Source organism: Labilibaculum manganireducens, from assembly GCF_002843385.1.
Lineage (GTDB): Bacteria > Bacteroidota > Bacteroidia > Bacteroidales > Marinifilaceae > Labilibaculum > Labilibaculum manganireducens.
In genome coordinates this window covers 1-115,343 of sequence record NZ_MVDE01000018.1, presented here as the reverse complement: position 1 = coordinate 115,343, position 115,343 = coordinate 1, and the positions used below count along the sequence as shown (strand labels likewise).

Sequence of the window (115,343 nt, the reverse complement as noted above, 5' to 3'; positions counted from 1 at the left end):
ATATCTGATTGCCGGTGCCCATGAGCCAGATCCATATCTCTCCATCTTATCGTATGAAGGAATATTAATTCGGCCGAATATGCGGCCTGCAATTTTCCAATTCACCATATCATCGGACTCCTGAATGGTCATTCCCATGTAATGAAATTCTGAACAAACCATGTAATATTTCGTTCCCACACGAATCACATCAGGATCGGAAAAATCAGCATTCAATACTGGATTGATATAGGTGCCATTTTCTTGATCGCCCCATGATGAGTATTTTTGGCCATATGCAGTTGCTGTGAGCATACAGCATACAACAACTAGTATATCTTTAACTTTCATAATACATTATTTCAGCCTACTTTTTATAAAGAGTAACCGGGCCAATTAACCCACCACTCATCAGATCATTTGACCTTCCTTTAAACTTACGATACCTTGGATTTCCCTTTTCACCTTCACCAATAAGACCATTCAATTGTCCCGGAGTGACGCTAACTTCAATGATATTTTCACCTTCTTTAAGCCATTTGGTTACATCAAAGGCATAAGGGCTATTGATACGCTGGCCTACATTATGTCCATTTACCAATACAGTGGCTGTGTAGCAAACCTTTCCCAGATCTATTAAATAGCTTTCGTGTTTACTAATGGCTACTAATTGAAATTTTGCCTTATAAACGCCATCCTCAGAAGTATACTTAAGCTGTTCATCTGTATTCCAATCAAATAGCACCGTATCTTTTAGTAAGGTATCCTTACACTGAATACCCCATTGTTTAAATTCAAAAATTGGATGGGCATAATAAAGTGAAACTTCAGGCTTGCCTAATAAATTTTCAGCGATTGGCTCTTTAGCACTTGCGTATAGGATAATGGTGCTGTAAGGCGCTAATTCATACGATACTTCATCACCGGCTTTAACCGGAATGATTGAACCATTTTCTGCATTTAGCCAATATATGTTTGTATATTTTTCATTCAGTTTCAGCGTTATTTGTCGCCATTGGTTGCTTTTATTCCAGATGTATTGAATACGGCTGCCATCACTCATCACTCTCTCTACCTGGCGTGAAAAATGGTATTTATCTTTAAACTTAACAGGTTTGTCTATTTCTCCAAGCCAAAAATCCAATGGTGTATCAACCGCAAAGTGGTTGCTATTAGGCTCTTTACAAGCCAGACTAATTGTTTCTGTTGTGGCTTGGTCATTCTCTTCCCAATTGAGGAATGAAGGCTGTTTGGAAGGTATGTCGCCCACAACAGCAAATTTCATCCCATCTTCAGCCAAATCCCTTATATGCTTTGCCGTATTTAATTGAATAACATCAATACCAACCAACATAAGTGCCTGATACTCGTTACCTCTAATATTTATCTTTTGATTATTAACCACCTTTGCCGCTTGAATAGACGCATCATTGACCCAATCCCAGGTAATGCCATTAGCTTCCAGTTGATTAATAACAGGATACACCTTGGCTGCCCACTCCTCTTTTTCTTTCTTAGCATGGTACTCTTTTGCCTCTTTCAACGGAGGTTCTACATCCGGCAAATAGCCAACTGTAAATATTTCGGTAGGGTTATCGGGCAACCCTTCCACATCCATATAAGGATAATATAATAGTACATCAGCCTGAGATTTGCCGGCACGTAACGCATACTGTGTACGTGCAACATATTCATTCACTTCTTTTTGATATTTCCAGAATTGTGTGCCTTCTCCTAAATGGGCACTAAATCCAATAAATCCCATATAAAATGGATACCAACCTAAATCGGTGGTTTCGTTAGTAATATACTTGTACGGTACCCCATGATAAATAACTTGATTAACGCCTGCTGCAAAAAGTTTATCTACAGCTAGCCTTAGTTTTTGTGGAGTTGTCATATATGCCCGATATTTCATAACCGCTGATTCGGCAGAAATAACCGGCCGATTATACAAATGAGCACCAGAGGTCATAATCTTCAGATTGGCTTCCTGACTAAGCATACTTTCTGTTTCTGGTATAGAGGCTCTTCCGGCGTTGGCAATCATGTCCATATACATGCCATAGGCTTGCGTACGGTGTAGCATGCCTCTTTCTTCCAACCAATTGCCACTGGCTGTTATAAAGCTTTCGCCAAACAACTCACTAATTGTTAAATCGTAATCATACCTTAAACGCCAATCTTCCGCGCCGAATAAAAAGTCGGGAGCAGCATTTGGATTTTTGAAGGATACGTAATTGTATCTTCTGGCCATGTTAGCCGGCAACCAAGGGGTAATATCATAGCCTCTTTTCGCTTTAAAATATTCAATAAAATCTTTCGAAAAATGGCGATCCACAGTAAATTCATAACTATCATCAAAAATAGCTCTCAACGGATTTCCGAAATAGGGCGCTAAACCAGTCTCTTCGCGCAACAGATATGCCAGGTTTTTAACCACTTTTGTTGAATCCAGATAGTTTAACACCGGCCCTTGTTTAGGGCCGGCAACCATTGAGCCGGTAAGGCTATTAGGTTTGCTCCAAAAAGCGAGAACTTTCCAGTGCCCTTCCGGAACATCCCATGTGATAGAGTCGTTAATGACTTTATTAGTTAACAACACCGTTGACTTACCATCAAGCGGGGTTGTTTTTTTTACACGCTCTCCTGCTTTTGATGCCAAAACAGCAATCAATTTAGAGGGCACCTCAGTGTCATTATTTATTGTTGGTATTTTAAAGGTGATGGTTTCCCCGCCAACAAGATCTATGTCATCGTATTTTAGATTAAGAAATCCATCTTCGGCATTTAAAAAAGGCCCTCCGGCAGGCCAGCCACTGCCGTCGGTAAGGTCAACAATTATTCCTTTTTTTTGAGCTTCGCCCATTACTGCTTTTAAATTTTGATAGTAACCTGGCGTATCCCAGCTTAACACTTTAGCACGTACACTATCTGTAGGCATCGGCACATTTATACTAAAAGGTTGTATTTCTACACCTCCAAAAGCATTATTGGCAAACAGGCCTATCTCTCTTTTCAGTTCAATGGAATCAACATCATTACCCGGCCACCACCAACGGGCAAAAGGGCCAAATTCCTGTTTAGGACTTATAAACTGAGTAGCCTCAAAGTCATATTCTACCAGCCACTGTTGCGCCTTTGCCTTATTTTGGTTTTGACAAGAATTTAACACGAACAGACTGGACAAGGCCATGATAAAGCCTTTTGTTATGTTTTTAAACCGATTCATTGCTCTGTTTTTATATTAAAAAATGATGCTTCACTTATAACCTACATCGTGAATAGCTACTCTAATTTAATGCTTACTTTAGCACCTTTCAATCCTTCTGCTGTTGCCCTTAATGTTACACTTCCTTTATTGCCATTGGGCATTAAAATAACTAAGCCTTTGCCCTGATACACTTTCTTTTGAGGCTGCTGAAAGCTTGATATATCGGCTGGGTTTCCATTACCTACGCCAGCCAACTTCGCTTTTCCCTTTATTTGATAGTTTATAAGCAAGTCATCAACATAAGGTACTAGATTGCCTTGCTCATCGACCACCTCAACACTTACATAAGATAAATCGTTAGGGCTGGCATTAATCACTGCCCTATCAGGACTTAGCTTAATGGTATAAGGCTTACCTACTGTTTTTAAAGTATCTGAACTAACCATTACCCCTTTCTCAAAACACTTTGCAACCAATGTACCCGTTTTATAAGGCACATTAAATTTTGTTGTAATTGAATTGGGCAAAATTGGATGGGCAGCAATAAATTTTCCATTTAATTCGAGTTTCACTAATTCGGCTTTTGTATGCACAAATACTTTCAGCTTTGTACCTTCTTCGCCGGGGAAACTCCAACTCTTAATCTGTTTTGGGAAATTATAAAAGAAATCAGCCTCTTTATACCCCTCAGGAATAGGAGGCTGCACCAGCATCTCAACATCACTTCTATCCCATACAATATCCAGATAATAGGAATTAACTTTTTTATTACCAATTAAATCCAACTCTCCACAATAAGCGTTAAAAATAGGCCATGCAGGCTCAAGAAAAAGGTTCGAACTAGTCTCACTATCTTCCTGAACAATTCTTGGGGCACCTAAACCAGCCTCGCCTAAATAATCCATTGCCGACCAGGTAAACATACCAATGGCATAGGGTAACTTTTTAGCTATTTCCCAACTTTCATAGACCAAAGGAGGAAAGGTTTCAGACTCATACATGACCCTTTCAGGGAATTTTACATGGTCTTTTTTATACTTACTTGTGGCATAGTTATAACCACAAACATCAACGTTGTTAAAAGAGGGTGCTGTATCGATCCACTTTTTTCCCTTTCGGCTCGACATAGCCATAATAAATTTTGGGATGGCCATGGTAACCGGTCTGGTGGAATCTATAGCACGTATAGCCTCGGCCAATTTTCGCCCACTTTCATAACCATCAGTATCAATAGATTCATAGATTTCATTACCGGTACTCCACATAATAATACTCGGATGATTCCTGTCTCGGCGCACCATTGATGCTATATCTTTTTGCCACCATTCATCAAAATAAAGATGATAATCTTGTGGTTTTTTCGGATCCTGCCAGGCATCAAAAGCCTCATTAATCACCAACATGCCCAATCGGTCACAGGCGTCTAGAAATGCAGGAGAATAGGGATTATGGCTTAAACGGATGGCATTGTAGCCATTTTGCTTAAGCAATTCCACTTTACGTTCTTCAGCCCTGTCAATGGCTGCTGCACCCAGTGGCCCATTATCATGATGTATACAACCGCCTTTTAATAATATATTTTTGCCATTTAAGGTAAACCCTGTTTTCGCATCAAAATGAATACTTCTAATTCCGAAAGTGGTGGTTGTTTCATCAAGCACATCTTCACCCTGAAAAATTTTCACTTTTGCGCTATAAAGAACAGGATTATCAATGGACCACAAAGCAGGATTTTCAACACGAACCTTTTGGGTATAGGTAACCGTTTTTTCTTTAAGCGATAATATATCCTGGCTACTTTTCGCTACCAGCACTCCCAATTCATTAAAAATCTCGGCATATAAGGTAACCGGAGTATTTTTATGATTGCTTTTTATGGTTGTTTCAATGGCCACCTCCGCCTCATTGTCAGAAACAGAAGGCGTTGTAATATAGGTTCCCCAGTTATCAATATGTACAGGATTCACCTTAGTTAGCCAAACATGGCGGTAGATACCTGAACCTGAATACCAACGGCAATTAAGCCCTTCGTTTTTAACTTGCACAGCTATGACATTTGATTGTCCTGCTGGCAACAAGTAGGGTGTCAAATCGTAATAAAATGAAGTATAGCCATAGGGATGGTTTCCTAAATGGTGGCCGTTAACCCACACATCAGAATTCATATAAACACCATCGAACTGAATAAAAACATTTTTGGCTTGTTCTGTTTTTTCAAGCACAAAATGCTTGCGATACCAGGCTGTCCCGCCCACCAAAAAACCGCCATCACGCTGTGAAGGTGCAGCTTTAGAGAAAGGACCTATAATACTATCAGTAATTTGATTGGGTAAATCTTCAATACTCCAATCGTGAGGCAGATTTAATTTGCGCCACTGCGAATCATCAATATCTGTTTTTTCCCCGTTTTCAACATTCTCCTTTATAAACAGCCAATCACTATCAAAAGCAATTGTTCGATTGGAGATTTCCTTGTTCTGTGCAAACACAGCTATACTACTAAAAACAAATAGTATGAGTAATATCTTATCTTTAATTTTTTCCATAACCCTCTACCCTAAATCGTTTATTATTTTTTATGAATTAACTCGCTAATTGCTATTTGAGGCGTAAGCACTTTATTTACTTTTTCAACCAACAGGACTTGCTTTAAAGCAAATTGAGAGGTTTGCTTAATATCTTTACTTGACGCACCAATTTTAACAGCATATTTACCAGCCTCAGCAATCCAGGCTGACTGGTCTGTTACATACGAGGCTAAATCCTTTGCAGATAACTTAAAGGTTACTGTTTGAGAAGCTCCGGGTGCTAACAATGCTGTTTTGGCAAAACCTTTTAACTCTGCTTCGGGCCTATCTAATGAAGCAGCAGGAGCAGAAAGATAGAGCTGCACCACCTCTTTACCGGCAACATGCCCTGTATTGGTAACCGTAATACTAACTGATATGAAATCTTTAAATTTTTTCGAACTCAACTTTAAATGCCTGTATTCAAATTGAGTATAGGATAAACCAAACCCAAATTCATAGGCAGGTTCTATATTAAAGGAATTAAAATAACGGTATCCTACATATACACCTTCTTCATAATTTACCTGTTTAGGCCTTTTTGCCGGAGTTCCCGGAAAATTATTTGAAGACGACACATCTTCATATTTCTTTGGAAACGTAACGGTTAATTTACCTGAAGGATTTACCAAGCCATTGAGCACATCAGCAATGGCGTTGCCCGACTCCTGCCCTGCCTTCCAAGGCAATAAAATAGCATCGGCACTATTGTGCCATGAAACCGTTTCTATAGCACCTCCGGCATTAATAATAACAACTAGTTTTTTATTTTTTGCATGAAAAATTTCAGCAATCGTTTTAATCTGTTCTTTTTCCAATTCATTCAGATTAAACCCATCTTCTACATCCACGTCCTTACCTTCTCCTATTTGCCTGCCTATAGTAAAAATGGCGATATCATTGTTATTGGCAACTTCTTCTATCTGCTCTTTGCTAAAAAAAATTTCAGGGGTAATTCTTACTTTTCCCAGGGTTTTCTTTGGCCTTGGAAAATCTATCTTGTCTTGTGTTATATGTTTATCGTAACGTAATTCTAATTCTGAATCATAATTAAAACCAGCATTTTTTAAGCCATCTACAATAGACACATTATCTTTTGAATACACTTCACCACTCCCCGTTCCTCCGGTAAAGGTATCATAGGAGGCACAGCCAAATAAAGCCAATTTGTTTATTTTAACGATGGGCAAAGTATTATTGGTATTTTTTAATAAAACAATACCTTCAGAAGCAGCCTTCCTTGCCAGAACAGCATGACCATTCAGGTCTGGAGTATTATTATAGTTATATTTTTTAAATGAAAGGGAGTTTACAGCTAGGGCCAATATTCTTTCCACATTTTCGTCTAATATCTTTTCATCCAGCGATCCATTTTTGACTGCCTTAAGAATTGTCTGCGTTGCAAATTCAGCGCCAGGCATGATTAAATCATTGCCAGCCCTCATTTGTTCTACAGTATTTCTGCCGCCTCCCCAGTCAGTCATTACACCCCCTTTAAAACCCCACTCCTTGCGCAGAATAGTGGTTAACAGATCATAACTCTCAGGCGTATAGGTGCCATTTACTTTATTGTACGAACTCATCACCCATAATGGGCTGGCTTGTTTAACTGCAATCTCAAAACCTCTTAAATATAATTCTCTTAAAGCTCGCTCGCTAACATTAACATTTACGTTAAGCCGATTACTCTCTTGATTATTGGCCACAAAATGTTTGATTGTACTTCCAACACCATTGGATTGTACGCCTTTTACATAAGCAGCTCCTATAAATCCACTTAGCAAAGGATCCTCAGAGTAATATTCAAAATTTCTTCCGTTTAACGGATCTCTAATCAAATTCATTCCCGGAGCCAAAAGCACATCAACACCGTATTCTTTAGCTTCATTACCTAACGCTTTGCCTACACTGGCAATTAAAGTGGTATCCCAGGATGATGCTAGCAACAGGCCAACAGGCCAAGCTGTTGCATAATAAGTATTTATTGAATCGTTATGACGGATTGGATCAATTCGAAGCCCTGCAGGCCCATCAGACAATATCATTTCCGGAATGCCATATTTCGGTAAGCTATTGGTACTACCAGCAGCCCCCTGCACCCGGCCTTTCACATCGCCAATAATGCCATCGTCACTTTGTGAGGCTTGACTGTCCAAACCAGCCCCCACTACTACTTGAATCTTTTCTTCAAGTGTCATTTCAGAGATGATACTCTTAATAGAAGAAGTGCCTAATTGTGGTTTATTATTGCTATTAAATGGTTGAGAAAAACACCAATTAAAGGGCAATAAAAAACACAATAGTAAAAAAGTTTTACTACAACTCATGTCATTTTTTTTAATAATACACGAAGACTGTTTAGCTTAAAAAAGATAGCCTTTAAGTGGGTTTTACAGAATATACTGAGATAATAATCAGGAAGGAAAATAGGGTGCCCCATAGGTCACCCTATTAAATAATTTACTCTTTCTTATCTTCAACAACACGTTCTCCGGTGCAGTCAAACATGTCCATCATAGAACCTTCTACATGGTTTTCGTCAATTTTCTCAATGTATAAATACACATCATAACCACTGGCAGAAGTAAAATAAGCAGTTACCTCATCGCCATCCTCCTCAACTCTAGAAAATTTAATGGCAGCGGCCCCTTCTGTCTTTGTAAATCCGGTTATTTTTCCATCCACCCTTTCAAAAGTAAAATAAGACGTTGCATCACCATTAGGTATACCAGTAACTAAAATGGCCCATTTTCCTACAAAAAAATCTGAAGCTTGTGCATTTGCAGATATTGCTATTAAACCAAATAACATTCCGAATAAAATAATTCTTGCCTTTTTCATAATTCTCTATTTTTAAAAAATTGTTAAATAATAAATTAAAACTTCAAGTCTAATGACAACTCAAAAGTTCTTGGACGTATAGATCCTGCCACAACTGATCTACCTACAAAACGATCATCTGTAATTTGATCAGCACCTTGCATTTGACCTTTAACACCTTTCTGATCCAAGAAATTGGTTACCTGAAACTTTAACATCGCTTTTCTACTTAATCGATACTCCAATCCACCAAAGTTCTCCCATCTAGGTTCATAAAAATATTGATTGGTTGCATTGGCATTTTGCTCACCAAAATATCGTAGGCTAAACCATAACCTCATTGCCCCGTTCATAAAAGAATAACTCGGGTCAATCTCCATCAACACTTTAGATAGTTCTGGTATAACATTATTGCTATAATTATAATTGACCCCAAATGCTCCATAACTATAGTTCTTAAATTGAGGATTCTGCAGGGTTAATAAATAATGTAGATTAAAGTTTTTTGTCGGTCTCCAAACAATATCAGTAGACCAACCTGTAGTGCTAATATCATAGAAAATAGGCGAAAAATCAGCTCTCTCTCCTGAACCATTCGGATTTGTTACTGTAGCAGAATTTGAAAGTATATTTTCTTTTGTAATACGGGTTACTTTTGATACCAGGCTAAAATCTGTACCATGATTCAAGAAAATACCTCCACCAATATTTAAAACCGTTGATTTATGGCCCATTGGATCTGATTGCCTTGGCATCACTTCGCTACCCCCAGCTCGATTGGCAGCAGTAACCTCATCAGCAGTAAGTCCGTTGGCATTCGTTGGGTTACCATTATCATCTTTATAAGGGTAATTCCATGAAGTTTCAACATCCATAAAATTGTTATAGGTTACATCTCCCAACAATCCAAAATTAGGAGTAATATTTAATACAAAGTCGGCAATACCAACTGTATTCCACTCATTGAACGTATGCTTTTTTGTTGGTTTGTCTAAAATAAACTCTTTTGTATAAATATTTCTATTCTCGTCTTTCGACACTTTTTCAATACGTCCTCCAACTCCGAAACGAAACCAGTTATTTACTTTAATATCATCCGAAAGGTAAAGAGCAGTATGATTAACTGTAAAGTCAGTAGGACTACAATAACCACTATATTGAACCGGCAGCCCGCCATATTCGTTTGAGAAAGGAACATTCATACCATATGCGGGAATATAGCCATGTAAATCAAGCAATTCAGGGTTAGCTTCTACTGATTGCACATACATACCACTAAGTGTTACAAATTTTGAGTGATTATACTGATGTGTAAAACCTAATCGAAGCGAATGATTGTTGACTTGTTTTGTTATTTCTGCTCGTGTAATCCAGGTGGTAATATCAGACTGAGGAATTAACTGATTTAATGTATATTGAACAGAACCTGTATATTGATTATTAGTATCATGGTAATAATACTTATCCATACCCTGTTGGTCTTCTTCAAATAACATTACACTAATAGGGACCTGAATAGCAATTGGCGTATTTGCCTTTTGGTACATTGTTGAATAAGATAATTTCCAATCATTATTAAATTTATGTTCCCCACAAAGATATAGAGAGTGAGTCTCGGATTTGCAGAATTCATCATCCGTAAGATCTGCTTGCTTTGCCTCGCCTGTATAAGGATCAAAGTAAGGGACCAAACCATCCCTAACCACATAACTATCTTTTCCAAGATCGAAATTATCAAGCACACTTGTTTTACCGTCTCCATCATAACGCAAAGGCTGATAATTGGACATCATACTCTTCGATGTAGTGTATTTGTATAAAAGCTTTACAGCACCCTTATCATACTTCTTTTGAATACCCGCTTTTAATAAGGTAGCTTTTTCATACCAGTCGGTATACATATAATTAATGCCATTACCCTTATCCAGGTTTTGATGAGCACTCAAGGTATAACCCCAGCCTTTTTTACTTAATGGACCAGTAACCGTTGCAGCAAACCTGGTTGAGCCAAAACTATTGCCATAAACAGAAGCATATCCTTTAAATTTGGAACTGGCGTCCCTATCTGAACTTTGCACGGCAAATCCTACTTTACCAAATGTTAAAGCACTTTCAGAAAAACTTAACAGCCCCATTTTAGCCAAGCTATTATCATATCTCCAGGCAACTGTTGGAACTGTTGGCCAGAACCAATACACAACAGGCACATCATTTTCCAGAATTAGAATATCACCTCTAAATGGTAAACCAATATTCACAGATCTGGGGCTGGTATTACTATCTGCATTAAGCATCACATTTCGGTTCTTTTCTTCTTTTTTTGAAGAGATAGAATCTGTGGATAGTGTCTGAACTTCATTTGTAGAATCTTTTTGTTCTTGTGAGTGAACATGCGTTGTTATACCTAAAGCAATCGCAATAGATAAAACACTTAATAATCCTTTTTTCATAAAAAAATCTAATGTTAGGAATAGGTTAGTTTTTAACTTACACTTTAAACTCAATTAAAAGTCGAATTCAACTTCTTTACGTTTTCATTTTCATGGTTTTTAAGTTTATTAATAACTTTCTTTTTTATAAATGAACCCGATGTTACTTCGTAAAAAAAACACCGAAATCTGTTTTTTTTAAATCGATTGCTATACTCATTTTTCAAATAATTCTCCTCAGGTTTATCTGAGCAACACCATCGATTGCATATTTAAAGAATAAAGAAATTGAAATAGGAAATGCCTACTATTGTATCATCACGATACAATAGTAGGCATTTCATTTCATTTTTCCAAAAAAACTCTTGCTTAGACTTTTAAGAAGATTTTCTGGAATATATTTAACAGATTAAGTATGCACATTTTGCATAGATTTTAAATTATCAATTTGCACCCACCATAGAACACTAATATCTGAATTCGATTATTAATTCATTTTAACTGAAAAATTTATTAGTGTCTGGCTATTAGCAGTTGATAAGTTACCCCAAAATATTAGGAAGATGCTAAAGACTTGCAGTTGGTTATCTGCAGCATGGATAATGTAAAAAATAATATGGTATTTAGTAAAACAAGCCTCTGTGTAGAGACTATCTTTTTTAAAGTTGTTCTCCGAAAGATTGAATATCCAAATTTTAAATCTTCATCATAAACTTAAGCCCAAAATGTTATAATTTGATGGTTCAAAACTATGCGATTGTATCATTTCGACATAATAACTTAATTGCTTCTTATCTAACAAATAAAAACAATATCTTTGCAGTATAAAATGGCTTGTATTATTGTGTGCCTTAAATATTAGGCTAGATATCAAATTCATTTCTTGCAGAAAAGTAAATTACAACGAAGATCTTGTAACGAAGAGAAATTCTAAAATTTTAAACACATTTTATAAAAATGAATGAAGATTCAAAAGTTATCGAACTTTTGAATCTCAAAAAAGCTTAAATCAATACAGATGAATTATTTAAATATAAGTGACAAAGAATATAAAATCAAAGTAAAAGAGCATTTAAAATATGCATCGGAATTTCATTTACCTAATATAGCTGTTAACACAGTTATTTTTAGCTTTCATAAAAAAAGACTAAACGTTCTTTTGCTGAAATTTGCAGACACACCTCATTTTATGTTACCCGGGGGCTTGGTTATGAAAGATGAGGACATAGACGATGCTGCAATGAGAAATTTAAAGGATAGAACAGACCTGGAAAATATATATCTGGAACAATTCTATACTACAGGGAAAGCAAAATACAACAGCGAAGATATTGTTAATGTTTTCTCGAAACAGTTAGGAGATAAAATGGTTGAGAATTGGCTAAATCAACGGTTTATTAGAATATGTTATTATGCCTTAGTTGATGAAGATAAGTTAAAACCTACAACAAAAGACTTATTTGTTAATGAACATAAATGGGTTGATGCTTTTGAACATCCTAAACTTTTGTTTAATCACAATATTATAGTTGAAAAAGCTATTTTAAAATTACAAGATGACTTGGATAAAAAATTGGTTGAAATTGGAGAAAATTTGATGAGCGAGACATTTACCATGGGTGAACTGCAAAAATTATATGAAGCCGTTTTTCAACGAGAATTTACCAGAACCAATTTTCAACGAAAAATGTTAAGTTTAAACATACTGGAAAGGCTGGAGAAAAAATATAGTGGCAAGTCGCACAAAGCACCTTATTTATATCGCTTTAAAGATATTCAATGAAATTATTTGGTTACTACACTTTAGCTGTAAAATAGCCTTAACACCCAAAAATGATATAAAAACTGAGAATTAATAATTTTGCTTTTTTAGTGTGCAATTCTTTCTTTTATGGGCCATGTATACTTTTATTCGTTAAACAGAAGAAATCCGGTTCGTGTTAAAAAGCAAGAAGTCCAGTAAATTATTTTCATCCTTATGGTATTCATAAAATGAACAAAGGCCGATAGAAAATCAAAGAATCTATTGCAAAAAAAAAAGCAACCTGAAAGTCTTTAAATAACTTCAGGCTGCATTTTAATATTGAAGTTGTTTAAAGTTGTCTGAGTAAAATGACATAAAACGCGATGGTATTGAGTGATTTCCAATAAGTTTTTTTTGTTTCAAACCTAACTAGAATAGTCTTAAAGGCATCTAACCAAGTATTGGTTCTTTCATTAACAAATCATCTTCGGTATAGTATATCATCAAAGAATAAATCGTCATCCTGTACTCCATTGCGTTTATTTTTGTCAATATTGTCGGCAATATCATGTGTGCATAGACTGTCTCTAAATGCTTTATTGCCAAAACCAGCATCAGCATTTAGAAAAAGACCGTCAATCGGTATATGTGATTTTTCAGTGACTCAATCATACTTTCAAAGTTTTCTACAAGTTGGTAAGCATCATTGTAATTGCCCGTGATAGGCTCACTACAAGCGATTGGTATCCCATTTACATCCGAAAGGATAAGAATTTGCTTGTTTTACGTTTTTTTCTGCCTTGGTATCCCACAGCTTCTCCTCCTCGCTAGGATGGTTTATGTGTGTCATACAATTGTACGGATGACATATCTAGCAATGATTTGTATTTACTAAGTAGTCAAATCTTAAAAAGTCATATCTTTTGAGAGTTTGATTTTTGAAAATAATTGCATCCAAAGATTTAGTTTTTTTTAAAAGACACAAAGGATTTGCTCTTTAATTCTATTGAGCATTTTCTTTAGATTAAACCCAGTTCCGGCAAAAATTGTATTTAATTGATTACCAAGAACACCTTTTAGATAATTCCTTAACATTCTGTGATCTTGCTTAATATGTCCAATAACTAGTTCTATTCCAGCTCTGGCTCTAAAACGTTTTCTTGCTTTTTGTTTTTCATACTGAGTCGTTTCTCTTTTAGGAACAGAAGGTGATATTATTTCAGTACCATTGATCTTCTTTTTCCCTCTGTATCCTCTGTCTACGATCCCTATTTTTGGACAGCTTCCTGTTAAAGATTCTGTTTGTTTTAAATGTTCTTCTAGAGTGTGCCCATCGTAAGGATTATTTTCAAAGGCAATAGCGCCAACTACTATTTTTGTGGTTTTAGTCAAAACAAACCTAGTCTTGTTTCCAAACTCAAATTTCTTTGCTTCTTTTCCTTTAGCAATACAGCGAGTCTCAGGTTCATGGATACTGTAAATCTTGTTTTTATCTCCTTTTTGTTGTGTTAAGATTTTATCGAGAATGATAAATAATTCCTGATATCTCTTTTGTTGAGATGTGGTGAATTGTCTTTGGATATCTCTGACCTGGCGACCTGCAATAGTCTTGATTTTTCGTAATGCAGCTTTGGCTTTCTTCCTTCTTTTTGGGTGATTATGAAAACGTTGGTCTATCATCAACTGCTTTAAGGTTCGGGTATAAGTTTGGCGTAATGTGATTCCCTCTTGTTTGGCTATCTTGTTTACTTTCTCAATTATACGCCTGTGTAGTTTTGCGTCGGTTGGGTAAGTGATATTCTTCTCTTGTACCGTACTGTCAATTAATACTTCTTTTTCCTGAGCTTCTTTGCCAAATAACTGAATTGATACTTTCAATAATATTTCTGCTCCTTCTTTCCCAATACGGTTTCTAAAATGTATAAAATCGTTTGGATCAAAAGGCTTTTGTGTTTAAAAAACTTTCTCCCCGCTAAAATACTGCCAATAGGGATTTTCAATCCATCTGTCAACGATGGACTCATCACTTAAATTATAAATGTGTTTCAACACAAGCAACCCTACCATTCTTCGGATTGGAACAGATGGACGTCCGATTTCGGAAAAATAAACAGAGAATTCCATTTCTATTGAATCGCAGTCAATTTGCCTTGATAAAATACACAATTCATGCTCTAAATTGATGAATCGTTCTAGTGGTGTGTCAAAAATACTTAATTGAGGTGTATTGTCCTGTTTTCCAACCATATCTGCAAGCTTTTAAACTAAAATAATTATTTGCTTGCAGATTTAAGTATGGAATGAAAAAGTTTATCAACTGATTATCAATATTCTGGCATCTTTTTAAGAGATGACTAAGTAAAGATTGCCATAGCTTTTTCATCTTTGCACCATTTTCTATAGTGGGAATAAACACTATTTCAACTACATCTTATCCTAAATAGCTGTTTGAATGATATTTACAGTCGCTAACAGCCAGTTTTTAGACGATATAATCTGGCTTTAACTATTTCATGAAGTTTTACTTTTGTATTGCCCCTCTGGTTACCAAAAGGCAAATGCTCACATATGTTTTTTTTATAATTTTAGTACTTAGCATCTGATCTATTTTTAATTAACACGTAAATTAAATCACGGAATACCAGTCTACTAATCAGATTACCTGCTCCAAATTGGGCATTTAAACAATTTCAATAATAACAATTGTTAAAATGACAATATATCAACTAAAGTCTTACATTTTTTTTCTATTTACATGTAAAACCAAATATCTTTAAATTGAGATGCTGATTTCATTTTTTTTTGTAATTAAATTTACCGCAAACTTTGGAGCTATACGGTATAGAACATCTAACATTTTGGCATCTTTTCCTATCCTAGCTCTGAATTTATCTTTCTCAATGACCGCTATATTTTTTTTGGCAGCTTCGTTTGGCTGAAGTACTCCGGAACTTGTCTTAGCTTCTTCTTTTTCCTTTTCAGATTGTTCTAAACCAGAATTAAATTTAATATTTGTATTAATCGCACCTGGGTGTACAACAGTAACCTTTATATTCATATCCTTCAATTCAGCATATAAGCCTTCGGTAAGTAGTTTAACTGCAGCTTTTGAAGCGCCATACAAGGTTTGTCCAGGAAAAGGAATAAATCCACCCATACTTGAAATATTAACGATATGCGCCTCTGGACGTTTTTCAAAATATGGTAAAAAGGCTTTAGCCATATTTAAAGTGCCATAAAAGTTAATGTTCATAATGCATTCAATTACATCAAAACCAACAGCACTTGCATTTATAAATGGTTGAATAATTCCTGCATTATTAATAATTCCATCTACCGCTCCGTGAATTTTTATGATTTCTTCCGGAAAGACAAGAACCCTTTCTTTATCCGTTATGTTTAGTACATACTTAGATAAATTTGATATATTTTCCCTTGCTAGCTTTATAGTTTCATCCAACGCTTCACTATTAATATCAACTATAGCTACCTTAGCTCCTTTTTCAAGTAGATTTAAAACAAGTTTACGCCCCAAACCACCGCCTCCGTCAGTTACTACAATTATTTTTCCTTTGACTTTCATTGATAACTTTTTAGATTAATTTATTCGGAATCAGCCAAATTTCGGGCACAAGCACCATCGTAGCGATCGGCCATTTTGGCCGAGCAATGGTTTTCATCTTTCTTATTCATGAGTAATTCAACGGTGAACCAACCATGTTTAAAGAAGACCTTCAACGAATTACCATCCTCTTCAACTTCCTTAACGTCTTTTGTTCCATCGGCTTCGCTGTAGACCGTCCCCGTCAACTTTCCCTCTTTTCGTACAAGCGTTACTACTAATTTTGAATCTCCTCCGGGAGTACCCTTAATTTCAACATTCCACTTGCCCACAAAATAATCCGCCTTTGCTGCTTGGACGTATGACAGCGTACTTGCAACGAGCAAGATCAACAATACAATTCCTCTCTTCATTTATTCTATTTTAATCCGTTAATATTTTGGTGTTTATATTTCAGTTACATCGTCTCTTAACTAATTTTTCATGGCTGCATCAATAATCTTTACCCCATTGGTTATTCCACTTTCATTAAATGCATCAATAGTGAAATAATAGTTCTGAATGCTGTTTAAACTGTGAATGGTTAATGAATCAACATCATAAACCTGATAGTTCAGGTACAATTTTTCCGGAGAAGTTCCATAGCGAATATTATAACCCACTGCGCCATTGCTCTTTTGCCAACTAAGCTTAGCATTCCGATTATCTGTGGTGTCGCGCTGACAAGAAAAATTGGACACTTGCCGTGGAGTTTTACCTCTCCCATTACCGAAAATCCGGAATCCTGATAGCGCGAATTTTCCATCAGGAACTCTGAAATTGATTAGTCTCACATATCGACATGAAACCTTTAAAGGCAATTCGATCAAATCGTGGGGACAATCATAGGTGTTCGCTGTTTTATCAACCAAAGTTTTCCATTTTATTTTATAAGTTGAATATTCAATTTTATATTGATAAAAAATGGAATCCTTACGTCCTAAAAGAGTGGTTTCCACATCAGCAAAATTGATTTGAATGGCACTGATTTTATATTGACTTTGCAAATCGACCATAAGCCATTCTCCAGCATTGCCGGATTCGGCACTCCAGCTTGTTCGAACATTCTCATCGGTGGCATTTTCTTTTGCATAATTGGGCAGGGTTGATGAAACCTCAACCGGTTTATGATAAGAAAGTATTAGAGAACTGGGCTGATAGTCTCCGGACCCTTTCATTCGATTTTGTGGAAGCTGATGCGGAAAATCTCCAAATGCAGTATAGCTGTAAAATGTACCATCATTATCAAAAAATGCGGGCCACAGACCCAACCTGCGTTCAAATTTATGCTTCACTGAAATACTCATGGATGCCATGTGCCAAAAATTTCCATATTTATCCTGAAAAGTACTGCCATGGCCTGCCCCGGCAATAAAGCCTTCCGGTTTATAGGAAAAGGGATTATTCGCTGCAATTTCATATGGCCCTAAGGGATTATTTGAAACGTAAACACCATCAGCGTAGCTCTTAAACTGGGTTCCAGGAGCTGAATATTGCAAGTAATAGGTTCCGTTATGTTTTGTTACCCAAGCACCTTCGACCCATGGCTTTTTGCGCCCGGAATAATTATTATAATCATCGGGACGTTCCCAACCGTAAGTATCTGGTTCCCCATAAAACAATTCACTTCGGTCGCCAATAAGAGTGAAGTTTTCCTTATAATTCAGTTCTATTCCATAAATCGGTTTAAAGTTTGAACATCCCCAGTATAAGTAAAGTCGCTGATCATTATCCATAAATAAATAGGGATCCCAAACTATAATTTCCAGTGAATCTACAGCCACATCCCATTTACCGGATAGCGGATCGGTTGTTTTATAAATGGTACTCTTCTGAGTTGACGAGGCCAAAAAGTAAACTGTATCTCCGATTGAAATAGCTGTTGGGGCATATTCTTCTTTAGGAATCTGATCCGACTCAATAAATTCCCAATTGGCCAGATCTTCTGAATACCAGTAACCACCAGACATGGACGCAAATAACAAATAACCATCTTGATACTGTATCACACTCGGGTCAGCAGCTTCCCTTCGGGATGGTTGGTCTAACTGAAATCGATAATTTATATTTAGTGGATTGCATATGGTTTCCCCTCTTTGACTGTAACAAGTATTTGAAATTAACACCAAATACAATAAGGCTAAAAGAACAAGCAATATTCGTTGTTGATTCATCACATTTATAGTTTCAAATGATTTTCTCCTTCATTTAACAAGATCTCCTTACCTTTCCAAATAAACCGACCACTTGTATTGGATGGGAGAACAATGTCAGCCTTCAAGCTATTTTTGAGTAATGAATAATTCACTTTTATTATTCCATAGGGATGCGGCATTTCTCCTCCAATTTCGGTCAGCTTACCCAAGTGAGGTTCGATCTTCACTTTTGTAAATCCGGGAGCATCGCTGTCTATTCCAAGTACTGTCCTGAAAAATTCGATGTTCGGACTTGCGCCCCAAGCGTGACAATCGGATCGAGTTTCATTAACCTCAGAAGTTTCTCCCCAAGTTGTTAAGCCCATGTCCATATTTTCACGCCAGGTATCCAACCAATTGAGATAACCATCACCTAAGCCCGCCTTCGTTAATGCTTGATGCAAGTAAAACTTAAAATAAATTGAAGCAGGCGCCAAAGTTGAATCAGCCAGCAGCTGCTCGGCAATCAATCGGGATTCTTCTTTCGAAGCTGTTCCTGTTATTATCGCCAGTGAATTAGTGTGCTGTGAAAAAAGATCTTTCTCCGACCTATCAGCAAAAAGTTTTTTGCTACTGTCCCAATATTTACTCCGAATCGTGTGTTTCAACAATTCAGCTTTCTCCCGGTACAACTCGGAAAAAGCTGCCATTCCCACTTCTTCCTCCAAATCGGCAGCACACTGATAGGCATATACAAGTTGAAGATCGATCAATGCTGAATTCCCATCCTCTCCATAAGACCGGCATCCCATAAACCAATCAGGCACTTTTACCCAATCCGTAAAAATCCATCCAGGCAGATTTTTAAGAGAGCCATCAGGTTGTTGATACTTTTCATAATAAGCCATAACCTGCCTGACCCCGGCAAGTTTATCTTTAATAAAATTCTCATCATTGCCATACATCATATAGTCATGGAGCATGGCTATATACCAAATCGAAAATGGCGAAATAATCATTGGATTATTGGCCGGATACCTTGCAAGAGTGAGGCCTTCAGGAACTCTGGAATAATCTAAAATATTGATCGCATTTCGTAACAAGCGATCGTCTCCTGTATTATACAACGAAATTAAACCTTGAATGCGGGTATCTCCAACATATTGTAATTGTTCATAATATGGGCAGTCCATGTAGGTTTCGGTGGCACATAGCCTGGCAGTGCGCCAGCCAATCTCCATTATTTTTTGCAGATCGGGTCGATCTGTTTCAAGTTTTGCTTTCAGCTCAAAGGGATATCCTGTAAAATTCCCATAGATATCATTGATCACCAATGGGCTGGTTCCGGTAGTTACTTTTATTTGTAAATAACGAAATGTTCTCCATGAAAGTGAGGTAAACTGCTGATCTTTTGTCCCATTTGAAATAATACAATCATATCTTCCTTTCATTATTTTACCTTCTACCTCATCTCTATTACCTTTTTCAAAAGGGAGGGATTCAAATAGAGCTTCAGCATACTCTAATATAATTTCAGCATGCTTTCCCTCACTGAAAATGAGCGTTGGATAGGCATTAGTCAGGAATGTTTGATCGAGCAAAAGCGTAGCGGTCGTTTTAGCAGGAATCGTAATTGAACTTGGTTTAGCAGGAAAGGATCCTAAAACTTTCACTCCTTCAGCTTTAACCAGCTTGGGGATACGCTGTAGCTTCATCTCCATTTGAGGTAATTTTGAAGGAATCAGTAACCAACCATAAGCACTGCCATACCCAATCATATCCTTTGGATAGCCTTTGGTAATTTCATTTGCATTTACCCAGGAACTATCTTCAAAATCTAATTCGCTCCAGGCATGTATTTGCTTATTCATATCGACCAATTCACCAGGACCGGCCCTGTACGAAGTTGAAGGCAAATTGATTTCAATTGGAGTATAACTTGTGTCTTGTATACATTGCCACGATTTATCGGTGTTCAGCGCACGGGCCTCCCGAATTCCTCCTTGCAAAATAAAACCCGTTTGAAAAGTCATATTGGCTTCAGGACGGAACTCCCCTTCATTCCAGACTTTCGCTGCAACAATATTTTTCCCAGACTGTAGAAAAGGTGCTAAATCAACTTGTTTATAGTTCCAATGTGAAACATCTCCTCGTGCAGGGCCCATCGAAACCAATTTCTGATTGACAAAGAGCATGTATCTGTTATCTCCGGATACATACACCGGAAATGTTTCTGGTATGTTTTCCAAATCAAAATTTTTCCGAAATAAATAGACACCATAACCGGATGGATTAATATCTGGCACACTAATCCATTTTGCTTTCCACTTTTTTTGCAAGTAGATTTCATCCACTATCTGAGCATTTGTTGAAACAGACAAAAATAAATTTATTAAAACAACTGTCAATTGAACAAAGTTTCTCGACCTGTAATATTTCTCTATATTTTTCATATACTAATTAACAAACATACATATTCATGATTCACTATATATTAAGAACCTTGTATCACCCCAAAAAGAATTCAACACTAATATCCAGGCACTAACTTTCTTGAAATAATTGCTTTATCACCCAATGATGGATTATAAGGTCTTATCTCATACTTGAAAGACATTTTTTCCTCCTTTAAAACATATTCTCTTAAAGCTAATGGGCCACAAGCAGCGGATCCCAAACCTAAATGTGAAGCGTCGATAGTGATAATTGATTCAGGTCTGGCTTTCAATTGATATGGATAATTCGCCTTGCTCAAATCAGTCGGACGGAAATGTAAAGCACTAAAATTTAGAAGAGTGCTATCAGCCACAAACATAAGACCATTACCAGTTCGGTTAGTTACGGTAAACCATCTGACTTCGCTGCGGTTGCCCATTTCCTGAGGACGGGCATAATACTCTTCCATATCTGTCGTGGTAGTATGATATCTCCCAATATAAGCACCATCCATCCGATCCCGATAATTTTCGAATGGACCTGCTCCAAAATATTCAATATTCTCAAACCCCTCAGGCATTTGTAAAATATGACCTACGCGTGGTAGCATCCCAAGCTTATCATCTGGTTCAACAGTTGTTTCAACTTTTATGATCCCATTGACAAAAACAGTATACTTGGTGTGGGAATTAATATGATAGCTTGCTGAAGTTGAGGAAACCATGTGTACATTTACCTCAATCGCTTTATTATTAACTTGCTTATAATCTAAACATGTCACCTGATGCGTCAAATGAGCCAATTGAAATTGGTTCCATTTCATAGCAATTCCTCGACCATTAGCTAGATCGTTGTCCGTTGGCGCCCGGTATAAACTTAGCTGTGGTCCAGCTACCTTTTTGTCAGTCAAAGTATCCCAGTAAACAACCGGTGTTTCCACATTTACGCCATGAATAGCTTCTTGATCTGTATGTAGCAGATTCATGGAATTGAATTGATAATCGGTAATAGTACCGGCCTTTTTACTAAAGCAAACTTTAAATAATTTCCCTGATAATATCAGAGAATCACCTTTTTCTTCAAACTTAAGCACTCCAAATCCATCCAAACTCAACACCTTTGAATCTGGCACATCAAAAGGAATCAAAAATTGCTCACTGGCAACCTCATATCCAGATTTAGCCCATGATTCATCTTTAGATAGACGAAAGCTCACCCGTAAAAAATACTCAGCCCCTGTCTCATAATCCGGAGAATTGAATGGAATTATCACCTCTTTTGTGCACCCTGACTCTAAATCAAGTTTTTCGATAACACCATCCTGAATAACCTTTCCATCACATGTTAACTCCCATATTGCATCAAATTTTTTAAGGTTTATAAACTGATAATTATTCGTGACCTCTATTTTACCTGAAACCACATCATGAGATTTTAAGCTTATGTATTGGTAACATTTCTTCACATTTTGCATTTTAGGAGTAATTTGCCTGTCGGGTGTTGTTAGCCCATTCATCAGAAAATTCCATCGCGTGGGACGGTCTCCAAAATCACCTCCATAAGCGAAATAAGTCTTTGTTGGTTCTCCCGGAACTGGCCTTGCGATACCTTGGTCAACCCAATCCCATATACAACCGCCAATTAGCCTTGGATACTGCTCAAACATATCGCAATATTCTTTCACTGATCCCGGGCCATTACCCATAGCATGTGCATATTCGCAAACAAAAAAAGGTTTACTTTCTTCTGATTTAGCTTTTCTTTTTAATGAACCTATTGTAATATACATCTCTGATTCTACGTCTGCATGATCGTTATCTCCTTGATAATGCACAGGGCGAGTTTTGTCAATTGCTTTAATTGCCTGATAACTCGCAGCAAAATTAGAACCGGAACCAGCTTCATTTCCCATTGACCACATAATGATTGAGGGATGATTCTTATCCCGTTCAACGGACCTGACATTTCGATCAACATGAGCCTTTTCCCATCTAGGGTCACGGGCAAGTCGTCCATCCTTATCACCTCCCATGCCATGCGATTCAACATTCGCTTCCGCAACAACATATAATCCGTATTCATCACACAAACGATACCAATCGGGATGATTAGGAAAGTGAGAAGTGCGGACTGTATTAATATTCAGTTGCTTCATTAACTCAATATCCTTCTGCATCATCTCTAAACCAATAGCACGTCCATCATAGGGATCATGTTCAACTCGGTTAACACCTTTCAGAAGGATGCTTTTCCCATTAATAAAAAGCTGTTGGTCTTTGATTTCAATTTCCCTAAAGCCAAAATTAGATTGCAGAACTTCAGTAACATTTCCATCCGAGGATTTCAAAATAAAAAATACATCATACAAGTTAGGTCGTTCTGCCGTCCATAGTTTGGGAGCCCCAACTTCACTGATAATTGTTTGCGTAAGACCGTTCTTCGAGACCTTCGTCATTGGAATAGAGAACAACGATCTTGCTGTATTTAAGTCTTTACCCTTTTCTACTAATAAAGCATCTAATTGACCTCCATCCTTACCTCCATTTTTTTTAATTTCAAGGGTTGTTTGGATAGTGGCCGAACTGAAATCATCATTAAAATCTGCTTGGAGAAAATAGTCACTGATATGAATCTTAGGTACAGCATAAAGAAATACGTCGCGATAAATACCAGATAGACGCCAGAAATCTTGGCATTCAAGGTAACTTCCGTCACTCCAACGGTAAACTTTCACAGCCAAAGTATTTTTCCCTGACTTGATATATTTAGTGATATTAAATTCTGCAGGTGTCATACTGCCCTCACTATAACCCACTTTCTGTCCGTTCACCCAAACATACATGGCACTTTGAACACCGTCGAAATGAATAAATACTTCCCTCTCATCCCAATTTTCGGGAATTTCAAAGTCACGTCGATATGAACCTACAGGATTGGGTAAATCATTTTTCGTGAAATTACTCGGAATATCTTTCCCCATAACATAAGGAGGATTCTTCTCGAACGGGTAGACTGTATTTGTATATATAGGTTTACCATACCCCCGTAATTGCCAATTGGAGGGAACATCGATATCATCCCAATAGCTGACATCAGTAGCGGGTTCCTGAAAGTTTGCAGGAGCTAAATCGGGATGTTTTACCCAATTAAATTTCCACATCCCATTTAGCGACAGAAAGTAGGGTGACCCATCGACATAGCCTAACTGAGCCTGTTCCAAAGTTCCATATGGAATATAAAAGGCATGCCCCTTTTCTTTATTAATACCAATAACCTGTTCATTTTCCCAATCGTTTTGTTGAGCAAACACTAAAAGTGTTCCCATAACGAATATGAAACAGATCACAATTTTCCTAAAAACAGAGAGTAATTCCAATACTTGAATTGGAACAATGTTAATAAGTAGAAAACACTGTCGAAAAATAGATGAAACATTACCTCTTAGCTCGAATGAAATTGTCATTTTTTTTGCTGTAATAAATTTCATGCATTCGTATTTAATTTTACCTTTTCTCATTTCTTCTTTTCTTTTATTGAAATTCGATTGAATCCCGGCTTTAATGGAATTTGCCCATCCTTTGATCGAACAGCAATTTTATTTACCATTACCTTTGATTTTTCACCCTTTGCAATCAAACTAAATTCCCCTTCCATTCCCTGTGGTAATTCCAAAATAAAAAGTTTTGTCCTTCCGTTTTTTTGCTTGAATTCTGCATTTATTGGCCCTTTTATTGTTGGAACTTTTATGGTAGAAAATGACAAGTTAGACATTTGCGGACTTACCTGAACTTTTTCAAAGCCAGGTTCAGCCGGTGTAATTCCCCACATATATCGGGTAACAATATTACCGGGAGCAGTCCCCCAAGCATGATTCCAATCAGAGTTCGACTTGTATTTCATATCCCAAGCTTCCATAGCCATGGTTGAACCAACGCGGATCATGTTCCACCAGCTGCGATCGCTAGTTGAAGTCATTAGATCAAGGGCATAGCTAGCTTCTCCTGCCCGATACAAGCCTTCCAGCAAATACTGCGCACCATAAACACTGCATGCCATCTTGCGTGTTTTTACAAAAGCAACCACAGAGTGCTTGTATTTTTCAGGAACCAATCCGAATGCAAGCGGCAACATATTCGAGTGAATGGAGCCATGCGTTGACCCAATTCCGTCGATATAAATCCCCTTTTCTTTGTTGAACAGTTTTTCGTTGATGGAATACTTTGACTTTTCAGCCATCCGCGAAAAAAATTTGGCATCGTCTTCTTTATTTAGTACTCCGGCAAGTTCTGCCATGATACACATATTCTCATAGAAAAAACAGTTAACTACAGTATTAACAGGTAGCATTTCGTGCCCATCACGCTCCCCTGCTTCGTTAGCCAATTCCCATCCCGAATCCTTTTGGGCAGGAGGCCAGTCCACAATATCTATTAGGCGTTGAGTCGTATCAGTAAAACCAATTTTATGCATAAACTCACCCGTTACTTTATCCGAATAAGAACTGATCAAACCGTCTTTGTCAGCAAGCTGGTACAAGGTCTTTTCTTTTAATTGTTCATAGTGACAAGAAATCAGGCTTGTATCTCCGGTGTAGTAATAATCCTGATAAACCATTAGTATGGTATGCAATAACCATTCTGTCGGCCAGGTTGGATAATCGACAAAGTGCTTAATTGTTTCTTTTGCCATGCCGTATTCATGGTCGACACAATAATGACTTAACTGGTTAATGTATGCATCTGCTTCGTAGGGAATCCGTTCCCGATCACCATCGACATAAATTCCAGCAAAACTGGTGGCCTTTATCGTATATTTACATAAATCCCAGACCTGATTCAATATAGTATCTGAACTCACAAATGAGCTTGCACTATCATTAAAACGATAGTTGTATCTTTTTTGTCTGATTGCTACATCACTTATCGGAACATTCAGTTTCTCGATTTCGCAATACCTAAAAGGCATAATTACACCAAATGAATCAGGTAAGGCTATCGCTTGCGATTTTGTATTTCTACGGTCTCGTTGTAATGACAACACAAATTTTTCATTCACTGGAATATCCGTCACCATTACTTTTTGATAGCGGATCGTGCCACCCGGCTTCCGGTCAATTGTTCCATCCTCGGCCAATTTTTCACCCAAGTGCACGATAAGCGTATCTGTTTGAGGCGATTTAATTTCAATTATTAAAGTTCCAAAGGCATCTTTCCCAAAATCGAAGAAATAATGTTCATCTGATAATTTTGCTATCCGATCTGGTTTAATCATTGAGGCCTGAAACATATTCTTCTCCTCCGTATCGTTATTTTGTGCCTGACAATTCAAACAATGAATGACTATCAAGCAGACAACCATAAATTCTCTCATTTTTAACAGCGATTTTAATATTGATTCAAATAATAGATTCTCACTGGTTTTCATTTTCAGTTCATCCAAAAAATACACATGAGCCTTTTCAGAATCCCGGACTGTTTATATCCATCAGTTTTCAAATTTTACCCAGTCTAAACTCATTGTCGCGTTCTTATCTCCCTTAAACACGAAGTAGACATCGGTTTTACCGACGAACTGATCCAGCTCACAAGCAATTTCCTGAAAAGAATTAGGTGTAACAGCTTCCGGTAATGCAACTTTGCCCAACATTCTTCCTTCTGGAGAGCCAACTCTCACCTCAAGTCTACCGCTTTTACCTTCAGTTGACATTCGAGCAACAAGTGTATTTTTTTTTTCATCAAATGTCATATTCGCGAATCGCACCCAATTGCCGTCCCTGATATCGCCCAAATAATATCCATCCGGTTTATTTCCTCGCTTACGAATATCTCCTGACACTTCGTAAAACCACTCTGCTTCAATTTTAGGCCAGCCTGCATTGTATTGTCCCATGCCATTAGAGAAATGCTCATCCAGAAAATCGGTATCGGTTACGACCAATCCATCATCTCCAATGTGACAGTAGGTAATGATTGTTTCACGATATTTATAGGCCATATCCTGGTAATAACACCACATATGATAAAACTGACCTTTCCATTCAAAAAAGCAGCTATGCGCCAAAGCTCCCAACTTATAGCCGCGTCCAACTTTCCCCTTACACTCATAGGGACCATAAACATTTTTTGAAGTCGCATACTTATTACCCCAACTAAGATAATAAGTATCCTGATATTTAAAGAGGTAATTCTTATCTTGCCATCCTGGTGCACGCTCCCATTCCGGACCATTTATTATAATCAGCCTAGGTTTCTCAACCAATGAAATCATATCAGCATTTAGTTCAGCGATATGATAACCGCCTCCATCTTTACTGCCATAGACTATATAGGGAGTTCTGTTCTCATCATTATCAATAAAAATTGTCGGGTCGTGCATCGGTGCCACCAATGGTTTCCCAAGTGCATCTTTAAATGGCCCTGCCGGAGAATCCGACTCCATTACACCAATACTTCGAATATTATCAGAAAAATAAAAATAGTATTTCCCGTTACGCTGGGCTGCATCCCCTGCCCAACAATCGGTGCTGTTATCGTCCATGTAATTATCTTTTGGCAAAACAACTCCCCGCTGAGTCCAGTGGACGAGATCTGTTGTTGAAAAAATCCGCCAGTCTTTCATGACCCAGGTTGTATCCTTTTTGCTAAAATCATGCCCACAGTACAAGAAAACAGTATCGTTAAAGACGCGAATATGGCCATCTGAGATCCCAATATCTCCAATAATGGGATTTTGAGCTTTAGCAGCTATGCTAACTAAAACAGACAATAAGAATATGCTTAACTTTTGCTTCATGTTGAATTATGTTTATAATAGTCAATTTTAAAATATCCGAGATACCAACATCGTTGCACTATTCTACCTCTATCTTTTTAGTGCCATTAGTTATACCTGCTTCATTAAATGCATCAATACTGAAATAATAACTCACTCTTTTATTTAGACCTGTAAGTTGTACTGAATCCTGCCCGTATACCATGACTGAGGTGTATAGCTTGTCGCTGGCTGTTCCATAATTAACTACATATCCAGTAGCAGAATCATCAAGGGTCCATTTCACCAAAGCCTTTCGGGAATTGTCATAATCGCGCTTAACTTCGAATTCATTAATCTTTTTCGGCTTTTTGCCTTTTTGCATTCCAAAAATCCGTAAATCGAAAACTGAAAATTTACCATCACCGGGTACATCTTTCACATTTTCAATCTTGATGTATTTAGCTTTCACTGGTTTTGCAAACTCAATGTAATCATGACAAGCATCTCTCGCATTATTGCTCTTGTCAACCACTACTTCCCAATTCTTCCCGTCGATCGATGCCCACACCCGATAAGCGTATATGTTTGTGCTATCTGGATTTAGTAATGCTTCATGATCGGCAAAATTGATCTGAATAGCTTTAATTGCAGTTACTTTGTCATCCAATTCCACACTAAGCCATTCGCCTTTATTCCCAGTCTTGGCGGACCACCAGGTTTTTACATTTTCATCAAAAGCATCCATAACCGGATATTGCTCCAAAAAAGAAGAGGCGCTAGCTTTTTTATTGTAGGACAATAACATCCAGCCTGTAAAAAGACTTTCTTTTTTTGGGTTCATTTTACCGGATGGTATTATCGTAGGATAATCGCCAAAAGCAGTGTAGGTACGTAACACCCCTTCTTTATCGAAACTTGCGGGAAACAAGCCCAAACGACGCTCAAAATTCCCTCGCATTCCAATACTTAAACTCGTCACATGCCAGTAATTTCCATATCTATCTTGAATTGTAGCACTATGCCCGGCACCTCCTATAAATCCACCCGGTTTATAGGAGAATGGGCTGTAAGTTTCATATTTAAAAGGTCCTATAGGAGAGTCGGCAGTATAAACTCCATCAGCATAAGTTTTAAACTCGGTTCCGTTTGAAGCATATTGGAGATAATATTTCCCCTTATATTTTGTCATCCATGGTCCCTCATTATACCCATTCTCTCCTGTTTCATTTTTTGCGCCGAACACTTCCCATCCATACTCGTCAGGGTTATGACGGATACATATCACCGGTTCTGTTTTTGGTTGCATGTTTTCATCCAGTTCAACCACCCTTATTGGCTCTGTTTCTTTATTGGAACACCCCCAGTATAAATAAACTTTACCATCATCATCCTGAAAGAATTGAGGATCCCAAACATCCATCGGGAGTTTTTTATCCATTCTCTTCCAATCATCTTCAAAAGGATTTGTTGTATAATAAATATAATCTTTCATTCGTGAAGAAGCCAAATAATAAACCGTATCGTTGATGGCAATTACACCCGGCGCATATTTTAAGATCGGAAGAGTTTCTGTTCGTACATATTTCCAGTCCAGCATATCGACCGAATACCAATATCCACCAGAACGAGAAGCAAATAAAAAGTAATTCCCTTTATACATGATCATTGCAGGGTCTGCCGCTTCTCGCGAGGAAGACCAGAACCTGTAATTCAGATTCATCGGGTTACAAAAAGTTCGCTGTTGGGCACGAGCCTCAGCCGTGAACAACAGCATTAAAACAGATGCAAATGCAACAATATATTTATTCATCATAGTCTACTTAATGTAATGTTATTTTTACCCGATCTTTATCCATGCCGGCGGCTATGGCTTCCAAAATTATTTCACCGGGTATTCCTGTTGGCCTGACAATGACCATTCCTTTCCCTTGATAAACTTTCTTTTTAGGCTGCTGAAAACTGGATATGTCTATGGGATTTCCATTACCAACTCCTGCAATTTCGCCCGGACCAGTGATTGTGTAATTGATCTCGATATCATCGGCATAAGGAACAAGATTGCCTTCAGCATCAACAATTTCGACTGAAACATAAGCCAAATCATTCCGATTCGCTTTGATAGTCGTTCGGTCGGCAATCAGTCGAATGGCAGCAGGTTTTCCAACTGTTTTCAACAATGTTGACGATACTTCTTTTCCATTCTCATAAGCTTTAGCAACCAATGTACCCGGTTGATAAGGCACATTAAAAAGCGCTGTTATCGAAGTGTCTGCTATCGCTTGTTCTCCAATCAGTTTTCCATTCAATTCGAGTTTCACCAATTTACTTTTGGTATACACACGAACCTGTAGCGTGTCGCCTTCCGAACCCGCCCAACTCCAGCTTTTCAACTCATCGGGCCATCCCCAGTCGTTCACGTAGTATCTCATTCCTTCCGGAACTTCAAGCTTTTGAACCATCATCTCAATTGGGCTCCGATCCCAAACCACATCGCGATAAAAGGATTGTGGTTTTTTATTGCCAACAAAATCGAGGTCGCCACAAAAGGCGTTAAACCAAGGCCATTGAACAAATGTCTTTCTTTGCTTCCCCTTAATAAATCCCGTATTGGCACATCCTGCTTCTCCTCTATAGTCCATAGCCGTCCACACAAAATCGCCAATCAGATAAGAGTGCTTTTGCAATAATTGCCATATTTCATATGCCTTTGAAGGATAGGATTCTGTTCCCAACATAATTCGATCGGGGTATTTTTCATGATCCGCTTCGTATTTTTCATCCATATAATTGTACCCGCCAACTTCAAGAATGTCAAAGATTGCAGGAGTGTGTTCTTCCCAGTTATACGTCCTGCGGGCATCCCAAAAATCACAAACGGCTTCGGTAACCTTACGGGTAGGATCTAACACTTTTACCCGATCCAGCAACATTTGGGTAATCTGAAGTCCTTCGTCCGAAGCACGTTCACGGATTTCATTCCCGATACTCCAAAGAATGATTGATGGGTGATTACGATCCCGATGGATCATCGCGGTCAAATCCTTATCCCAGTTTTCTTCAAAATAGAGATGGTAATCATCCTGAAATTTGGTTTTCTTCCAGGCATCAAAAGCTTCGTCAATCACATACATTCCTAAGCGGTCGCAAACTTCTAACAAAACGGATGATGGGGGATTGTGGCTCATCCGGACGGCATTAAATCCACTCTCCTTCAATAATTTAATCTTCCGCTCTTCTGCGGCCTCTATTGATATCGAACCTAATGATCCGTTATCGTGATGGATGCACCCGCCTTTCAAAAGCACCGGTTTACCATTGACCAGCAGCCCATTTTTCGCGTCAATTTTGATATCACGGATTCCAACAGGAAGAGATACCTTGTCAACAGTTTTCGCTTTTTGTTGAATTTCAACCTGAACAGTATATCGATTGGGTGAATCGGCCGACCACAGGGCTGGATTTTCAACCATCAGCACCTGGCTGGTTTCAAGTGTTTCACCTGCGGCTATTGTCACCTTGCTTTCGCCTTTGCCAACGTTATGACCTTCGGCATTAAACAGTTGGGTAAAGAGGATAAAGTCTTCGTCTTTTTTTTCACCGTTAGTAATTGTTGTAGCAACATTTACTTTTGCCGACGTTTCCGATACCTCCGGAGTTGTAACATTTACACCCCAGATGTCGATATGCAATGGATTCACGACCGTTAATTGAACATGACGATAGATACCAGAACCGGCATACCAACGGCTATTTTTTCCTTCATTCCGAACCTTAACGACCAGTACATTTTCCTGACCTGGAAGATTCAGATAAGGGGTTAATTCATAATTGAAAGGCGTATAGCCGTATGGGTGATTCCCCAGATGATGACCATTGATCCAAACATCGGAATTCATATAGACGCCATCGAACTGAATAAAAATGTTCTTGCCTTCTTCTGCTTTCGATAATTTGAACGATTTCCGGTACCAACCTGTACCGCCGTATGTAAATCCATCGAACGTTTGGCCATCAGATTTCCGGTAAAACGGGCCGACAATCGAATCGGGGATTTGAATGGCAACATCTTCGGTACTCCAGTCGTGAGGCAAATCCAACTTCCGCCAACCCGAGTCATCGAAATCCGGTTTTTCCGGACCTGATTCGATACTATCCAATTTAAAGGACCATCCTTCATCGAATAGTCTTGTGCGAAGATTTGAGTCGGTTTGTGCCATCAGATTTGTACTGACAACGGCAAATATGAAACACAAACTAATTTTTAGGATCCCTTTTGTTATTCGTTTTTCCATTTTATTTCATTTTAAAGATTTCACTACCAGCCAACAGGAACGCTCCTGTTCCATAGAGTTCCGTATTATCAGAAAAGTCACGGTTACTTGGACGATCGCCGGCTCCCTGAACATAGTTAACCCGACCTTCGTCACTGACACAATTTGTTAGACCCTTCCAAGCTTTACAAGCTGCTCTTTTAAATTTTTTCCCTTTCAACAATCCTGAATTTATACCATAAACCAAACCATAGCAAATCAATCCACTCCCACTGACTTCGCCATTTGGATAGGCAGAGATGTCTAGTAATCCGGAACTCCACAAACCATCTTCACGCTGAATTTCAACTAAACGGGCAGCCATTTGGCGAAAAAGATTTTCGTAAAACGGACGTTCCGGATAATCGGAAGGGAGTTCCTTCAACATACGAGCTAACCCGGCAATAACCCAACCATTTCCACGCGACCAAAACAGTGGTTTTCCATTGGCTTCGAACAAATCCGTTCGATCATTTTTAATCGTAAAATTCAAATCGCGGGCAAACAGATGTTCTTCCTTATTGTAAAGCATTTCATAAGCCTGGCGATATAACTCGTCATTGTATTTCAAGTAATCCGGACGGTCAATAAGCTGTCCCAATTTAACCAACACTGGAGGAGCCATAAACAAGGCATCTGCCCACCAATACTTGATCTGCTCGATCCCTTTTACCGGGTAAGGTTCCTTTACAAAACGAGCTAAAGTATCAATCATCGGCTGAAGCATTTTCTGCTTTTTCTCAATCAAATACAAGTCAATGTAGGTTGAGGAAATGGCAATATCGTCGGCATGGAAAAAGCGTTTGTAAGGAGACCAGTTCGTCGACTTTCCGTTTTCCATCATCGCCCCGTACATGAATGATGATTGTGTCACTTCCCATGCGGCATATAATCCGGTGAAAAACACCGCGTTTGTCCAATCGTTTGGAGCCCGCCGCTTGGGATTATCCAGTTGCCATTTTGCCACCTTATTCAAAACAGAACGAACGTATTCCGGCTGACAATAATCAACCTTCGTTTGAGCCGTTGCCCCCAATGTGAGTGCCAAGAGCAAAAGACAACTGATCCTTCGCTGAATTCGTGTTTTCATTTCAGTCTAGAATTTATGGGTTAACATGTCTTCAACTGCCTCAAAATAGCCTTTCGATTCGGCCAGACCTGGTAGCGGATCTTTCCGGTTTTCTTCCAGCTCGAAACTACAAGTACCTGCATAGCCAACTTCCGTTAACATTTTCACAAAGTCCGGAATATGCAGAACGCCCTGTCCTATCACGCAACTTCGACCTGTTTTATCGGCAGCAGTGACATCTTTGAGTTGAATATCCAGAATCCGTTCTTTGTATTTCCTCAGGCTTTCAGCAGGATTCGATCCACCGCGCATTTCATGTCCCATATCCAAACAAACGCCGATTCGGGTGTCCAAATCCTTAATATGCGCAATAACATCAACAGCATTTGGAAACATCGGGACGTCTCCCCCATGCACATGAATAGCAAACTTGATGTTATATTCTCTGACCTTTTGTTCGACATAAGGGAGTAGTTCATATTGAGGAACACCCACAATCAGATCAACACCAACACGTTTCGCATAATCGAAAACCCGATCAATCTCTTCCTGCTTGTTCAAATAAAACAGACCAACACTATTGGCAATGATACCGTTTCCGGCTAGTTTTTGGTGGAATTCAACGATCTGCTCATTGGTGCTTTCAAAGGGCAAATGTTTTTCCTTAACCGATAAATAGTGGATATTCAATCGACTGACCATATCAATCATTTCATCAGTATTGAACTTGATGAAATTGGAGCCAAGGATTCCTATTTTATACGGCCTTTCCTCTCGCTGTGAAACAGTATTCTCCAATGTTTGGGAGTAGACCCTGTTTTGACCTACCAAACAAGCAAGAATCAAGAACAACACGGATCGTTTCAAATGTAATGATTTCATTTCGTTTATATTTTACAAGTTTATTCGTTCTTTTTCGCCATCAATTTCAATATCCAGAAAACTCAATTTTTGAGTTGGATCGGAACAGATTATTTTCGGTTTATTTCCGTTAGGTTGATATTGGATGATAAACAACCCGGGTTGCTCACAACTAAAGTTTAAATCATGAGGTAGTTGCATGCTTAATACTGAATAGGCTGCGATAAAAACCTTCTTTTCTTTGGGAAGATATATCACCTGTGCCTCCTTGGTATTCGATAAAACCTGAATCGATTTTGTATCGAACCGGGCTGTCTGGACTGCGGTTGTAGCCGGGAGAATGACATATTGATAGTGTGAGTTTTGCGATTTTACGCCGTGATCCACCCATAAAAAGACAACCTCCTTTGTTTCTTTCATATCTTCGGGATACATACCCATGATATCGTGCCAGGAAGCAGTTCTTGATTCACTGCCTGCAAATGCCTTTTCTGCCTGAAAAATAATGTAACCCGTTTTATGGTGAAAGAAACGAACCTCATTTGCATCTATCAATTCCGTATTTCCGACTGGTGTCCATTTATTTTTGTTTAGACGTAGCAAATCGTTTTTTTTCAAACATTGCTCGATTGAAGTGGTCACAACACAGGCACTGTCGGTGGTAATTCCGGTGCCAAGACATAGCACATAATCTTCGGTAAATATCCAGGACTTTTGTGCCGTCAATCCGTCACGAACCAATTGCATGACGGTCATGCCCGTCTCACCATCGTTCACATTGCCAACAAAATCGCTTTGACTTCGATACCCCCCAAACGTCAACTTTTTTAAGGGCACTTCAGATTCGAAAGCAGTAATTCCTGGAAGCTTTCGCCAGTCCCATACCGGAAAAATGTTGTTGTACTCATCTCCGTCCGCGTAGGTATACGTTGAACCATCGGATATATAATATCCCTTTTTATTGTCACTATTGCCTGCTTCACCACCAATTGTACGGGTAGAAGACATTCTTACTGAAGTCATCCACAGCGGGCGCCGACAGACAGTTTGATCGGAGTTACGGAAATGATATACGCCTTGCATGCCTGGTACTTCATCCGTAGATTTGAAACTGCTTTTCAGAAATTCTTCGTACTGATTTCTATTTTTTGAATCGACATTAGCCAAAGCATTGGCCGAAAAAGCAACCGATAACGCTTTATGTTGTTGTGATTGTTTAAAGAACTGCCTGCCCAAACAATTGACATCCATATTTCCTTTCCAAATAATGCGCTGAAAGCCTTTATTGATTAAATCGGAAAGAATATTCAACTGATTTTGCTCCATCGCCAGCGAGGTACCAGCGAAAGTCTTAGCCCAGAAACTCATGTCGGCGATGAATGCAGCCCCGTAATTGCCAAATTGTTGCTGTTTCCCGTGTTGGTGGTAACTGTAATCATATTGAATTCCCTCGTCACGAGGTCCGGTTGGTCCCATGACAACCATTGAGATAATCGTATCCCTGGCCTGCTTAATCAAGTCGTAATTGTTCTCCAACAGACCACGAACCAACACATTGCCTGATAACCAGACTTTGTTTTGACCGGTTGTCCCAATTTTAGAAGCCGCCATCGCCTGAATTGCTTCTGCCTTTTGGGTGGGGCTCATGCGATCTTCAAACAAAATGAAGATTGGAGCCAATGCTTTTGGAATGCCAATATCGTTATACCACCAATCACGCTGATGACCAACTCTTTTGGATCCATCGATACAGACTATCTTTTTGTCGAACCAGAAATCCAATGCTCTGCTAATAGCCGATTCTAGCTGCTCGGATTGGTAAAATGACGATTTTTCAAATCGGTACTGTTTGCACATCAACAGCAGACGTTCTAAATGACGCTTGGGTTGCCATCCCGAAGTCTCAGTTGTATTATAGTCAATATCAGGCCATGAACCATCTGCGAGTTGATTCTGAAGTATGGTATTTACGTCCTTCGGATCGGCCGGATATCGTTGCATTAATTCAACAACCATCTGATCTGAAACCAACATCTCTCTGGGCAGCTCAATCAGTCGTTGAATCAATTCATCCTCCCCTTTAGAAAGAATCAAACTGATATAATTTTGTTTCAAGTTCTCTACATCAAATGCACCAGTTGGCATGTTAGAATTATTTTGCGCAAATAATAGCACAATGGCAAAAAACAAGGCCATCAACGAGCAAAACTTTATTGTAAGTTTCTGAAGTTTCATAATTACCTTAAATCTATTTTACATTTCACCAAGACAATTTGACTACCTTTATTCCAGTTTATCGAGCCTTAATTTCGATGGAATCGCTTTTCAATCCGTCAGCCTTGGCATTCAGCACAATCGTTCCGGATCCTCCCTTGGGGCGAACAATGGCCAGCGCTTTACCATGAAATACTTTCTTCCGGAATTGCTGCATACTGGAAACATCGACAAAATTTGAATTACCAACACCGGCTAATGCTCCATTTCCGCTTACAAAAAACTCAACTTCTATATCATTCACATAAGGAACCACCTTGCCATCTGCGTCAATTACCTCAACACGCACATAGGATAGGTCGTTTCGATCTGCCTTTATTGTTGAACGATCGGCGACCAGGCGGATTGCGACAGGCTTTCCAGTTGTTACCAGTTCTGTCGATGAAATTTGCTTGCCATTATTGTAACCAATAGCAAGCAATTTCCCTTGTTGATATGGCAACTTAAATGAAACCGTAATACCATCATCCGGCTTTTGTTGTTTGGCTATTTCTTGCCCATTCAAGAATAGTTTAACAGTCTCGCAACTGGTATACACTTCAACTTGCAAGCTATCACCATCCATTCCAGGCCAACTCCAACTCCTATGCACATCGGGCCATCCCCACCAGCTCTCAAATTCGTATTGGCCATCCGGAATTGGTTTACGAACGAACATTTCTATTTTACTTCGTCCCCAAACCACATCGCGATAGTACGATTGTGGTTTCTTGTTTCCTATCAAGTCAATATCGCCACAATTGGCATTATACATTGGCCATTCAATGGTCGTCCTTTTCCCCGGTTCATTAAAAAATTCGGAGACGCCTAGCCCAGCTTCCCCCATATAATCGACTGCTGTCCAAACAAAATCTCCAATCACATTGGGCAATTTTTCAACAAAAGGCCATGCCTGATCAGCTTGATTAGGGTAGGATTCAGTCGTCACCATCACCCTATCTGGATATTTTTCATGATCCTCCTCAAAACGATTCCACTGGTAATTGTATCCACACACATCAAGATCGGCAAACGCTTCAGGTGTCCTTTTTTCCCATTTCGGGGTTCGGTTTATTCCTTCTGTTACAAAGCGGGTTGAATCTATTGATTTGACAATCTCTTTCAGCTGATGTCTTGTTGCATAACCCAGCGAATCAACTCGTTCTCTAATTTCGTTTCCAATGCTCCAAAAAATTACAGACGGATGATTTCGATCACGCAATAGAATATTGGTCAAATCTCTTTTGTACCACTCCTGAAAATATTGGCTGTAATCATCCTCCGTCTTTTTGTTGTTCCACATATCGAACGCTTCATCCATCACTAACATGCCCATTCTATCGCAAACATTCAGAAATGTCCTGGAAAACGGATTGTGGGCAGTCCGAACAGCATTAAAGCCACTCGCTTTCAATATCTCTAACTTTCGTTCGACAGCTCTTTCTATATCGATCGCTCCGATGGGGCCATTATCATGATGGATGCAACCACCGTGCAACAGTGTAGGAATGCCGTTAATGGTCAAGCCGTTCTCTGCATTAACATTGACATCTCGAATTCCGAAAGGAATAATGACAGTATCTGAATTTTTCTTCTTCTCCTTTATTCTAACCCTCGCTTGATACATGTTCGGGCTATCCGGACACCACAAAACAGGATTTGAAACAGTTAGCAGCTTTTCCACTACGCTTTTTTTGTTTGCAACAGTTTGAACTGAATTCTCGGATGTTGCAACAATTTCTCCTTTTGCATCAATCAGTTCAATCTCCAGATCGACTGTTTTATCCTTTTCTTCGGAGTTATTAATTGTTACAGATAGAAGAACATCTGCTATGTCTTTCCGAACAGTTGGTGTTGTAACAAACACGCCCCACACGTCGATATGTACTGTTGGAACGACCTCAAGCCAAACTTCTCGTGTGATTCCCGAACCAGAATACCAGCGACTGTTAATGCCTTCGTTTTTTACTTCAACGGCGATGATTTTATCTTTCCCGGATTCATTCAGATACGGTGTTAAATCGTAGTAAAAAGGGGTATAACCATTCGGTCGATTACCGAGATGATGACCATTAATCCATACATCAGAGTTCATGTAAACTCCGTCGAAACACAGATAGACGATCTTCCCTTTGTCAACTCTATTCAGTTGAAAAGACTTACGATACCATGCTGTTCCGCCCACTGTAAAACCAGTGTTAAAGCCGCTAACTGCATTTTTGTCAAATGGCCCAACAACAGAATCAGATTGATTGGGTAAGTCTTCGATACTCCAGTCATGAGGAATATCAACGATCCGCCAAGCAGAATCATCGAATTGAGGACGCTCCATTCCGGTCTGATTAAAGTCTTTAGAAAATCTCCAGCCATGATTCAATTCACGAATCCGTTCACGCCCTTCAACTTGGGCATTGACGTTGCCAGATAGCAATATCAAAGCAAACAGTACAAAATGTTTAAACTTCATTTGATAATTCATACTAGTTATTTTTGCCAATTAAACTGAGCGACTTTTACATCAGAAGAGCTTGTTCCAACAAACAGGTTGAAATCACCCGGCTCCCACTGCCATTGAAGATCATGGTTATAGAATTTCAGGTCTTCGGTTGTTAATTCAAATTCAAGCTCTTTCGATTCTCCGGGTTCCAGGTAAATTTTTTGGAATTTTTTTAATTCTTTCACCGGTCTTACAAGCGATGCAACCGGATCATTCAGATAGAGCTGAACAGTCTCTTCTCCGGTGTAATTTCCGGTATTAGTCACGGTGATTTTTGCGGTCAATTTGCCTTTATCGCCAGTTACAAGCGTATCACTGAGTTGGATCTCACCATAACGAAATGAGGTGTAATTCAATCCATAGCCAAACGGAAATAAAGGTGAATTCAATTCATCCAGGTAGTAGGAATTGAATTTCATGATCCCGCCGCGCTGTCCATCAACATAAGGTCGCCCGGTATTTTTATGGTTATAGTAAATCGGTATTTGTCCTACAGAACGCGGGAATGTCATGGTTAGCTTACCCGAAGGATTGTACTTCCCGAATAAAACATCAGCAACGGCATCACCTGCCATCGTGCCCGGGCGCCACGCCTCCAGAATAGCATCGGCAAACTGCAAATCATCAGTCAAGGTTAACGGACGGCCATTGATGAGCACCAGAACCACCGGTTTTCCGGTAGCCTTAAGCGCCTTTAAAAGCTGACGCTGGCAGTTGGGAATTGAAATATCTGTTTTACTCTTTGCCTCACCCGACATATTCGATGTTTCACCTAAAACCGCGACAATGACGTCGGACTGATTTGCAGCTTCGATCGCCTTAGCAATCATTTCCGCTTGTTCCTGGTCATTGTAAAAACCACGGCTCTTTCCCAGGAATACCGGCTCATCAGTAATAAACGAGCCCTCCGTGTAAACGATCTTGTTCTGTTGTTTTTTCAGCCCATTGAGAATGGTTACAATGCTATCTGTTTCTCCCCGGAAGGACCACATACTGAACATTTGATTTTGCACATCGGCCAAAGGACCAACAAGCGCGATTTTGCTCTGTCTACTCAACGGAAGCGTTTGGTTTTCATTCTTTAAAAGCACCATCGATTTGCACGCGGCTTCTTTGGCAACTTGCTTGTGTTTTTCACATAAAAGAACCGTTGAGGCTTTCCCGGGATCGAAATTTCGATACGGGTTTTCAAACAAACCCAAATTGTACTTTGCCTCCAGAATTCTATGGCAGGCAGCATCAATCTGGTCGATGGTAATTTTCCCGTCATCCAATAGTTTTTGACACGAACCGGCAAAGCTTTCACTGGCCATGTCCATATCCAAACCAGCGATCAGTGCTTTGCCCGCAGCCTCCTCATAGTCGCTGGCAACACCGTGAGCAACCAGTTCCTGAATGCAATTGTAGTCGCTGACTACAAACCCTTTAAATCCCCACTCATCGCGCAACAAATCGGTTAACAACCATTTGTTAGCAGTGGCAGGAACCCCGTCAATATCGTTAAACGACGACATAATACTTCCTGCACCCGCTTTAATGGCCGCTTTATAGGGAGGTAAATAGTATTGGTACATGGTCAGACGACTCATGTCGGTGGTGTTGTAATCGCGACCTGCTTCAGCAGCGCCATACAAGGCGAAATGTTTAACACAAGCCATCAGGGAAGTTTCACTTTTCAAGTCATCTCCCTGATAACCTTTGATCATGGCACGTGCAACGACGGAACCCAAATAAGGATCTTCACCTGCACCTTCCATCACCCTTCCCCAACGAGGATCACGAGTGATATCTACCATAGGTGAGAATGTCCAGTTGTACCCAACTGCGGAACCTTCTATTGCTGCTACCCTGGCTGTCTGTTCTATCAAGATAGAGTCCCACGAACAGGAAAGACCCAGCGGAATTGGGAATACGGTTTTGTAACCGTGAATAATATCCAGTCCGTTGAGAAAAGGGATTTTCAAACTGGTGCTATCAGCTAACATCGCCTTTTCATGGATGAAGTCAGGCTCTCCCATCACCGAATAGACATTGCCGGCTGAGCCATCTTTCAATTTTAGAAAAGCATTTTTTGTGGCAAAAGGACCGGTTTTCGAAGTGGGTGTAACCAGATTTAACTGAGCAATTTTTTCAGCGATGGTCATCTTGCCCATGAGCGCCTTGATGAAAGCGTCACGTTGATCATTTGCATACACCTGTTGACTAAAAGCCAAAGTCAAGCACAAAATAAAAAGCGAAAATAAATTATTAATTAGTTTTTGAGCATTCATTAGATTTTATTTTTTGATGTCCTGTTTTCATCGAGGTTATGTGCAATTCATAATGCAACTAAAAACTGTACAAAACCCTAACTCAAATCAACTATGATGAAAACAATGATTTCAATTTACAATTCAATAGTGCATCCAATGGCTGCATACAATCCGTTTTATTTGAGCGTTTAGTCGAACAAAGTTCATTTATCCAAAAAAAACTGGCCATTCCGGGTTTGTTATCACACGTAAATACGTCATTCAGATTTTGCCTTCAATTTGAATAATGGATTGTTTGGTTTCCGAAATCACTCATCCTGATTAATCGGAACCCAAGCAAAAACTTAAAAACCATTTGTCGAAGGTTTTATTATCAAATACCAATAAATACTAAATTTTCGTACCGCCACTATTAATCCAATAAATCGGCTACACATTAATTCTTTTAAAACGAAAGAAACAAAAAGCTGTAAGGAGGAAGTTTAAAAACTCCTGGATATACCTTTTTCCCTTTAATATTAGGCAATGCTCCATCCGAGTTCAAATTAAGTACCTGACCGTTCAATTTCACTGTTTTTGTCTGAAGTTCATTGGCAGATTTTGGCTGAAATACATCAGCAGAAAACAAATATTGTTTAGCTTTTGCCGGAATGAAAATTGATTGTTCCGTATCTTTTGTATTCACGATCAATACAGCCATTCCTTTGGATGAATTTTTAAGACTATGTGCAAAAATATCGACACCGTCAGTTAATACTCCGGCATCATACACTTTTGTACCCATTAGTTTATTCCAAAGCAACGCAGCCCAATAATTAGGTCGTGGTTCTAAGGTATACTGGTCAAGTATTCCATATTCACTGGCACAAAGGGTATTGTGCATAACAACCTGCACATTCTTTTTTGCCAATCGTCCTAATTGTTCCAGATAACGGAAACAATCCAAATAGGTTTCGGACAAAGGATTTCCTCCACAGGAAGCCTCAGCGGTTTCGGTTAACCATATTGGAGCACATGGTTGATACTTGTCTCTAAATTCTTCGTAATATTTTAAACCAAGTTCTGTTTTACTTAACCATTCTTTCGAAATCGCATTTTCAGGAGTTTGCCTGCCAAAGCATCTTTTTGATAAGATACCATAATAATGATACGACCAAATATCAAAATTTGGTTTGGGATCCGCTGCAAATATTTGATCTGTTGTGAGAGAGATTCCGGGCATGATTCCCCCTTCACCCGTTGACCCCGGACCCGCAATTATCATTTCAGGCATTGCTGAACGAACAAAACTTTTAAACGCAGCAAAGTCCTTGTCAAAATAGTTTCCATCATAATTTTTGGGAGCATTCCCGTGACTGGCATGAGATGGTTCATTAAACATTTCGGCAACTGCTATTTCACCTCCAATCGATTTTGTATAATTTATTAGCGGTTCTACTTGGGCCGGAGTCCAGTTGCCCTCTTTATCTCTCATTCCATCACTAATAGCAAAAGATGCTGCTAATTTGCCATCGACAGCTTTACAAAAATCAATGACTCCCTTCCACTCCTTTCTGGTTAATACGTTTTCATACCCATCAGGAGCAGTTACCAACTTAGAATCATCGTTATCCTGAAAATAAGTTGAGTTAGCCCAGGTGCCACTCACCCGAATATAGGTTGGCCCCAGTTCGGAAGTAAGCATACGCAATTTTTTATCATACAGATTAACCGCAGGAATCTTTCTTTTTAAAGCATCAAACCCACCACCTCTTATCTTGGTCGAATCCAGCAGAACATAGGGTATCCAGAATCTGCCTCCGACAACTTCACACATTTCGACATTAAATGACTGATATCTTTCATTTACTTCAGCAATCTGTTTTAGGTTTCTCAGTTTTAGTCTGATAATATGCTCAGTTTGTCCCGGAGAAACAGGGTCTTTTGAATTATCTGTTTTTAAGTCAACCGCAAATGCACCTAAACACGTGGCGATAAGTATAAGCGTTACTATATATATTGTTTTCATTCTTCATGTAGATTAAATACTAAGATTAGTATCGGTTGTTTTTTTTTAGTTATTGAATTTCGTTGATTGTTTATTCCGTGGCCTTATTTATCAGAACCTGCTAATTTCAATAAGATGCTTATTTTGCGGACAGGATATTTCTTAAAAGAGAAAAATCCATTGGTATAAATGAAATTAAACTCGAAGAGTGGTTGTAAATTGAGTATCTTAAAGCAAACAAAGGTGTCCCCAATGTGAATCGTGTGATAATGTATTCACAAACCATCCCGCCTAACTTTAAGCGACATAATAATCAGGGAGAGAAGAAAAAAGAAGCCAGAAAGATGAAACTCATCTCCCTGACTTCTTCAGAACTATTTATTTTCTTTTACACGGGTGGCATATGCATCGAACATATCCATCATTGAACCTTCCATCTTATCTGCTTCGACCTTTTCCATGTACAAATAAACATCGTAACCACTTGCTACAAAATAGCAAGTTACATTGTCGTCTTTCTCTTCTACGCGAGTAAGTTTCGATGGTTCTTTTCCTTCTGACTTAAAAGTTCCTGTTAGCTTACCATCTTCACCTCTTGTCAGAATAAGAAGAGAATGAGCATCTCCACTTGGAGTACCTTCAGTTAGAATATCCCATTTCCCAGCATAATAATCTGCATTTTCTTGTGCTTTTGCAGAGTAATTTGTTAATGAAACAATTACCGCTGCGAAAATAAACATTATAAACTTTTTCATAATTCTATTGATTTAATTAAACATTATTAAAATTTAAAATCTACTGATAATTCAAATTGTCTTGGACGAATTGCAGAAGCTACAACAGCTTTTAACTGCTCTGCTTTTGCAACATCCATTTGCATTGAATTAACTAAGTCACCTTTAATACCTCTTTGATCAAGGAAATTGGTTACCTTAAACTTAAGTATTACATTACGGCTCATGTTGTAATCCAAACCTCCGAAACTTTCCCACCATGGTTTATAGGAAACAGTATTTAAAGCATTTCCATATTGTTTACCAAAATAGCGTAAGCTTAACCAAGCTTTCATTTTTCCCTGGAAAAATTTATAACTAGGATCAATTTCCAGTAATACTTTAGATAATTGTGTTACCTGATTGTTAGAATAGTTATAGGAACCTTCACCTGCCGGAACAGTTACACCATATGGTGTAGGAGTAGCATCAAATTTGTAGCTTAAGCTATAGTTTTTATACTGAGGGTTCTGTAGTGTAATCAAAAAATGGATATTAAAATTCTTAAATGGATTGGCAACAATATCAGTTGTCCAACCTAAGGTTTGAATATCATATAATTCCGGACCAAAATCATCTCTTACTAATTGTGCTAATCCTGCCATTTGTCCCAGACTTGCCTCAGCACTGGCATTATAAAGTGTTGTTTCTGTACTTTTAACATTTGCTTTTTTAATTCCTGTAATTTTTGAAACAAGATTTAATTTCGATCCTATATTAAAATAGACTCCTGCTCCGTACTTTGTAACAACAATTTCATTGTCCGTTGGTATTGTACTACGAGTATAGGTATTTCCATCTTCTGGAATTGGCGTTCCTTCAGATCCACGTTTTGAATCCCAAAAAATATCCCAATAAGAATTGTAACATCCGTCAGCAATAACTCCGAAATTTTTAGTAAGCTTAAAAACTAAATTACCAACGGCAACCTTATTAAATTTATCTTTTTGTTCATATTCAATGAATTCAGATTCAACAGCTGCTTCATTGGAATTAAACTGATCATGTGTTTCTTTATAATTCTGATGCTCAATACGAAACCCTAATCCTAAATCAAGACGGTTACCCAAAGAAAAGTCATCTGAGAAATACAAGGCAGCTTTATTTACCTGATTATCATCTACCTTACCATTGTTCCCTGAACTTAGTACTTCTTCCGCATTAGTGCCATCAAAATAGGTAATAACAGTTCCTGTTGCAGTTCTTTGAGCTGTATAAATTCGCGGATTGGCTTCTACAGTCATAGTATACATCCCTGTTAAAGTTTCATATTCCCGATGAAACATTTGGTATTGACCACCTGCTCTTAATCGATGTGTTCCAATTTTCTTAGTGAATTGTAATCTGGAATTAGACATTGTAACATCAGCCTGAGGGATCAACTGATTCAAAGTCAACTGGCTGCCTATTCCACCATTAGCATCAGGATCAATATTAGTACTTAAAGGAAATATTACTCCCATAGTACCTTTCATTTTTTGAAAAAGTGATGTATATTCCATATCCCATCCATTATCAAACTGATGATCACCTACCAGATATATATTATGCGATAAAGACTGACTAAACTTATCATCATCCAAATTTGCAACCTTTGCGTTCCCATACGCATCTCTGTAAGGAATTAATCCGCTGCCGGGGATATATGAATCTTTGCCTAAATCAAAAGTAGGAAGTTCACTAAACTCACCATCTCCGTCGTTTTTTAAGGGCACATAATTCGACATGATTATTTTTGAATCAACTATCTTATAAATTAATTTAACACTACCTTTATTATACTTCTGTTGAATACCAATCTTACCCAAGCTAGTGTTATCGTACCAGTCTGTATACTGATAGTTAATTCCATTGCCTTTATCAAAGTTCTTGTAGGCACTAACAATATATCCTAAGCCCTTTTTATTCAGAGGCCCGGTAAATGTTGCATCATAACGAGAAGTACCGTTACTTGTTAAAGCAATTGAAGCGTAACCTTGATGCTTTCTTGAAGCATCTCTGGTAAAAGAACGCACAGGATTACCTACTTTACCATATAGCAATGCACCCTCTTCAAATGATAATAGACCTAGCTTAGTTAAGCTATTATCTTTTCTCCATGCGGCCAAAGGATTTGTTGGATAAAAATAGTAAACTACAGGCACACCATTTTCAGCAATAACAAGGTCACCTCTAAAAGGTAAACCAATATTCACATTTCGAGGTCCCGTTGAATTTTCAGCATTCAACATTACATTCCGGTTTTTCTCCTCCTTTTTCGAGATAAGGGTATCAGTAGTCTGTTGGGTCTTCACTTCACTTGCAGAATCCTTCTGTTCCTGCGAGTATACTTGCTTTGACATACCAAAGACAAGAACAACACATAAAGCACTTAATAATTTTTTCATAGATCAATATTTAGTGATAAAATAGAATTAGTTTTTTAACTGCTGACGATCAGTTAAAATTCAATTAGCTTTAAATTCAATATTCTTTCATTTCATTATTTATAATTTTTTTTAGATTATTTGTAAATTGTATATCCTATGCTGAGAATACTCTCTTCCAAGTATAGCTCCAACAATACAATCGTTTTCGATAACAATGCAAACATACTTGAATCTGCATTTTAAGCGTTCTGATTCTGTCACCCTTATAATCAACACGTCCGTTTAATCAAAATCTCACTGTGCGCATTTTGTAGGCACCTAATTAACTGATCGTTACAAAACAATCCTTATAAAAAAAACAACGATAAAAACAACCTACTAATAAAATAATGGAATAGACAAACAAAAAAAAAGCAATAAGAATAATGGGATGAAGTAATTGATAAGAAAAAGTTAATTATTATATAAACTCTTCTGAAATTAGGTAGAACAATGCACTAATTTACACCTAAAATATCAACTCAAAATAACGTTTTTAAATACACTATATAGCACACACCTTATTAGATATTGCTTAAATAAAGGCTTTCAGTCCAAAGTACTTTATTCTTAAATTAGTGTATTTGATTTTTTAAATTCAGTAGGAGTTAGATTGGTATATTTCTTAAAGAAATTGTTAAAGGCAGTTTTTGAATTAAATCCACATTCATATGCAATCGCAATAAAAGACCAATTTTTATGCGTAGGAGAAAGTATCAATTTCATTGCATATTCCGTACGGTACTCATTAACAAAAGTATAAAAGTTTTTTTTGAGATTTTCATTCAAAACTTGTGTAATATAGTGTTTAGGAATATCTGTTTGTTCCGAAAGTTTAGCTATTGATAATTCATTATCTTTCCAGGCTTCTGATTTATTCATAAAATCAATCAGTATTAGCGTGAATTTTTCAGCTTGTTTTTCTTTTAAGCTCGATTTTTCATATCGTTCGGAATCCGGTTTTGTAAATTTGCTTAAACTGACCGATGTGTAATTTGAAATTAATTGATGCTGCCGGTATCCCCATATGCTTAAAATATAAACAAAGACCAGTAAGGCTCCGCTTCGGAACTTTTCAATGTGCTCGATGAATGATTTCTGAATATGAAATGCACTTATAAGTATAATAAAATTATAAACTAAAAAGTATGCTGTGATTACCGTAAACAGCCACCACAAATTTATTTTTCGGGATTCAAATGAGTAATTATTAGCAATTTGTCTTTTATGCCGAAACAGAATAATTAGAGATAAAATGGTGTAGATCCATAAACACAAAACAAATAAATGACCAACAATAGTCCTGACGTTTATAAGCTTACAGTAGTGTTCAATAAACGATTCCAGACTGTTTATTTCGCTGCTGTAAGTCAGCAAAACAATGGTTACTCCAATAAGTAATGGGGCAAAATTTAAATAGTCCTTTCGCAAAAAGTGATTGTGATCCTGGCTGATATACTTCGTATATAAATACAGGAATGTTGGAAAAGTAATTGCAAGATTAACTGAAAAAGGCCATAGTTCTTCGCTGATAGCATATAGATTCTTGACTACATTTAATAAAAACATCCCGGCTATCGTAAACAACCAACATCCCAGAATCCGATCAGCAACAGTAAGTGGTTTTTTTAGGAAAACCATTATTGCCACAAATATTGATTGGGCAAAACCAATGTAAATAAAAGCAATGTCCATATGTGTAAAGCTAATATTTTTTTTTGTGCTTCAAAATTGATATAATCTTCAGGTATAATAGTTATACATCATTTAAACAACTCATACACAGTACCGTATTTTATGAATTCAATCTAAAATTCAATATAATTCGGATAATAAAAGGTTCGATCTATTTCATTAACCCACCAAGAGAAGACAAAAGAAAGATGTTAATTTCAATACTTTAGAAATCGAGCAGTTACATTCATTGTCATTTTTATTATACTTCAGTCTACAATCATTATTTGATTGCTTAAATTTTCAATGTACATCAAATATATTTTTTGATTAGCCACAATGATTGATAGCTTAATTTTCCTTCCAATTCAAGACAGGAAAACAAAAGAAAGTTGAATTCCGGATGATTCATACATTTCCTTTTAGAAAATTACCACCCAAAATCAGAATTTATATTTCGTCATGAGAATTATCCTTGTATAGTTTTGTTATTGCCAGATAAGCCTTTTTCTTAAACCTTGCTCCTATATATGTTGATTTTCAATGGAATAGTTGCAGTATTACTTTTTTAGATTGTTATTCTTTTCCTCTGTAATGAGTAATTCTTACATAAAGGCAATGAATACTACTATTTTTTCACAGCATTTTGTAGCTGAAAAATTGATAAAAATAAGTAGTCGGAAAATCTTTATCACATGCAGGCAATTCAGATTTTCCGATAAACTTTTATTTTTAAGAATAAATAAATTACTCGTCTTCTAATACAATCTCATTTTTTGAACTGAACCCCATCTTTTGTTGTAATCTTTTTACCATATAGTAAACAACCGGCACAATAATCATTGATAGTAACATGGAAACTGTCAAACCACCAATCAAAGTCCAGCCAATACCATTTTTCCATTCGGCACCCTCACTTTGAGAGAAAGCCAATGGAATCAAACCAATGATCATGGAAACGTTGGTCATTAAAATAGGTCTGAAACGCAATTTTACGGCTTCAGAAATGGCTTCAACCAATTCTTTACCACCAGAGATTAATTCGTTGGCAAAGTCAACAATCAGAATAGCATTTTTGGCTACTAAACCAATAAGCATCACAATTCCCAAAATGGAAAAAATATTAAGAGTGCAATTCGTCAATGCCAATGCCCAAAGAGCACCTGAAATGGACAGCGGGATGGAAAACATCACCACAAACGGATCGGCCCAACTGTTGTATAAAACCACCATAATGAGGTAAACAGAAAGGATTGCGGCAAGGAAAGCTAATCCCAGATCAGCAAATGATTCTGCCATCAATTTAGTTTGTTTAGAGGTTGTAACCTTTGTTGATTCAGGGGCATTTAGTTCTTCAAGTTTTGAGGCAAATTCTGTTTGAATTGTGCTTTGAGAAACCCCAAGAACCTGACTTGTTAATTGAACGGATGGGTTCCGGTTATAGCGTTCCAAACGCGACGGACCATTTCCTTCTTTTACTTCTGCAAATTGAGACAATTTAATTAGTTGACCAGTACTCATGGATACAAACGAAATATCTTCCAAATCTTTTTTATCCCTGCGATTTATTTCATTAAGTTGAATATTAATATCATATTCCTTTTCTCCATCGCGAAATTTATTGTCTGTGTTGCCGGCAAATGAAGTTCTTAAGACAGCTCCAACTGTAGCAAGATTTAAACCCAGCTTACTCATTTTATTGCGGTCAACACTAATATTATATTCAGGGTTGTCCTGATCAACACTTAACTCAGTTTCCACGGTACCTTCAATTGATTTCATACAATTTAGTACTTGTTGCGAATAAACCAGAACACTGTCAATATCCCTACCAACAACGTAATATTTAAGTGGTGTATCTTCGTTCCCCATAATATTAAGCGAAACAGCTTTAATTTTCACACCAATAATCATCTCTTCCAATTTTGCACGTACTTTTCGGGCAAATATATTGGTGGATACTGTGCGTTGTTCTTTAGGAATAAGCTTAACCGAAACCTCTGTAAAATATGGAGTTGCAGTTGTACTGATAATACCTGATTTTTTACCTGCTGTAGTATAAACCATATCAACTTCAGGAAGGCTTCTCAAATAATTTTCCACGTTACGTGTAGTACTATTATTTTTATCAAGACTTATATCATGAGGGAATTCCATACGCAAAATAAAAGAACCCCGGTCACCTGCAGGAACGAACTCTCCTCCAATATATCCGGCAGGGAACAACATAAACGTTCCGAAGAAAATAGCTGTAGCCACAATAAGAGTAATGGCTTTATTTTTCAATGCCCAATGCATCCATCCCAAAATCCATGCATTCAATCCATCAATTCCACGCTCAAAGATATTGAGAGTTTTGCCTAAAAAGTTTTGTTTTGGAACAGCCAGTTTTGCCCATTTCGAGGTCATCCAGGGAACAAGCGTGAACGAAACCAATAGACTGATCAACATTGACACAACAATAGTTACAGCGTATTCACGCAAAATATCGCCAACGATGCCTGATACAAACGCAATAGGTAAAAATACCGCAACAAGTACAAGTGTAATTGCAGTAACGGTCATTCCCAATTCTTTTACAGCTTGATAAGATGCCTGAATACGGTTTTTTCCCATCTCCATATGACGGTAGATATTTTCAATAACTACAATCGCATCATCAACCAAGGAACCAACAACCAAGGAAAGTGATGTTAAACTAATCAGGTCGAATGAAAACCCAAATAGATACATGGCTGTAAAGGTTGAAATTAATGATGTTGGAATAGCAATTAAAACAAAGATTGAATTCCGCATACTTTGCAGGAAAACCAACATAATTAACGATACGAGAACGATAGCCAGTATCAGGTCATGAAAGACAGCATCAGCCGCCTGTATGGTAAATCGGGATTGATCATCAGCAATATCGAATTTTAAATCATGGTCGGCATAATTGGCTTCAAGTTCTGCAAATTTTTGTTTGATTAATTTTGCTACTTCAACTGAATTCGCTTCTTTTTGCTTACTAATCTCTATCCCAATAGTTTCCTGTCCGTCAATCCTTGTAATGTTGTCGGGATCTTTTATACCATCATAAATATCAGCAATATCCCCAAGCTTAACAATTCCACCGTCTTTGGATCCCCCAATAATGACTTCCTTTAACTCAGTAATTGAACGGATTTTTCCAGAGAGACGAATGGTCATCTCATTGGTATAAGTCTTCAGTTTCCCAGTTGGGAATTCCATATTGGCATATTCAATCATTTTGGTTACTTCAAGCAAATTCAGCTTATAGGCTTCCAATTTATCAGGATCCAACATGATTTTAATTTCACGTTCCAAACCTCCAATCAAATCAACTCTTGAAACACCAGGTATACTAGACAGATCCGGTTTGATCCGATCATCAACCAACTTAAAAAACTCAGTTCCGGAAAGCTTGCTGTTAACACCTGCAATGAATATTGGTAAGGTGTTCAAATCAAATTTGTCAACAGAAGGCGTTTGTATGTCTTCAGGAAGTTGAGACAGAATACTATTTGTCTTTTGAGTTGCCTGTTGTACCGCAACATCAGTGTTTGCATCCAGTGCCAACGATAAGGTCACAATAGAAAGATTTTCAATTGAAGTCGATTCAATTTCTTCAATCCCCTCCATTGATGCAAGAGCATCTTCAATTGGAATTGTTACCGATTGCTCTACCTCGTGAGGTCCTGCACCTGGGTAAATCGTTGTAACTACTATTGTAGCTGTTGAAATTTCCGGCATCAGGGCATATTTGATTTTTGTAGCCGAAAATATTCCTAACAATACCAAAATTGTGAATAATACGATTGGTACTGTGCTTCTTTTTATGGATAAGCTTACTAGTTTCATTGAAATGTATTTTAGTTTTTGTCCAAATGAAGTCTGTTAATTATTTGATTACTTCCACTGTTGCTCCGTCGAAAATGCTGTAGTTTCCGTCAATAATTACCTGTTCTCCGGAATTTAGTCCCTCGAGTACCTGAACTTGACTATCAATCACCTTTCCTATTGTTATTGTTTTTAAAACAGCTTTATCATTCGCAATGGTATATACACTTGCATCTTTTAATGAGCCATTTATAGCTTTTCTTGGAACAAAGAAACTTGCGGAGTCCGATTTCAATAAAATTTCAGATGATACAAACATACCCGCCTTCAACAGTTTTTCGCCGTTGTTTTTTAGTTTAATTTCTGTGTCGAAACTATTTCCATAACCCGCTTTTTTCCCGATATATGAAATATAGCCTTCAAAAAACTTATCCGGATAAATTGAGGAAGTTATAATTACTTTTTGTCCAATATTAATGCCACTATAATCTTGTTCGGAAATAGTCACCTTTAGTTTCAGATTTACAGCATCAATGATATTACAAATTTTAGCACCACCGCCAATAAATTGCCCCATATCGATATATTTATCTTCAATATAACCAGAAACAGGAGCTTTAATTTTAGTATCTTCCAATTGGCGGTTTGCCGAAATATATTTTGCCCGGGTTGTTTTAAGTTTCAGTTGTATATCCTCTAATTGTTGGCTTGTTGCGGCATTCTCTTTAACTAACTTCGTAAATCTGGCATCTTCTTTTTCTAATTGCTCTAATGCAGCTTTACTGGCATCAAGCTGCGCTTTTAATAGTTCGTCATCAACTTTGGCAATAATATCACCTTTGTTTACATAGTCGCCTTTCGACTTATAAATTTCAACAATTCGCCCTTGTGTTTCCGAAATCAGATTTAAATCAGTTTCCGATTCCAAAAATCCAGTTGAAGAAAATTTTGATACCGGCTTTATCGATTTAATAACAAGAGCTTTTACCGGGTAATACTGTCCTTTTATGTTGCCAAGTTCTGCTGTTTTCGTTGTAGATTCTTTATTTGCTTTAAGTTGTAGAAAACAAAGGGTACATATTATTGCAACTATGGCAATGTACATTAGTCGATTAATATTTTTTTTCATTTTATGATTTTTTGCTTGTCTTATGAATTATAGAGATAGTAAAAAGGTTTAATTACCCGATATTGAATAATTAATTAACAGTCCTTTTGATTTTAAGAGATCTATTTCGGCCTGTTTCATAGATATGAAATTTTGCACATAATTAATTTCGGCGTTACGTAAATCTTGTTCAGATATTAAAAAATCTGTTAAGGTGGAAATACCTTCATTGTATTTCACATCCTCCTGATGCCTTACTTCCTTCGCCAATTCAATGTTATCCAATTGTATTTGGCAATTCTTCACATTGGAATTATACTGCATCAGTGCATTGCTATATTGAAGCTGTAAACCTGTCATAACACTTAGCTTTTTGTTTTGTGTCACCTCCATGTCGTATTTGGCAGATCTGATTTTTGCGTTATTGGAAAAACCTGTGAATATTGGGATGGTCGCTTTAACACCAATCACCTTTATATTGTACCAGTCCTTGCTGCCATCAAAAAAATTAAATTTGTCTCTTATTCCTTGAAACATATAACTACCATACAAGGCAATATTTGGGTACTTTTCTGCCTGTTCAGTTTTTATTTGAAGCTTGTTTAATTCCAATGATTTATCGAGCAGTTTAATTTCAGTGAGGTTTTGAAAGTCTAATCCCTCAGCAAAACTTTGAGTTAAAAGGGAACCATCGAAAAGGAGTTGGAAATTAGTTGTATCAACTACAAGTTGTTCATCCGCTTCCATACCAATGATATATTTCAGATTATTCGTCTGTACATTAATGGCGGCTGTAACTTGTTCCTTGTTGGCTTGCAGGTTTGTGTAATTGATTGTAATTTTATCTGCGTCTGTTTTTAGTGCAAGACCTCCTTTAACTAAGGCATTAACTTTCTTTTTCATCTGGCTGAGAGATTGCATATTGCTTTCAATAATCTCTAAATTTTTGTAGATAGCCATTAAATTGTAATACTCCTTTAAAAGCAAATGAACCATTTCAACCTGAGCTTTCTCCACCTCCAGACCTCTTATTTCCGATGCCCGTTTTACCGTTTTTAAAGCGTTGATGTATTTCAAGGAAAAAAGAAGCTGAGATAACTGTATCGAAGCGTCCATGTTGTGTTTTAGCCCAAATGACAATGCCATATCTTCACCTCCTCCCATCAGGGATCCAGGAACAATAGTTGTTGGCAATTTTAAATAATTCTTATAATCTATTTCAGATTTTATCTGAGGCAATCCGTTTCCTCGAACTTCTTTTATCTTTTGTTCTCCTTTTAATTTATTAAGATTGGCTTCTTTTAACTGATAGTTGTTTTGCCTGGCAAAATCTAACATTTGCTGTAAATTCATTTTGTGTGTTTCTTGTGCCATTAAGCCGACAGAAAAAATGAACGACAATAAATTGATTAGGATAATTCTTTTTAATAACATATCATTATATTTTATTTGATACTACAGTTTGTTGAAATGACATCGGCAATTTTATAGATAATGTCAGTTATTGTAGTACCATCTCAATTTTATTTAGAATATAGACGTCCTGTTTTTAAAGTGGCACCCATAAGACGCTGTATGAGAGAAGCATATTGGAGACAGTGTTTTTTATTTAGAACAACTTCTATCCTATACCGATACTATGTATGGATGAAAAAATGTAATCTTCTCAATTAGCAAATAGAGAGTAAAGAATGATTTAGCTGTGAAAAAATGATTAATTAGATAACCGCCATGTTCTGGGTGTCTGAAATAAAATTGGCTGTTTTTACTCGAATTATAAATTTGTATTGTTATTGCTGCAATTAGATAAGTAAGAGTAATTTTTATAAAAATATAATAATGGATGTAATCAATATATACGGAGTTGTAATTTCAACTTTAGGTGCTGTTTTTATTTTTACATTAAAAGATATAAGCAAAGCAGGCAACAGAATGTTATTTTCATTTTTCGCAACATTTATAACTAAATATTCTTTAGAACTTCTTAATGAAAATCTAAATAATTTGTTGCTTTCGAATATCTCCTCATCTATAAGTTTAGCTAAATATATTTTTTTCTTCTTGTATTTAAAATATATGACATCAGACCTGAAGCGAATTAAACAAAAGGATATCCTGTTCTTTTTGCCCTCCAGCCTTTTGTTGATTTATATGGTTGCTGCAAAGTATGATTTTGTTACAGGGTATGTTAATCCTAATATTCATTTTCAAATAATTAACAGATTATTTTCTGTATTCATGGCTGTTTTTCTAATACTTTCATTTAATATATTAAAGAGACACCATAAGGAGTTAAAAAACTATTATTCATATGAATCAGCAAAGATCAGTTTGGTTTGGGTGGTTGGCATTCTTACATATGATGTTATTATTCATTTAGTAGGCGTAGGATGGAATATTTTTAGCAGTAATATGGTTGTTGATATCTATATCAAAATAAGCCGTTTTTATATGTTTAATGAAACTATTACTTTATTAATAATTATGGTATTGGGAATTTGGCAAAGTACTATTTCACCCACTCAGATTGCTAAGTTGGTTGCCAAAAAGGAAGTAAATGAAAAACTTGGTTCGTATGTTCCCATCTTAAAAGCTTATATGGAGAAAAATAAACCTTATATAGATGGAAATTTGTCAATAGATAGCCTTGCAGAGCAGTTAAATTTAAAACGTCAGGATTTGTCTGAAATAATTAATTTTCACCTAAAAACCAATTTTTTCAATTTTATTAAGGAGTACAGGGTAAATCATATGATCGAACTAATGAAGAACGATAATTCTGACAATATTAAACTTCTGTATTTGGCATTTGATAGCGGGTTTAATAGTAAATCTGCATTTAACAGGGCTTTTAAAGAAGTTACGGGTAAAACCCCCTCAGAGTATATGAGTTTATTTAAAAGCTAAATGTAATTTATATCGACTCATTTATACTTGATATTGGTTCATCTCATTATCCAACACATTCTAAAATAGAGAAATATGATTTCTTAATTTGTTCCTCAAACACCCCTTGGGGTATTCGTCCATTTAACGAACAGTGTAGTTAAAACTGACATATACAGAATGTATAAGTTTTAATCTTATAAAACTTAGATTTTTTAGTTGCTTTTGTTTAAATTCGGCACAGGCTATTTATTTACCTAACATTTTACTAAATCACTCCTGATAAAATTTAATTAACTGAATTAAAACAAACTACCAATCATACTAGTCATTCAATTGTTACTTAATTCACATAACCGGCTCGTTTATTTATAGGTATGCTTTCTATATCGATAAATGTACAAAATACATCAAATAATATAATTTCTTTTGAGATTAACTAAATGTGAACTCTCAGGTGAACACAAGCAACCGTAGCACTATAAATAACAATAAATAAACCACTTATACACTAACAAAAAACTCCCTCTCTCTCCGCCATGCAGAAATGCAATAAAAAGAAAAGTCTTGTAAACTTAACGTTTACAAGGCTTTCTTCATTTAGCACCGACGCAATAAAGCACCAAAAAGTACATTATAATGGTGTTTTGAAAGGTGTAGATTAGAATATTGAAAAACGCTACACCTTACAGAGGTGCTAATACACTACAATACACCCTTTTGCTCTATCGAAAAATCACTCGTTTGCTAGTTTTGAAAATCGTTTTAAAACATTTAAAAACCAGTAAAAATGAGACAAACAACTTCAATTTTATTTTTTGCAAGAAAAACTACCAAACTGAAAAACGGAGAATCTCCAATCTTCGTAAGAATTACAATTGACGGTCAAAGATTAGACATATCTCTTAAAAGAAGTATTGATGCTAAGTTCTGGGATTCTAATAAAGGGAAATGTAAAGGCAATTCTCTTAAGGCAAAGGAAAACAATCGATACGTTCAATATATGGATGAAAAACTCTTGAAAATCATTAATGATCTTGAAATTCAAGAAGAGCTTACTTGTAAAAATGTAAAAGCCAGCTTAAATCAGGAGAATGATGATCATAGCATTATAAGCATCTTTCAGAAACACAATGAAAGGTGTGAAAAACGTATTGAGATAGATATGGCAGAAGGTACAGTAGAGCGATACAGAACCTGTCTGAAACATACTCAAGATTTCATTCAGCTGCAATACAACTTAAAAGATTTACCGCTGAATAAAATCAACCACCAATTTATTACCGATTTTGAGCATTACTTTAGAACGGAACGAAAATGTTCTACCAATACCACATTTAAATACCTTAAGAATTTTAAGAAAATAACGAATTGGGCTCTGGCAAATGAATGGATGAGATCAGATCCTTTTGCAAAGATCAAGTTCAAAATGGAAAAGGTTGATAAAGAGTTTCTGAATGATGAAGAGTTGAATAATCTAATGGTGAAAGCTTTCGATATCAAACGTCTTGAAATTATTAAAGACCTCTATTTATTTTGTTGTTTTACAGAATTGGCCTTTTCAGATGTAAAATCTCTTAGCCAAGAACACATTGTAAAAGGCATAGATGGTAATCAATGGATCAAAAGCAAAAGGCGTAAAACGAAAGTAGAATTCGAAATTCCAATTTTTGAGATTCCCAAAGCCATTCTTGCCAAGTACAAAGACGATCCTATTTGTAAGATTCAGCAAAAGCTATTGCCCGTGCCAAGCAACCAAAAAATGAATGCCTATTTAAAGGAAATAGCAGACCTATGTGGCATCAATAAAAGCTTAAGTACACATTCAGCTCGACATACATTTGCAACAACTGTTACTTTGGGCAATAATCTCAATAGTAAGGCTATTTCGAACATGATGGGACATACGAACACCAGAATGACGGAAAACTATGCCAGAGCCAGCGAAAAGTTGATATCAAACGAGATGGAGACGCTTACTACAGATCTAAAAAGACATAAACATTTCAAAAGAAAATCCCACTTCAAATAAATATTTAAAGTGGGATTATTAATTAAAATCATCAGAAAACTTTTGAAATCACTTTAGTACACAAGGAATCTCAGTACTCGTCTTTCTTTTCCAACTATAATTACAACTGCATACACATTGTTTGGCCTAAATATGGATCTATTATTGAAATCGAATTGGTAAACGGCATTATTATGGCCTTCATCTGTATCTATTTTAAGAGCTCTTTCTACATCATATATTTCCAAGCTCACGTCTGCTGTTTTACTCAAGAGAAGCTTTAAATGTAAATCACCCCTGTTCGGATTAGGATATAATTTTGCCTCAGTTATATAAACTTGATCAGGCTGAATAAATCCTGCTTTCCGTTTAGTACTGCTGCTTTCAACCCTAACTTGCTTTTCCATATAATCGCTGCATTCATTTTTAAAAATGGACATGCCAATTGTGTGGTTTCCTGCTTTCAGTACTCTCAACCAAATTGATGCCTCTTCTTTCTTCACCACTTCTAATCCGTCTGGGAAATGCCATTTTACCGAATCGGGTTGCTCCCACGAAATATCAACAGCAACAATAGTATCACCAACAATGGCCTCAACAGGAATAATAAAATCAGCCACTACTTCATAATCAAGAAATGTTATTGCAAATTCGTGCTCTGCCTCACATCCTTTTTCTGTTGTTACAACCAATCGATAATCCCCTTCTTCGGAAAGTTCAACCTCATTATTAGTGCTAAATTGATTTTCTCCAAAAAACCACTCACTTAAAACACCATTCACTCCTGAACTTACTATTTCTGTTTGATTTTTGCACAATACATACTTATTTGGTAATTGTATTGAAACAGGTACTGGCGCACTCAATTCGGCCTCTAAAGCCTTTTTACAGGCATTTGCATCAGTAACCTCTATTTGTAAGTCTCCAGCTCCTAAATTAGGAAACCATCCGTTACTGTTTGATTTACCATTTAAATTATAGTTATAGTCAGGACTTCCACCAACAGCAGTCAACAGAATACTTCCATCATCAATTCCAACACAATTTGGAGATTGTAAACTGCTTACATATAATTCCAATTCTTCAGGACCCGTAATTTCATATTCTGCCTCAGCAAAACAATTGTTTGCATCATTAACAACAAGCGAATACTTCCCTTTTCCCAATTGTTTGATTTCTCTTGGATTTAAACTTTCGAGGCCTTTCCAAATCGCATCATATGGCTCTGTCCCATTTGTTATCTCAATGGATATTTCCCCATCTGTGGATTCATGACAACTCACTTCTTTCAAGTCTATCAAACTAATTTCAGGGCCACTCTCTTCTCCTATTGAAAATGATTGTGAAGCTGCACATGAGTTGGCATCAGTAACTTCAATTTGATAATTACCAGCTGCCAGAGTATTTGGTTGTAATTGGTTAGCCGGATAAAAATCACCCCAATTGATATAATATTCAGGCGTACCACCTGTTATTTCTATCTTCACAGAACCATTACTACTGTTACAGGTACTATGTGTCAAATCTGACAATTCTACCTTAAGGTTTTCCGGTTCATCAACATCAATATATTGATTTTGAATATTACCCAACTTATCTTTTACAAAAACACGGTAATTCCCGGCTTTTAGATCCGCAAATTCATTCGATTTAGAAAAATCTACCGCATAATTAATTGCATAGGTATAAGGTGCGGTACCTCCAGTTGCACTAACCCTTACGCTACCACTTTCATCGTTAAAGCAAAGACAGTTGCTCTTCTCTAATTCCATCAAAATTTCGTCAGGCTCTTCAATCACCACTTCTATTGAATCTTTTACTCCTTTACTATCTTTTACCCGCAATTGGTACAATCCAGCTTTTAAATTTTCAAATTTACTGGTCACTACCCATGTACCCTGATTTAAAGAAAATTCATATCCCGGCCAAACGGCATAAGGCCATCCACCAACAGCTGAAACTTCCAATACACCATCTGCCGCACCAAAATAACTGGTCTTAACAGGATTGGCAACAATAGATAATTTACCTCCTGGCTCCATTACACCAGCCGTCTTCTTCAAACCATTTGCAACTCCAAACTCATTATTACCATAGGGACAATTGTTCTTATCCCAGATTTCAACAGTATACTCTCCAGCATAAAGCTCTTCAATTTTTTTAAGCGTGCCATTTGAGTATTTTTCACCTTTGTGATACCATTGGTATCGATAGTCTCCATTTCCACCACTAACTCTCGCCTGAACTGCTCCATCATTACTGCCAAAATTGGTCACACCCATTACATCAAAATCGATGGCCATTTCGGCAGGCTGCAGCAATTCTTCCTCTTGTTTGTAGTAACAGCCTAAATCATCAGTTATTTCGAGAAGGTATTTGCCTTTGCCTAACCCATCCTGATTCCATTCCTTACCAGTTGTGCCATTTCTAAAATCCTGCTCATCTTTAGAAATAATAAATGAGTAGTTTCCCGAGGTACTTGTTCCACCTAATACTTCACTCGTCCAAAATCCATCTTTTGCTTCGTAACATTCCGGAATAACAGAATTAAAGTTTTCTATATGCAGCCAATCCGCTTGGTTTAATTGTAGCTTGCTTCTTACTATTCTGCAAGCATTTGCATCCGTCACTTCTACAATGTATTCTCCTGTTTCCCGTTGAATAAATGTTGTATTTGAAATCGCCCTAATTGAATCCAACCGATCTTTTGCATCTGAAAGGGACATCTTATTTAATAGAAAATCATAATAGCCTCCAGAATAACTTACACCTCCTGTTGCCTGAACCTTTATTTCACCGTCTGTTCTTTTCGAAATGTCCCCCATATCCTTTTCATGACAAGTAGGCATTGTAAAATCAATACCTGTAATTTGCAAAGAATCCGGTTTTACAAGCGTTACTACATTGCTAACAGAACACCCATTATCATCAGAAACTATATAGGTGTACATACCTGCTTCTAAATTTTTAAATACAAGATCTTCTCCAGCAACAATATTTCCTAATTGATGATTTTCATCTTCATCCGATTGTACGATTTTATATTTTGATGAATTGGTAATGGGTATTCCTTCATATGGGGTGATTCTCACAGAATCTTTCAAATAGGAACACCTAATTTCGAACCCGCCTTCGTAATGCGATGTTTCAATATCAAATTTAAGTGCTGTTGGTTCAGTTAATACCGTATCCTTTAGATATTCACAAGCCTTAAATTTATCAGTAATACTTACTTGGTATTCGCCTGCTGGTAAATCGCTAAAAATTACCTGTCCATTTTTTACTTCAGTAAATTCCTCCTCAATCTGCTCATCACCAATTTCAGTAAGTTCTTCCTCAGGTACCATCCCTTTTAAGTGGATTGTATAAGGAGAGATACCACCCAAGGCTTCTACTTTAATAGTATCGGTTAGTCCATTACATTTTATTTCAAAACCATTGTAATTTGACAATTCGATATCTGCATTTAATGCCTCTGGTTGATTTAAAGTAATTATGTTTGCTGTAAAACAATCGTTATTATATGCTCCCGTTACCTTTACATGATAAAAACCAGCAGGTAAATCTTCAAAAAATGTTTCATCATTGGATAATTTGGTTGCAATTAGAGTATTGCTTTCATCCAGTAATTCAAATTTATAAGGAGTTATTCCCCCTGTAGCCTTTGCCCAAATACTATCTGTCCCAGCAAAACATTTAATTTGATAATCCTCTCCATAATGATTACTGAATAACTCCAGTTGTAGTTCTAATGGCTCTTTAAGTGTTGGCTTATATTCTTTAGGACAGTTCTTTGCATCAACAATATAGAAAACAGGTTTTGTACCAAAAACATTAAAATCAACGTATCCTTCTGACTCTGATATTTCTTTAGTCTCCCCATTATAAGTTATTTGGTAAGGTGCAAAACCACCTTTTACCGATACTCCAATTGTTTCAGAAGCTCCCAAACAAGTATAATCAAATACCTCCTTAGTTTCCTCATCGATATACTTTGCCTCATCCCGATTAAACTCTATTTCTTCCGGTTGCTTTAATTCAAAATCAATCTTATCCGATTGACAACCTCTTTTATCTGTAGTAAGAATGCTATAACTACCTGCTCCTAAATCCTTGGCTGAGACACCCACTCCTTCTGCAACTTCTAATAGCTCCTGATATAGCGTTCCTTCTTTATTGATCTGCACTGTATAATTTGCAGTTCCCCCATTCACTGTTATTGTACTGCCATCTTCACTGCCAAAACAGTCAAAATTAGCAACACCGCCATCTTTCAAAATATCTATCCCCAATACTTCCAACTGATTAATAATGAAATCGGGCTCCTTTAATTCTTTTTCCAATTTGTAATAGCAACCATTATCGTCTGAAATCTCCATTACATATTTGCCGCTTGCTAAATTGTTTCGGTTAAACGTACTTCCAGTACTGCCTCCTACACCATTTATTTCATAAGTATATTGACCCGTTGCAGTTGTTCCTCCCAAAATCTTACTTTCCCAGTGACCATCGCTGTAATCAAAACATGTGGGTTCAGTCACCATCATTTTACTTACATCCAATGTTAATAAATCAGGTTGCTCAAGTTTCTTTTTGGTTTCTTCAACTTTACATCCATTCCCGTCTATTGTGATAAATTTATATTCTCCCTCCACAAGAGAATTAAATACTGGTGAATTTCCATTCACTTCAACTTTACTAACATCAGGTAAGACTCCATCCGATTGATAGATATTGGTTTTATAGCCAAGCATTGCTCCTCCACTAATCGTAAGCTCAATTTGTCCGTCTTCCTTTTTAGATTGATCACCCATGTCGAATTCGTTACATGATGGGATTTTAATAGCTCCAAAATTTATTTTAAGTTCTTCAGGCTTACTTATATCAATTGACTTCTCAAGGACACAACCATATTTATCCGTTAACTTATACGTATAATACCCCTTGTCTAATCCAATAAATTTGACAGTTTCGGTATTTATATCTTCCTTGAAAACATCCGATTTATCCTTGCAAGTTTGTAATAAATTGTATGTAGTACCAATCCCACCACCAGCTTTTGCATCAACATAACCTAATAAATCTGAACATTTAATTTGATAACCACCTTCATAAGTTGTTGTGGTAAGATCTAGTGTTAATTCTTTCGGCTCGATTAGAACAATACTATCTCTAAATTCTGTTTTATGAAAATCTGTTAACAATAAATCATAAGTCCCGGCAGGTAATTTACTAATATACTTGTCTACACTAACTAAATTAGAAAATGACAATGATACTCCACCATTTACAGTTAAAGCATAAGGGGGAATCCCTCCCGTAGGCTTTACAGTAATTGCACCTATTGAATCCTTACATGCAATATCATATCCATTTGTTTTATAGTATGTTATTGGCAACTCTAATTTGGCTGGTTCCTTTATCGTTATCGCATTTTCTTGTATACATGTAGGATATTTCCCATTAACAATAGCTTTATAGGTACCAGCAGTTACATTAAATGTATTCACACTCAAGTTAGAGGGTCTATTCTCTACAAGCTTCCAAACTCCACTTTTATCATCATATTTCTGAAAATTAATAGTATATGGAGTAATCCCACCTTCAATAATTACATTCAACTTATCGGTGTCTCCATTCTTTTTGATATGGTAAATTTCTCCCGTGCCATCCTCAGGTCCTGCCTTATAAGTAGAGCATTCAAAATTTACAGTTAACGGTAAAGGTTTTATTAAATCGACGCTTCTTTTTTTATTAATACAGCCCTTGTCAGAAACATACAGTATTGGTTTAACCTCCTTTGTTTTAACTAACTTAGCCTTATACACTGCACCAACCTTTTCAATTGGTATTAAAGAAGAACTATGTGTTGCAGAATAAGGAGGTAAACCTCCATGTATTTCTATACTTATATCCTCTGATGCATCACTACAAGAGAAATGAAATTTATCCTTAATGGAATTGATATATTTAGGCTCGGGATTCTTAATTGTAATTACATCCGGTTGCTTCAATTCAAAAGGAAATAATGTACCTAAAGAACAACCATTGGCATCGGATATTTCTAAGGTATAATTCCCTGCCTCTAAACCTTCTAATGTTATGTCTGTCGCAGGAGGTAAATTATCACCACTCTTATTCATCTGACCAGAAATTGTATATGAATATTTATTAGGTTTACCATCTGGGCCATTCGCAAGCCCTCCTTTTACTTTAAACTTTACTTTTCCATCACTTGCTCCATGGCATTTGATATCAAAATTGTCATATTGCTTCACATTTACAAAATCATAGACTTCTATTTTTTGTGGCTCATTTAAGACAATAGGCTTTTCAAAAGAACAACCTTCATCATCAGTAATACTAATATCATTCGTTCCTGCATTAAATCCAGCGATAGTACCTTGGGTTAGGGATTTTCCATTCGTTTCATTTATTAAAGTATATGGCTCAACTCCTCCGACAGCTCGTATATTAACACTCCCCTTTTCTCCAAAACATTCAACATTATCAATTATTTTCAATTCCAGGTCTAATTGTATATTTCGTTTTTTCACGTACTCCTTTTTAGCCAAACATCCATTATCATCTTTAATCCATAAGGAGTAGTTAAAATCAGAATTATTTTCAACAGAACTTACATCTAGTAATAGAGGACCAGCAGAAAAATCCTCATCCGAAACAAAACTGTACTTATACCCGTCCCCTTTAATTCCTCCTTCACCAACTATATTTGTTATTTCGTATTGATCGCATATTTTTTTGTTAACAACATCGCGGCTCATAATTTCTAATGCTTTGGGATTACCAATACTAAAAGTAGCACTCCCATCGCCCACCATAAATGGAACGCCCTGATTAACATCACGTGGATCGACTTTATTAAAATAGTTACTGACAACAATCTTATATTCACCCTCATCCAGTCCTGACACTATGACTGAATTAGCTGTCTCTGGTTCAGAATACCTATTTATAGTATAATTACCCGATGGGTCGAGTTTTGTGACGTTAATTTGATAAAAATCAACACCAACACCAACATCTCCTGTAATTGAAAAACTAACACTTCCATCTTTTTGATTAGGCTCAAGATCTTGGTAATGCTCATCATCACTATGGCAGGATATATTCGATGCAACTAAATCCTTAATTATTGGATAATGCGGAAAAACATCAATAATAACTATTTTATCCTCTTCAATACATCGCAAGTCAGCTTTGTCATCAGTACGGACAATGGTTTGCACTCTAAATTTGAAATTTCGGTAGAATTTATTTGATTCGGGGAGTAGGTAATCACAGGTTCCATCGTTTGTGATATTGGACTTTGTTTTACTATCTATTGCTGGAACAAAATAGGGAATATCAATTGTTTCATCTATCAAGTATCGCTCTATCATATCCTCCAATTCATTATCAGAAGGATCATCTTTAAGATAAAACATAACATATTGAGTAACATTCCATATTTCTTCCCGAGACATATTAGAATAAAACTGAAGATTATATCCATCCTCTGGCTCTCTGCCAATTGCCGAAATCCAAGGAAATGATTCTCCATATTCATAAAAGAAAAACGGAGCTAAAACCTTACGTTCGGTTTTTTCTGTAGTAGTAGCACCATCAATCTGCACCATCCATTCGTACTCAAAATTAGCACCTTCAGGTTTAACTACTTTTAAAGGAACTATGGAACCCTCCTGAAAACTGGTATCATCTTTAGAAGGACTTGTAATTTCTACTGAGGGTGGTGTAATGTAATATTCTAATTCAATCCTCCAACATGAATGTGCATCACTCCCCTTAGCACTTTCAATTGTTTTTGTATGCCATCCCGGTGAATTATTATACTCCAAAAGCGATTTCACACTAAAATCACCATACTGCACATGTTTATCAGAACTATTTCCTCCGTCATGTTCCCATCCTTTAAAACTAAAAGTATAATCTGAATCTGAATAATAATCTACTAATGTCTTACCTGATAATTTAACTTTCTTTTTATAAAGCCAATACCCAGGTAAATAATCATGATCAAAATCTTGCCAATACGATTTATCAATCTTTATTCCACTTCCGAATACATAATTTTGCTCTACATCATTTTTCCAAAACCTTAACCTACACTCTGCCCAACTATCATTATCATGAATATATCTCCCAGATATTTTATTTAATCTTATCTCAATCTCCACCTCTCCATTATAAACCAAATCCTGTTGTGCTTTTACCGAAAAGCTCCCCAATAAAAAAACAAGTATAAAAAACAGTAAAAATCTCAATTTCATAGTAATGGTTTTATGGATGATAAAATGATCTGGTATCTGAAAATAATTGTTTAGTACTGAATTTGCAGTAGTTCGGTAAAAGGAGATTTACCTCCATCTTTGTACACAGCCTGCAGTCGGTACTGATAGTGGGTATTTAGCTCTACATCAGCATCTTTAAATTCCGATTTGTTTTGAATGAGCCGATAGAATATTAATTCTTTTCCCTCTGCAGCTCTATATATATTTACCTGAACAACATCTTTGTCTGCTGCTTTCCATGTAAGAAGTACATGTCCCTCATTTATTTTTGCCTCTGCCTGTACTGCTTTTAATTCAGGGCGGAATCCATCATCAGCAATTTCTGCCTGCAGCCACTTTTCTGCGGGAGACTGGTTTTTACCGGCATCTTCGGCAAGAATACAATATTGGTAAGCAATTCCTTTTTTAGGACTTCTATCCAGATAGGAATTTATGGAATCGGTAATGGAAAAACGAGCCAAAGTATCGCAGCTCTCCTTGTCTTTTTCTTTTCTCAACAGCTTCTCGTATTGGGTATCAACACTAAAGCTATGTACCCAACTAAGACTAATTCCCTCATCGGTAATTTCGTAATTCGAAAATATAGGTGGCACTGGAGAAATGGTATCTGGCTTTTGAAGCAGTAATGCCTCGCTCAATTCCGATTGATTAAAACGTTGATCGACAGCCACTACCTTGTAATAAATTTTAGGGGTTAAATTGTACAAATCGATGGAGTCTACAAAAAAAGTATCGCGAGTATGTACTTTGGTAATCTGACTAAATTCATCAATCATGAAATTGGATCGGAAAACACGGTATCCATTTATATCTTTCTCTTGCCCTGCATCCCAACTTAGGTGTACCAAACCAGTAGAATCGATTCGCCCCTGTAAGTTTACAGGTGGTGCCGGAGGAATACTGTCCTGAAGCTGCACCAGCAGCGGCACCGAATAGAAGTTATCGTCGTTTACTCCTGTTGCCTTAATTTTATAATAATTGGTGCTTAATGGTTCCATATCAACAAAAGACCGGGCTTTCCCATTCAACTCACCCGAAACATCCTTAAAATTTCCGGTTGATGAGCCAGCCCTCAGCACCTGCATATTCTTCACATATTGTTCTCCAACGGAATCCAGTTTCCATCGAATTTCCACCTCTCCATTATCATTAATCTGCTGATCCAAATCTTCATATCCTATTTGATACTGAGGCTTTCCCATTGCGCTAACCACATCGGAATAAGGACCTGCTTCGCCAAAAGCAGTGCGTCCATAAATTCGATATTGATATTCTTTCAACAATTCAGGTAAGGAATCGGGCTTCATCATATCCATAGGAATATCTCCATCATCGCCATAGGTAAGAACCATTGGCGATTCACTTATTGAGTGAAAAGAGTTTCCTCCATCATCCGATCGTTCCACCATATAAGCATTGTAAGTCGTTGATAATAGAAATTGATTCCATACAATTAATGCTCTTTTTCCATCTGCCTTAGCATGCAGTCCCAATGGTTTTTGTAAGGGTTGATAATCAGCTGCTCCCGTATATACATATCCCGTATCCACCTCAACAGTTAAATGGGTAGGATAAACCCGATACAGATACATTTCATTCTCCCTGATATCTGTATCGGTATAATTCAATCCCATTGCCTTCGACACTCTGGCCGATTGATCGGCTGCAAACATGGCAAATGAAAACCGGTTCTCCTGTTCTCTGGTTTTATAAACCATCTGCATCATCGGATTTTGCTTTTCATCAATCATTTCGAACTCTTTGCCATAAATAGCCTGAGCTGCCACACAAAGCCAATCGTAATCGGCTACAAGAGAATCCTGCATGGCATTCTCCCACCATGCTTCTTTATTCACCTTTATCCCTTCTTGTAAAAGCTTGTATTCGGGTTGAGGTAGCTGTTTGCCATCACGGTACAATACAAATCGTTCCAAAGTATAACCATTTGTACTCGCCTGTTTCCAAAGAATATGATGGTTAGGCGCCCAACGCAGCAACACTTTATCTTTTTTGGGCGAAGCCAGAATTGCGACACCACGTTTAAACTCTGCATCGTTTTCCTGCGAAAAAGCATTGCTTATGCATAAGCTCAATAAAAATAGGGCTATAAGATGTTTCATTAGTTATTAAATTGTTTGGTATTTTATGGGATGTGGTTTAGGGGAGTATACAATTACAACTCCCCAAAACTTTCTTTTCATTTAATAATCTGCAGGAGTAAATTCCCAAAACTCTAAATTGTCATTATCTCCACCAATATAAATCTTCCCATCAATAACAAAATAAAAGTAATGACTACTATATGCTCCTGGACAATCAGTATTTCTTATGCTCAAATTGTTTTCAAAACTGAAATTTGATATACTAAGTCTACTCTTATATTTATAGTAACCATCTTTGATTGAATCGAAGATGTAATTATCCGTTTTAATTGAGTAAATCTTATCTTCAATCAATAATGAATGATATTCTGGTCGATAAGATGACTTGCTCTCTTTATATGTATCTGTTATATAATCATATTCAAACTTCCCAATAAAGACCACCTCATCCTTTACAATTGCACAGTCTCTGTAATATTTAGTTGACTCACCTCGTGATGGACAAGCCGAAAGACGCGTCCACTCATCTTTATCAATATTATACTTCCAAAGATCATTCTGAAATACGTCGCCGATGTATCCCAAGCCGTAATAGAACGTATTGTTCACAACAAAGCTGGCTGCACCTTTTCGCAGCTCTCCGGGGAATTCTGCCCGTGCCATAGAGTAATCTCCTATAAAATTAAAGCTCTTTAAAGTCTTTCCCTGCAGAATCAATAATTCCTCATCAATCAGACCAATTGCATCAGTCTTATTATATTCTAGCGATAAAATCTCTTTGTAAAGGCTCCAGCTATCGTTGGTTGGACTGTATTGATAAAGTTTTTGATTACTTAAAACATAAGCAAAATCTCCTTTGGTAAAACCAAAGCCATCCCCCATTTGTTTCTCTGGCAAATTGTTTTTCTTAAGCCAGGTATCAGGTGGCAATACTGTAAGCGTATTATTCTTATTATAATATTTATACCCGCTGCCACTTGTCACTTCCAAATCAGCTACTCCAGGCTGAAGATCTTTTGGAGTTTGTACAGTTACCGTATACCCCTTATCACCTGGCCACTCAGAAATAACCTCGCATAGTTTCCCATTAATCTTGAAATTTATATCCGCTCTATTTGTTTCCGAATTCATAGGCAAATATCCACTAACAAAAACTCCTATTGATTGGTCTGATCTGATATACTCCTCATTTAGTGTAAAATATCTCAAATATTTAAATGTGATTTCACTTTGACTTGTCGCTCCATTTACAACTAAATAAAGCTCAATATCTTTATCTCCCGCATAACCATCTGGTGCAATAAACGTAATTTCGGTTTCGGAGGCTTCCAATATTTCGGCCTCATCTGAACCCAACTCTAGGGAAATAGCTTCCTTGTCAGTTGTAAAGTATTTACCAGTAATGGTCACCTTAGTTCCACCTGAACCTTCCTTAGGGCTGATATCAGTAATTTCAGGACTTGCCAAATCAAAACCAGTTCCATATTTATTCATATAAGTATCGGTCTCGGTCTGAATAAAAGCATTGTATTTGTAATGCTTTCCTTGCTCTAAATTTTTTAATTCAAAAGAGATTTTACCTTCCTGAGGATTTCCATTTAAATATTCAACCGTTCCTTCGTTTAGAGTTGAAACTCCATCGTAACCTTCTGTCCAAACAAACCCATACTTAAGGATTGGCTCGGAACCTGCTTCTGTAATTTCGGCATTAATAACTGCCGTTGTATTGGTTATATCTGATGCTGCTATGGCATTTATTACCGGGGGAACCATAGGCTCATCTTTTTGGCAGCTGCAAACCATAAGAGCCATTAAGAGTATAAAACAGTAGTGTTTAAAGTCTTTCATTTTTGTATTGTTTTAATTATTTGATTTTTATTTTCAACTATTCCTTTTTCTCATTTACACCTATTCCGAAAACTTTCGGAACCACTGAAGGGAACCTTCCCAAAACCGCACCATTAATTCTTTTGAGATATATCTAACCACAAAGGACTCAAAGTACAATCACAAAGAACCCATAGCATAATTTCTAATTAATAACTGTCTTACTTTTCGGCTTTCCTATTCCTCATTTCTTACCCCTAAATCCCCTAAAGGGGACTTTCCAAACCGACTACCCGTTTAAGCCCCTTTTAGGGGCTTGGGGTATCCAGCATATACTACTCCAACTTTCTACCCCTAAATGGACTCCAATGATTTCGGTTACTTTCGTATTTTTTTTGTTTCTTATCCTACCTACCCCTAAATCCCCTAAAGGGGACTTTTTCACATCGACTACCCTCTTAAGCCCCTTTTAGGGGTTTGGGGTAATAGGGATAAATTTATTATTACGACTCATATCAAAATTTACTCTAAACAGTTAATCATTAATTCCTAATTGCATTACTTACCACATAACTTTCCAACCTCACCTTCTAAAATCCTTCACAAACCACACGATGCAATCGTGCGGGAGCGGGGGTTATCAGTGGGAGATGATTATAATGTTTTCAACTCAAGTTTCTGTATACTACAGATTTTATTGATTTCGTCAATTACCTTGTTAAGATCCTCCTCAATTTCATTATTGGTAAAACGGATTATTTTAATTCCCCAATGATTTATTTCTGCTTCCCGACCAATGTCATATTCCTTTTGTTCTGAAGATTGATGTATCCCACCATCCACCTCAATTACCAATTTTAATGAGTGACAATAAAAGTCGGCAATGAAAATATCTATTGGATGTTGAGCTCTAAAGCGTAAACCCTGAACTTTTTTTGCTTTCAATTCTTCCCACAACCTTAATTCTGCCAAAGTCATATTTCCTCTCAGATACTTTGCCTTCTCAAAAATGTGTGGCTTCGCATTATAAAACATTGAAACTTGATCACTCATTGCCATTTTATTATTCTTTTTTCCCTTTTTATTTTCACCCCTACCTCCTCCACCCCTAAATCCCCTGAAGGGGACTTCTTCCAAACCGCACCAATAAGCTACACTTAAGGGTGGGAGATGATTATAATGTTTCCGACTCTTGCGTATGCTGCAAATTTTATTGAATACTAATCTTCAAAATAATCGACAATATCACTAGCGAAACCATAAAGGCTCATAAATTCGTTCTCGTATTCGTTATTCTTAATTTTCTCTAATACTTCGGGACAATCAGGTACAAATTTTGCCAGTTCTTTTTTAAATGCATATTGAAACTTCAAAGAAGAAGTGGATTCGCCATAATCATTTTCAGGCTTTTGCAGAACAATTGCATTTTCATACTGATACAACTTTATATATTTAGACTCAACATACAATTGAGCAAATCGGTATTGACGAAGTTGAATTTGCTTGCCTTCCCCTGGCTTAGTTTTGCCATCGTATGAAAACTTTAAGGCTACATATTTATGGAGAGAACCTGTATCTCCACCATCAAAGCCACTTCTTATTAAATATTTACAATTCTTCGCTTTAAACAATCGTGTACTAACAGCTCCCATAGAATCTATAGTAAGAAGAGTTGCACTTTTACCATCTAAAAAAGATGGATCTTTAATAATGTCACTCTTTATTTCGGTGTTCACCTTAAGGTAGCCTTCGTGCTTTATGCCTTCATTGGTTTCTATACGACCATACAAATAGCCTAATGCTTTATACTTAAGGTATTCCCCATGTTCTTTTAGCTGTTCTTTATTTTTCTTCGAAAAGGATACTGCTGCAAAGTCTCTTTTAAACTGCCCATTCTCGTCCGCATGTAATTGTCTTAAATCGGCTCTTTTCTGCACCATTTCGTTAAATATAGTACTGCTTTTCCTTTTATCTAATTCATTAACTTTGGAGTTGTATTCAATCGTCTTTTCATCATTACCCAACACGTAATTAGCACTTATAATATTGGCATATAAAGCCCATAATACTTTTTTGTCTTTTTTATCACTCTCCGTGTAATCTTTTGTTTTCTCTAACCAAAAATTAATACAGGTCTTTGCTTTTTCATCCAGCTTTAACTTGTTGGTATCAGAAAATGGCAAAGAGAATAAGTCCATCATCTCGCTTGTTACTTTATTGATTTCAGTAAAATCATAGCCTTTCTTATCCTTAAGTAAATAAAATGGAATTGGTGTACGAGCCACATAAAAATCGATACTTTCAACTAAAGGTTTCCCCAAGCTTTTTGTAAAATTAGCTACTCCCTCGTACAGGTCGTTATTGTATTTTTCAATATTTTTTTCAATTCTTTTTATTATTAGCTCTTTGGCAAGATCACTACTGGTAATTTTTTGCTTTTTGTAGGTTTTAAGTTCGGTTATTGGGAATTCGTGTTTTTTGCTCTCTTCATAAAAGTTTATACCAGCTTTATTTGCAGCTGTAATTTGCACTTCACAGTAGGCACTCAGGGTACTTTTATACGAAGCAATGCTATCTCCTTTTTGTCGGTTGTCTTTTATCTCTACTTTAAACTTTACATCCTTATACTTTACTTTTATAATAAGCAAAGTATCCCAATAGTTAGAATGCCTCCTGTAACTAAACTGGTTTAAAACAAGAGAGCTAAAAATACTTCCATCTTTTAAACGGTTTTCATCTAAGTCTACAGGCTCCAAATTAATTTCGTCCATTTTCCGAACCGATTCAAATTTAATTTTACTTAAACTAATAGGTGCATAAACAATTTTGTACTCATTTATACTGGCAGGTACTACTACGGTAGGAAAATGCCACTCTTTAAAGTAAACCTGTTTCTCTTTGGCATGTTGTGCAAACAAACTGTTAGAGATAAATAGCGTTAAAATAATTAGTCTGAGTTTCATAGCTTTTATTTGATTTTTATTAGCAAATTCAATATTATTCAAAAAATTAGTTTAGTTTCTAATTCCAAATCCTTCTGATGTTTCATACAACAATATTTCCAATTTAATATCTTCCATAATCCATAGCCTCCACTGGAGTAGCTTAACGGTACTACTTCTTTTCTGTCCCTAAATCCCCTGAAGGGGACTTTCCCAAACGGACTACCCTTTTAAGCCCCTTTAGGGGTTTGGGGTAATAGGGATAAAATTTATAATTACGACTCATAGTAGGATTTACACTAAACAGTTAATACTTAATTACATTACTTACCACATATCTTTCGCAAAACACTCACAAACCACACGATACAATCGTGCGGGAGCGGGGGATTGCATCGTGTGCTTACTACATCACTACAACCACTCCTTCCAATGTTCCTTTATCACACAAGAAAAACTGTATGACTTAGAACGCCATACAATCGCGCACTAGCGGGGGAATAAATATCAATCTAACTCTCTTCCGAATTATCTTTCATATTTTTAAGTATTCCTAATACAATTTTATAGACAAAAAACATTGCTATTAATCCAAAAAAACCATATACAAAAGTTGGACCACCAATTGAATCCAAATGCTGTACAATTGCTTTAAACACTCTAGCCCTAGTACTAACTTTAATGTCTCTATTTATATATCTTTCATAATCACGCAAAACTGAAATATACAATGAACCTAAAACAATTAAACCTATAACATAAAGCCAATACTCTCTATTTTTTTTGTTTTTCATTTCCTAAACTTTTTATTGTTAGTTTCAATGCATTACTAACAAATTGATTTGATACAGATTGAATATCCTTTGGTTTTATCCCTAATGAAATTAATTTATCATACACTGCTTTGGGGCTTTTCTTAAAAGTTTTTTCAAGCAAATTAAGATAATTAGTTTGACCAACTAAACCATGAGTAATAATCGCAATAATTATTTCATTTTCCATTATTTCAAGAGCAACTAAAGATGCTTCCTCGAATCCCTTATCGGATTCTTCATAAGCTCCCTTTAGTGCACCCCTAATTGATGATATTACGATATTCATTTTAGGATCTTTTATTAGAGAACTAGCACCACTCCAAACCACATCAGTCAGTTTTACATCAGTAAAATTAAATTCTGGATCTAAACTAATAATCGCAGCCTGAAAAACAAAGTCAATAGTCATGGCAATAGTTACTTTTGTCCCGACTTTAACTGCTGTTTTCACACCTGCATATGTACCAAGAGTGAATACTGTTAGTGATAAATCTGCTGCTAACACGGCATCATCAAATGCTTGTTTCCTATCCTGTTGTTTTAAAATCCAATGAAATAGAACTCCCGGAATAACAACAAAATCACCAGTGTTAGCATTTAAGCTTTCAATTGGGCTTTCAATCTGAATCCCAACAAATTCATAAGGTGAAATATCCATAAGTTTCTCTTCTTCATCAAACCACCAATCCGTATTGTATGTTATAATAAAATAACCTAATCTTCTGCTTCCTTTTGAGTGATAACTAGGGTCAGGACCAGCCGTTTCCGCCCATCTAAATATTTTATTATACGCTCCAGATTGAGACAAATTGTACCTTGCTAATTCTGCGTAACTTGATTTACCATATACCTTAGTGATATAATCAGAAATTGTGAATACAAAACTCTTCAATTCAGAACCATCAATATCTTTAATGAGATTAATTATCGCATTATTCTTCAATAAAACTTCAAGAAGTTTTCTCTGATCAGTAATGCCTGATATATTTTTCACAACGCTTGCGAGAATATTTTCTTTATCTGCACTCCACAAATAACCATCAGAAATAGTATTACTATTAAATATCCCATTAATTACCTCTAATCTATCATCTATTGACAATTCATAATATGCTTCTTCAGGATAATATTGTAGTCTTTCCCAATTCATTTCCTTAATCAATTGTTTAAATTCAGAAATCCAAGAAGAATAAGTCAATGTTAATATATCACTTATGAATTTATTATTTTGACTGGCATTTACAACAAGAGTTAACTCCCCTGGATAAGATGTAAATTGAATATTGGATAAATAATCAGGATTATTACAATTCTCCCCAGAATGAGTAAACACAAATTTCAAACATTGACTTTGTCTCATCACAGTATTACCTACACTATACTTATCTGTCATTAAATATTCTCCTCCCGTTGCATGAATACCATAAAATACAATTGGGTCGCTACTACCTTTAGGATATTCAAATTCTTCAAACATAAAACTATAATCTGTAAGACTAATAGGTTTTCTTGTAGCACGTCCATAACGCAATCTTTCTATTTGCTTATATGCTTCCCGCTTATTAACACTCGCATTCCCCTCTTCCTCCTGTCCCCAAAGCTCCACATCCCTTAGGTTGTGAATATCGTCCCATTGGTATTTGCGCAATTGTTGTCCGTCGGCATAGTCCATTAGGTTTTGGGTAGAGTTTTCGGGAATGGAAGGAAAATCCTGAAAAGGATGACTTAAACGGAATTCGCCATGAGCGACCTCGTGGGCAATGGTTCGGCACAATGCCTTAGTCGGATTTATATTATTGCGTTTATGTATATCAGTAAATACAAAACCCCAAGGTCTCTTTTTAGGCATAAAACCTGCCTTTGCAGGATTCCTGGCTTTATCTACCAAAAACACGTAAGTTTTATGTTCGTCGTAATCGCCGGAACGTTTCAAGGCAGTGATCACCTTGTTCATCTCCTTGGTGTAATTGCTCAGCATACGCGATTCGCCATCGTCCAAACCCTGGCTCATGTCGTGGCTGTACTCAACCTGCACACCGGCATGTTGGCTCACTGTCCAGCTTACATTGGCGGGGCTGTAAGCATCGTTTAAGTAGGTTTCGAGCTGTGCCCGTGGTATGCTTGTATTGTTCCCATTTACAGGAACCAAAACCATATTCTTTTCAATTTGATCGTAGCTAATTACGTTTAGTGCACCTATGGGTACTTTCTTTGTTTTTTTGGTGCTGTCGTTTTTTACCTCGTAATAAGCGGTAATTTGCTGCACATCTTCGTGAAAGCTGCCCCGAAGGTTCAAGCTAAAAGCATCGCCCTGTTTTTGTGCTGCAATTTCGGCTCCCATGGCAGTCATAAAATGAACTCCCTCCGGACTATAAAACAACTTATTACTACTCATATCAAAATTTACTCTAAACAGTTAATCATTAATTCCTAATTGCATTACCTACCACATATCTTTCACAAACCACACGATACAATCGTGCGAGGGAGTACGGTTGCTTTCTTATTTCCTATTTCTTGTTACTCATCTCTTACCCCTAAATCCCCTAAAGGGAACTTTTTCACATCGACTACCCTCTTAAGCCCCTTTTAGGGGTTTGGGGTAATAGGGATAAATTTATTATTACGACTCATATCAAAATTTACTCTAAACAGTTAATCATTAATTTCTAATTGCATTACTTACCACATAACTTTCTCACAAACCACACGATACAATCGTGCGGGAGCGAGGCGAGAGCAGAAAATACTATTGTTTAACTCTACTTAAATGTATATAACCACTAAACTTAAATATTAAATCAGGTGATTTTCCCATTTGAATCTGCACCACCCTTCCCCAATTAGAATTTTCAATTTTTTCAACATAAATAGGGCTATCACTTAAAGCTTTATATAGTACTTTTGATTTTCCATCAGGAGTTTCTCTTACATTGGTCCAGCCATCGCTATCTTGCACTCTTCCTTCTATTAAGATGCCACTCTCGTAGGGGTCTTCTATTTTTGTTTGATGAAAATAACCATCAAGATCTATTTTATATTCAATTCTTCGTAAAACTTTATCGGGAGTAGGATCGGTATCGCCTGGTTTAGGAAACCATTCATAAGAAGTAATCGTTGTGTCTTTTTCAAGAAACACTCTCCATGTTCCTCCACCATGAAAATTTATGGCTGATAACATCTGCTCGTCCGTTTTCCTAAACAAGTAAACTTCTTGACTTGAATTGTAATAATTTTCTTCGAAATTGAAATATTTGTAATATAGCACTAGCATTACAATATCATTATTAAAATCAACCCGTGCCAACGGAAGTAATGTATTCGGTTTAGAATCGGAATGAGAATCATAAATACCATGATAACCGCCATGATATTGTATATAACAGGTATCATTCACTCTTGTATGAGGAGCGCTTGTAGGGTATGGATAATCAATTGTCTGCTTTCTTACTCTTCCTGAATACTCTCCAAATATGCTTTTATTAGCCAGTTCTGGGTCTATAGACTTCCCTGTTTTTTCTCTAGTTTTAAAAATAGATGATAATTCACTCCATTCGTATTTTGGAAATAACTTTACGAATTCCTTAAAATCACTCTGTGCCGACAAATTAAGCGAACACAATAGCATTATTATTAATAATTTAGTTTTCATTGTTTTATGGTTTTGAAAAAATGCGATAATATTTTACCGTTGCACCTTTGGTTATATAATATTTTGTTGTTGTAGTTATTGTTTTTCCTTTAGCTGTCTCGGTTTTGGTTTCCTCACGGGTATCGTATTCCCCTATATTTTTAATCGCTTTTCCCTTTAGCCAGTCTTCAAAAGATTCTTTTGAAACTATACCATCAACCTCATATTTAAATATTTTATCAGCTTTAATTTCTTCGTTACCTCCATTGCCTTGCTCAACCGATACATCAAACTCATTCCATGCAACTGGACAATCTTCTCCTTTTTGTCCAGAATCACTCATGTCGGCAGTATTCCTATCATAAGTGCTTGACGAATTTAATCCTTTAAATTCTCGTTTTGCCAAACTACTAACCGTACCATAAGGATCATCTATTACAACTTTGGTATCATTTATACTTTGAAGACGCACAATATGTCCTTTTTCATATGCAATAGACATTAATATACCATCTCCTGCACGTAAACGCTCATTTAAGTATTTTGTTAATTCTGGTTTGTTTTTAGATGAACCTGCGGCCTTTTCCACAACCTTTAAGCCATTATATTTGGCTAGCTTAGTCCATGTACTAGCCGAAGTGCGATCACCAAATTTCTTTTCTTTTCTTATATGCTCTAGTAAGTCTTCAAAATCACCATTTTTTACATCATCAGAAATAGTCAGACCATCCTTTTCTGCTTTGGCAATATAGTCTTCTTTCGAAACACCTAACATCTCAAATCCCATAGCCAATGAGGTTACATTACATGTCCTATAAGGCGAATTAACATTGTCAACTTGGTTGTGATAAGCAACTTTGGTTTGTAACTCCTGATAATAATCTCCTCTTTTTGTTTCGTCCTTTTCCTTTTCTATCAAATTTCTAACATATGCAATTTGCGAAGCTGTTAAAACATCATATTGCAAAAATATTTCATCAATAGTTTTTCCGTCTAAAGATTCCATGTAAATACCTAAATATTTTAGCCACCTCTCTTTAATATCATTAATGGTGAAATTATCAGGTGGCATAACCTGAATCATCATAGAAGGTTTCTTTTTATCTTTTTCATAAAAAGCAATCACAAGATACTTTGAAAATAAAGCATCATCGCAATAAATATGTTTAATATTTGTTTTACTTATCAAACTATCCAAATTATTTACCTGCCTTTTAGTTATAATATTTTCAAGTTTATGATTTGTTCCATCACCATAAATAGCTATTGGATATATATCATCTTTGATAGTATATTTTGCTAGATAAATATGTTTCTCTTTTAGAATTATTTTATCAATTTTCTTACCTGCTCCTGTTTTTTTAATTGCTGAAATAGCACACGTTTCTTTTAACACATCGGCTGAACTTTTGGCTCTTAAAGACCATTCATCGATCCATTTTTTATCCACATCAGTCCAGGTATCTGCATAATCATCAGTATAGGTCAGTGGCACACTTGCTATTGAATTCGTTATTGCACGGTCAATAAGTCCAAAATATGAATCTAAAGGGGGCGGTGCTGATTCTGCATATTTATTAACCAAGTCAAAAAGAAGAGTATATTGGCTATTAATAGGATTAATTGTGGCCGCATTCCCCTCTTCATCCTGCCCATACAACTCCACATCCCTAAGGTTATGAATGTCGTCCCACTGGTATTTGCGCAATTGTTGTCCGTCGGCATAGTCCATTAGGTTTTGGGTAGAGTTTTCGGGAATGGAAGGAAAATCCTGAAAAGGATGACTTAAGCGGAACTCGCCATGAGCAACCTCGTGGGCAATGGTTCGACACAATGCCTTGCTGTTGTTGTAATGAACATTGGTAAATACAAAACCCCAAGGCCTCTTTTTAGGCATAAAACCAGCCTTTGCAGGATTCCTGGCTTTATCTACCAAAAACACGTAAGTTTTATGTTCGTCGTAATCGCCGGAACGTTTCAAGGCAGTGATCACCTTGTTCATTTCCTTGGTGTAATTGCTCAGCATACGCGATTCGCCATCGTCCAAACCCTGGCTCATGTCGTCGTTATACTCTACTTGTACGCCAGCATGTTGGCTCACTGTCCAGCTTACATTGGCCGGACTGTAAGTATCGTTTAAGTAGGTTTCGAGCTGTGCCCGTGGTATGCTTGTATTGTTCCCATTTACAGGAACCAAAACCATATTCTTTTCAATTTGATCGTAGCTGATTACATTCAGTGCGCCTATGGGTACTTTCTTTGTTTTTTTGGTGCTGTCGTTTTTTACCTCGTAATAAGCGGTAATTTGCTGCACATCTTCGTGAAAGCTGCCCCGAAGGTTCAAGCTAAAAGCATCGCCCTGTTTTTGTGCTGCAATTTCGGCTCCCATGGCAGTCATAAAATGAACAGTGTCGGCCTTCATGCCACTGCTCAACTGCATTTTCACGTTCACCACATCGTTGCCATTACTGGCAATGCTTTTCCAGGGCTTTATGTAGTAGCTCTTAGTAGAGTCGCCCAGTTGTATGCTTTGGTAGTAGGGCAAATAGGCTTTTTTCTCTTCCTCAGTTAAGCCAATTTCGTGGCTGTCGAAACCATAGTGCTGCTGGTCGTAAGCCAAAAACTGAATGCCGTTGGGGGTAATCTGGTAATCGCCGCTGTTTACCTGATCGAGAATTTGTGCCACCTTATCGGCTCCCTCTTTTACTAACTGAGCTCCTTCTTTATTCCCTACAGCCAACTGATCGCGCCCTTTCTCGATGGTTCTTTTGGCTTTTTCCAATTCATTATTCAGGCTGTTGCCGCCCATGTCTGTTTGCAGATTGCTGATCTCATCTACGATACTTTCGGCATCTGCAATGGCATCATCAACGCTGTCCCAAATATCGTTGTTGAAAAAATCGTCGGCCTGATCGCGTATATCGCTGCCCAGAGCGTAAATATCCGAACCCACCACACGTATTTCTCCGGCGGTTAGCTGGTAGCTTTCATTTACCTTAATATTATCGAAAACGGTTCGCAGTTCAATATTGCCCAACATGCCAATGCGCACCACACCGCTTCCGGTAAATGTACCTCTGCTGCCACTTGCCTGTTTCACTGTTACTTTAAAGCCACCTGCATTAATTACATCGCCTGCTTTAAGCTGATTTAATGTAGGACTGCCATCAATTTCGGGCACCGATGCATTTTGTCCGCATTCCACTTCTGCCATTTCTTTCGAAAGGCTAAACTGGCTGATTGGGGTAAACTCACTTTCGAGCGTTTCGCATTGGGCCTGTACCTTGTACTGGTAGGTAGCACCCGGTTTTAGCTGTTTCAGCTCAAAATCGGGCTGGTTCGACTGCTGGGAGTACCACTTGTCGCCTGCAACATCGCGAATTTGCACGGTAAACGAGCTGTGATTGCTTTGGGGTACAATACTCAGCTGCGCCGATCCTCCAAGAGCCGGATCAACATCAACCAATAAAGGCGGCTTGCATTCTTCGCCAAACACGAAGCTTACCACGGGCGAATAACCTTCGTTTTTAAACATCTCTTTTTGCTGATTGCTAAAGGCCCGTACCCGGCAGGCATATTGGCGTCCGGGTACCAGCATGGGGTATTGTGCATCGTAAACAAAGGATGTGTTTCGGAATACGGTTTTCAGCAATGGTTCTTTGGAACGAATTGCCTCTTCGGCCGACTGATTTACAGGCCAGATTTCCACCATTGTAAATTCGTACTCTACATCTGCCAAGGCATTTTGTGAGTTCATGTGCCGTGGCAGCCAATTGAAAAAGATGGAGGCAGGGTCGGTAGCCTTCAGCAATTTATTATTGGCTGGTGCAGTAATTACCGGTGGTTCGTTCAACAACATCCACGCCATACTGGTGGCTGTGTTCGATACTTTTTCCTGTCGGCGGGCCTCAAATATTTCTACCGTAAACTTGTAAACGCCTTCGGGCAATCGTCCGGTTTTCAGGAACTGTTTTTTGGTGATTCCCGAAAAATTCATGTGTTCGGGCACCAAATATTCTTCCAAACGATCGCCGTACAACAACTCGGGTGTACCTGCCTGAAGCAGAACGGGAGTTTTGGGAATAAAATCGTCTTTGGTAATCAGTTTAATTCCCTGTCCTTCGATGCTGATTCGCAGGCGTACCGAAAGATCAGCGTGATTTAAATCTTTTAGCGTAAGATTGACCAATAACTTTTGATTGCCCCCTTGATAATAATCGGCCAAATGTACCGAATAGGGTGGAATAACCTGAACATTGCACTGTACCGGATAATGTTGTGCATTACTTGTACCTGCTGAAAACAGCAGAGCAAATACTAGTAAGAGAATGGAAACAATGTTCCTTGGTATTTGTTTATTCATAATTCAATCAATAATTTCTGATCATTTTTTTTTATTCCTTTTTGGACTCTCCTTCTTCCAAAACCGCACCTTTTAAGCCCCTTTAGGGGTTTGGGGTCAATCTAACCACAACGTTCACATTCATAACTCATAACTCTTAACAGTCTTACTTCTTCTCTACCCCTAAATCCCCTTAAGGGGACTTCTTCCAAACTATTACCCTTAAGCCCCTTTAGGGTTGGGGTAACAGTCATTACTTGCCACACGATGCAATCGTGCGGGAGCAGAGTATATCCAAACAAATTCATAACTCATAACTCCAAACAGTCTTACTTCTTCTACCTCTATCCCGAAAGCTTTCGGAAGCTCTGAAGGGGACTTTCCAAACGACTACACAAAAAACCAAGAGAAAGATTCATTATATATTTCTGCTGACACGAATTACAAAAGCGTGCCAGCAATAAAAATATTTTTGTTTTGATTTATGATATCTTACTTACCACAATCAGAATAATCCAAAATGTGTTGAGTTAAATCTCTCCATTTAATATCAGTTGTTTTTTGAATTAAGGCATCGCATCCACCCCAAAGTGCAGCAAATTCCTTTTTGTATTTGCTTTTCTTAATTAAATGAGCAACATCTTCATCAGCTTTTTTCACATAGTATGATTTTGCAATGTTCCCCGTTGCATTTATACCTGCAACACCAATTCCCATAGTGTGTTTTGCCATTGGGTCGTGAAACACTCTCACTTCATTACTAAACTCAGGATTTAGCAATTGTAACATCATTGTTCTCTCTTTCCTTTTTACCAACACCTGCGTATTTTCACAGTAAACATAGCCCTGGCGCAACAAATCCTGATTCAGCTTTTGTTTGTTCCATTTATTCATATCCTCCACAAAAGAAATTGCTTTACTCAATTTATCCAGACCACTTGCCGGCAGATACATGTGTACAATAGCGGCAGGCTTCAATTTGTGTTTCTTCCCTATTTTATCTTCTATTTTAATGTACTTTATTAAACCTTTTTTTCTATCAACATCCTTTATGATTCCCTCTAGTTCTGTTCCATCAACAAGAGTTAGATAAGCCGTTTTCTTGTGCGAAAAAGTAAACGATGGTGATAGCAGTTGTTGTGCACTTACCTCTCCAACACAAAAAATTGTTAACACAATTAGTAAAAACTTTTTAATCATTTTAAATTTTATTAAATGGTGTCTACTCTTATCGATTTTCGACATTCTCGTTTTTATTATTTCGCTTTTCACTCCAGCAAAAAGGCTTTTAAAGGTTTTACTACAAAAAACCCAAAGCATAATTTCTAATTAACTCTTAACAGTCTTACTTCTTCTCTACCTCTAAATCCCCTAAAGGGGACTTCTTCCAAACTATTGCCCTTAAGCCCCTTTAGGGGTTTGGGGTCAATCTAACCACAACGTTCACATTCATAACTCATAACTCATAACTCATAACTCCAAACAGTCTTACTTCTTTCCTACCCCTAAATCCCCTAAAGGGGACTTCTTCCAAACTATTGCCCTTAAGCCCCTTTAAGGGTTTGGGGTCAATCTAACCACAACGTTCACATTCATAACTCCTTTAGTCCATTAAATAAGGCACCACCAATTTGTTCGAATAAGTCTCCTTGTTGATTCCAGGCAATACATAACGAATAATTACTTCGTATTTTCCACCGGTTTGAAAAGGGAAATGACTGTTCAACAGGTTACTCAAATTCTCTTTCTGAGGCATTAATGATACTTTAGCTACCTTGTTTCTAAAATCTTTAAAATCGCCGTAAGCTACGGCAGCAATATTGTAATTCAGGTTAAAATATTGTGTTTGCACCTGCGGATCTTCTCCCGTATAATTGGTTTCCGTAATTAAAGGATTCGTTATGTCCTGTGAGATTCCTACGGCAAAAACCGGAGGCGTTCCCAAAACATCTGGTTTCCGCCAATCTAAGGTGTACTTTCCGGCCAAAGGATATTCGCCATACATCAATGGATTCAATCCATTTTTAAACCAGCGGTTGTTTTGCTGCGCTTCGAACTGTATTAATGGTTTGTAATCATCTCCTCCGTTCAGTTCATTTTTACCAAATACTTCAGGAGAATTAAACATTACGTTTGCCTGATAAACACCTGTATACACAGGCCATTCCCAACTTCGTCCGAATTGTATTTTCTTGTATTTCTCTTTAAAAGTATTGTAGTTGCTGCTTCTAAAGAAGTTTTCGTAAACCTGCTTTTCTTCTACAGTAGTAATACTTGACCCCTCTTTGGCTTTTTTATTATTTACAGTCGCATCCTCGTTCCCGCTTTCCTTAATTACAACATTAGCATCCATTTTACCGGCACTAAATTTTGGAATGTTTACCAGTTCCTGTTTGTAAACAGAGTTGGTAATCAATCCCTTTGGTATTTCAAAATTAACGGTACGGTCGGCATAAGAAATATCGCCCAGCAGTGCACTTCCATTTTTTCGGGTCATTCTCATTTTCTGATCCCATTTATCGTCCGGTTCAAATAAATAGGGTTGTCCCTTTCTGAGCTTAATGTAACCCAAAGCATATTCATCTTTAAAGAAATTGAATTGGTTCGATACCGGGTAAGAGTAGGCAATATTACGTGCCGGAATATAATCAGGAGCCACTCCGGTAGTAAAACTGCCCTTCTCTTCCTGAGTCTGACCTTTCATTTTTTTCCACACTCCACCAATTTTCTCTTCAAAACTCACCTTTACCTTGTAATCAATTTTCGATTCAGGAGGCAATATGTCCAACGAATTAAAAATAGCCACATCCTTATTTTCATTCCATTCTATTTCTCCTTCTATTGGTTTTCCATTAAAGCTTAAGCTCATTTCATCCAGTTTAACACGGAAAGTTTTTTCAATCTCATCCAAGTCAACCATTTCGAACGGCTTTTCAATTTCCAGATTAAAAACAGTTTGAAAAGCGGTAAAAACATCTACTTCAACTCTTCCGTTTTGAGGCGTAACATCCGAAATCACTTCCAGTTCGTCCAATACACTTCCTCCCACCAATTCGCATTTATTGCCAATTTCCACTTCGAATTTACAACGGCCTTTTACCAAACCACCCAAAACACTATAGCGGCCACCAACAATTCCTTTCATCCATAATGGATTTGGTAATTGCGCCTGAAGTAATGCTGCGGCACCTATGTGCAGAATGTGTATCCTTTTTCGTTTGTGAAATACTCTCACCTGAATACCAATTTCTCCGTCGAGATAAGCGTAAGCCTGTCCGTTGGCATACCAGCCATCAATGCCCGGCGATTTACCACTCCCCTTACACCGCACTTCGTTACCATAATTCTTTAACATGATATCGAAACCAGCACCGGCATTAAAATAGCCGTAGAAAATAAGGAAATTCAGATTTCCGGTACTGATGCTGACATTGGAGCCAAAAGCAAAGCCTTTCCCTGTTCCCAATGCATTAAAATCTCTCATGTAATCCAAGTCATCTGCCCCCAGAATATCTGCAACTTCATCTGGTGGAGGCGGACTGCCCAGTATTTTTGTTCCCACCATAAAGTAGCTGCCTGTTTTTAGTATGCGCATTAATTTAATGCCTACCCTGTCTTCTGGGGTTCCCATGTAGAAATACCAATCTTTAGGATCGACATGCAATTCGGCCCAGCCTGCTCTTCCATTCGATCCTACCCCCTGAATAACTCCTCCCGGCACATTCATGAACAAATCGAATGTTCCGTGCAAACTTTTATTGGGAAAATCGTAGCTGACTTTTGCTTTTGCAGCCACCACAGATTTTCCGGCAATTTCACTTTCAGAGCCAAACATTTGCGTTTGAACATCCGATTGTCCTTTTATTCCAGGCAGATTAACTTTGTCAAGTAGATTATTTACTTTTGATATTCCAGACATATTAACGTCTTCAACTATATTATTTAATCCTTTGTCCAGACTTTTAGACAACTTCATACAACTTGCCTGCATAGCATCAGCACCCGGAATATTTAAGGGAGATAAAAATTTCCCGTTTCCTTCAAACGAAATGTAATTCAATCCTCCATTGCTATTGAACGACATCTCGAAAATTGTTTCAATTGTTACTGCAGATTTATCTGGTGAAGCCAGATCGGCTCTTGCTTTTAAACCAAGACCGGCCTCTTTGTTTGGCACATAAACAATTCCACTGGGAGTTGCCCCAATACTGCCTGCACCTAAAGCTGTTCCGCTATGCGACATCCTATTGTAAACACCACCTCCAAAAGAGTAAATACTTAAACCTGGAAATACAGGAACACCACTCGGCAAAGTAAACATACCATCAGCATACCAATACCTATATCCTTCAACACTGCCAAAAAGCGCTGAAGCCTGCAAAGCAATTCCGGGCGTAAATTTGGCATCAACCATTCCTTTAAAACCGGATCCGTAAAGAGGATCATTTTTGTACCATTGCGCAAAACCTTTTAATTGATAACTGCCCTGATTTACTTCAATACCCAGCTTGCCGATATCCAATCCTGCATACTTAAATTTTATTCGTTCAGGATCTTTTTCGGCCAAAATAATAGCTTCTGCAATCCCACTAAAACTACTGCTAACATTAACGGTCATGTCCAAACCCAAACCGTATTCATTCGTTTTTCGTTTCGTTAATGTAATTCTGTTGAGTTGAATTGGTAAAAAACCTAACTTTTTAGGTGTATTCTCTCGTCCTAAACTAAAACGATCTGCATCCAGAAAGGGTTCCCGGGTAGTCACCATTAATCCTTCAAAAGAAATGTCTCCAATATTTAGAAGTTTTGTTTTTGGTACCATTGAACCATGCAATACCGCTGTAGGATGAAAACGATGATCTTCCACATCAACTTCTAAATATGAAGAAGGAGCTAATTTCACTTCTGATTTAAACAGCGGAAAATCCATATCTTCCTTTACTGTTGCTTTCACATAGTATTTATCATCTGGTTGAATTAAACCATAGTAGCCCAAATGATCTGTATCACCGGCAATTGGTAGTAAAATATCTCCATTGAACCATGCCTTTTGTAACTTATTGTACTTTAAACCCACTCCCAATGTATCCAAAGAATATGCCCAACCACTCATATCTCCTTCTTCCAAAGGAATTAAACTGGTTCCTCCGAATTCCCCTGTAAAACCCATTTCATCAATAATAGCACTTCGCAAAAAGAGACTTATATTTTCCTCTTGATTTTTCTTGCGGTATTGACTTGGAATCTCAACATTTAAATCTTTTAAATAGAATCCCTGCCAAAGCGGACTATTTAATTCAGGCATTGAGGTAGATTGATAGCCTTTTGGGAAGACCATCCCTGAAGAATTTCGGGTATCACTAAAATCAAAAACTGCATTGCTAACCTTAAACTTAAAATCGGTAAGACCTTTCACCTGAAAAGGATCCAAGCTCACATCAACAACAAAATCAGAAAATGTAGTAATACTTGTTTCGAAAGCGGCAGAAACCTTTGCAGTATTTATTGTATCGGCAGGCAATAGTACATCGCGGCTAAACTCAAGCTTTCCCTGCAAGCCCATCCCCCTGTATCCGTTGCAATCCCAATCTACATATGTTTTTTTATTCTCACCTACAAATACCATTGTCATGTTCTTGTTAAGCGGAAAAGACTGATTCCCAATCAGCATTAAACGTGCATCGCCCGTAAATCCTCCACGGTTAAAGCCAATCCGGCTTCCGGCAAATCCAAGTTGTCTTTTTGCAAGAGGTACATCAATTAATGCTGAAGCACAAAGTTCGCCTCCTTTAGGAGTTAGAAATACGGAATCAATACATATTGTAACTCCTCCCACTCCAATTGACTGATCTTTACCTAATGGTAAATCGAATGATTTTTTGGAATTTATTAAATCCTGAAGTTTACGCGATTCGGTTCTGATTTTCTTTGCAGTAGCAATCAATTTCTCCATTCGCTTAATATCCTTTGGATTAACCAAAGATGCAGCCATCGATGCTCCTTGCGATTGAACAGAATCCTCTTGAAATAGTTTTATTTCATCAATATCATTTTCAACAGCAAAATGATTTGCAGAAAATCCAACTTTAAATACAGAAACAAGCAAAATCAGCAACATCAAATTTCGCAGCGATTGCCTCATCGTTGCCCTGTAAATTCCATTTCGAACTAATTTATTACCTATTGAATCGAACTTCATTTTCTGCTGTTTGTTTAAAAACTGTAATTGTATCCCATACTAAGAGTAAACTCTGCATATTTCTTCTCCTCATGCCTATTCATATAATTCATGCTTAGAGTAAAACTATGTTTCTTTACAGCATAAGAATTATTGCACCGAATCACATAAATCCGATTTGCGAAATCGCCGTTCTGGTAGGATCTGTTCCAGGATCCGCTCACCGAACTTCTCAAATTCTTTTTAAACCTTTTGGACAAACTCAGTGTTGGCCCAAGAGTTAAGGCATCACCCGATTCCATATCGTTGTAATTCCCATTTATTGAGGAGGACAAAGAAACTCCACTGTTTTTCCAACTAATACTATGTGTAATTCCGGTGCTGTAGAATTTATTTCCGGGCTTTTTATTCTGCCCTTCCTGTTTTTCCGATGCCATTTGCACATTCAGATTAACATTTAAATTTTGTCTGGCATCTGCATTTTTCACATCACCCAAAACCTGCGACAGACTAAGTGACATATTCTGAGAAACCTGGGTAAAATCGAGGGTATCATAAACCTGTTGCTGATTCACTTCATTTATGTCTTCGAAATCGGATCGGATATTCGTGAAAGAACTATAGTTTGAGTAGGATAAATTCAGATTCGTTTTGGCACCTGTTTGTATTCCAACATTTACAGCTCCCACCACATTATTCATTCTTGATTTTTTCTCGTTTTTCAGATCATTCCTTTGCAAACCGGCATTTGCAGAGATATTTAAGTGTCCTTTTAAAAACTGTTTGGCAGTTGTCACTGAAATATTCTCCATATCATTGGTAAAATAATAGGCTCCCAATGTTTGGTACTCCGGATCAACCCTTTCGTACAACATCGACACAGAAAAATCCTGACTTTGATAGGATACATCAGTTTTGATAGCGGTATAAACAGAACTTGATGAGTTGGCATTCATGATGCCATTGGTAAGTACGAATACACCGGTATTCTTTTCACCCCTGTTTTTAAGTCTTTTATCCTGGGTCAGCATACTATTGGTATATTCAACACCAACAAAAATTTTACTGAACAGATTTTTACGAACATTCACTCCCAATACCAGGTTTTCCATGGGTGTGATTTCGGTGTTGTCTGGAATAAGCTTTACTGAATTCTCATCATCCTTAGCCCCAAATGCAATAACACTCAAATCATCCCCCTTGTCTTTGTAATTTAGTTTTAAACCGTAGCCCATCCTTTTGTAGAAAAACAATGTTTCCTTTTCCGTACCCACTGGTTCTTCCGCTTTCCGAAGTCTTCCAATCATAAGGCTGGCGCTTAGCTTTATTGGTGGAGTCAGCTCAAGCCCGACTCCTAAAAAACTATGTCCGCTTAAACTATAAGGCGAGAAACTCATGGCTGAATAACCCGCATGCAGCTTCACCCACTTGTAAGTTGGAGATATTCCTATCTGGTTAAAACTAACTCCATGCGATAATTCTACATCCTGATTGGAATAGGTGAAATTTAAAGGAATTGACCACTGTTCAAACAGTGACAGATTCAAATTACCTGCAGCATAAAATGTATGTGCGTCTCTGTTGCGCTTAACCCCTATTGCCGAATAATTAACATTATTGGCTGAGATACTGCCCGAAACGCCAATCTTTTTTGCATTGATTACTTGCTCAACATCCTGAGAACAAACAACAAGAAATGAACTTAACTGAATAAACAGGAAACACAAAATCCGGACAAATATCCGGGCTCTCTGGTCTCTATTTCTACTCAAACTTATTATATCGTGAACCCCTTTATTCATTTCTTACCGATAAATAATAAATTTGATTCGTCTGTTCTTTAATCTTTCCTGACCATATGCGTTGGCTACAACAGGATTTGAGTTTCCTTCCCCAAAATAATCCACTCTGTTTCCTGCAATTCCATGCTGTTCGAAATAATCCGAAATAATTTCAGCCCTATGAACAGATACTTCCAGATTCTTCGCATCATTTACCATCATATCGGTAAAAACATGTATATGAACGATTGAATTTTTATGCTTCTGCATCCGTTCAATCAAAGAGTCAATAAACTTCTTCAAACTCTTATCTATAATTTTGTGCTGATCGACGGTTGAATAATCCCAGTACTCATCATCCCAAACAAACTCCTCCTTCTTTTTGCGTACAAGTCCACTTGCATTTCTTATCTTATCAGAGAAGCCGGATTTCTTTTCCCGACTAAAATTCTTATTCAACGAAAGCATCACTTCATTGCTTGTCATGTAATTAGAATTTATTTTTGAAGATGTAATAGTACGGCCAACTCTTATTGAATAAAAGGATTGCGAAAACTCTACAGCAAGTGCGTAGACTTTGTCAACAACATACCGGGGAATTAAAGCAACACTTCCTTCCTTAAAAAAACCTCCTTTGGAATTCTGCCAATAATATCTCATATCCAAACCAAGATTTAGCCACTCATTCTCATCCTGAAATCTCAAATCACCATCTGCTAACAGACTTAATTCATTCCCTAATAAAAGGTTGTACCCAAACTGAAGACCGTATTGATAAGAAAGCTTCTCTTTTTGATCGTTCCCGGAAGTGTAAACAGGTCTGTTTAAATTGGCCAGTGAGGCACCAATAAAATAGTTAAGACTATTATTTCGATACATTTTTTCGAGTCGAATTCCAGAGTTCCATGAAGAATATCCATCCGATACATCCTGAAAATTTTCATTAATAGCTAAACTTGGACTAAAACCTTCTCCTAAAACATACTGACTACCCGTTGTAAAACCATTGTTGTCAAAAAAACGCTGAAGTACATTCCAGGAAATACCCAAACCTAAATTTAATTGATCCGACACTTTCAACTTATAGGCCAAAGAAACGGCAAAACTCTCTTCCTTCAGCAAATCATTAGACGACAAATCATCAGACATAAACGACACACCTACAGCGCCCAAATGGCCTCGTTTCTTATCATTTAAAACCGGCAAAACACCGGTAACCAGAGAGGTTGTAAAGGCAGAACCTGATTTAATTTTCTGAATGCGATTGTAGAAACTTACTTTTGCGTACGGCAACCCGACAATAGCTGAAGGATTGTATTGCAATGGAGATTCTGTATAGTTAACTAAGGGTATTTTTTGAGCCTTGAGGTGAAATGACACGACAATAAAAACCAATAAAATTATTTTCCCTCTCATTCTGGATTACTGTTTTATCTAATACTCTAGCTCAGGAAATTAACCTTAACAGGTTGAAATGGCCTAAAACTAATAAATTTTATATGTTACATTATTCGGACAACAATAATAGACACTAATATGTTAATACACAATATTTTTTGTTAATATTTCTTAAATAAGACTCAATTTTATCAGCCTTAAAATAAATATTCTAATTAACAAGCAAATTAGATTTTTAATATTCTTTTATGTTGACACAAGTGAAAAACACATCTTCACAAGCTTCGTAAATAATACATTCCACAGCTTGCCACACGACAAAACAAATCAACCAAAAATCCTTATAAATAAGGATATACATACAATACAGAATCATTTCATACAACTTACAAACCTTTTTAATCCGAATCTTTTAAATAGTAAAATCACATTAAAACAAAACACAACTATGATTAATTTAAATACATTCTAACATATGGAAGGGGATAATATCACAAAGTTCTTCTCCAATTTTATTTTATTTGTCTATATTCGAACATAATTTTCAAAATAAAATCATGAAATCAATTTTTAAGTTAATTACATGCGGTGTTATTGTATTATTCTTCTCAAACACCTCATTTACACAGGAGTTAAACAGAAAAGGGATACAATCCTTCTTTAAGGATGTAATATCAAATCCTGATTCATATCATAATACGCCAAGTGATTTTAGCACAAATAAGCTTGAAATCTTAAATGATTTAGAAGTATACAGAATTGATTCAATTGACGCAGTTCGAAAATACGCTTACCTTATTGCCAATAACCTAACTAAAAATGATACAAATTCTATCCTTAAACAGGATGTAGTTAATTTTCTGTTAAAAGGATTTAGTGACTCAAACTCCGGCACCTGCGGTATTGTAAGCGATTTACTGAAAGATTACGCTAAAAAAAGCTATAACAATAAGGCCCGAAACAAAATTCTGGAATTACTTTACCTAACTCCCCCTTACTATCATGAACTAATCAGATTAGCTGGATATGTTAATCCTGACTCTACTCTAAAAAGTATTACAGAACTACTGTCATCTGGAATTATCAAAAGCAATGAACCATACTGGGCAGCCAAACTGGCACTGGCAAGAATTGGAGATCATGCAGCAATGGAATTCTGTATGAAACAAATTAAGATGATGGAGGTAAATGATGATTTAGTTTATGATTACGTTCCTGATCTTATCTACACACATCAGAGAGAAGCTTTTGATTTTTTAATCCAGTTATTAAACAGCAATGAAAAAAACTGTGAATCTTCCAATGCAGAATCGAAAGAAATGATTGTATGCGGATATAGAATCATGGAGTATCTTGCTCCTGTAATAGCAAACTTCCCTCTTAAAGTAAGTGATAGCGGAGATATAGACACGAAGAATTATACCGAAGCTCTTCAAATATGCCGCGATTGGTTTTTACAACACACTGATTACAAAATTATAAACGAAGAATACTAGTTCTTCCCATTCCTGAATAGTAAAAAATGAAAAAAATATTTTTAATCCCCATAGTTTGCCTCTGTTTTAATATGTGTCTGGCTCAGTTTCAGGAGAAAGTTTTCACCAACATTCCCAATTTGAATAATAGTAAATGTGTTTGGGGAGATATTAATCATGACGGGCGCCAAGATTTAGTATTAATGGGCGAACAACCTGATAAGTATGTAACCAGCATATACATTAATGATAGTGATCACTTTTCTCAAATGATTGTTCCCGAATTAATACCTCTTAGCAATGGTTCTCTCTCTTTACTGGATTTTAACAATGATAACTACCTTGATTTATTTTATACCGGAATAGATAAGGATGGCATTAAACACACTCTCCTGTTTAAAAATATCAACGGAAACTCATATGTGAAAATGACAACATCATTCGAAAATGTTAACCTTAGCAGCCATACCTGGTTTGATTTTAACAATGATGGGTTTCTTGATCTGGTTTTGTCAGGCTTGAATGATACAAATCAAATTATTACAAAAACATATATAAACAACAAAAATGAAGGTTTCTATCTCCGAGAATATGACTTAGCAACCGTTTATTCTGGAAGTACAACATCAATTGATTACAACAAAGATGGATGGACAGATCTTCTAATCACAGGAAAATCGGAAGGCTCCCGCAGAATTTGTTATTTATATCGAAATGAAAAAGGCATTGCTTTCCATAAAGTAATAGAACTGGATGGAGTAACAGAGGGCGATTCAAAATGGGGCGACATCAACAATGACGGATTCCCTGACCTTGTAATTGCTGGATATGATGGTGAAAACTATCAATCAAGAGTATACACAAATAATAAAGGGACTTTGCAGTTTTCTCAAAACTTATCTGTTCCACTTGGTGGCTGCGATTTAGAATGGCTGGACTATGATGGTGATGAAGATTTAGATTTGATCAGCATAGGAGGAATTAACAATACAAGCCCAAAAACCGTGCTGTATACCAATGATAACGGTCTGCTTTCTAATTCTAACATCGTATTTCCAAATGTTTTTGCAGGTTGCCTGGCCGTTACAGACTTTAACGGAGATGGTAAAGCTGATATATTCATTTCCGGCACGCAAATCCCAGAAGGTCCTAAATCTCTTTTCTACTCTAATAATTACAGTTTCTCGTACAACAAACCAACCCCTCCAACCTTATTGAATTCAGCAACAAGTTATCCTAATGTATCTTTAAGTTGGAACAAAGGCAGTGATAATATATCTACCCCAAGCAGTCTTCATTACAGATTAAAACTTGGAACCACAACCGACAGATCTGAATTCTACCCTTTTTATACTAATCTAACTACCGGTGAAAATTTATTGACTTCACAAAACGAACTGTCAGACACAACTATCGAGTTGGCGAATCTTTCTGAAGGCAAATATTATTGGGCTTTACAAAGTGTTGACATTGCCGGCAATATTTCAGAATTATCTGATTTGCATACGTTTTTTATTAATGCCCCAATAAGTTTAGGGGAAGATCTAAATGTTTGCCCCGGCGAACAAATTCATCTATCAATTCCTGATGGTAATTACACCGCAAACTGGTATTCTAAAAGTAAAGGTGAAATTGCAAGCAATACGAACAACATTTCTCTATCAATTACTACCGATGATACCGTTTGGGTTAAATTGAACAAAAATTACGGAGGTATTGTGTGCGATACAATTAATATTTTTTATCATGAAAACCCGGTAATTGAATTAAATAATGAAACATACTCATGTTACGGTGAAAGTATAAATTTAAATCCCACAACTAATGGCACTATCAGGACATGGAAAACATTCGAAAACAAAATACTTAGTAATAATCTGATTTACAATATACTTACTACCGAAAAAGATTCCTTGATTTTTGAAGTACAATCAGAATACGGCTGTATTGCGAAAGACACAAGTTTTATATTTGTACAGAAACTTCCTGTAATTGATTTAAAAGACAATTATTTTGCTTGTAAAAACCAACAAATCACAATTCAAACAAGTGATTATTATAAAACTAAATGGTTGAATCAAAATAAAAACTTACTATTGGAAAACACCAATAAATTCACTTATAAAGTCGACAATGATTATGAATTTTATTTAAAAGTGGAAAATAAAGAGGGATGTTCATCAGAACAGAAATTTGCGCTCCATCCTTACTCTCTTCCATCAGCTTACGCAGGAAAAGACACCCTAATTTGCGAAGGTTCTGAAATTACACTTGGACCGGATGCAATGGCCGAAAGGGGAACATCACCATACAAATACTCTTGGACTTCATCTAACAACACTTTCGTTTCTGAAGAAATGCACCCAAAGTTTAAGGCGCTTCAATCTACTGAATTAGCATTAAAAGTTACTGATTCAAATGGTTGCGAAGATCGTGACACTACTGTATATACCATAAATCCAATAAGCAACATTGATGCAGGTTCAGACAAATCGATCTGTGTTGGAGAATCATTAGAACTTGGCGGCAATCCTACAGCTCAAAATAGTCTTAGGGAGTATAAATATTTATGGATTCCTTCAACAGGACTTAACAATCCTAACATTGCCAACCCAACAGCAACACCTTCAACAAGTACAGAGTATCAATTAGTTGTTTCCACACACAATTGCGAAATCTTAACAGATAAAATAAAAGTCAACGTACATCAAAAACCAATCATCGCTATAAAACCCGACACTATTGTGGGAGCTAAGCAGGAATTCAAACTTTGGGCAAAAGGTGCAAACACTTACGAATGGACTCCGGAATTCCCATTAGATGACCCTTCAAGCAATTCACCAATAGCCAGCATTCCAGAAAATACAATATTCTCAGTAATTGGCTATTCTGAATTTGGCTGTCAGTCAGACCAGAAAAATATTAGCGTTCATGTGAACAACGAGATCTTCATTCCTACTTTATTCTCTCCAAACAATGATGGCAACAATGACAGATTCCTTGTGTACGGCACAGGGCTATCGAAATTAACAATTAGAATCTACAACAACTGGGGAAAAGTTGTTTATAGAAGCAATGACAATTCCGAAATTCAAAAAACAGGTTGGGATGGAAAAGACAAAGGCAAGAATGCACCTGAAGGCAATTACATCTGGGAACTGGAAGGAAATTATTCTGATGGACGATACTGGAAAAAAACCGGTACAATCTACCTAATGAGATAAAATTTCATTCTCTTTCATCTCAAATATTTTAGGTGAATTCTCAAGGAAACGCCAATAATTAAACTGCAATAAACAACTATAAATAACACGATTTAGCACAAGCAATAAAGATCATTCTCTCTCCAAAAATTAGGATTCACCCCAAACAAAAAGACTGTAAATCAATTAATTTACAGTCCTTTTCATTTCAACTTATTCGTTCCACCACAAATAAAACCAAACTCTTTTACTTAAATTCTCCTCTTTACTGATCCCCAAAATGACAGAATGAAAAAACACATTCTAAATTATTTGCTAAAAGCATCCATCGCTTTTGTTGGATAACCAGCCTCATCAAAAGCTCCTTTTTGGTATTCTTTCCATCCATTGTAACATTGTGGTTCCCAATAAAAAACCCCTAAACAACTATCATTTAATTTGGTTCTTGTAATCAGATCTGAAAGAAAGTTATATGCTGCATCCTCCCCGTCCCAGTTCATACCTGTCTCGCAAATCATGATCCCGCAAGCATAGCGACTGACCATGTCATTGATATTGCTGATTAAATCGTCGTTCATGCTTTGCCAGGTGTCCGGTTCCGGGTACAAGGACATGCCAATCACATCCCATTTTCCGCCATTATTTTTCAAACCGTCAAACAACCATCTGAACTTTGAATTCTTATTTCCCTCCTGCAGATGTACAACAACTTTTGCCTCCGGGAAAACAGCTTTTACAGCATCGTATCCATAATTGGTAAGACTTGCATACTGTGCCATATTTTCATCTGCCTTTCCATCGCTCCAAAGCATGCCATTACCAGTTTCGTTGCCTACCTGAACCCATTCCGGGCTAATCCCCCAGTTGTTAAGTGCAGTTAATACCTCAGAGGTATGATCTTTTACGGCAAGGCACAAATCGTCGAAAGACAGATTTTCCCAACTTACAGGCTTGCTTTGTTTGGAAGGATCGGCCCATGAGTCGCTGTAATGAAAATCAACCAAAATACGCATTCCTAAATCGTTGGCCCGTTTGGCCTTAACCAGCATATCGGTTTTATTGCACCATCCATCGGTTGGATTTACCCAAACCCGTAAGCGAATGGAATTCATACCCAAACTTTTTAACAGGCTCATGCATTCGGTTTTGTTTCCTTCGGCATTGTAAAATAAAATACCCGCACTCTCCATCTCAGTTAACCAACTTACATCGGCACCTTTGGCAAAACCACACATATCCCCTACAACTGGATTCTCCGGCAAAGGCTTGTTATCCTCATTATCGCTGCACGAGACAAAAAGAAAAACAAAACTGATCAGCAATATTGTAATTTTTTGAATTTTCATTGTTGTAATATCCGTTTAGTAAAAAAACAGAGGTATTCTAATTCGTATGAATTGTAAAAATCATTTAGAATACCTCATTTTCATTATTACTGTACTTCAAAAGTACAGGTATTGTGAATAAAGTCAACAATTACATTGTATGTTCCATTTGCCAGACTTTGAACCTCTGTCATGTTAGCACCCAAATAGCTCATGGAATCAAAAGAACCTCCATAATAACGGTTCCATGACTGATCTAAATGAATGGCCATTCCATATGGTGAATCAGCACTGATGCTTGCAGTTCCTGTATATACTCCGGCAGATGCTTTCGTTAATACAACTGAAGTAAAGTCCCAAACATCATTTAGCCCGGTGATATAAACCTCATCGCCTAAAAATACATAGGTTTGATTTTTGATGTTGGCAACCAAGTCGTAAGTTCCTGTTGCTATTGAAGCATCATCGGTAATACCATCGGCTCCCAAGCTTAGATTTCCACCTTCACCACCATAAAAATAATCCCATCCGCCATTTATATATAACTTAGCTCCATATTCAGAGGCGACATTAATCGTTACACTACCTGAATAGACTCCATCAACCTCTTCAGATGTCATTTCTACCAGACTCCAATCATCATTAAATCCACCGTAACTTAAGCTGGTTACTTCTGTATGACTGTAAGTTAAGTTCTTCAAATCGGCCTGAATTAAATACAATCCCGGATCCGGAGCAGTAATATTATTGGCTCCCTGAAATTTCAATGTTCCTTCTGTATCGCCCATCTTATAAACATCATTCCAATTGTCTTTTTCTAGAGACATATTATAGCCCCACAATGAATTCACATTTATCACCCCTGCAAATGTAGAATCCTCTTCGCTCAATAAACGCAGGTAGTTGTCAAATGTCCAGGATCCTGAAATGCCATCATCAACACCGGAAAGATACAAATACCCGCTAAGTGGTTTTACCTCTTCCGTTGCACCAGCTGTTATCTCATAATGCAGGTTGAGTGGATCCGACAAATAGAAAGTTAAAGTATAATCGCCGGCTGTTCCAAAAGTAATATCGCCGGCAGATGCAGCCAACATATCAAAGGTCAATCCACCATTGGCATCAGCAATAAAACCAATCTCTTTGCTAATAGCGGCATCATCATTCGTTGCAGTGGAGAAATTATAGAGTTTAGCATCAGAACAGCTGACTTTCACCACTGCATTATCTTTTGCGGTGCTTACTGACACATACCATTTCACTTCCGATTTTACAAAAGTCATTTCGGCACTTACATCACCGCTTACAGTCAGGTTAGGAATATAAGTTGCTGTCCATTCTTTTGATAATGTACTTGCTGTTGTATAGTAACATCCACCAAAACCCGGATACCAAAAATTCCACATGGAGCTTTCGTCCGAGGACATCAAAAATTCTTTACCATCAGCACCTTCATTGCCCCAAAGGCTTCCGTCTCCTTCTTTTAAAAACCAATTGCTCCAGGCAGTAGTTCCAATAAAACCAGAATATTCACCATCGCTATCAGGAGCATACAATACAAAACCAGTCTCCACCTTATCTGCATCAAGCACAAAAGCTTTTGACATATCAATAGTGTAGCTGGTAATATTGACAGCAATCACATTGCTGTAATAAGGATCTGTATTATCGCCATAAGCCAAATTGACTCTGAAATACATAGGAATACTGACATCCGGAGTATAAGCAAAATTCTTTGCCATGGTATTCAATTCACCTCCGGTAAAAGAGTATATATTACTCTCCGGCTTTATAGTTTGATAAGTTTTAAAATCCTCAGCTGCAGAAACCTCAATTGCAACAGATGGGATATCATCAGGTATACTTACAACCGCACTACTAATACTAAGCTCACTTTCGTTCCAGCTTAAAGCCAACATGGGTGCATCCTTGGTTTCCTGAGATAGAACAATATCAGATTCACTTGTTAGAAGCGTTGATGAATTCAGCCCGGAAACGAAAATCTCATCCCCATCTTTTTCGCAGGCAGTAAATAATGCTGAGCAACATACCGCCAGAAATATGATTAATTTCTTCATAACTTATTCTGTTTTTTAATAATCACCGTTAGATAAATTTGGGTTGGCAGAAAGCTCGGCACTTGGAATCGGATAGATATTGTACTTATCATCCACAGCCTTTCCATCTTTAACTCCACCTTTCCATTGCCAGATGTATTTATTACTGGTAAAACATCCGAATCGCACTAAATCAGTTCTGCGAACACATTCCCAGTAAAGCTCCCTGGCTCTTTCATCAAGGAAAAATTTATAAGGAATACCGTCGGTAGTTGCAAGCAATTCACTTTCGCTCACCGAGGCTGCATTTCTATGACTTCTTAAATCATTTACATAGCTTAATGCGGTAGTCATATCGTTCCCTGAACGAGCCGCAGACTCGGCATACATCAGGTAAGCATCAGCCAGACGAAACATTGGGAAATCGGTATTTACTCCATCACTGGTGGTATTTGTAGCGGCCTCTCCGGCATCGGTTAAGTTACTCCATTTTTGAACAAAGTAACCTCCGGTTCTATCGTCTATTCCATTATCCATGTACTGATTTTGTCCATCGGTATAAAATAGGGCCCGGTTGTCATTGTCCAGATCAAAAAGAGCAGGAACTTCGCCTCTGATTCGAAACATGCTCCAGGCAAGCGTACAACCTACCTCTGAGGCCGCAGCGCCATAGTCCGTATCTACTTCCCCACAAACCAAATAAGTAGTGGCTCCCCATGACAATACACTTGTACCATCAACTACTAAAGGGAAAATTATTTCATTACCTCTACCTACACGCAAATGATTATCGCCGTTAAACAATTTGCCATAATCAGCTTCCAAAGCATAACCTTCATCAATCACTTTTTGGCTGTAAATCATACAAGAGTCGTTTTTTACTCCTGCATCATATACTTCAGCATTCAGGTACAGTCTTGACAACAGCATCCAAGCGGCAGCCCGAGGTGCATGCCCATATTCGCAGGCATCTACATCAAGCATACCTTCGCTGCAATCTTTTAATTCGGTAACCAAAAAATTAAATAATTTAGCTGCCTTTATCTCTTCAGGCAATTTAGAACTACCAATTACCGATTCATCGGCAAAAGGAACATCGTGAAACAAATCCATTGCATGAGAGTAAGCCATAGCCCGAAGAAACCGTGCTTCTTCGCGATATAATTTGATTTCCGCCTGCTCCTCTTCGGTGAAAGATGCTATTTTACTATCAACAGCATTCTTCAAAAACTCGTTGCAAAGTGATATGGAATAATAACATCTGTAATACATATCGGCCACCCAAGGATCATTGGCATCCCAGCTTAAAAAGCTTAAATCACCAATATTATCACCTTCTATCCAGGTTGAGCCCAGTTCATCTGTTCCTGCTTCCTGTACATTAAAATAACAACGCATATAATCGTAGCCATTATTACTGCTAAGATCTGCATCACCCCCTCCTTTTTCCTGACCGGCTGTAACAAATGATGAATAACATTTAGCCAGTGCCGAAATATAGTTCGCCGGATCTGAATAAACCGTTTTTGAGGTTTCTTCAACATTCGGATATTGATTTAATTCATCCGTACATGCGGTATGAAGTAAAACAACTGTTACCAAGAATATATTGATTATTTTTTTCATAATTTCAGTCTCAAAATTTCAGTATTTTTAAATTCGTTTGCTGCTTTCACCTTAGGGCTTATTTTAAAAATCGATACCTAAGCTTAGAGAAAAAATTCTCGGACGAGGATAGAAAGACTGGTCTATCCCTCCTGAAATCTCCGGGTCGACACCTGAATATTTGGTGATTGTGAATACATTTTGAACCATTGCAGTCATATTCAGGTTAAACAAATTCTTTACCCTTCCAAAATTATATCCTAACGAAATATTATCCATCTTAATAAAAGACGCATTTTCCACATAATAATCAGATAAATACTGACGACTTTGGAAACCTGTATCTAAATAGCTTTTATGAAGATTATTTAACTGAGACGAATTATACGACATGGTTCCATATGCCCCTGCATTCATAGACAGTCCGTTGTATACATAGTTGTTAATACTGGAACGAAGACTTGTGCTCAAATTCCATTTTTTATAGCGCAATGATGTACTGAAACCTAAGATATAATCAGGCGATGGCGAGTGATAACGGTATAAATCGCTCGAATTAATAGTTCCATCATTGTTTAAATCGGCATAAGCACCTTCAATTGGTTTTCCTGTTTCGTCGTACAACTGATGATATACGTAAAACATATTTGGCGAATAACCTTCCGTTAACACCTGAAAATAGTAGCTGTCAATAGTTGATCCTACTGAAGTATTAGAAATCTCTGATCCGGGTATTATGGATAAGTTTTTAATGGTTTGCTCCTGCCAGCTTGCATTAAAACTAAAATCCCAGGTCCAGTCTTCGTTATCTACAGGAGTAACATTAATTGATAACTCAACTCCTTTACTATCCACATTGCCCACATTGGTCAATATTCTTTTATCGAAGTTAGTTCCGGCAGCCGAAGGAACAGTGGCTAACAAATCTTCTGTTTTACGTGTATAATACTCTACAGATCCTGATAAACGATTGTTAAAGAACCCAAAATCCATTCCATAATTATACGCTTTTGTCAACTCCCATTTTAAATCGGACACATAGGCTTCAGGACGATAAGTATTAACCGTTGAATTGCCAAAAATATACTGAGCGCCATTCTGACTAATGGTATAAACAGGTAAATAGGCGTAGTTCCCAATTCCTTCCTGTTGTCCGGTGATACCGAAGCTGGTTCTCAATTTCAAATTGCTTAGAAAATCAATCCCTTGGAGAAAAGACTCCTCGGATAATCGCCAGGCCAATGCAACAGATGGAAAAGTACCCCAACGGTTATCACTGCTAAAACGGGAAGTTCCATCCTGACGAACAGTAGCCGTCAACATGTATTTTGACTGTAAAGAATAGTTTACTCTTCCGTAGTAAGAAATTAAAGCATGACGTTGGTCATCGGCAGCCACAGAACTTTGCGACACATCAAGTGTATTTGTTTCTTCGTAAGCATTGGTGGTATTCTTCCAAGTCTGATAATCGTACCCCAATGTTACATCTACCTTACTCTGTATGCTTTCAAATTCTTTTTTGTAGTTCAGATAAGTCGTAATTAATTTGTTTTCCTTTTTTTGAGGTCCATACGTATAATCGCGCCCGTCTGTTACGTAAAATTGTGCTGCAGTTGAAGGAACATAAATTTCGCCTTCGCCTTTTGCATAATCGTAACCTAAAGTAGCGTGCAACCTAAGATCAGGAAGAAAATGGAGCTTGTAATCCAGATCCAAATTTCCGATTACACGGCTCACCGTACTGGTTGATGAATACTGATTCAATGTACCTAAGGGATTTAATACTGCTCCCGTTACCGGTTTCCCGTTTTCGTCAATGGCCTCGTTATAACCTCCAAAAACAGAGTTTCCTGAGTAAACAGGAATGGTCGGATTGTAGGTAGAAGCGCCCCATATTGCATCCGTATTGGCAAAATTATTTTTATTATAAGATCCTTTTAAACCCACATTCACCTTTAAATGATCCTCGAAAAAAGAGGGTGAAACAGAAAGGTTTCCAGTAGTTCTTTGTGCATTATCCGTTTTTAAAATACCATCCTGATCGTAGTAACCAGCCGAGAAACGATATGGAACATTTGCTAACGATCCTGATACACTTACATTGTTATCGGTTCCATATGCAAGTTGAAAAATCTCGTCATTCCAATCCGTTTCATTAGATCCCAACAGTGCATTTTGCGCATCACTACCCTCAACCTGAACTACATTACGAAATTCATTTGTTGATAACATATCAGCCAGTTTGGATTTGATTTGCAATGAATTGGTTGAGTTAAAATTAACTCTGATCTTATCTTTAGAACCTTTTTTAGTTGTGATGATGATTACCCCATTTGATGCTCTGGAACCATAAATGGCTGTTGATGATGCATCCTTTAGGACAGTCATGCTCTCAATATCATTAGGGTTAATCAAACTTAAAAAGTTACTGCTATTGCCACTGATACCTCCTGCTTCAAGAGGAACACCATCCAAAACAATTAAAGGATCGTTGCTGGCATTTAAAGAAGCTCCGCCACGAATCCGAATAGAACTACCCGATGTTGGAGAACCACTTCCTGAGATAATCTGCACGCCCGAAACCTTTCCGTTGATTAACTGCGCAGGAGAACTTACAATGCCTTGATTAAAATCCTTAGACGAAACGTTCGAAACAGCTCCGGTTAAATCGCCTTTCCTTTGCTCACCGTAACCTATAACTACCACTTCGTCCATATTCACCACATCTGATTGCAGCTTTATATTGTAATTTGCCTCGGGGCTTACAATTACTTCCTGGCTTAAGTAACCGATGAATGAAAACACCAACACCTCCGATTGATTCGCCTCAATGGTAAAGCTACCATCGAACATGGTAACACTCCCCCTTTGGGTTCCTTTTACTATCACTGTCGTTCCTGGAACAGGCTCATTCGTTTCGGCATCTACAACCAAGCCATTGATTTGAGTTTGTTGAGCGAAAGCACCCAGTCCACAGCACAAAAACAGAATGATTGAAACCAAACGTAGTTTAAAACTATTCTCCATGTCTTATTTTTATTAAAAGATTAACGAACTATTAGTTATGAAAACCTTTGCACTAACAGGGAAATTTACAATCCCCATTATGCTATTTTCCGTATAAAATTTCATTCGCTGAGAATCCTTACCCAGCAAAATCAGGTTAGTAAACAAATGATATACAAGAGGAGAGTCTCATTTATATCCATATAAAGAAATTCTTCTCATAAAATCATTTTACTATGACCAAGTTAAATGGTACTCCCAGTGATCTGTTTTTCCATTTGCAAATATGCCATTCGGGTAGTTTTAGGGATATGCTGTTCTGCATATCTTAAATTCTTGTTTTTTCATAGATTTTGATTTTAAGAATTACTATTTTATCATTTGAAACACCGCAGAAGGTTTGCATGCTACCCCTTCCGCGATATCTAATACATTGCTACTCTACATGCACTTCTAAAGTACCCTCCTGTAAACCATCCGAAACAGCTTTTAATTTAATATCTCCGGCCAGCTCTCCAGCCTTCAGCAAAACAGTTGCTATTCCGGCTTCGGCATTCATAGGATTAGAACCAATAACCTCTGCTCCTCCATCAACAAAAAATTGAACACTGTTTTCTGCCAAAGGAAGTATGTTGCCTTCTTTATCGACTACCGCTGCATATGCAAACACAAGGTCATTACACCCACTTGTTAATTTTTTACCACTCTCATCAATCCATAATTTCAAAGCAACAGCTTCGCCCGGAGTTTTCTGAACAGCTTCTGATACCACTTTGCCATCCACATATCCTTTTGCCACCAGTTCGCCTGGAGTAAATGACTTTAACTGAAAAGAAAACGGAGGATGATTTAAGTGTGTGCTGTTTTTATCCTGATCCGGCTTTTGTTTTCCTGCACTTTTGCCATTTACCCATAATTCCACTTCCTCACAATTGCTGTAAACCTTCACGTTTAAAAAGGATGGATCGTTGTAATAATTGGCAATAGCGACCATTGGTTCTGCAAATTGTTTCAATTTTGATTCTCCAATACTTGCCTGACTTTTGTAAAAATAATAGGCAAATTTAGGCAGACGGAAAATATCCATGATTCCAGAAGATTCAAGATCCGGTGCATAGCCACGATTGTAATCAAACATCAGCCAGTTGGCATCGCCAATCGCTTTCCCCTGTAGGTTACTATTGTGAGATTCCTGATAATTCAAAGCTTGCTGCGCCAATCGTTTTTGACCGGAACTTCTTAATTGTCTTGAGTTACGCTCCTCATCAGACAAATCCTGAAAGGCTTTTTGATTGAACCCGGCATTTTGGGCATAGTATTCCCAATCGCCATATTCAGCAATAAAAAACGGTTTGTCTTTTTCATACTTATTCCAATAATATGGAGGCTTAGCATGTTGACGGGCGGGATTAAAAACATCGTATGCAAAATCTTTCCATCCACAGGTATAAACATTAGTTCCAGGATATTCTTCGTGAACTGCCTCATGAGATTTCCCCATAAAATACTCATCCATAGCTGATTCATTCAAGGAAGACTCCCACAATATTACAGAAGGATGATTACGGTCAACCCGAACCATTTTACGTACGTCCTGAATTGCATTTTTCTGAAACTCCTCATCCCCAAAAAACTGCCAGCCAGGTATGGCATCCATAACCAATATTCCCAACTCATCGCAGGCATTTAAAAAGGACTGACTTTGAGGATAATGCGACAAACGCACAATATTGAAACCTGCCATTTTAATTTTCCAGGCATCTCTGTAATTGGCATTGTCTGAAATAGCATATCCCACATATGGATATTCCTGATGTCGGTTGGTTCCCCGCAAATTCAGCCTTTTTCCATTTATTGTAAACCCCTCTTTTGCTGTGATGCTAAATGTTCTGATTCCTATTTTTACATCTTTGGTCTCCAACTCCTCTCCCCTCAACAATACTTTAATTCTGAGAGTATAAAGAGACGGAGAACCAGGCGACCAAAGTTTTGGTTGTTTAACTTCTATATCCGTGTTTACTTTTGCTGTAGAATTGGCTTTTAGTGCTTGTTTTTGAGAAGAACTCCCAACTACTGCTTTAGTCTCATCAATTAATTCCAATTGAATTTCCACTTCTTTTTCAGTGGCTAAATCGTTTTTTACATCCACCTGAGCATGAACCTTAGCCGACTCTTCACTAACATTACTATAAGTTACAAATACACCTCCTGCAGCAATGTGATTCACCTCCATTTCGTTCGATATGTGCAAAGGATCTTTTACATCCAACCAAACATTGCGGTAAATTCCACTATAAGTATTGAAGTCAAGTACTTTTAATGATTTCCCCGGCGGAACAACAGGATTGTCTTCATTATTCAATTTCACAAGCAGACAATTTTCAACTCCAAACTCAACACTTTTTGTAATATCCACATAAAAAGGAAGATAACCTCCCAAATTAGTATAAAGCAGCTTACCATTCAGAAATACCTCTGCAACCTGCATAGCTCCTTCAAAATACAATCCCAAATGCTTCCCGGATAAATCTTTGGAAAGAGAAAAATATTTTCGGTAAAAACAAGTTCCCTGCCACTGATCGCCTTTAATCACCAAAGGTTCAATATTTGCAGTATGAGGCAAAGAAACTTTCTCCCATGAAAAATCCTTGTCTTTACGATTCATCAATTCATCAACCGATTTGTTTACATCTTTAACAAACTCCCATCCCTTATTAAAAGAATTTCTTCCTTTCACATACTCTCCCTTGTGTGTCTGTCCACACGACAAAAATCCCGCACAAAGAACTAATACAGGAACTATTTTCAACATAAATCTCCTCATCACCTTCAAATCTTATCAAATACTGTTACTTATTTTTTTTGTAGTCGTACGACATATAATCAATGCCATTTGTAAGGTTTCCCAACGAATCGAAAACCGTAGCATTATCCCATCCAGAACCTTTACCCCAAAGATCTTTCATATTAGAAGAAATCCATGCAGGCTCCCAATACATAACCCCTTTAGCACCTGCATCCATCATATTTTGCGTCAAATCAATCAGGAATGAACGTTGCCCTTCCACACTAATCGGATAGCCATCGATGGCACTTTCTTTCCCAAAAATGTTGGTGTAACTATCAACATCTTCAAGGGTATATGGATAGGCTGTTTCAAGAATCATCACATCCTTATTGATATCGGCACATAAATTTTTAACCACATTGGGTAAGTCCGAAAAAGAAACCTCAGTATGCCAGTGTGGATAGTATGAAAACCCGGCCACATCAAAACCGGTAACACCTGCTTTATTAATAATTCCTTTGTACCAAAAATCCAGATTTTTTGGATCTGCCACATGCAGCGCAACAATGGTTGACTTTCCTGTTTTGGCATCAATATCTCTTACTGCCTGTATTCCTGCATTTAACACCTTTCCCAAACTAGTCCAATTATCATCACAAATGGATAGTTTTGGGAAATTCTCATTCGTATCAGTATGCATTAATCCACAATTGGTTTCATTGCCTATCTGTACCATTTCCGGCAGCAAATTCTCTTTGTACAACTCGTTCAAAACCGAATAAGTATATTGGTAAACAGAATCCGAAAGCACATTGATGTCCGTGATATTCTCCCAAGCCTTAGGTACCGTCTGATGTCCGGGATCTGCCCATGTGTCGGAATAATGGAAATCAAGATTAACAGCCATGCCTTGTGCTTTCGCTCTGCGGATGGATTTTTTCACATCGTCAAAACCACTATACAAAGAGCTGTTCTCTCCGTAAACCTGGTAAATCCAATCGGGATTGTTCCAAATTCTAAGTCTCACCATATTGGCTCCATGTTCTTTAAATATCGAATAAACATCTTTCGCCTTCCCATCCTCTTTATACACTCCATCAAAATCTTCAATTTGATTTACATAGGAGAGATCAACTCCCATTACAAACTCTTTTACAGATTTTACTGCCAAATCAGAATTCTTACTTTCCTTATTTCCACCCTTGCTAACACAAGATTGGTTGATAAGCAGTATTAAAAAGAGTGCAAAGCTTTGCTTTATTACATTCATGGTCATATTCGATATTTTTTTAACATTTGAAATTGCCTTCACAAATAGCTGCAATAAAAGTAAGCAAGTATTAAATCCACCACTTTGTTAAGACATACCAATTGTTGTTCAAATCTTACTTTTTGCATAAAAGACCTAAAAACACGCCAGTCAATTATTTACTAAAACTTTTACGATTAGTTCATTTCTTACCAAAACTTGCAGGTATCATACACGATAGCTACTCTTAGTAAAATTTCAATATATTTACGATTAACTAATATCTCAACAGATCATGAGATATTAGATTGATTTGCAGTATGCTTATTTTCAAATCTTTATGCTGAGATATTTTTACACATAAACAACTCTGTAAATCAGACACTTACAAACTGTCAGATCTAAGTTATTACATTTACTTAAAGCATTCAGGGCATTTAATTTTTGATCAATACAAATGGTAAATTATACTCCAGATAAAAAAAAGCCTAAAACACAGGTCCAGTCCATGCTATTAAAACCAATGGCTGTATTGCTTTATGTGCTCCAATTTATGCCTGTGTATGCCATTGAAGTACCCTCTTTGTATTTTACCAATTTAAGACAAGAGGATGGACTCCCTTCAAACATCATCAGTTCGGTAGTTCAGGATCAGAAAGGTTTTATATGGATAGGCACAACAAACGGAGTGTGCAGGTACGATGGCTTTACAACTATTGTATTTAAAAATGACGGTTCTCCGAATTCCTTACCCACCAACAACATTAGCTCCTTACTAATCGATGACGATACGCTTTGGGTTGGAACCTGGAAAGGTTTGTGCAAAATAAATACCAAAACCCTGGAAATAAAAAGAGTGAACCTGGGGCCCGACATTACCATTCGATGCCTTTACAAATCGATGAATAACAGAATTTGGATTGGAACTTCAAACGGGCTTTTGGTTTACAACAAAGAGCTAAATAAATTCGATTTTTTTACGAATACTAACAGTGAATTAAGTCACTCTACAATACGATGTCTGCATGAAACAAAAGACGGTTCTTTATGGATTGGAACCTATAATCAACTGAACCGATTCAAAGATGGGAAATTTAAAGCCTTTAATTTAAAAGGGGATTATAAACCCTACTTAAAAAATAATCTGATCCTGGATATTTGTCCCTTCTCGGAAACGAACGATTCGATCCTTTATATTGGAACAGAAACCGGACTCGCCATTTTTAACACAAACAGTTTTAAACACAAATTGTATAACAGCTCGAATACAACCATCAGCAACGAAGTTGTTAAATGTATCCATACGGATGAAGATAAATTATGGCTAGGAACAGATTTTGGTTTGTCAATATTCGACATGAATCTGAAATGTATCAATACCTACTTCCACAATCCCATTATCAATCATAGTATTACCAACAATGTTGTGTGGGATATTTTTCGCGACTGCAACAATACATTATGGTTTTTAACATCCAATGGCATAAGCCTCATCAATAAAGAAAATCCTTTTTTCAAACTTCATGAAGAGTTCTATTCTGTAAACAATCAAAAAGCTGGAAATCAGATCCGGGATATACTTGTTACAAAAGATGAAACCATGTATATGGCAACCATTCACGGAGTAATTGTCCATAATCCCAACAGCAATAAAAAGACTTATTTTACTGCCAACAGCAAGGACAACCATAAATTATTACTCGATAATGCCTATGCTCTGGCAGAAGGTCCTTATGGTCGTATTTGGATTGGTACAGCAGGAGGAATTAATGTATGGGATCCAAAGCTGCAAGTAATGAAATCCATTAGTGCGAACAAAAGTAATGGCTTAACCTCAAATTACATCAGCTCTTTTGCCATCACGAAAGATGGTTCGGTATGGGTAAATGCCTGGGAAGGTGGTATTTTTAAACTCACCGGAAATATCAAAACTCTTGAAGCGATCCATTTTACCAAGCTTGAAGATTCTGCTCCTGATTTTATTTATGCCTGCAGTGATAATATTTACTATAGCAAGGCGAATAAGTTGTGGACAATAAATAATAACACTTTAACAACTGAACAAGTTGGTGAAGTTAACAGCTATCTTGAAAATCGGTACATCTCCTGCATGAACACATCAGAAAATGAATCGCTTTGGATAGCAACAGACAATCAATTGATCAACTACTCCCCAAAATTGGATAGTGTAGTTACCTATCCATTGAGCAATCCTGTGATCAGCGATCTCATAAGTATCGAAATAGATCAGAAAAATAATATCTGGATGGCCGGATTGACTTCAGTAATCAAATACGACAGCAGCAATGGAACTGTAATTTCCATGCCTCTAAATCCGCATTACCCTTTAAAAAACTTCTATTCTCAGTGCAGTGCAAGGTCAAACTCCGGCTACGTGTATTTTGGAGGCGACAACGGATACGTAGAAGTGAATACAAATATGGAAGATTTTCAACCGATCGATCCAAAATCTGTTATTTCCGGTATAAAAGTAGATAACGATCTGATTAACTCCCGCAATCATTCAAAACTATTAAAAAAAGACATTGCCTACACCCATAAAATAAGACTGAACTATTCGAACAATTCGGTCACATTTTTCTTCTCAACATTAAACTATTGGCTGCCCCAAAAGAGTCATTTCCGATACCGTCTCAGCAACTTGGATACAGACTGGCACAGTACTCAAAATGTTAATTTTGCAGCCTATTCGAACCTAAAACCAGGAAACTACAATTTAGAAGTTGAAGCCATCAATTATGCAGGTATTAAAAGCACAACAACAACCAAATTAGCTGTTGTTATTCTACCACCTTTATGGCTGAGCAATCCTTTTATAGCATTGTACCTGTTCCTGGGCACAGCATTAATTTATTTTGCTTTCCGACTCTATAATAAAAGACAAAATTTAAACAACCAATTGCGCATCGCCAATCTGGAAAAAATTCACTCTGAAGAAATACTGAATACAAAACAACAATTCTTCACCAACATATCACATGAATTCCGAACTCCGTTGAGTTTAATAACACCACCCATTCAACAGGTTCTAAAATCAGGCGCACTGCAAGGGAAAAACCTTGAAATGCTGAAGTTAGCTGAGAAAAATTCAAAACGTTTGCTGACCCTCATCAATCAGATTTTAGATTTCAGAAAATTGGAAAGCCAAACCATACCCTTACTTAAAAAGCACGTAGAATTAACAAGTTTCTGCGAGGAAATATTTGATTCGTTTAAAGATATGGCCTCGCGAAACGAAGTAAATTACACATTAACCTGTGATATTGCACCAATCAATGTAATTCTTGATAAAGAAAAAATTGAAGCCATTCTATACAATTTGCTAATCAATGCGTTTAAACATACTCCACCCGAAGGACGCATCGAAATGTCGGTTACCATTGTAAACAATGAGAATCGGAACAAAATAAGAATATCGGTATCGGATACAGGATCGGGCATATCTGCTGACGATATGGAGAAAATTTTTGATAATTTTTACCAGTCTGCCAACAATCCAGCCGATCAACAGGGAACAGGAATTGGCTTGTCCATGGCGAAACAATATGCCGCCTTACATCAGGGAAACATATCAGTGAAAAGTGAAAACGGATTGGGAAGCACGTTTACATTTACATTTCCGCTTGAAGAGGGAGAGCAGATCACAATAAAGCAAACACAACAGGTTACCGCAAGTACCGAGGCTGTAATTCCGAAACTATTGCCCCAAAGCAAAGGCTTAAAGCAGATATTAATTGTTGATGATAATCCTGACATTCTTGATTACATTGAAATGAACCTGGAAACAGAATACATCATTCATAAAGCAAGCAATGGTAGTAAAGGCTACGATTTAGCAGTAGAAATTAAGCCGGAAATCATTATTTCGGATATTATGATGCCGGTAATGGATGGAATTGAAATGTGCAAAAAAATAAAACAAAATACCGCTACAAAACAGATTCCCCTAATCCTGCTAACAGCAAAAACTCTCGACGTACAAAAAACCGAAGGTGTTGAAGTGGGTGCCAATATGTACATTACCAAACCATTCGATATCAATTACCTGAAAGCCTGCATCAACAATCTTTTAAGCCGGAAAGAACAACTGCATGATTTTATCAAAAAAGAATTGTTGATTCATCCACGTGAAGAAAATAATCCGGACAGAAATCAGGATGAACAATTTTTGAAAAAGGTAATGGAATTTATCTCTGAGAACATTAGTAATCCTGATTTATCCGTTGAAATGATCAGCTCAAAAATGAACCTTAGTTCCACGCATTTATACCGAAAACTAAAAGCCATAACCAACCAATCAACAAAAGACATCCTAAAAAACTACCGGCTTCAAAAAGCGGCTCAAATGATCAAAAACAACGAGGGGAACATTACCGAAATCATGTATAGTGTTGGATTTAACAGCCTCTCCAGTTTTTCAAAAAGCTTTAAAAGTATTTTTGGTGTTTCACCCAGCGAATACGGAAAGTTGGACTAAACAGGACTATTAAACGTGATAATGGGCTCTTCCAGTTTACTTATGGAAATGATATTTAACAATCTTAACATGATGAGAAATTGGGTGTATGCTTATAATAATGTATTTACCGATGCTTTAAACAGATGAAAAAAACAAGGAAATGTTACTGATTACCCAAGACCAATTCGTCTTAATCATTTGAAAAACGAATATCAACGAATATCGAATCGTTGGATCGAAAACGGTTTCTTCCTAAGACTCAAAGTAGTAAACTCCTACCATAACCTATCTCGATTATAAATTGTGTTATTCTAATCTAGAAAGAGAGTTTCATTCATTTGAGACTCTCTTTTTTTGAGCACATTTTAAAATATTGAAAAAGGGACGAGAAGTATCCGTTTGGGATTCTTAACGTGCTCATTACGAAAACAAAAAAGAGAGGCATAATCCCTCTCTCTCCTGCTCATCCAACAAAACCTCATTATTTAGAGATAACCTTTATTTCCACTCTTCTATTTTTCGCTCTGTTTTCTTCGGATGTATTTTCAAAAAGTGGTTCATTTAAACCCCTACTTTCTATTTCCATTTGAAAAGGAGGAACACCCAACTCAATTAATTTAGACTTTACATATTCTGCTCTTTTTAAACCAACTATCATATTTGTTTCATAATCTGCAATATTACATGTGTGTCCAATTATTTGCAACTGTATTTCCTGATTTTCTTTCAAGAGATTACTCAATATCTTGAAATTACTATCTTGCTCTTTTATAAGTTCTATAGAATTAAAACTAAACTCCAGATTCATAGAGTCTGATATTTGTCTTGCCTTTTCAATTGGTGTTTCTTCTTTATTAACTGAGGTTTTAATTTCTGATTTTACTGGTTCAATATCTAATTCTTCTTTTACCGAATCGGCGGATAGCAACAAACCGGAATGTTCTGTTGCTTGTACCTCGTTCATTGATCCTGTTTTTGCTGCTTCAATACCTAATTCTTCTTTTACCGAACCTGCTGGGAGCAACGGACCAGAATGTTCTGCTGTTTGTGCCTCGTTTATTGATCCTTTTTTCCTGCTAATACTGCGCCTTACCTTATTTATTCGGAAACGGACTCCAACTTTAAGTCCAAATGACAACAGATCAACCTTAGAAACCTGATCTGATGCTAAGATTCCATTGTAGACTCCGTCTGGCTGATAAACTATTTTTTTCTCAGGGCTTATTAAATTAGTAAAACCATAGTTACAATAACATCCTGCATACACATCTATTTTCTCAGATACTTGATAAAACCCATCCAATTCTGCAATCGCAGAATAAGATGGATTTAAAGATATGTCGCCTTTGTATTTAGTTGTAAGCGAGCCTAAACCATGTTGCGGCAAATCGTATAACTCTACATTCCACTGACTGTAATAGGCAGTGGTTACCATTTCACCTCCTGTTGTTTCATAAGCAGCCTGTGCAGGAATAGATATTTGAGCCCCTAACCCAGCTAAAATCCCAAACTTTTTCCCTAACATCTTTTGATACTGTATGGATAACGGAATGTCAACAAAATAAACATCTTGCTTTTCCTGCCAGTTATCAAACCTGTTACGAAACTCATACGAATCGCCATCAGAATCAATTTCGCTGGTACTCGACTGATAATTTAAGGTTGCCTCACTTCGACACTTCTGCATTCCAATACCTGTCTGCACTCCCCAATGTGAATTAAAAAAATAGCTGTAAGACAGATGGAAGCCATATCCAAACTGTCTTTTTACTTTCCCATTTTGAAGAGAATATTGCATACTATGCAGTCCACCACCCATATCAAGTGATAAAAACTGATCTGTTTTCTGGGCTTGAACAGATCCAAAAACAAAGAGGGAAAATCCAATTAGAACCTGTATTTTATATTTTTTCATTGATTGATTTCTTGAGTTTTCACGAATACTGTTGATTGTAATTTTTTTCTCATGATAAAATACACCTGCTATTTTTGAATAAGAATTTTAAATGAATACTTAGATCCCGTCTCAGTAGTGACATATCCAACATAAACTCCATTTTTCAATTGAAGCAGTAATACATTTTCTTTTATCACATCTTCAGTATAAAATACTTTTGCTCCAAACGAATTGAATATTGACAATTGACTTCCCAATAATTCGTCTTCGTCAAAACCATTCATACGAACAGTACATTTACTATTACTACTTACCGGATTAGGATAAACACTAATTGATTTATTTAATGGAATATTGAATTCCTTTGAGCAGGTTGTCAAATGCTGTCCGTCAATAGTTATTAAATCCAAAGAATACGAACCAATCAGACCATCAGGATCATTATAGAATTGATTAACAGCACCCGGAACCGCAACTCCATCTTTATACCACTGATAAGCTACAAATCGTTCACTGCTGTTGTCACACAGCACCACATCATCATACTTCGAAATAATATATTCTGCTGATACATTTACGATAAACTGAAATTTATAAGCCACAGACTCTATCCCAAAGTTATTTCTCAATTGCAGATTCCCTTCATACAAACCATCCGAAACCCCAACAGGAACTGCAAATTGAAACACTCCTGAATCCGATAAAATATCAGTATAATCTATATCATGAAATCCTGCAGCACTCGCTGATTCTCCGAATATGATCCTATATTGACTTGGATTCCCAATTAAATCGGTGTATGCAAGTTCAACCTCAGTATCATCACAAAGACTCAATGGATTATCAACATCATTTACCAGATTTAAAGTGATTTCAGTTGATTCGGAATCATCAATTACGCCATCTCCATTGGTATCTCCGGCTATTTCTGGATCAGTGATAACACCATCTCCATCAGTGTCTCCCGCTATTTCCGGATCTGTGATAACACCATCGCCGTCTGTGTCTCCGGCTATTTCCGGATCTGTGATAACACCATCTCCATCAGTGTCTCCCGCTATTTCCGGATCTGTGATCACACCATCGCCGTCTGTGTCTCCCGCTATTTCCGGATCAGTGATAACACCATCGCCGTCTGTGTCTCCGGCTATTTCCGGATCTGTGATAACACCATCTCCATCGGTGTCTCCGGCAAGTTCCGGATCTGTGATAACACCATCGCCGTCAGTGTCTCCGGCTATTTCCGGATCTGTGATAACACCATCGCCGTCTGTATCTCCTGCAATCTCAGGATCTGTGATAACACCATCTCCGTCAGTGTCT

The 115,343-nt window shown here is 37.2% G+C and carries 55 protein-coding genes and 1 pseudogene (1 of these 56 running past the window's edge); 6 read left to right on the top strand and 50 right to left on the bottom strand.

All coding sequences use genetic code 11. From position 1 onward, the window contains the following. The 6 genes from BZG01_RS12735 to BZG01_RS12710 all read right to left on the bottom strand — a co-directional run. Nucleotides 1–330: the 5' portion of a glycoside hydrolase family 43 protein gene (locus BZG01_RS12735; protein WP_218973101.1), read on the bottom strand. It extends 1,233 nt beyond the left edge of the window; the window shows 330 of its 1,563 coding nt (coding positions 1–330); it begins with the start codon at nt 328–330; its stop codon lies off the left edge, out of view. A 16-nt stretch (nt 331–346) separates the two neighbouring features. Next, nucleotides 347–3,211: a glycosyl hydrolase gene (locus BZG01_RS12730; RefSeq protein WP_101310222.1), complete on the bottom strand. Its 2,865-nt coding sequence runs from the start codon at nt 3,209–3,211 to the stop codon at nt 347–349. Nucleotides 3,212–3,267: 56 nt separating this feature from the next. Continuing rightward, complete coding sequence (locus tag BZG01_RS12725) at nt 3,268–5,739, bottom strand: glycoside hydrolase family 2 TIM barrel-domain containing protein (protein WP_101310221.1); 2,472 nt, start codon at nt 5,737–5,739, stop codon at nt 3,268–3,270. 23 nt (nt 5,740–5,762) lie between these two features. Further along, the gene (locus BZG01_RS12720) at nt 5,763–8,087 is read right to left on the bottom strand and encodes a glycoside hydrolase family 3 C-terminal domain-containing protein (protein WP_101310220.1); all 2,325 of its coding nucleotides are present in this window, start codon (nt 8,085–8,087) and stop codon (nt 5,763–5,765) included. Between the two features lie 133 nt (nt 8,088–8,220). Then, on the bottom strand, nt 8,221–8,601 hold the full coding sequence (locus BZG01_RS12715) for a hypothetical protein (RefSeq protein WP_101310219.1): 381 nt from the start codon (nt 8,599–8,601) through the stop codon (nt 8,221–8,223). Nucleotides 8,602–8,636: 35 nt separating this feature from the next. After that, nucleotides 8,637–11,030 (bottom strand): TonB-dependent receptor, encoded by a 2,394-nt coding sequence (locus BZG01_RS12710; protein ID WP_101310218.1) that lies wholly within the window; start codon nt 11,028–11,030, stop codon nt 8,637–8,639. Between the two features lie 997 nt (nt 11,031–12,027). On the opposite strand from BZG01_RS12710, the gene BZG01_RS12705 reads away from it, so the two are divergent. Beyond that, nucleotides 12,028–12,792: an NUDIX hydrolase gene (locus tag BZG01_RS12705; RefSeq protein ID WP_180327308.1), complete on the top strand. Its 765-nt coding sequence runs from the start codon at nt 12,028–12,030 to the stop codon at nt 12,790–12,792. A 933-nt stretch (nt 12,793–13,725) separates the two neighbouring features. On the opposite strand, the pseudogene BZG01_RS12700 reads toward BZG01_RS12705, so the two are convergent. The 23 genes and pseudogenes from BZG01_RS12700 to BZG01_RS12590 form a co-directional block, all read right to left on the bottom strand. After that, a pseudogene (locus tag BZG01_RS12700) lies at nt 13,726–14,691 on the bottom strand (IS5 family transposase); the annotation flags it as partial. A gap of 15 nt (nt 14,692–14,706) precedes the next feature. Further along, nucleotides 14,707–15,000, bottom strand: a complete 294-nt coding sequence (locus BZG01_RS12695; RefSeq protein WP_101310216.1) for a transposase — start codon at nt 14,998–15,000, stop codon at nt 14,707–14,709. Nucleotides 15,001–15,526: 526 nt separating this feature from the next. Then, nucleotides 15,527–16,336, bottom strand: a complete 810-nt coding sequence (locus tag BZG01_RS12690; protein WP_101310215.1) for an SDR family NAD(P)-dependent oxidoreductase — start codon at nt 16,334–16,336, stop codon at nt 15,527–15,529. Nucleotides 16,337–16,356: 20 nt separating this feature from the next. Continuing rightward, nucleotides 16,357–16,728 carry a hypothetical protein gene (locus BZG01_RS12685; protein WP_101310214.1) on the bottom strand — a complete coding sequence of 124 codons (372 nt, stop codon included), beginning with the start codon at nt 16,726–16,728 and terminating at the stop codon, nt 16,357–16,359. A 60-nt stretch (nt 16,729–16,788) separates the two neighbouring features. Beyond that, complete coding sequence (locus tag BZG01_RS12680) at nt 16,789–18,528, bottom strand: family 43 glycosylhydrolase (protein ID WP_101310213.1); 1,740 nt, start codon at nt 18,526–18,528, stop codon at nt 16,789–16,791. A gap of 5 nt (nt 18,529–18,533) precedes the next feature. Next, on the bottom strand, nt 18,534–20,843 hold the full coding sequence (locus tag BZG01_RS12675) for an alpha-L-rhamnosidase-related protein (protein ID WP_218973100.1): 2,310 nt from the start codon (nt 20,841–20,843) through the stop codon (nt 18,534–18,536). 176 nt (nt 20,844–21,019) lie between these two features. Continuing rightward, the gene (gene lacZ, locus BZG01_RS12670; RefSeq protein ID WP_180327307.1) at nt 21,020–24,412 is read right to left on the bottom strand and encodes a beta-galactosidase, LacZ type; all 3,393 of its coding nucleotides are present in this window, start codon (nt 24,410–24,412) and stop codon (nt 21,020–21,022) included. A 26-nt stretch (nt 24,413–24,438) separates the two neighbouring features. Beyond that, the gene (locus BZG01_RS12665) at nt 24,439–26,295 is read right to left on the bottom strand and encodes a family 78 glycoside hydrolase catalytic domain (protein ID WP_180327306.1); all 1,857 of its coding nucleotides are present in this window, start codon (nt 26,293–26,295) and stop codon (nt 24,439–24,441) included. Nucleotides 26,296–26,409: 114 nt separating this feature from the next. Next, nucleotides 26,410–27,717, bottom strand: a complete 1,308-nt coding sequence (locus BZG01_RS12660) for a family 43 glycosylhydrolase (protein WP_101310209.1) — start codon at nt 27,715–27,717, stop codon at nt 26,410–26,412. A 58-nt stretch (nt 27,718–27,775) separates the two neighbouring features. Further along, on the bottom strand, nt 27,776–29,488 hold the full coding sequence (locus BZG01_RS12655; protein ID WP_180327305.1) for a family 43 glycosylhydrolase: 1,713 nt from the start codon (nt 29,486–29,488) through the stop codon (nt 27,776–27,778). A 10-nt stretch (nt 29,489–29,498) separates the two neighbouring features. Continuing rightward, entirely contained in the window at nt 29,499–31,970 is a 2,472-nt protein-coding gene (locus BZG01_RS12650; protein WP_101310207.1) for a glycoside hydrolase family 2 TIM barrel-domain containing protein, read from the bottom strand. Nucleotide 31,971: 1 nt separating this feature from the next. Continuing rightward, nucleotides 31,972–33,078, bottom strand: coding sequence for a glycoside hydrolase family 88/105 protein (locus tag BZG01_RS12645; RefSeq protein WP_218973099.1), 1,107 nt, complete (start codon nt 33,076–33,078; stop codon nt 31,972–31,974). Nucleotides 33,079–33,084: 6 nt separating this feature from the next. Next, nucleotides 33,085–33,924, bottom strand: coding sequence for a sugar phosphate isomerase/epimerase family protein (locus tag BZG01_RS12640; protein ID WP_218973098.1), 840 nt, complete (start codon nt 33,922–33,924; stop codon nt 33,085–33,087). Nucleotides 33,925–33,951: 27 nt separating this feature from the next. Next, the gene (locus tag BZG01_RS12635; protein WP_180327304.1) at nt 33,952–36,063 is read right to left on the bottom strand and encodes a polysaccharide lyase family 8 super-sandwich domain-containing protein; all 2,112 of its coding nucleotides are present in this window, start codon (nt 36,061–36,063) and stop codon (nt 33,952–33,954) included. A 148-nt stretch (nt 36,064–36,211) separates the two neighbouring features. Continuing rightward, nucleotides 36,212–38,638, bottom strand: a complete 2,427-nt coding sequence (locus tag BZG01_RS12630; RefSeq protein ID WP_180327303.1) for a glycoside hydrolase family 2 TIM barrel-domain containing protein — start codon at nt 38,636–38,638, stop codon at nt 36,212–36,214. 17 nt (nt 38,639–38,655) lie between these two features. Further along, nucleotides 38,656–40,938 (bottom strand): beta-glucosidase BglX, encoded by a 2,283-nt coding sequence (gene bglX / locus BZG01_RS12625; RefSeq protein WP_101310203.1) that lies wholly within the window; start codon nt 40,936–40,938, stop codon nt 38,656–38,658. A 427-nt stretch (nt 40,939–41,365) separates the two neighbouring features. Next, a complete protein-coding gene (locus BZG01_RS12620; RefSeq protein ID WP_101310202.1) occupies nt 41,366–42,928 on the bottom strand; it encodes a hypothetical protein in 1,563 nt (520 codons plus the stop codon). A 353-nt stretch (nt 42,929–43,281) separates the two neighbouring features. Next, nucleotides 43,282–43,662 (bottom strand): EMC6 family protein, encoded by a 381-nt coding sequence (locus BZG01_RS12615; protein ID WP_101310201.1) that lies wholly within the window; start codon nt 43,660–43,662, stop codon nt 43,282–43,284. Between the two features lie 26 nt (nt 43,663–43,688). After that, nucleotides 43,689–46,067 (bottom strand): hypothetical protein, encoded by a 2,379-nt coding sequence (locus BZG01_RS12610; protein ID WP_101310200.1) that lies wholly within the window; start codon nt 46,065–46,067, stop codon nt 43,689–43,691. Nucleotides 46,068–46,658: 591 nt separating this feature from the next. Beyond that, the gene (locus BZG01_RS12605; protein WP_101310199.1) at nt 46,659–47,783 is read right to left on the bottom strand and encodes a helix-turn-helix domain-containing protein; all 1,125 of its coding nucleotides are present in this window, start codon (nt 47,781–47,783) and stop codon (nt 46,659–46,661) included. Nucleotides 47,784–48,509: 726 nt separating this feature from the next. Further along, the gene (locus BZG01_RS12600) at nt 48,510–51,623 is read right to left on the bottom strand and encodes an efflux RND transporter permease subunit (RefSeq protein WP_101310198.1); all 3,114 of its coding nucleotides are present in this window, start codon (nt 51,621–51,623) and stop codon (nt 48,510–48,512) included. A gap of 40 nt (nt 51,624–51,663) precedes the next feature. After that, on the bottom strand, nt 51,664–52,731 hold the full coding sequence (locus BZG01_RS12595) for an efflux RND transporter periplasmic adaptor subunit (protein WP_101310197.1): 1,068 nt from the start codon (nt 52,729–52,731) through the stop codon (nt 51,664–51,666). Nucleotides 52,732–52,779: 48 nt separating this feature from the next. Further along, nucleotides 52,780–54,144, bottom strand: coding sequence for a TolC family protein (locus BZG01_RS12590; protein WP_101310196.1), 1,365 nt, complete (start codon nt 54,142–54,144; stop codon nt 52,780–52,782). A 405-nt stretch (nt 54,145–54,549) separates the two neighbouring features. Between BZG01_RS12590 and BZG01_RS12585 the strand changes: the two genes are divergently transcribed. Further along, nucleotides 54,550–55,617, top strand: a complete 1,068-nt coding sequence (locus BZG01_RS12585) for a helix-turn-helix domain-containing protein (RefSeq protein ID WP_101310195.1) — start codon at nt 54,550–54,552, stop codon at nt 55,615–55,617. A 769-nt stretch (nt 55,618–56,386) separates the two neighbouring features. Further along, nucleotides 56,387–57,628, top strand: coding sequence for a site-specific integrase (locus BZG01_RS12580; RefSeq protein WP_101310194.1), 1,242 nt, complete (start codon nt 56,387–56,389; stop codon nt 57,626–57,628). 53 nt (nt 57,629–57,681) lie between these two features. Here the strand turns inward: BZG01_RS12580 and BZG01_RS12575 are convergent, their stop codons facing one another. The 13 genes from BZG01_RS12575 to BZG01_RS12515 all read right to left on the bottom strand — a co-directional run bounded on the left by BZG01_RS12575 (nt 57,682) and on the right by BZG01_RS12515 (nt 90,953). Beyond that, a complete protein-coding gene (locus BZG01_RS12575) occupies nt 57,682–65,898 on the bottom strand; it encodes a SprB repeat-containing protein (protein WP_101310193.1) in 8,217 nt (2,738 codons plus the stop codon). A gap of 50 nt (nt 65,899–65,948) precedes the next feature. Next, nucleotides 65,949–68,039: a fibronectin type III domain-containing protein gene (locus BZG01_RS12570; RefSeq protein ID WP_101310192.1), complete on the bottom strand. Its 2,091-nt coding sequence runs from the start codon at nt 68,037–68,039 to the stop codon at nt 65,949–65,951. A gap of 81 nt (nt 68,040–68,120) precedes the next feature. Next, entirely contained in the window at nt 68,121–69,869 is a 1,749-nt protein-coding gene (locus BZG01_RS12565) for an IPT/TIG domain-containing protein (RefSeq protein WP_101310191.1), read from the bottom strand. Between the two features lie 633 nt (nt 69,870–70,502). After that, nucleotides 70,503–70,901: an endonuclease domain-containing protein gene (locus tag BZG01_RS12560; protein ID WP_245870363.1), complete on the bottom strand. Its 399-nt coding sequence runs from the start codon at nt 70,899–70,901 to the stop codon at nt 70,503–70,505. A gap of 167 nt (nt 70,902–71,068) precedes the next feature. Next, nucleotides 71,069–72,811, bottom strand: a complete 1,743-nt coding sequence (locus BZG01_RS12555) for a hypothetical protein (RefSeq protein WP_143470906.1) — start codon at nt 72,809–72,811, stop codon at nt 71,069–71,071. A 491-nt stretch (nt 72,812–73,302) separates the two neighbouring features. Next, nucleotides 73,303–73,584, bottom strand: coding sequence for a hypothetical protein (locus BZG01_RS12550; protein ID WP_101310189.1), 282 nt, complete (start codon nt 73,582–73,584; stop codon nt 73,303–73,305). Further along, a complete protein-coding gene (locus BZG01_RS12545) occupies nt 73,565–76,000 on the bottom strand; it encodes a hypothetical protein (protein WP_143470905.1) in 2,436 nt (811 codons plus the stop codon). Before BZG01_RS12545 ends, BZG01_RS12550 begins: the two co-directional genes overlap by 20 nt. Before the next feature lie 354 nt (nt 76,001–76,354). Beyond that, nucleotides 76,355–77,257, bottom strand: coding sequence for a hypothetical protein (locus tag BZG01_RS12540; protein WP_101310187.1), 903 nt, complete (start codon nt 77,255–77,257; stop codon nt 76,355–76,357). Between the two features lie 4 nt (nt 77,258–77,261). Continuing rightward, nucleotides 77,262–81,599 carry a fibronectin type III domain-containing protein gene (locus BZG01_RS12535; protein ID WP_101310186.1) on the bottom strand — a complete coding sequence of 1,446 codons (4,338 nt, stop codon included), beginning with the start codon at nt 81,597–81,599 and terminating at the stop codon, nt 77,262–77,264. A 471-nt stretch (nt 81,600–82,070) separates the two neighbouring features. Next, nucleotides 82,071–82,778, bottom strand: a complete 708-nt coding sequence (locus tag BZG01_RS12530; RefSeq protein WP_143470904.1) for a hypothetical protein — start codon at nt 82,776–82,778, stop codon at nt 82,071–82,073. Between the two features lie 403 nt (nt 82,779–83,181). Beyond that, nucleotides 83,182–87,777 (bottom strand): hypothetical protein, encoded by a 4,596-nt coding sequence (locus tag BZG01_RS12525; RefSeq protein WP_101310184.1) that lies wholly within the window; start codon nt 87,775–87,777, stop codon nt 83,182–83,184. A 14-nt stretch (nt 87,778–87,791) separates the two neighbouring features. Next, nucleotides 87,792–89,558, bottom strand: coding sequence for a hypothetical protein (locus BZG01_RS12520; protein WP_101310183.1), 1,767 nt, complete (start codon nt 89,556–89,558; stop codon nt 87,792–87,794). A gap of 3 nt (nt 89,559–89,561) precedes the next feature. Next, nucleotides 89,562–90,953, bottom strand: coding sequence for a PorP/SprF family type IX secretion system membrane protein (locus BZG01_RS12515; protein ID WP_101310182.1), 1,392 nt, complete (start codon nt 90,951–90,953; stop codon nt 89,562–89,564). Nucleotides 90,954–91,492: 539 nt separating this feature from the next. Here BZG01_RS12515 and BZG01_RS12510 point away from each other — a divergent pair. After that, complete coding sequence (locus tag BZG01_RS12510) at nt 91,493–92,431, top strand: hypothetical protein (protein ID WP_101310181.1); 939 nt, start codon at nt 91,493–91,495, stop codon at nt 92,429–92,431. Nucleotides 92,432–92,457: 26 nt separating this feature from the next. Further along, complete coding sequence (locus BZG01_RS12505) at nt 92,458–95,634, top strand: FG-GAP-like repeat-containing protein (protein WP_101310180.1); 3,177 nt, start codon at nt 92,458–92,460, stop codon at nt 95,632–95,634. Nucleotides 95,635–95,921: 287 nt separating this feature from the next. Here BZG01_RS12505 and BZG01_RS12500 read toward each other — a convergent pair whose 3' ends face one another. The 6 genes from BZG01_RS12500 to BZG01_RS12475 form a co-directional block, all read right to left on the bottom strand. After that, nucleotides 95,922–96,959, bottom strand: a complete 1,038-nt coding sequence (locus BZG01_RS12500) for a glycoside hydrolase family 53 protein (protein WP_101310179.1) — start codon at nt 96,957–96,959, stop codon at nt 95,922–95,924. Nucleotides 96,960–97,045: 86 nt separating this feature from the next. Continuing rightward, complete coding sequence (locus BZG01_RS12495) at nt 97,046–99,016, bottom strand: DUF8037 domain-containing protein (RefSeq protein WP_101310178.1); 1,971 nt, start codon at nt 99,014–99,016, stop codon at nt 97,046–97,048. 15 nt (nt 99,017–99,031) lie between these two features. Next, a complete protein-coding gene (locus BZG01_RS12490; RefSeq protein ID WP_101310177.1) occupies nt 99,032–100,621 on the bottom strand; it encodes a RagB/SusD family nutrient uptake outer membrane protein in 1,590 nt (529 codons plus the stop codon). A 63-nt stretch (nt 100,622–100,684) separates the two neighbouring features. Further along, entirely contained in the window at nt 100,685–103,627 is a 2,943-nt protein-coding gene (locus tag BZG01_RS12485; RefSeq protein WP_101310176.1) for a SusC/RagA family TonB-linked outer membrane protein, read from the bottom strand. A gap of 415 nt (nt 103,628–104,042) precedes the next feature. Next, nucleotides 104,043–106,430: a glycoside hydrolase family 2 protein gene (locus tag BZG01_RS12480; RefSeq protein ID WP_245870360.1), complete on the bottom strand. Its 2,388-nt coding sequence runs from the start codon at nt 106,428–106,430 to the stop codon at nt 104,043–104,045. Between the two features lie 25 nt (nt 106,431–106,455). Then, nucleotides 106,456–107,670, bottom strand: a complete 1,215-nt coding sequence (locus BZG01_RS12475) for a glycoside hydrolase family 53 protein (RefSeq protein ID WP_101310174.1) — start codon at nt 107,668–107,670, stop codon at nt 106,456–106,458. Between the two features lie 481 nt (nt 107,671–108,151). Here BZG01_RS12475 and BZG01_RS12470 point away from each other — a divergent pair, with 481 nt between their 5' ends. After that, the gene (locus tag BZG01_RS12470) at nt 108,152–112,141 is read left to right on the top strand and encodes a two-component regulator propeller domain-containing protein (RefSeq protein ID WP_180327302.1); all 3,990 of its coding nucleotides are present in this window, start codon (nt 108,152–108,154) and stop codon (nt 112,139–112,141) included. A gap of 463 nt (nt 112,142–112,604) precedes the next feature. On the opposite strand, the gene BZG01_RS12465 is transcribed toward BZG01_RS12470, so the two are convergent. Then, nucleotides 112,605–114,038 carry an OmpA family protein gene (locus BZG01_RS12465; protein ID WP_101310172.1) on the bottom strand — a complete coding sequence of 478 codons (1,434 nt, stop codon included), beginning with the start codon at nt 114,036–114,038 and terminating at the stop codon, nt 112,605–112,607. A gap of 68 nt (nt 114,039–114,106) precedes the next feature. Next, a partial coding sequence (locus BZG01_RS12460; RefSeq protein ID WP_143470903.1) for a T9SS type A sorting domain-containing protein occupies nt 114,107–115,343 on the bottom strand: 1,237 nt, incomplete at its 5' end.

What these genes read in the sequence shown, in the direction of transcription:
- BZG01_RS12730 (WP_101310222.1), bottom strand. Translation starts at nt 3,211, where the DNA reads ATGAATCGGTTTAAAAACATAACAAAAGGCTTTATCATGGCCTTGTCC.
- BZG01_RS12725 (WP_101310221.1), bottom strand. Translation starts at nt 5,739, where the DNA reads ATGGAAAAAATTAAAGATAAGATATTACTCATACTATTTGTTTTTAGT.
- BZG01_RS12720 (WP_101310220.1), bottom strand. Translation starts at nt 8,087, where the DNA reads ATGAGTTGTAGTAAAACTTTTTTACTATTGTGTTTTTTATTGCCCTTT.
- BZG01_RS12715 (WP_101310219.1), bottom strand. Translation starts at nt 8,601, where the DNA reads ATGAAAAAGGCAAGAATTATTTTATTCGGAATGTTATTTGGTTTAATA.
- BZG01_RS12710 (WP_101310218.1), bottom strand. Translation starts at nt 11,030, where the DNA reads ATGAAAAAAGGATTATTAAGTGTTTTATCTATTGCGATTGCTTTAGGT.
- BZG01_RS12705 (WP_180327308.1), top strand. Translation starts at nt 12,028, where the DNA reads ATGAATTATTTAAATATAAGTGACAAAGAATATAAAATCAAAGTAAAA.
- BZG01_RS12695 (WP_101310216.1), bottom strand. Translation starts at nt 15,000, where the DNA reads ATGGTTGGAAAACAGGACAATACACCTCAATTAAGTATTTTTGACACA.
- BZG01_RS12690 (WP_101310215.1), bottom strand. Translation starts at nt 16,336, where the DNA reads ATGAAAGTCAAAGGAAAAATAATTGTAGTAACTGACGGAGGCGGTGGT.
- BZG01_RS12685 (WP_101310214.1), bottom strand. Translation starts at nt 16,728, where the DNA reads ATGAAGAGAGGAATTGTATTGTTGATCTTGCTCGTTGCAAGTACGCTG.
- BZG01_RS12680 (WP_101310213.1), bottom strand. Translation starts at nt 18,528, where the DNA reads ATGAATCAACAACGAATATTGCTTGTTCTTTTAGCCTTATTGTATTTG.
- lacZ (WP_180327307.1), bottom strand. Translation starts at nt 24,412, where the DNA reads ATGAAATTTATTACAGCAAAAAAAATGACAATTTCATTCGAGCTAAGA.
- BZG01_RS12665 (WP_180327306.1), bottom strand. Translation starts at nt 26,295, where the DNA reads ATGAGAGAATTTATGGTTGTCTGCTTGATAGTCATTCATTGTTTGAAT.
- BZG01_RS12660 (WP_101310209.1), bottom strand. Translation starts at nt 27,717, where the DNA reads ATGAAGCAAAAGTTAAGCATATTCTTATTGTCTGTTTTAGTTAGCATA.
- BZG01_RS12655 (WP_180327305.1), bottom strand. Translation starts at nt 29,488, where the DNA reads ATGAATAAATATATTGTTGCATTTGCATCTGTTTTAATGCTGTTGTTC.
- BZG01_RS12650 (WP_101310207.1), bottom strand. Translation starts at nt 31,970, where the DNA reads ATGGAAAAACGAATAACAAAAGGGATCCTAAAAATTAGTTTGTGTTTC.
- BZG01_RS12645 (WP_218973099.1), bottom strand. Translation starts at nt 33,078, where the DNA reads ATGAAAACACGAATTCAGCGAAGGATCAGTTGTCTTTTGCTCTTGGCA.
- BZG01_RS12635 (WP_180327304.1), bottom strand. Translation starts at nt 36,063, where the DNA reads ATGCCAACTGGTGCATTTGATGTAGAGAACTTGAAACAAAATTATATC.
- BZG01_RS12630 (WP_180327303.1), bottom strand. Translation starts at nt 38,638, where the DNA reads ATGAAGTTTAAACATTTTGTACTGTTTGCTTTGATATTGCTATCTGGC.
- bglX (WP_101310203.1), bottom strand. Translation starts at nt 40,938, where the DNA reads ATGAATGCTCAAAAACTAATTAATAATTTATTTTCGCTTTTTATTTTG.
- BZG01_RS12620 (WP_101310202.1), bottom strand. Translation starts at nt 42,928, where the DNA reads ATGAAAACAATATATATAGTAACGCTTATACTTATCGCCACGTGTTTA.
- BZG01_RS12615 (WP_101310201.1), bottom strand. Translation starts at nt 43,662, where the DNA reads ATGAAAAAGTTTATAATGTTTATTTTCGCAGCGGTAATTGTTTCATTA.
- BZG01_RS12610 (WP_101310200.1), bottom strand. Translation starts at nt 46,067, where the DNA reads ATGAAAAAATTATTAAGTGCTTTATGTGTTGTTCTTGTCTTTGGTATG.
- BZG01_RS12605 (WP_101310199.1), bottom strand. Translation starts at nt 47,783, where the DNA reads ATGGACATTGCTTTTATTTACATTGGTTTTGCCCAATCAATATTTGTG.
- BZG01_RS12600 (WP_101310198.1), bottom strand. Translation starts at nt 51,623, where the DNA reads ATGAAACTAGTAAGCTTATCCATAAAAAGAAGCACAGTACCAATCGTA.
- BZG01_RS12595 (WP_101310197.1), bottom strand. Translation starts at nt 52,731, where the DNA reads ATGAAAAAAAATATTAATCGACTAATGTACATTGCCATAGTTGCAATA.
- BZG01_RS12590 (WP_101310196.1), bottom strand. Translation starts at nt 54,144, where the DNA reads ATGTTATTAAAAAGAATTATCCTAATCAATTTATTGTCGTTCATTTTT.
- BZG01_RS12585 (WP_101310195.1), top strand. Translation starts at nt 54,550, where the DNA reads ATGGATGTAATCAATATATACGGAGTTGTAATTTCAACTTTAGGTGCT.
- BZG01_RS12580 (WP_101310194.1), top strand. Translation starts at nt 56,387, where the DNA reads ATGAGACAAACAACTTCAATTTTATTTTTTGCAAGAAAAACTACCAAA.
- BZG01_RS12575 (WP_101310193.1), bottom strand. Translation starts at nt 65,898, where the DNA reads ATGAAATTGAGATTTTTACTGTTTTTTATACTTGTTTTTTTATTGGGG.
- BZG01_RS12570 (WP_101310192.1), bottom strand. Translation starts at nt 68,039, where the DNA reads ATGAAACATCTTATAGCCCTATTTTTATTGAGCTTATGCATAAGCAAT.
- BZG01_RS12565 (WP_101310191.1), bottom strand. Translation starts at nt 69,869, where the DNA reads ATGAAAGACTTTAAACACTACTGTTTTATACTCTTAATGGCTCTTATG.
- BZG01_RS12560 (WP_245870363.1), bottom strand. Translation starts at nt 70,901, where the DNA reads ATGAGTGATCAAGTTTCAATGTTTTATAATGCGAAGCCACACATTTTT.
- BZG01_RS12555 (WP_143470906.1), bottom strand. Translation starts at nt 72,811, where the DNA reads ATGAAACTCAGACTAATTATTTTAACGCTATTTATCTCTAACAGTTTG.
- BZG01_RS12550 (WP_101310189.1), bottom strand. Translation starts at nt 73,584, where the DNA reads ATGAAAAACAAAAAAAATAGAGAGTATTGGCTTTATGTTATAGGTTTA.
- BZG01_RS12545 (WP_143470905.1), bottom strand. Translation starts at nt 76,000, where the DNA reads ATGAGTAGTAATAAGTTGTTTTATAGTCCGGAGGGAGTTCATTTTATG.
- BZG01_RS12540 (WP_101310187.1), bottom strand. Translation starts at nt 77,257, where the DNA reads ATGAAAACTAAATTATTAATAATAATGCTATTGTGTTCGCTTAATTTG.
- BZG01_RS12535 (WP_101310186.1), bottom strand. Translation starts at nt 81,599, where the DNA reads ATGAATAAACAAATACCAAGGAACATTGTTTCCATTCTCTTACTAGTA.
- BZG01_RS12530 (WP_143470904.1), bottom strand. Translation starts at nt 82,778, where the DNA reads ATGATTAAAAAGTTTTTACTAATTGTGTTAACAATTTTTTGTGTTGGA.
- BZG01_RS12525 (WP_101310184.1), bottom strand. Translation starts at nt 87,777, where the DNA reads ATGAAGTTCGATTCAATAGGTAATAAATTAGTTCGAAATGGAATTTAC.
- BZG01_RS12520 (WP_101310183.1), bottom strand. Translation starts at nt 89,558, where the DNA reads ATGAATAAAGGGGTTCACGATATAATAAGTTTGAGTAGAAATAGAGAC.
- BZG01_RS12515 (WP_101310182.1), bottom strand. Translation starts at nt 90,953, where the DNA reads ATGAGAGGGAAAATAATTTTATTGGTTTTTATTGTCGTGTCATTTCAC.
- BZG01_RS12510 (WP_101310181.1), top strand. Translation starts at nt 91,493, where the DNA reads ATGAAATCAATTTTTAAGTTAATTACATGCGGTGTTATTGTATTATTC.
- BZG01_RS12505 (WP_101310180.1), top strand. Translation starts at nt 92,458, where the DNA reads ATGAAAAAAATATTTTTAATCCCCATAGTTTGCCTCTGTTTTAATATG.
- BZG01_RS12500 (WP_101310179.1), bottom strand. Translation starts at nt 96,959, where the DNA reads ATGAAAATTCAAAAAATTACAATATTGCTGATCAGTTTTGTTTTTCTT.
- BZG01_RS12495 (WP_101310178.1), bottom strand. Translation starts at nt 99,016, where the DNA reads ATGAAGAAATTAATCATATTTCTGGCGGTATGTTGCTCAGCATTATTT.
- BZG01_RS12490 (WP_101310177.1), bottom strand. Translation starts at nt 100,621, where the DNA reads ATGAAAAAAATAATCAATATATTCTTGGTAACAGTTGTTTTACTTCAT.
- BZG01_RS12485 (WP_101310176.1), bottom strand. Translation starts at nt 103,627, where the DNA reads ATGGAGAATAGTTTTAAACTACGTTTGGTTTCAATCATTCTGTTTTTG.
- BZG01_RS12480 (WP_245870360.1), bottom strand. Translation starts at nt 106,430, where the DNA reads ATGAGGAGATTTATGTTGAAAATAGTTCCTGTATTAGTTCTTTGTGCG.
- BZG01_RS12475 (WP_101310174.1), bottom strand. Translation starts at nt 107,670, where the DNA reads ATGACCATGAATGTAATAAAGCAAAGCTTTGCACTCTTTTTAATACTG.
- BZG01_RS12470 (WP_180327302.1), top strand. Translation starts at nt 108,152, where the DNA reads ATGCTATTAAAACCAATGGCTGTATTGCTTTATGTGCTCCAATTTATG.
- BZG01_RS12465 (WP_101310172.1), bottom strand. Translation starts at nt 114,038, where the DNA reads ATGAAAAAATATAAAATACAGGTTCTAATTGGATTTTCCCTCTTTGTT.